The organism is Armatimonadota bacterium (genome assembly GCA_016789105.1).
In the GTDB taxonomy this organism is placed as follows: domain Bacteria; phylum Armatimonadota; class Fimbriimonadia; order Fimbriimonadales; family Fimbriimonadaceae; genus UphvI-Ar2.
The window spans coordinates 1-115343 of record JAEURN010000011.1 but is presented as its reverse complement, the minus strand read 5'-3'; the positions used below and the strand labels follow the sequence as shown (position 1 = coordinate 115343).

The window sequence follows — 115343 nt, the reverse complement described above, 5'->3', positions numbered from 1 at the left end:
CGCCTTGGGGGCGGCCTCCGTCGGCGGGGCCATGATCCAGGAACGGTTTTCCGGATTTGGGCTTCTCCCAATTGGTGTGGCGTTCACGGCCTTTGCCGTTATGGTCTTCACTGTTTCTAGTGGGAAGATGGCCGCCTCCAAACTGGCAGGTTTTGCGGCCTGTTTGGTATTCGCCCCGTTTTTTTAACCCGGCGGTAGACTCCCAGCCATGATCCCGGCCCTGTTGGCATTCAGCCTTTTGGCGCAAACCCCGACTGTCCCAACTGGTGAGCCGGAAGTCATCGGCCAAATCACTATCCGCGACGAGACGGTCACTGAAAGCTCGGGTCTCGCCGCAAGCCGGCGTTACAAAAACGTCTTTTACACCCACAACGATAGCGGGGATACCGCCCGGTTTTTCCGGTTCGACAACACCGGAATCGTCACGGCCGTTTTCCGGCTCGAAGGCGTCCAGGCCGTGGATTGGGAAGACATGGAGCTCCAACGGGTCGACGGTACCGACTACATCTATCTGGCTGATACCGGCGACAATGCGCGGCAACGGAACCAAGTGTTTGTCCACCGGATTCCCGAACCGGGGATCGACGAGGGGAACTCCCTGCTCAAGCCCGAAACATTCACTTTAACCTACCCGGATCGAAAGAACGATTGCGAATGTCTGCTCGTCGATCCCGCGACGGGCGCGATTTGGCTGGTGACCAAAGCCCGGGATCAAAAGACCAGCGTCTACGTCTGCCGGGAACCGAAGGCGGGCCGGGTGCAAACCTTGGAGCTGGTCAAAGACGACATGAAAGTCAACACGGGAATGCTGGGCGGCACCCTCGTGACGGCGGGAGATGTGAGCCAAGACGGAAAATCCGTCGTGCTCAAAACCTATGCCGGCGGTTACATCTTTTCCGCCAAGGGCCGATTCGATTCTTGGGTCAACTCCGTCCCCATCCCCGTCCAGTTTCCCCTGGAAAAACAGGGCGAAGGCGTGTGTTTCACTCCCGACGGGTCGGTGCTGATGACCTGCAGCGAGGGGTCGCCGTGCCCCGTTTCTGCAATCCGGACTCCAAAACACTAGGTCCGGCAACTTGGCCCAAACCGGGTTGAAAACGAACCCTTTTGGCCCAGGTGCCTGGGGGAAAGTCCCCCCGCAACCCGACAACCAGGAGGGTATAAACCCAAAGCCGTCGCCACGGAGCGGCACGCAAGAGGCAAAACCAAATGCGGAAACTGATCATAACAAGCGTCCTCGGCCTGGCCGTCCTGATGGCCTCCCCGATGAGCGCAATCGCCGGCCAAGATACCGGCCGGACATCAAAGACCGACGTCAAAACCGAAGTCATCCCCTTTCAAACCAAGTACATCTTCAACCGGGATATGGCCCCGGGCCGGGTCAAACTCGCTGCTAAGGGTGTTGAAGGCAAGAAGACAACAACCGTCACCACCTTTTTCGAAAACGGGAAAGTCGTCGACAAAAATGTCGAAACCACGACCGAGGAACCGAAGGATGAAGTGTTCCATATGGGCCGGAGCGGTTTTACCGAATCCGATCGGGGGTCGTTCACCCGCTCCAAAGTCATCACTATGGAGTCCACGGCCTACCTGCCGACCGATGGCAGCGGCACCGGCCGCACGGCCAGCGGCATCAAAGCCAAGTACGGGATCGTCGCCGTTGACCCCAAAGTCATCCCCATCGGAACCCTCGTCTTTGTCGAAGGCTATGGCCTTGCCCTCGCCGCAGACACCGGCGGAGCCATCAAAGGGAATAAAATCGACGTGTGCCTCGAAAGCCGGAGCAAGTGCAGCCAATGGGGCCGACGCAAGGTGAAGGTTCACATCTTCACCGACCGGCACACGGTCGGGATGGCGAAACGGTACCGCTCCTAAGCCACCTCAACCGATTCGACCTCAAACCAGACAAAAAGCTTGGCCAACATTGGCTGACCTCAGACAAGGCCGTCCGCCAAATCATCGATGCGGCAGACGGCCTTGCTGGCGTTTTAGAGGTCGGCCCCGGACCGGGAATCTTGACCCGCGCCCTGGCCCCGGGCCGCAAGGTTGTGGCCATTGACCTCGACCCCCGTATGGTCGAAGCCGCCGCTGCGTTCGCGCCCGGGGCGGATGTCCGGCTCCTTGATGCGTTGCAAGCCGATTGGATGGGAATCTTGGAGGGGCTGCCGCATCCCAGGGGGATTGTTTCCAACATGCCCTACAACATCACCGGGCCCCTGCTTGCCAAAGCCGCAGAATGCCAACCAAGGATCGACCGGGCGGTGCTCATGATGCAACGCGAGGTGGGCGAAAAGCTCATAGCCCCCGCGGGAGACCGGCGGCGGGGCGCCGTGAGCGTGGTCTTCCAGAGGCTCTTCACGGTCTCCCGGGTTTGCCTGGTTCCCCCTGGCGCATTCCTCCCGCCGCCAAAGGTTGAAAGCATCGTGCTCCGGTTCGTTCCTCGCTTGCCCTCCCATGAGGGTGTGTTCGCTTTGGTTCGCCAAGGGTTCTCCCATCCCCGCAAAACCTTAGCCAACAATCTGGCGGCTTGGGGAAAAGACGTCGTCGCTGATGCCGCCGAGGGGCTCAGCCCCACGGTGCGTCCCCACGAACTGGCCGAGGAGGATTGGTTTGGACTCTACGAACGGCTCAATCGCTGACCTCGTTAAAACTGAGGCCCGAAGCCTTGGTTTCGACGTGGTTGGGATTTGCGACCCCTCGCCGCCAAGATCATTCACGGTTCTGGAAGATTGGGTCAAGGATGGCTTGCATGGCGAAATGGGATACATGGCCGAAAGCTTGATGCTCAGGGCGAGCCTGGAATCGGTCCTCCCCGGCGTGCGGAGCGTTATCGCCGTCGGACTCAATTATTGCCAGGAGCCCCCAGCCGGAGACGTGCGGGTCGCCCGCTATGCGTTGGGACGCGATTACCACAAAGTCATGCGGCGCAAGCTCAAAGCCTTGGCCCGTAACCTGGAGCCGCACGTCCCAGGCGCCCAGTGGCGGCCCTGCGTAGATTCCGCCCCGGTCATGGAGCGAGAATATGCCAACCGGGCTGGCTTGGGATGGTTTGGCAAAAACACCTGCCTCATCGATTCGAAGCGGGGGAGTTGGTTCCTGATCGGCATTCTGCTAACCACGGCCGCCTTGCCGACAGATCACCCGGCAATTGGGGGGTGCGGCACCTGCACCGCCTGCATCGATGCCTGCCCGACCGGTGCAATTGTCAACCGTGCTGGAGTTTGGCAGGTCGATGCGCGCCGGTGCATCAGCTACCTCACCATTGAAAAACGAGGGGAATTCACACCGGAGCAGGCGGAAATGGTCGGGGATTGGACGTTCGGTTGCGACATCTGCCAGGAGGTCTGCCCGTTCAACCAACCGCGCGATAGCCAGCCCTTGCGTGCCGAAAAAACCCGGGAACCGGACTTCCTCGACCGGAGAGATTTCGGGACACTGCAAAACATCTTGCACATGCAGCGACCCGGATGGGAATCCCTTACCGAAGGCAGTGCCGTCCGGCGCGCCGGGTTCGATGGCCTCAAACGCAATGCCGCCGCCAACCGGCGCAATCGTGGGCAAGAATGAATCGGTGCTGGCGGCCCCTCCGTCCCCATAGCTGAACCGTGACCATCCGCGAAGAAATTGAAGAGTGGGAACGGCGCAGCCTCTCGCCACGGGCCCAGCTTTCCGCCGAAAGTGCCGGACGGGCCCGATCCGAAGATCAGGATCCGGTTCGAACCTGCTTTCAGCGCGACCGAGACCGCATCCTCCACTCCAAGCCGTTCCGCCGGCTCAAACACAAGACCCAAGTCTTCATCGAGCCGGCAGGCGACCACTACCGCACCCGGCTCACCCACTCGCTCGAAGTCGCCCAAGTGGCTCGCACCGTCGCCCGTGCCCTCCGGTTGAACGAAGACCTTACCGAAGCCATCGCACTCGGACATGATGTGGGGCACACGCCGTTCGGCCATGCCGGCGAACAAGCCATCGACGAATGCCTTAAGGAGGTGTTTGCCGGCGGGGAAGGCACCCCCAAAGGGTTCACGCATTATGAACACAGCCTGCGCATCGTCGATGTCCTTGCCGATTTGAACCTCACCGCCGAGGTCCGGGCCGGGATCGGCGGGCACAGCAAGGGCCGCAAAGACCTTTCCGCATCCGATGGCGAGCAGACGTCTACGCTGGAAGCTGCGGTCGTGCGGATCAGCGACCGGATCGCCTATCTCAACCATGACCTAGACGATGCGCTCCGCAGCGGCTTGATCATAGAGATCCCCGACCGGTTCCTTGCCATCGGCGGCACCCATGGGCAACGGATCGGGGCGATGGTCCAAGACGTCGTGAACCAAAGCCGCGAACAGGATGCCATCACCCTCTCTCCAGGCATGTTGGACGCCATGAACGACCTCAAAGAATGGCTCTTTGTGAACGTCTACCTTCGCGAACCGCTGCCTATGGCCCAAGTGGTCAAGGCCAAACGGATCGTCCGGGAGCTCTTGGTGCACTTCTCCAAGCCAGGGAACCTGCCGCCGGGCTTTGAAGGGCTCCAAGGGGCCGTCGACTATGTTGCCGGCATGACAGACCGGTTCGCCATCAAAACGTACCAAGATATCTTTATCCCCACCGAATTCTCTGACATCGTCGCCCGGGTGCGCTGACCAAGAAGGGGGTCGATGGCTGCCCCCAAGGCGGGATGCTATAATCCCCCAATCCCCGTAGCCCCCGCATGGCCTCCCCGGTGAATCCTCCCGACGCAACCATCCCCGGATGGGACAGGGTGCTGGCGGCATTCGCCCAGCACTGGCCCGGCCAGGGCTGCGACAAACTTGAGGCCGCTTTGGCCCTGGCCCGGCTGGCTCACGAAGGGCAATTCCGCAAATCCGGCGAGATGTACATCATCCACCCGGTGGCCGTCGCCGCAACGGTTGCCGAGCTGGGGATGGATGCCGATTGCATCTGCGCCGCGCTCCTCCACGATGTGTTGGAAGACACGCCCGTCACCGCCGAAGATGTCGAAAGGGAGTTTGGCAAGGACGTCCGGCATATGACGGAAGGAGTCACCAAGCTCCAATCCCCGCGGCTCGCCGAATCGACCGAACGCCAAAGGAGCCGGGCTGAATCCACCCGCGCCGCCGAAAGCCTGCGCAAACTCCTCCTCGCCATGGCCGACGACTTCCGAGTCATGGTCATCAAACTGGCCGATCGGCTGCACAACATGCAAACCCTGGAATCCATGCAGCCGGAAAAGCAGGTTCGGATCGCCAACGAAACGTTGGAGGTCTATGCCCCCATTGCGGCAAGGTTGGGAATCTGGCAAGTCAAGTGGCAATTAGAAGACCTGGCCTTTAAAACCTTGCACCCAGACGAATTCCGCCAAATCAGCGAACGGGTGGCCAAATCAAGGTCGGAAAGGGAAGAAGATCTCAAAGTCGCCATTGACCAGCTTTCCGCCCTCCTGAAAGATAAGGGGCTCAACGACGCAAAAGTCGTTGGGCGTCCCAAACACTTGTTCAGCATTTTTAACAAACACGTCAAGCAGGGTGTCCCCTGGGATGAGATCCTGGACTTGATCGCAATCCGCGTCATTTGCGAGCAACAGCACGAATGCTATTTGGCGCTTGGGCTTGTCACCGAACTGTGGCAACCGATCCCCGGGCTCTTCACCGACTACATCCAAAATCCTAAGCCGAACGGATACAAAAGCCTGCACACCAAGGTTGTCGGACCAGGAGGCGAGCCGTTGGAAGTCCAGATTCGGACTCGGAAAATGCACGAAATCGCCGAGTTCGGCATCGCCGCGCACTGGACCTACAAGGAGGGCGCGGGCAAACCCGATGATGCCGCGGGCTTTGCCATGCTGAGAAAGCAGCTCTTTGACTTCGACACCGACAACGCATCCTCAAGCGACTTTTTGCGGTCGGTCAGCACCGACCTTTTCGCCGAACAGGTTTTTGCCTTCACGCCTACTGGCGACGTTGTTGATTTGCCGGCCGGATCCACGCCGATCGACTTTGCTTTTCGGGTTCACACCAGGCTGGGCGAACAGCTGGTCATGGCCAAGGTCAACGGCGCGGTCGTCCCGCTTGGAACTCAAATCAAAAATGGGGACGTGGTGGAAATCATCACCCGCAGCAACGCCCAGCCCAGCCTGGATTGGCTAGAGCACACCAAAAGCTCGCACACCCGGAGCAAAATCCGGGCTTACTTCCGCAAGCGCAACCGCGACGCCATCATCCAACGGGGGCGCGACGCCATCGAAAGGGAACTCAAAGCCCGCGGGATAGACGCCAAAAGGGCACTCTCCGACGACAACCTCAAAGAGATCGTCGCCAAAGTCAAAGACTGTCAAACCCCGATGGACGTTTTTGCGCGGGTTGGCGAGGGGTTGACGAGCGTCCAGTCCGTTGCCGACAAAATCGTGGCGAAGATCCGCGAGGCCGACCCCGCCCCGCAAGGCCCCGCCGCCCCGCAACAGGTCGAACCGACAGTTGTCACCGGCATCGACCAAGTTATGACCAAACGGGCCCGGTGCTGCGAGCCCGTTCCCGGAGAAGAAGTGGTCGGATTCGTGACCCGCGGCCGCGGCATCATGATCCACCGGCGGCTTTGCCCAAACGTCTTGGCCATGTCGGAAAAAGACCCCGAACGGATCACACCTATCAAATGGAAGCCCGACGGAAAATCCTATCCCGTCCACATTTCAATCACCTGCGTCAATCGCCAGGGATTGTTGATGGATATCGTCAGCATCTTTGGCGAAAGCAAGACCAACGTCACCGGGGCCCGCATCAAAACCTTGCCCAACAACACGGCCGAAATCCTGATCGGGATCGAAGTCGTCGACAACAAACACCTGCGCGAACTCATGACCATGATCGGTAATTTCGGGGATGTCATCTCTATCCTCCGCGTCCAAGCCCCAGGGGCGGTGAAATCCCGGTGAGGGCCGTTGTCCAACGCGTTTCCCGTGCCGAGGTTTCTGTCGGCGGGGAAGTGGTCGGCCGGTGCGGGCCAGGTTTGCTCGTTCTTTTGGCCGCCCATCGGCACAGCGTGGAACCCCAATCCCTTGACCTAGCAGACCGGGTAGCAGGCCTCCGGATCTTCTCCGATTCCACGGGCAAAATGAACCTGGCCCTTAAGGATCTGCCCGATTCCGGGGAACCACAGGTATTGGTCGTCAGCCAATTCACGCTCTACGCCGATGCTTACTCCTCGCGGCGGCCCAGCTTTACCGAATCCGCTGGATACGATCAAGGCAAAGCCCTTTACGAATCGTTCGTCCGGGCAATCAAACCCCTTGTGCGCGGAGTCCAAACCGGCGAATTCGGCGCCCACATGGAGGTATCGCTGGTCAACGACGGCCCGGTCACATTGGTCATCGACGCGCGATAGGACCAGCCACCGGGAGGGTATCATGGCGTTCCTCGGTTGCGCCGATGGTGGAATTGGTAGACACGCTACCTTGAGGTGGTAGTGCCCACAAAGCGTGAAGGTTCGAGTCCTTTTCGGCGCACCAATCCTTTTACTTTCTTTAAGGCAACCGCATTCGCGCCCGGCAATGCTGGCAAGGGAGGCCCAAAAACCTGGTATTTGTACCCCGTCCCCTCAATGGGCAAGCAGTATCTTGAGACGATGAATTGCTTGATGAGGAGGGGTGGCGTCGTTGTGCTCACCGTTTTTGCCGCCCTGGCCGGAGCTGACACCCTGCGCGTCGCCACCTGGAATGTCAGCCTGTTCGACGGAACGGATGCCACCCAAAACGCTGGGATCCAAACCGCCGCCTACGGGGTCTTTTCCGGGAGGACTTTCCGCCCCGACGTCATTTTTGCCCAAGAAATCCAGAGCGCGACGGCGGCCAACACGTTCAAAAACTTGCTCAACACGGCCAGCGGCAGCACCGGCGACTGGGCTGTCAGCTTTGGCAGCCTGACCGGGACGAGCGTGACCAGCGACACGGCGATGTTCTACCGGACATCCAAAGTGAATTCAGTTTCCGCCAACCTCGTTTTGGCCGCCGGCGGAACCTCAGCCAACCCCCGCGATGTCTGGCGCTTTGACTTTTCGCTGACCGGGAATGCCGCAGCGACGGAAAAATTCGGCGTCTACAACAGCCATTACAAGTCGGGGGCAACCACAGACGATCAAAACCGCCGACTGATCGAAGCAGACGCCATCAGATCCAATGCCAACGGGCTGGCCGCCAATTACCAAATCATGGCGGTCGGCGACTTCAATATGCAGTCGTCTACCCAAGCTGCGTACCAATCCCTGGTTGCCTCGGCCGCTCAAAATCGCGGTCGCTTCTTTGATCCCATCAACACGCCGGGATCATGGAACGGGAGTAGCACTCTCAGATTCGTCCACACCCAAGACCCGACCGGGGCGGGCGGCATGGATGACCGCCACGACCAAATTCTGATGGGTTCCGGATTCGGCGATGGAGTAGGGACCGAATATGCTGGGGTTTGGCAGCAAGCCTATTCCACAACAACCTGGAACGACGCCAATCACAGCTACCGCGCTTGGGGCAACGACGGGACGAGTCTCAACTCCAGCCTCACCGTCAGCGGGAACGCCATGGTCGGTGCCACCATCGCCCAGGCCCTGAAGGATGCCGCAACACCGTCCGGCGGGCACCTGCCGGTCTTTGCGGACATCAACTATCAAGCCGTCCCCGAACCCGCCAGTATGGCTACTCTCGCAGGAATCGCTCTGTTGGTTGCGAGAAAGCGCAAAAACTCCTAATAAAATGCGAAAAATGCCCCTTCACAGCCGGGTGAGGGGGCACAATCGTTTGTCCCGGTATCCTCTTTAAAGACGAAATGCGCATCTGCGACGGATTCGGGGCCGGTAACCCAGGCTTCTCGTTTGAGTTTTTCCCACCAAAAACCGGGAATGGCGAGAAAAATCTGTTCGAGTCCATCGGCCAACTTGCCCGGCTCAGCCCCCACTTCGTCAGTGTTACCTGTGGTGCTGGCGGGTCCACCCGCCGCAAAACCGTCGATTGGGCCGAAAAAATCCGCAACGAGCATGCGCTGGAACCTATGGTCCACCTCACATGCCTGGGCGTTCCCGAAAAGGAAATCCGCGACACTTTGGAGGATGTGAAAACTCGGGGTTTGCTCAACATCTTGGCCCTGAGGGGCGATGCCCCGGTCGACGGCTCACCTGCCGAACCTGGTTTCTGTAATTTTGCCGCCGAGTTGGTTGGGCTCATCCGCAAAGAGGTACCCAACGCGTGCGTCGCGGCCGCCTGTTACCCCGAAAAGCACACAGAAGCGGTTTCCAAGCAGGCCGACTTGGACGCCTTGAGGGCCAAAGCCGACGAAGGGGTCGATTTTTTCATCACCCAACTGTTCTTCGACAACGACAAGTACTTCGAATTTGTGGGCAGGGCCCGGAGTGTCGGGGTCACCCAACCCATCATCCCCGGGATCATGCCCATCCAGGGCGTGGCGCAGGTGCGCCGGTTCACCGAGATGTGTGGGGCAACGATCCCCTCCCACCTACTCAAACTGCTGGATCAATATGAAGGGGCGCCGGCCGCCGTCTACCACATCGGAATTGCCCACGCCATCGCCCAATGCACAGAACTCCTGGCCGCCGGTGTCCCGGGCATTCACTTTTATACGTTGAACAAAAGCCCGGCAACCCGAGTTGTTGTCGAAGCGTTGCGGGGTTAACCGGGCAGGGCGGCCTGGATCGCCAACTCATAGGTCAGCCAGGCGTTTTCGACCAGTGAACGGCGGCTGACTTCTTCCTCATGGGTGTGGATTTTGTCCATGCCGGTCGCAACCACAATGCAGGGGATCCCCATGGCATTGATCTTGTTGGCGTCGCTCCCGCCGAGAGTCGTCCTCAACGCCGGTTCAAATCCACAAGCCCGGCTGGCGGCAAAGGCGGTTTGGATCACCGGCGCATCTTCTGGCACCGTGTAGGCGTGGTAGTGCCGCTCGTGGATGATTTCCACTTGGGCACCCCAACGGGCGGCCGCGGATCGGCATTTCTCGATCATGTGCGCAATCTGGGCATCCAATTCGGCTTCGCTTGTGGATCGGGCCTCGCCGCTCAGGTGAACCCGGGCGGGGACAACGTTGACTCCCGTCCCGCCGGTGATAAGGCCGAAGTTGGCTGTCGTTTCCGGGCCGATCCGCCCCAGTTTCATCCCATAGATTGCCTCCGCCGCCACCTGGATGGCCGAAATCCCATCCTCCGGGTGTTTGCCGGCATGGGCGGGCTTCCCGATGAACGTCACCTCCAATGCGTCATGCGTCGCCGTGCGGTTGACAAAAGTGCCGACCGGGGGGCCGGTGTCCAAAACATAGCCGTAGTCGATCCCCAGGTCCTTGAGATCGAGGGCCCCCGCGCCGAGCAATCCGACTTCTTCGCAAACGTTGAACAGCAAATAGATATCTCCGTGGGGGGGCCGGTTCGCCTGCAAAAGCCGGACCGCTTCCAATATCGCGGCCATCCCCGCCTTGTCGTCCGCGCCGAGGATTGTCGTTCCGTCGGACTTGATCAGGTCGCCCTCTTCGACGATCTTCAGGCCGGCCGTCGGCTCGACCGTATCAAAATGGGCGCTAAAGAACAAAGTTGGGGCCCCGGGTTTGGTCCCCGGCAGTTTGGCGATAACATTGCCCGCGTTGCCGCCAACGACCGCCGCCGCACCGTCTTCCCAATGCTCGATCCCCATCGAACCCAGGATCCCCGTGACGTAATCAACGCAGTCGCGCTCGTGTCGGGAAGGGGCGTCGATGGAAACCAACGCTTTGAAAAGAGCAACCAAACGCGCTTCATCAACCATTCCGATGCTACTGGCCACTGTTTTCCACCTTGATTTTAAAGGGCGTGGCAAAAGCCGGGTCCCCATACAGGGCCAGGGATTCCGCATACGCCGCGCAGCTTGGTTGGGGATGAAAGGCAGTGCTGGATTTCCCCCAAATCACGACGAATTCGTTTTGCACCCATCCCGGCGGTGGATAGAGGATCAACGTGCCGCCATCCCGGTTGACAATGGCTACCGATTGGCCAATCCGCTCCACCCGGATCTTCTTCCCAGGTTTGGGCGAGGGGTCACAAAGGTAGTAGTGGGTTTTCACCCGGTCGTCGGTCTGCGTCCAAAACAGTTTTTCGGGTGCGGTGGCCCGCTTTTGCTGGAGCAACTCGTCGGGTTTATCGCGGTCGGGGACGAAGTGGCCCACTCCTTCCAAGATTGCAATTCCCCCAGGGAATCCGCCATCTTCGGCTTGCCATTCCTTGCGTTTGGCCGAGAACGCTTTCATCCGGTCGAACCGGCCATAGGCCGTGTCCAAGGCACCGTTGACCGTGGTGAAGTAGAGGTTTCGGAGGTTTTCGCCTTCCGTTTCTCCGTCCGTCGGGGCGCCAGAGCTTGCATTGGCGGCGGCAAACCGGTGGGGGATTTTGGGTGCAATGACAAACACCCCGTACCCACCGTGGGAGGCCCCCGTTACCACAACCCGGCTGGCATCGACATTCCCAAACAGCTCAAACGCCAAGATGAGCCGCTCGATAACTTGAGCGATGCTGTCATCGTAAAAGCCGTTCCATTCATCGTTGGGGGCCCGCAACGCACAATAAACATAGGGGGCCCGTGCCGGCGCATCGTTGTAGTACTTGCTGAACATGCCCTCCCATTGGCTGTCGTTCATCTCCTTGGGTCCGCTCCCGCCACCGTGGAGCGCAATGACCAGGGGCATCGGCTGGCCAGGCACTTCTGTCCCGACGACCCTCCACTTGAATGGGGCGGTTCGGTCGTCCGTGCGGATCTGGCGTTCGGAGAATTCTTTTCCAAGGGCGGCATGCATTGCCGACTTGCGGTAGGCGTCCCAAGCCGTTTTTTTGAACTCCGGCTTCCAATCGATAGAGGACAAGGCCTCAAATCCCTGCCGCCGGGTCTCCGCATTGGGGCTGAATGCCATGGCGAAAGCCGCCGGGGGTTCGATTTTTTTCGCCTGAACCATCAGGATCGTCGCAAGGGCAAGGAGCATCTCCCCCAAGTCTACAAGAGAAATTTTCGGTTTGGGCCCGCTCCACCCATGGACCTTGGGCCGTCACTAGTGCTATAGTGACTGAGAGTGGCCGGGCAACCGGCCAGGTCACCTCGAATCACGAGAGGATCACGGATGAAGAGCATGGTCAAAATGAGCCTCGCCGCGGCTGCAATTGCGGTACTCGTCGCCCCCGCCGCCGCGCAATACGAAAAGCCGATGGGCATGTCCCTCCGCGCTGGGATCTTTATGGCCCAAGGCGACGGCAAGAAGTTTGAAGGGAAGAACTGGTTTACCATCGGGCTGGAAAAACAGCTCAAGGAAATCCCGTCCGACAAAGCCGACTACATGGCCCACTGGAGCGTGAGCTTGGATTACTACGGTAAAGGTGGTTTCAGCAACGTGCCGGTGCTGTACAACTATGTCGGGCGAACCAGCGATTTCTACTACTCGGTCGGTGCCGGCGTTGGTTTTGGCCGGACACAATCCGCCGGGAGTGACAGCACCCTCGACTTCAACTATGCGTTTGCCGTTGGCCGCGACCTGAACTTTGGCGGGAACCCGTTCTTCGTCGAAGCGCGCTACTTCGGCTCTGGTCGCACGGCTCTCTCCGGTTTCGCCTTCGTCGGCGGCATCCGGTTCTAGCCACCCTTAAGGGTGGGACATAACCCCTGGGCCTGCACGGCCTGGGGGTTTTTATCAGGTTTTTGGGCCCTACCCCGATCCGGTGAACTCCTTGGCCCGTCCAGCGTTTACCCAAAGTAGAGCAGCCATGAGCCAGTGGTTAGGTGCGAGCAAAGTGGCGTCCAGGCACGACTTCGACACGGCGGCGGAACAAGCCTTAGTTGCCAAATGCCGGCAACAGGATTACGACGCCTTCGGAAAAGTTGTGGACGCATACCAGAACCGGGTATTGGGGTACGTCCGCCGATTCGTCCGGAACGAAGAGGAGGCCCTTGATGTCACACAAGAGGTGTTCATTAAGGCATTCCAAGCTATGGCCGGGTTCGATGGACGCGCCAGTCTGCGAAGTTGGCTGTTCAGGATCGCCCACAACCTGTGCATCGACAGGGCAAGGAAAAGGGAACGGTCACCGGTCGAGCTCAGCATCGAGCCAGCCACTGAAGGGGACGAACAGTTTGAGTTTGCCGACCAACGGTGGGATCCGAGCCGGCAGATGTTGGCCGAAGAAATGGCCGTCGTCATTGAACAAGCCCTGGACACCATGAGCGATAAGCTCAAGACCGTCCTGCTTTTGCATGACCAAGAAGATTTGGGGTACGAAGAGATCGCTCGGTCGGTCAACGTGCCCGTCGGCACCGTGAAAAGCCGGTTGTTTTTGGCCCGGGCACACATGCAACGCGTTGTGCGGGCTTATTTGGATGGTCGCCCAGGCGGGGAATCACCCGCAGCGGGAGCTACGAAATGCTGAACGAAAAACTGTTGAAAAAACTCATCGGCGAAGAACCGCTCGATGCCGCCGAGCACCTTGCTCTGGAGCAAGCACTCGAAGCCGGGGATAACTCTTTTGTCGCCGAATACTTGAAGTCTTCCGAGGGGCCAGACCCTAGCATGGCTTGGAGGAGTAGCCTCAACGAGCAGCTCCGACAAATCGCGCCCAAACCCAAACGGCACGTGTGGAAGTGGGTCGGGCTCGGCGGACTTGTCTCGGCCCTGGCGGTGGCCTGTGCGGCCGTCGTGTTCCTGAATTCTCCCAAACCGGTCAGCGTGGATGACGGAACCATGGCGGTCAACACCCCGGACAACCAGCCGGATTCGGTCGAAGGGGGATCAGAATTGGGACGGGCCCTTGCGACGGCCCACCAATCGGATGCCGCCCAAATCACAGTCGGCGTCCGGAGCCCGCGCCCGTTCGCCCGGTCGATCGCGGTGGGCAGACTTGACACCCGGGATTGGTGAACCACCATTGATGACAAGAATCGCGCTCACGGTTTGGGCTTTGTTCGGGGTCATGGCCTCCGGACAGGCGCAATCCGTTAGCCAGGTTGCGGAAAGGGTTGAGAATAGCCTTGGCACTGTCCGCTATGCTGCCGTCCGAGTTGTCCGGATCCGGTCCGTTAACGGTGTCCGAGAATTCGAAGAACGCGTCCTCCGCGCCGGAGGGAAGCAGTACATCTCCTATCCCCCCGATTCCGAATACAAAGATGTGAAAATCTATGAGCGGGACGGCAAACGCTACACCTACAACCGGACAACGAACGAGATGAGGGTGGCCCCCTCCCGGGCCGGCGCGTCCGAAACCGTTGCCACTCTCCGGAGCCCAGAAGCAGCAAATTGCACGCCCAGGGTCGGCGAGACAGTGGCCGGACGGAAGACCATCTACATTGAAATTCCCGCCGGAAAGCGCGGAACCCACCGCCTTTGGATCGATGCCGAAAAATATGTGCTGCTCAAACGGAGCTTTGGATCGACGCAAGGCGACGACATAGTCGGATTCGAAATCCTCAAAATCAATTTTGAGGACAGGTTCTCGCTTTCAAAACTCGACCCTCCAAGGGATGCCAAAATCATCACCGTTGCCGACGATGTCCGGCGCCTTGCCCGGGAAATGGGGCTGAAACCCATGATGTTGGCCCGGCCCGGAAAACTGGAGTTGGTTTCCGCCGGGCAAATGGAATTCCGCGGAAAGTCCATCCTCCGGCAGTTCTATTCCGACGGCGAAAGGCGGGTCAGCCTTTTTTTGATGCAGGAAACTAGCGACCAGGTCTCCCTGCCCAAATCCGACCGGGTCCATTCCTACCGCTGGAACGCCGCGGGAATGACTCTGGTTTTGATCGGTGACTTCACTGAAAGTGAGCTGAAACAGCTCAGCCAGTTTGTCAAGACCTAGGCGATGGGAACCAGAGACACCACACCCGGTGTTCCACCGTCATAATAGTGGCACGGCGAAATGGCAAAGAGCGCCCCTAAGAAGCCGGTGCCCCGCTCCAAGAAAGGGGGGTGGTGGCGCCGCATCCGCATCGTCGGTATGGTTTTCGGCATTATTTTCATGATTTTGTTCATGGCCGGATCGGTTGTGGCCTACAACAAACTGCAAAAAGCCGAAAAGCTCATCCCCAAACTCGGCGCCGTCATCGAAGAGCTCAACAACACCCCTTCCGTCATCAAATCGGCCGACGGGGTCACCCTGTATTCGCTCCAAGCCGAATATCGGCGGTCTGTGACCCGGAGCGAGATCCCGCAAGTCGTCGTCAACGCCATCCTTGCCGCAGAAGACAAACGGTTTTACCAACACGAGGGGGTTGACCTCCAATCCTTGGCCAGGATCGTCGTCGTCGCCGCGCGCGAAGGCGGCGACACCCACGAGAGTGGGGGGGGCTCAACTCTTTCTATGCAGTTGGCAAAGCGCGTGTTCACCGGGGACAAGCGGACATTTGACCGGAAGCTCGACAACATGGCTCTGGCCATCGCCATGGAGCGCGACAAAACCAAGGATGAGATCCTTACCCTTTACTTGAACCAGGTGTATTTCGGCGAGAGGGCGTACGGGATCAGTGCGGCCGCCGATGTCTACTTTGGCAAAACTCTCGACGAACTCACCTTGTCTGAAGCCGCCACTTTGGCGCGTTGCGTCCGGCGCCCCAGCGACGAAAACCCGGTGAGGAACCTGGCCGCCGCAACCAAGAACCGCAATTTGGTCCTTTACACCATGTTGGAAGAAGGATGGATTAGCCGCAACGAATACCTTGAAGCCAAAGCGGAACCCATCAAGGTGGCAGCCAGGAAGCCCATCACCGTTAGCGGGCAAAAACTCCACCCCTATTTTGTGGATTACGTCCTGAACGAACTGGCCAAAAAAGGCATCGATATCAGCCGGGGCGGATACACCGTCGAAACAACCCTGAACACCAAATACCAAAACCTGGCGGAAAAAGGCGAAGACAAGTGGTTGGACAGGCTCAAAGGCTACCGGGTAAACCAAATGGCGATCTTGGTCACCGACAACAATGGCCGGATCTTGTGCATGGTTGGCGGCCCGGACTACGAAAAATCCGAATTCAATATGCAATGGATGGGCCCGGGTCGGCAATTGGGGTCGGCCATGAAGCCGTTCGTCTACCTCACCGGGCTCGACCGCGGGATTTATGGGGAAGGGTCGACGATTTCCAGCGCCCCGATTTTGAAGACCGGCACCCGAACCTACGTAAAGGGCGGTGCCAACAAGGGGTACCAATCCATCACTTCGGCGCTTGCGTGGAGCAATAACACCGTTGCCGCCAGGGCGATCGGCGAAGTTGGCCCCCAAAATGTCCTCAACATGTGCCGGAAGAGCTACGGCTTCCGGCGGAGCAACCTGCAAGCCGTCCAAAGCCTTGCCCTTGGCTCGGGAGAGGTCTATATGACCGAAGTGGCCGAGGCTTACAGCGTCATCCAAAGTCATGGCGACCGTTACCCGACCTACGCCATCGAACGCGTCGTCGAACCCGATGGGAGCATCCTCCCGCTTGCACCCCGCCGGGCCGCATCGGTTGTTTCAAGTTCGGCAGCCGAATTCATCGACCTCGCCCTCCGGCAGGTCGTCATGGGCGGAACAGGACACGAAGCCCAAGGCGTCCGCAATGCCCGAGGCAAAACCGGCACCACCAGCGACCACAAGGACGCCTGGTTCTGCGGCTATACCGACAAACTCATTGGGATCGTCTGGTGCGCCAACGAGCAAATGGTCGACGGCAGACCCAAAGCCGTTCCCATGCGGGGACTGTTTGGTGGGGAAGGACCAGCAAGGGTCTGGAATGATGTGATGGGCGACATCCAAGATGCCCTCGGTGAAAAATCCCGGCCCTTCAACAGGCTTCAACATGTCGAACCGTCCTCCTCCGACGATGCGCCGGATCCGGATAAGGTTCCAGAAGATGACAACATCACCGTCCCAGACCAGCCGACAGAGGAGGTGACGCCTGTTGTCAAAGATCCTAACGAACAGCTACCGGTCTCCCCACCTGACAACGGGGGCGATGGGGCCGGCAATGGCGAACCCCCGCCAAATGGCGGGACCAAACCTCCGCCCGGAAACCGGGACAACCGCGAAGTTGTTTATGTGACTGTCTGCGCTGATTCGATGCAGCGGGCCACTGCCTATTGCAACGAAACGGTGAGGAGGCCATTCTTCAAAGGTTCTGAACCCCGAGGAATGTGCCCCTTGCACGGGCCTGCCACCGAACATAATGACTTTGCCGCCTACAACGGTTTCCGCGACCTTTTGACCGATGTCCGTCATCCATTCCCCGACCGAGCGCCGCATGACCACGAGATTCTTGGTCGTGCCCTTGGTCTTATTGCTCTTCTTTAGCGTCTCAATCGCCCAACTCTGGTACTTGCAGATCGTCTCTGGCGACGACCTTAAGGAACAAGCCAAGATGACCGGGCTCATCGTTGACCAAACCATGGCGCCCCGCGGCCGGATCTACGACCGCGAAATGAACATCCTGGCCAACGTCCGACCCAGCATTGTCGTAACGGCAAAACCGGCCATTGCCATGCAGAAACCCGAAGTGCTGGACCGGCTGGCCACCATCTTGGGCACCACCCGCGCCAAGTTGGAGTACCAAATGCGACAGCAGTGGCACAAATCCAACTTCCCGGTACCGGTTTTTGTCGGGGCGACGATCCAACAGGCAGCCCTGATCGCTGAATCCGGCGAGGAATTCCCGGGGATCGGCGTCCAAAGCCTCCCCATGCGGGAAACAGTGGGAACGGCCGCCCTGGAACACATTTTGGGCAACGTGTGGGTGCCAACCGAAGCGATTGAACAAGAGCTTAAGGATTCGGGACAGGAGTTCATCCCGCCCTATGTTGGCCGCGACGGGGTGGAGCGCGAATATGAGCAGTTGTTAATGGGGGTGCCAGGTTCGACGACTTACACTTTGGATCGGAAACGCCGCCCCCTCCGGGCAGTCATGTCCTCGTCACCTGTGCCCGGGGAATCCTTAGTCCTCTCCCTCGACCTCGCCACACAGCAAGTGGCAAAGGAACAGCTGGCCGGGCACAAAGGGGCCGTTGTGGCGCTTGATCCAAAGACCGGTGAAGTCATCGCCATGGTGTCGTCGCCCGGCTACGACCTATCGATTTATGATGGGGGCCTCACCCAGGCGGAATCTGATTCCGTCAACCAAAACCCCGACCGCCCTCTGTTGAAAAGGGCGATCGCCGGACTTTATCCGGCCGGCTCAACCTTCAAAATCGTCACCACATTGGCCGCCTATATGGCAGGAAAGTTCAACCCGCGCGAGCAAGTCTTTTGCCCTGGGTACCTGACCGTAGGCAACCGGCGGGTCAAGTGTGAGAACCATCCGGCCGCCAGTTACGATTTCCGGTGGGCGTTCACTCGCAGTTGCAACAGCTATTTCGGGCGCCTCGGGCAAAAGGTCGGCGTGGACGGGTTCACAGCCGTCGCCAAACAAATTGGCATTGGCGTGCCCACCGGGATCGATCTACCCGGGGAAAAAGCCGGGTTGATGCCTGATGCCGATTTTGTGCAGAAAACACATGGCCGGCCGTTTTCGTTTGGGGATGCCAACAACGTCGGCATCGGGCAAGGCGATTTGCTTGTCACTCCCTTGCAAATGGCCTGCATCGCCGCGTTGGTTGCCAATGAAGGGACAAACTACCGGCCACACGTCGTGCGGGCCCATTTCCCCCGGGGGGACAAATCACAGATGGAGGTTTACCCGCCGGAGGTTTTGCATACCTTTAAGGCCGATTCTTGGTTCTGGGCGACTCTGAAAGACGCCATGCGCAACGTGGTTGTCGCCGGGACCGGCAAAGCGGCGCAAATCCCCGGTATCCCCGTGGATGGGAAAACGGGGAGTGCCGAGAATTCCACAAACCGACACACCCACGCCTGGTTCGTCGGCTTTGCCCCGGCCGATGACCCCAAAATCGCCTTTGCCGTCATCGTCGAAAACGCCGGCCATGGCGGAACGATTGCCGCGCCCATTGCAAAAAAGGTCATCGAAACCTATCTCCGACCCCGCGATCAGAAGGAAAAGTCCAAAGCGCCGGAGATTTCCGTCAAATTAATCCCAGACGACGAAGGCCCATAAAGACCTTTTAGGGTTGCCAACGCCTCCTTCGCCCGTTTTTGGGTTTCCTCGACGTCTTGGCGGCTGACGCCGCCATATTCGGGGTTTTGGTCGTTGGTCAACCGCTTGACCAGGGGCGCGGTCACGCTCATGAACCTCGCGTACCCGGTCAGGGCCTCTTCCAACAGCCTGATCTTTTCTTTGCGGTCTTCACTGTCGCCTGCCAATATCAAGCGCGCATCATAGGTCTCGGTGGGGACGATCTCGGGGATTGCGCGGACTTTGAATGAAGTCTGCAATTCAACCTTGATCAAATCGCGACAAGCTTCGTCAACCGCAGATGTATCCCCTTTTTTTTGCAGAAACTGTATTTTCAACCAATGGGCATTCAAATTGTTCGGGTCAATCCTGAACACTTTGTTGTTCATGGCGATCGCTTCATCGACCTTGCCTTCTTCTGCCAAAACACGGGCCGCCGAGCGGAGCAGCCGCGGCTGGGGCATCGCCTCTGCCGCCTGGGTCACAAGTTCGGCGCGCTCTTTGGGGCTGCTGGATCCATAAAATCCGGCCAAGTAAATGGCTTCCGGATCTCCAAAGCTATTGGCCTTGATCACACCCGCCGCCTCGACGGCTTTGGCCGGGTTGAGATCACGGAACACCGCGGTGGCCAAAACAGACTTATTGGCTTCCGAGGCGGCGAAAACCGCCAAACCAACCAATGGGAGGGCGCAGGTGAGGGTGGCAATGGCAAACCTCAACTGCCGAGGCACCGACTCTGGGGATGTCCCATCGGTGGAAAGTTGCAAGGTTAAGCCGACCAAAATGAACAATAAGAGCCCAGATCCCATGAACGAGAGATTGCTTTCGACAAATCCGTGGCCCGCCAACCCGATGGCCGCCCCCAACAAGCCGGCCCGGAATGCAACCGTTTCCCCCGGCTGCTTTCGTATCCCCCGAAAGGCGTAAGACACCCAAAAGACCGCTGTCGCGAGATAGAGTATCAGGGCTAACCAACCGCCTTCCACCGCGAGTTGCAGATAAGATTGGTGGGCGAAAACTGTCGATTCGATGATCCCAGGTTCGGCAGAATAGAACCGGAAGGTTCCCGGCCCGGTGCCGGTTGGGTGTTTGGCCGCAATCGCGACTGCCGACTTCCAGAGGTTCTGCCGAAAACCGACACTTTGCTCGGCACTGGCCCCTGAACCGATCCGCACCAGCGCCCCGCCGGCAGGGGTTTTCGGGGCGGATGCGGTTGCCCCCAAACCGATGGCCAAGCCCAGGGCAAGTGCGGCGATTCCGACCCCCAACGGCCGTTTGTCTTTGCCCGAAGCAAGCAACACCCCGCAATAGATCGCAAAACCCAACCCAAAGGCCAAATAGCCGCCCTTGGATTGGGTTAGCACAAGAGCAGCCAGGCACGCCGAGGCGCCGATAACCGGAAGGAGCTTGGCGATCCCCGGCGTCCGGCCACCAAGCCCAATATTGACAAGCGCGCCGCACACAAAAAGGCTGGCCACGGCGTTGGGATTGTTCCAGCCGGCAAAAATCCGATGCGTGGGCTCGATGGCCATGACCTCCAGGTACTCCCGCACCCCCAGGAGCGCAACCCAAGCCGCCGAAACCCCGACTGCCGCGGCGACGATCACGGCTCCGCGGCCGCGTCCGACCGTGCCTATGGTCAAGAAAAGGGCCCCGCCATAAACAAACCAAGTGAGCCACTCTCCAAACGAAACGTAGTGGAAGGAGCCGAACAGGATGGCGAAACCCAGCAGAAAGACAAAAGCCGTCAAGGTGCCGATGATTCTGATATTGGGCAACTGGATCACCCGGTCCCGCATTGCCATCAGGAACAAACCGCACAGAATCGGCGCCCCAACGATCAGCCGGGCCAAATAGGGAAGGGCCCCTCCGCCAAACAGCTCGCCGAACATCCCCAAGTCGATTGGCCTGGCTTCTAGCGCCACGTGGCCGCCGACAAGAGGGGCCAAGGCGGCGGCAAACACCAAGAGCCAAAAATCCATTCCCGGTTTTGATTTCGAGTCTTTGGTCATCGCCGAATCTTCCTCCTCAAAACATCGACCTTATTCTTCACCAAAAATATCGAGGCGCGCGCAGAAAGCGCGCAAGCGGCAAATGCCAACAAAAAGGGCCTGGCAACGGCGGGTGCCTCGCGGACATTGTGCTTTTTGTAGTAACGGAACATCGAACGGTGGAACCGGGCGATCATGCGGTTTGGGGCTTTATCCGTGCTCCTGCCAATCGCATGCGTGATCACGGCCTGCGGGCAATACATCACCTTGAACCCCGCATTCCAGGCCCGCTTGCACCAATCCACGTCTTCGCAAAACATGAAAAGAGAATCGTCCAAGGGGCCGATCGCTTGCAAGCAATCGCCTCGGATGAAAAGGGCAGCTCCGCTGACCCAATCCACTTCGCGGGGTTCTGAATGACCCCAATCTTGCATCAGGTAATCCTTTGTGTACCGGTTGTTGGGGAATAACTTGCCTAGAAGGGTGTTCCGGAATGCCGCCGCTACTGGGTTTGGGAATCGGCGGCACGAATATTGGAGGGTGCCGTCGGGGTTCAGCAGTTTTGGGCCGACGACCCCAGCTTCTGGGTGCGTGGCCATGAATTCCAAAATTGTCCCCACCGCCCCCGGGTGGACAACCGTGTCGGAGTTTAAGAGGGCTTTGTGTTCGCCACTGGCATGCTTTAGCGCCAAATTGTGCCCGCCGGTGAACCCCAAGTTCCGCGATTGAGCGAGAAGGGTGAATTCAGGGAATTCTGTCGCAATCATCTCGGGCGAACCATCTTCGGAATTGTTGTCCACCACGATCACCTCGAATTCTGCCTCCGTCCCTGATTCCCGCAGACTTTGGAGGCATGCGCGGGTGTCGTCAATCGTGTTCCAACTGCAAATCGTGATGCTAAGGGGCAAATCCCCGGCTGAACCCGCGGGATCGGACGATTGCCCCGGCCACGCTTGCCGCGGCGATGGCGGGAAGGGCGAGTCGTCGGATTCCGGTGGCATGCTTGTCAAAGTAACGGATCAGGCTCAGGTGGGATTCCCAGATCATACTTTTTCGAGCCTGCTTGGTGCTTGCCCCGTGATGGTGGAAGATGGAAAGATTGCTTTCATACCAACAGTGGAATCCGGCCAACTGCATGCGGTAAAGCAGGTCCACTTCGTTAAAGTAAATCGGGAAATCTTCATCAAATGGCGACTCTGGGTCGCAAAACTTGCCCAAAACGGACCGCCGGAACAAAAGGTAAGTCCCCATGGGTTGAGGGGCTAATTGGCTCCGCGCATAATCGAACCCCGGCAACGAATAGGAACCCAACGGTCCGGATGGAAACCGCCGATCCAATCCGGTCAGCATGCCCAAAACCCCCAAAATCGTTGGGAATCCGCGGACAGACCGTTGAACTTCACCATCTGGTCCAATGAATTTGACGCTCATTGCCCCGCAATCCCGGTGGCTGGCCAAGCAAGCGGTGGCCGCGGCCAGATTGTCATCTGGCAACTCTGTATCGGGGTTGAGGAGCAGGATGTACTCGGATTTTGCCGATTTGAGGCCAAGATTATTGCCCTTGGCATAACCCAGGTTGACCTCCTGGGCAAGCAACTCGACCCCCGGGAATTCGGTTCGGACCATTTCGGCCGAACCGTCGGTCGAGGCGTTGTCGACGACGATCACCCGGCTTGGGAGCATTGATTGAACCTGCAACGAGGCCAAACACGCTCTCAGCTTCTCCCTGGTGTTCCAGTTGACCACCACGATATCGACCATTTCTCGCGAAAATTTACCAGTCGGCGAACTTCAGCGGTGCCGACTCGTCTGCAAGGGTGCCGGGGTGGCACAGAACCTGTGTTGGGAGCCGCGCCCGGGTCCCTGGGGGGCAAAAGTGGTATAAAGGCCTGGGATCTACCCATAAAGATTGCCGGCGCTTTTTACCCTGCCGCACAAAGGAGAGAACTGGGAAACACATGAAGAAGCTGATCACGGTCGCCATCGCTACCTTTACGTTGGCCATGGCAGCCTTTGCGGCAACCCACACGGTTGGCAAAGGGGAAAACGATTACACGATCGCAAAGAAATACGGGATCACCGTGGAGCAACTCCACAAACTGAACCCCGAAGTCAACTGGAACCGGCTACAAGTCGGCCAAAAAGTCACGGTCTCCAAGGCTGCAGCCGCTAAGCCGGCGCCCAAATCCACGCCAAAACCCAAGGCCCAGGTGGTTGGGATGAAAGTCAGCGGCAAAACGGCCAAGGTCGCCAAATCGGACGTGATCTTGCGTAATGGGCCGGGAACAGATTTCAACCGCATCGCCCGGCTGAACAAGGGGCAAACCGCCGAGGTTCTCGAGTTCAAAGACAACTGGTACAAAATCCGGTTTGAATCGGGGACGACCGGCTGGATCCGACGCGACATGGTTTCCGTCACGGATTCTGCCCCGGTTGCCACGGCAAAGCCGGCCGCCTTGCCCAACACACCCGATTCAAACGCGCGTCCCACCATCACCAACGTGGAACCCGCAAAACCCGCCGAAGAACCTGCCAAGCCCGCCGCCACGCCGCTCAAAGTAGAAATCACCGGCGACGACGTCAATGTTCGCAAGGATTGCTCGACAAGCGCTCCCAAAATCGTGACCGTGGATAAGGGTCGGGTAGCCGACGTCCTCCTGCAAAAGAACGGTTGGTACAAAGTCAAGTTCGCCCATGGGACGATTGGTTGGGTTCACGGGGATTTTGTCCGCCCCACCAGCCCCACCGCCACCGACCCGGTTCCCAAACCCAAGGCTGCCCCGGCCGCTTCTGGTAGTGCTGCTGCCCTCATCTCCACGGCCAAGGATCAAATGGGCGTGCCTTACAGCTGGGGAGGGACCAGCCGCGGAGGTTTTGACTGCTCCGGATTTGTGCAGTATGTCTTTGCCAAACATGGGGTCAACTTGCCCCGCACCTCGATTTCGCAATCCCAAACCGGCCAAAAGGTCGCCCGCGAAGACCTGCAACCCGGAGACCTCATTTTCTTCATCACCCGGGGAAGCCGTGTGAGCCATGTGGGGATCTACATTGGCAACGGCCAGTTCATCCACGCGAGCAGCGGCGGCGGGCAAGTGCGGATCGACAATCTGAGCAAGGATTACTACAACAAGCGCTACGCCGGTGCCCGCCGGGTCGGCAAGTTTGATAGCGGCGTGCTGGACACGGCTAGAAAGGAACTTGGCCAAAAGGCGATCCCCGAATACGAAGGGCCCAACCCCGACCTCCCATAACTGGGGTCCCATCGGCGGTTGCAAGGGTCTGCCGCCGATGGGCTAGAATGGAGGGCCCTGACACGTGCTCCGGTCGTCTAGCGGTTAGGACGTCGCCCTTTCACGGCGAAGGTCGCGGGTTCGAATCCCGTCCGGAGTACCACACCTGTTTAGGTTCGAACTGGTTTTTCACTTAGGTTCAAAATCAGAAATAACCGGACGGGATTCGAACCATGGAGTTCCGAACGAGTACTCTTGACCTCTTCCATCACACTCTTAAACTACTATTGCGACTTCCTGGGACTTGACAAGCTGGATTGCCCGGTCGAGCAGTCCCACTTCGTAAAGCTTAGAAGCTATCTTCAGTGTTCAGCCGCCGACAGTATTTTTATGCTGGAAGCCCCTAGATTGAAGGGCTAATCCCTTTATAATCACCTCTTACTCACCCCCTCTACATTGCCGTGTTTCTAAGAGGGGGCAGATTCAAGGCACTTGCTGATGATAGCGCATGTTTCGGATACAATCGAATCATGCTTCATTTGCCTTTGTAGGAATTCCTCTATGACTATTCGCACAGAATTCGACGCGGTATCGCTAAAGACCTTGTTTGAGTCGAGCGGCCAGGACTTTACTGTAATCGTAAAGAGGTGGGCACGGGCATACGTTCCGCTTGTCGGCGGTACTGAGAGCATCAATGGGCAAACGAATTTGGGGGATGGCGGAATCGATGGCTACCTCACGTTCCCTGACACATGGCAATGTCCTTTTGGGTTCAAGCTTGCCGAGAGTTGCGTAGTGCAGCTTAAGGCAGGTGAATTTGTTAAGTCGGTCGCAGAAGAGGAGCTTACAAAAAAGGCAGCGGAGGGCACATATCGCATCAGGGATGACATCGAAGGTGGCAAGCAAGTGCTTTGGTTCGTTGGCAAGGCATTGGCCGACGGAGACCTTACCAATGCAGAAACTGACCTAAATGCCATCATTGACAAGATAAATCCTGATGCACCAAACGGGCTAATCATTGACCTTAATCGGTTGGCCGAGCTTCTTTCTGTCACACCAGTCATTGCTATAGAGCACTTTCACCCGAATTTCGGATGCGTGACCAGTGAAGTGGAATTATCCAGCAACCGACATAGCGACTTACCTAATTTTGCCCCTCCGCCAGGTCAGGAAGAATTTAAGAAAGAGCTCGTTCAAATCGCGCAAAGCACTGAAGTCGGCAGAAAAATAACGTATCGATACGGAGCGCCAGGCACAGGAAAAACCAGACGTGTTTTGGAAGCAGTTGTCAATACTGCTCAGCTAGGTGGCACCACCCTATACTTTCAAAATCCTAAAGATGCAAAAGCCTTCTTGAAATTCGCTGAGCAACATCGAATGAGTGCTTTTATCATCGTGGATGATTACCTAGACGACTCCAATGATGAATCCAGAATTGGACTGGAAGATATCCCAGACAACGTCCGTTGCCTCTTAATTGGTCACGGGCAGAACATCCGAACTAAACGCCACGAAGCGCTCTCATTTGATCCGCTCGGAGAAGAGGGGCTTTTCGCATTGCTAAAGGGCCGACATCCTACGCTAACTGAAGGCGCTATCACACAACATATCAGAGATGCTGGGAGGAACATTAGGCTGGCAAACATTTTCTGCACTCATCTTCGTAATGATTACAGCAATATCGATATTTTCAAATTATTGTTAGATATTCAGAAAGACAAGCAAAATATCCGCGACTTAAAAGTATTTATATGCCTTTCACTCGTGAAGTTCCTAAAAGCAGAAGATCGGACAACGTTCTGCGAACTTTCTGAAATCGACGAAGATCACTTCAAGGAAGAGTGCCGAATATCCTCGACATCAAACATGCTGATCCAGCATAACGAGCATGTCAGTTACATAAGTTGCAATAAATTGGCATACTTGACACTAATCGACACTTGGGCCAAGAGTCGAAGAATCATTGAGCATATCCTTGGCAATCCCGGCCAATTCCGCGGTCAAATTCTCGAACGGTTGAAAGAGCTTCCCGAGTGCGATGAGAAATCGGAAATGCTCGCTTTTTTTAAACCAGCCATGGGAGACCTCACCCTGTCTTCTATGGCCAATGGCATGGGTCATGAATTTGTTCAGCTAATGCTGGCAACGCCCGAGGAATATTTGCCAATCCTTGTCAAATGCGTCCTCGATGCTGGAGAAGGCATCAAAGAGTGGCTTTATGAAGGCGAACGATTCGGACGACGTGAGCTGATCGATCCCTTGAAAGACTTGGCGCAATTCGCGCAGTACTTCGAGCAATGCGAAGCTGTACTGTTTCAATTAGTCAAGTATGAGATTGAAACGCCCTACGTGAACGACTCTACAGCTGCCTGGTGCGACTGGTTCAGGCCGTACTTCGATTATACGATCTACCCTTACCAAGAACGGTTAAGCCTGCTCGAAAAGCGAATTCAGGATAATCCGCGTACCACGATCCCCAAGCTTGCGAAGATCATTTCAAACCTTTTCCCGCACACCGGACTAGGAATTCCTTCCAGGGTTGTAGGGGGAAAGGAAGCTCCGCAACGGCTCCACGACCAAAAGCTCTATTTAGCGCCCTGCCGCCTGGCCGTCGAAAAGTATCCAAATATCATTACAACGGCCCTACAGGATGCAACTGATGAAGAAAGAGAACTTCTCAGCAACGCTGTCGCAGATGGAGTTCTACGTTGGATTTCGTTTTCGGGCGATACTTCCGGGGTGCTTACCATCATGCAGAGCCCGAAATTTTCAAACGTAGCTCGCCAAAAAGTTGAATTCACATTGAAGAAGATTGCTGCGCTGAAAGATTTACGTGGGAAAGCCCGCGAAGAGCAAGGACGAGACCTAGAGGAGTCGTCTACCTACTACGAAAAAATCGACGTTATCCTAAATGCTATCAGCAGACCGGATGATCTGAAGGAATTGGCCTTCATGCTTCAGGATGACTTCATATTTCATACGAACGAAAAGCTATCTCATGAGGCAGTTGAACTCGGCAAAAGGATAAGCGAGAGCGAAGAGGTCTTCCGGAGGGCGATTGACGTTTTTGCGGACAAAACCAGCCCAGGTGGGCGCGAACTCGCGAAGCTGTATTGCCCGCTGTTTTCGAAGAAACAAAGGCTAGAGGTGCTTCGGGTTTTGGCTCACAGCGAAGGTAGCCAGTTTCTATATGCTTTTGTTTATGAGTGCGCTACGAACGACCATGAGTTCAAAGATGCGGCACTCAAGACGGCAGATTCTATCAAAGATGAGAATTGGGTCGTCGCCCTGAACCTCTTTGACAGACTTGATTTAGCAGCAAGTTTCAAACTCCAGGCGAGCTTGGTTGGCTCGGGGACTTTGCCGGTTTCGGTTTTGGGAAGAACCTACTTGCGGGATTCGAACGACGTGTCCGAGGAGTTATGGGAGCTGATCGATATCGCTCATTCAAAAATGCTCGAGGGCGATCTCGATGCCGCTAACGCATGCATTCACATTTCGGGCGAGTTCATAAGGGTTGGCATGATTGACGACAAGGTCGTTGGACTCGCCTTGACGGCGTTGGAGTCAGCGAGTGCGGCTAGGGACACCATGGCCGACTACGTTTGGCAGGAAGTTGCGGAGAAATTAGTCGAATCGGCTCCCGAAAAAGTCATTGAGATTGCTTCCCGTGGTGAGCTCGAAGAATACTCGAAGTCTGTTCAACTTTTGGCAACTTTGGCTTCCAATCACGGCGACCGGGTTCTCGCAAGTTTAGAAAACCGCCTCGCTAATGCTTACAAGGCACCCTATGTGCTCCACGGATCTTTGGAATCAATCGTGGACAGGATCGATCCAGCAGTATTTCAAAAATGGATGGCCCGTCAACCTGACTCCGTTCTCGTTAATTTAGCGGGACACTTGCCAAACCCCGAGTTAACTGACGGTATGCCGGTAATCCATCCAAACACCTTCGCATACTGGAGCCAGGTTCGAAAGAATTCGCCAATTTTCAAGGAAGCTCTGGACGAATTCACCGCGCATACGTGCAGTTTTGGCTGGACAGGCTACGGGGTGGAGCTATTCGCTCGGCATATTGACCTTGCGAACGCTTTGATTACGCACGAGCTCGATGGTATTAGGGTGTGGGCAGTGATATTCAAGGCCTCTGCTGAAGAACATCTGCGCAGAGCCGAGAAGAGCAAAACGATGGATCAGGCTAGGGAGGATACTCGCGGATAGGCTAAAAGCGTTGTAAGTGTTTTGACAATGAATCCACGCAGTAAGAAGAGTGATCTCGAGCGCAGTTAGATAATTGTGTACCAACGTATCATGTATTTTTTAGAATTGGAATAGCGTGAATATGAAAAGTCGCTCAAAATTTCCGCCTGTAAAGAGCTATTCTAATCGCGTCCAGTTCGGTTTACCATACCTATTTAGGTTCAAAACGGGAATTTGCTTAGGTTCAGATTTGGAAACAATCACACGGGATTCGAACCACGCCCAATCAAGTCTGCGAGAACCTCATTCGATTGGAGATATTTCTCTCTTCTATTTCTCGTGGATTTCGTTAGTACGAGGGGCCATCAGTTCATCACGACATTACTTTTGATTTGGTTTTGGCAATCTTGCTCTGAGGTTTTTTAAATCGACACTGCAACGATTAATTACACCGTCAATGTACTTCTGCAACATTGCATACTCGTTTAAACTGTTATCGCTATTTTGAAAATGTTTACGATGGTCCTTGACTTCAAATAAGTAGTCGATTGAGTCGTCGAGCAGGTCAATCATGCCCAAGAGTCGAGTGCGGTAAAGCGAGGAAGTGTCTTTCCCTTCGGGAGTTTCCCTCATTCGATCAAACCGCACACACAGAGCTTTGAGACATCCGCTATAAGCACTGACAATCGTAGCCAGTCGGTAGGAATCTACCCGTATCATACGTGTTGCGTTCTTGATGACCGCCTCAAACTCGGTCTCACCATCCTGAGGAACCGATTCAAAACCGAAGAAAGGAATCGCCGCAGTAGTGCCGTCATCGACAGTCGCCCACAGGACAAGATTCATTGCGCGCAATCGTTTCTCGAAGTAAATAGACGACCACCAGACATTTCGGCGTCGTTCAATCAAATCCGGCCGAGCGCGATCCAGAAAACGGAGGGCGTCGAACGCATATGAAAGAACATCCTGCCGCTGAGGACTTGAGAATGTGCTGGTAGTGCTGGAAGATTCCCAAATATTGGAGAATTGGTCACCAAAAACCTTTTCGCCTTGAGTGATTCTTGCGTGAGCCCGCAAAATGTCAAGCAAAGCTAGTTCAGCGGGAATGCGTTGCGCCTCAACTAGTCGAAGGCGAGATTCCGCAAGGTTTAGGGACTCAAATACGCCACTCAAGATGCTGGGATGAAGAATTATTAAGGCTTGAGCTCGTAAGCCGAGCAATCTAACTTGACACCAATTGGCTTCAAGGAGTGCATTAGCTAGGCTTGATCTCGTTTCGTGACGCAGCCGGTCAGCAAGTTTATTAGCTCGATGGATAAGTTTAATGGCTTCGTTGGCAAGTTCATGCGAGCTTGAGGCGCACTGAACGGCTTCTTTTTGACGAGCTGAAGCCATTAAGATCAGCTGCTCGGCCGCATGAAGCATAGTTCTGAGAAGTTCAAGCTTCGCCTCGGGTGTATTGACGTCGACTTTCCCTTCCAACAAGTCGCTCTTTCCATCATGGTAAAGAATATTCCAAGGAAATGATATTTCAGATAGGTTTTCGCTGAGTTGTGCTTGGGTAGGTAACGGAATGTAGCGTCGCGAGGCAGTTGAAAGCATCACTCCCCAACGTCTCCAGCGAAGAAATTCGATCATTTGGGGCATAGTTCGTTTGTTATTTATTAACCTTTCAAACTCCAGAAAGGGCCGACGGCCAAATGCCGACTTTTTGACAGCGTTCGATAAATTCGCGACAGAACTGCTAACTACAATACAATACGTTACCCATAGAAGGCTGAGTTTAGAGTCCTTAGGAAAAGAATCCCGATCTTTTTTGGATAATAACTTTATCAACTCGTCATGATCTAAGCTTAACTGGTATTCCAGTTTCTCCTTGGAGAGGGATAACAGCTTACCGATCAGCCTGTGTCTAGCATAAGCTTTTCCGTCTTCACCTACCTCCCTCGCAATCCGCCTTTGGGCGTCGGCACAAGACAGCCAGAATGACCGCAAGGAATCTATGAATTGTGATTTTGCATGATCCGAACGACGAACAATTTCCTCAGCTCGCTCGGCAAGCGAATCTAACTGCCGACAACTTCCTCGGGAATATCCGTGTGTTTGCAATATCCACATATTTGCTTTGAGTACTGTTTCAGCATTCTTGAATTCTTTAATGACTTCGTCTTGATACGTGTTAGCGTGAATCGCTGCGGCTTCGAGATGGTGGCGGCACGATTCGAAAACAGCATCCGGAGACTGACAAATATCAACTAAATACTCATACCAAGAGGCAACGACTAATTGGATACGAGCACAGTCAATTTTTAGGGAAGTGTTTTTAGAAATATACGTGGAAAGTAATCCCCATAATTCGTCCCGAACGACAGTGTGAATCCAATAGAGACCACCGGTGAGTCGCTTAACCAAACCGATTTTCTCGAGTTCGATAAGATAAGCCATAATTTCGGCCGGATCAATTTCTCCGAACAGATCATTGAAGTGAAATAGTGCTCTGTACCTGGGACGCTTTATGCTCGTGATAATATAGAGAAATCGAATTTCTTTCGCGGATGCTTGTTCGGGGTAAATTTCTTGGACTCCGTCAGGTTCTCTTTGGAGCCCTGCCCAGTTAAGCGACTGATTAATGATGGTTTCCGAACAGAAAGTCGAATAAGGCAGCGAAACGCTTGGAAAAAAAGATGGCTCATCAATCGCGTAATGCGATCGTTCAAACCCGATAAATTTTGTTGGTGAATTGTCAATTCTTAGCTGTGATGCAAATGAGCTTGAGTCAAAAGCATAACTGTCAGTCGTGCCGTCACTAGCAATGACAAGTTGTAATGGCTTTGACAATCCGCATTCCTGTGACGAGTTTAGCAAGAATGTTATCGCATTTAAAAACGCATCTGAAAATGTCTTAAAATTAGCAGTTTCATCCAGATCCCATTGTAGCTGACCAGCATTTGATCCCGGAGTTTCCCGGCAGTTGAGAAAGATCACCCACTTTTTGTTCGTGAAAGTGAGAAATCTCGCAAATTCTTCCGATAAACCCTTGAGCTTTGCCTCCGAATTGCCAGTCTCTTTATAAGAGAAGTAGTCGTCTCGTAATGAAATGTTTTGCTGACGAATACTCCATCCCGGAGTCCAGTCTTCTACTCCAAGGGCGCGGGAGAACGACTCAAGGAGAACCTCCATGAGGTTACCGGCAGATGATACGTCATTCATGTCGATCCTAATTGGAAGAATGTGAGGCTTGGCCTGACATTCACGGAAGGCTTGGGAAAGGGCTGAGGAAAGCGGCTTCTCCTTTTCTGCGGTTAGTATGAGCAGGGTTTTGTCGCTTTCTTCGAATTTTTCGGTTATTGAACAAACTTCCTTCTGATCTATCTCGCATAGGCGATAACCAGAATTTTCGTCCGTTTCCGGAATGAATGGGGCAGTAGTGGTGCGCGATGCGGAAGGAAACGGGCATCCTGCAATCGGAAGTGAACCTCGTAATCGTTGGTGCAAGTCAAGAAGAAGATACTGAGGGTTTCGTGTATGGATTACGTGCAGCCGGTCTTTAAGCTTCCCGCGTTTTTTCTCTGTTAGAGAGTTGGCAAATGAATCCGGAAAAATGTGGTTCCATGGATTGTCCCACTCGCTGGCAGGGGGATTGTAAGCCATCCAAAATATTTTAAGGTTATCGTAGCAAAGGAGCGCGGCCCGAAGAAAAGCAACGATGCGAGGATCATTCGCGGAGTAGCCAATGACGAGGATTGAACGACTGCATTTTTGGCTAACTTGATTTGGAGACAGCTGATACTGATCCTGAAAATATGTGACAAACGTTTCTATATCGTCAGCGCAAGGAGTGACATCGAGATTTTCGTCCCATAGGAGCGAGTCTCGTTCACCATGCAACTTGATTATTGCGCGAACCCCGCTGATCGCTTGGCAGTCTGGCAATTGTGATCCTGCTACGACAGAAAATGGTACGAGATCATTCCTGGCTGCTCGGTATCCTTCTTCCAGAAGAGTGTCGTAGTTCGTTGTTAAAACTAAGTCAGTTCGAAGAGCTCCGGCAAGGCTTCCCAAGACTTTGTGTCCCAGGCCAGGTTTCTTTCCTTTTAGAACATGTCTCCAAAACGAGTCAGCAATGTCTGGATTTCCTGGCGCGGAAAGGATGCTTGTGGCTTGACGATCCGGACTTACTGATAACTTCGTAATGAGCTGGAGTGCGGTTCGGAAGTCAACCATTGCCCCAAGGCATTGTCTGAAAAGTTTATGGTCGTTTGAAATCGCCCGTCTGTCATAGAAATACCCCTCATTATCATTGCCTTTAACCCAATATCGCTCTTGGTCTAACCATTTATGTTCCTCAACAATCTCAGTAAGTTTCACATCTCGTGAATCTATCTGTGACCTTTTTGCATCATATTTGTCAATAGCAAGGATGCGCGAAAAAACATGTACTCGTTCCTCTACTTGGCTTGCCCACTCTCCAGATTTTACTGCTCTCTTGGGGTCGATGAACGAAGGCCATTCGTCCGTTGAGGGTGACCAACGGTAATCTTCTTCATCTGATTCCTTCTGGAGTCCAAGGGACAATGCGATACATTTTTGCAGATACTCAAGTAGCTCTGAAATGAGAGGAAGTCCGGCGTGGACGGAGAAGCCCGAGCCGATGAGCGGCACGATGCCGCGGCCCTCTCGAAGCTCTGTGGCAATCAAGTTGGTAAATTTGTCTACATCCGCTGCCTTTTCTTCCCTTAGATAATCTTGGAGCATTACTCCCGGATATTACTGCTATGGAGGCTGACGAACGCAAGTCGGCCGACGACTTCTTAACGTGCTGACAGCTGTGAGTCTGCGGTATTTTGTCCGTCGAGCACGTATTTGATGCTTCCGATTTGAATGTCTTTTAGAGTTCAAGAAGTGGGATAGACGTTCAGAATCGTTCGAATCGCGTGTACTTCGGTGTACCAACCACTCCTCTGGTGGATCTTTTACTCATCAGGCTCGAAATCTGAGCCACCCAGACGGGTTCCGATCGTTTTGCCGCACCAATGTTAGGTCTAAAGGAGGAACGGGGGAACCCCACAATCAAATTCCCCGTTAGGCAACGCCATGAAGAAGCGAAGCCTGCTCGTTCTCCCCGTTTTGGCGGCGGCCAACGCCGCCGTGGCCCAAGATGTCATCGAAGACAACCGCACCTGGCTGAACCTGAACGCCACCGGCAAAATCAGCAAAGATTGGTCGTGGTACGGCGAACTCCAGCCTCGCTTTCGCGATAACAGCTCGGAAATCGACCAGCTCCTCTTCCGGGTCGCGGCCATCCAAAAGATCAGCCCTCGGCTCTCTTTGGGTTATGGCTATGGCAGCATCACCAACTACCGCCCCGCTGGCGACATCCACGAAAATCGTTTGTGGCAAATGGTTACCTATAACCCCCCTGCCCGGGGCCCCGTGACCCCGAACTTGCGCCTGCGGGCGGAGCAGCGTATGGTCGATGGCGGGTCCGATGTGGGATGGCGTTTGAGGTTGCAGGCCCGCGCCTCCCGGCCGATTGAGGGCACCAAGTGGTCAGTCTTCGCAGGGAACGAGTACTTCTATAATCTCAATTCAACGGACTGGGGTGCATTGCAGGGATTTGACCAGAACCGGTTGTTCCTCGGCCTGGGCTATCAGGTTTCAAAGCAGGCGAAGTTCGAGTTCGGCTACATGAACCAATATGTGCGCGGTGCCAATGCTGACCGCAAAAACCACGTCCTGTTCTTCACAACGGTCCTGAGCTTTTAGGACCCTGCAACTCAGGAATGGACACCGGCGTAGAAGGCGCTGTCGAGGGGGAGTAGCGCCTGCCCTGCAGATCCGTGGTCGTCAATACGCCAGGTCACCCTGGCCGGTACGGATTTAATGCGCAAGACCTTCGCACCCAGCCGGTGCGTGGTCGATCGAGCATTCATCGGTTGGATTTCTAAGGAAAACCCGACATGAAAAACTCGAAAATGCTCTTTCTCGGCGTCTGTGCCTTCTGCCTTGTGGGAGGTGCCGTGGCCTCGTTGGCGACGCAGCAGGTCAATTCGACTGACGCGATGCAACGCTTGACCGAAGGCAACCGCCGATTCGTCGCCGGAACCCCCCAACACCCGCACACCGATCCTGCGCGCCGGACGGCCGTCGCCAAATCCCAGGCCCCGTTCGCTGTCGTCCTCACCTGCGCCGACTCCCGGGTTTCACCCGAGCTTGTGTTCGACCAGGGCCTCGGCGACCTGTTCGTGGCCCGCGTTGCCGGGAACACTTTTGGTAAGGACATCCTTGGCTCGATCGAATATTCGGTGGCCGTGCTCGGGTCGCGGTTGATCGTCGTCATGGGCCACGAGCGGTGCGGAGCGGTCGACGCGGCCATCAAGGGAGGAGAATTGCCGGGCTCCATCGGTGAAGCGATCAATCCCATCCTGCCCGCAGTCGCCGCGACTGCTGGAGAGAAGGAAAACCGACTCGACAAAACCATCGCGGTCAACGCTGAGATGCAAGCCAAGCGGCTCCTTGCCGAAAGCAAAATCCTTAGCGACTTGGCAGAAAAGGGCGAGCTGAAGGTGGTTTCGGCAACCCTTGACCTTGATACCGGGGTCGTCACGATGGGCAAGCCGTAACTCTCCGAACCGAGTTTCTTCCAAATGGGAGGGCACTGGCCTAAGCCAGCGCCCTCCCATGTTTGCCGTCGCCGGCAAAGATGTAGACTTGCCGCTTGCAATGGATGCGGGGATAGAACAGATTCTGCGCCAAGAGCGGCCGCGCACATTGGCGACCCTCATCCGGCTCCTGGGAGACTTTCATTTAGCGGAAGAATCTTTGCAATCTGCAATTTTGGCCGCCCTCGAAAAGTGGCCACAAGAAGGCGTTCCCCAAAACCCCCGGGCTTGGCTCATCTCCGCCGCCCGATTCAAAGCAATCGATTCGCTCCGCAAAGATCGTCGGTTCATCCCAAACGACCACTTGCTCAATGTTATCGACGCGTCTGATCGCTTCCATGAGGTCATCGAGGATTTGTCGGTTGAAGATGACCAGCTCCGGCTGATCTTTGCCTGTTGCCATCCGGCGCTCCCCCTTGAAGGCCGCGTCGCATTGACTTTGCGCGAAGTCTGTGGCCTCACAACTTCGGAGATCGCCCATGGCTACCTCGTGCCGGACAGCACCATAGCCCAAAGAATTGTCCGAGCCAAGGCAAAGATCCGCGACGACCGGATTCCTTATGAGATTCCAGGTTCCGGAGAGTTGGGTTTCCGGTTGGCAAGCGTGCTGAAGGTCATGTACCTTTTGTTCAACGAGGGCTACTTTGCATCCACCGGTGAAGTCTTGTTCCGCCAAGTCCTTTGCCGCGAAGCCATCCGCCTGACAAGGCTCATCGCCGGGCTGTTTCCCGTGCCAGAAGTCTTGGGGTTGCTGGGCCTGATGCTTCTCCAAGAAGCCCGTTCCGCTACACGCTCAAGCCAGGGCGGTGTCGTGCTATTCGATGACCAGGATCCCGCCAACTGGGATAGCGTGATGATCCAAGAGGGGATGGGATTGGTCCAGCAAGCCAGTGCCGTCGATGCGCCAGGGCCCTACACGTTGCAAGCGGCGATCTTCGCCCACCATGTCCATTGGGCAATCCAGGGCAACAAGGACTGGCGCAAAATTGTCGAGTTGTACGACCAGTTGCTCCTCCAGCAACCGTCCGAGATCATTGAGCTGAACCGGGCGGTCGCGGTCTCACACGTTAAAGGGGCGGCGGCCGGGCTGGCCATCGTCGATGGCATCCTCGGCGAAGGAAACCTTGAAAACTACAGCTTTGCCCACTCGACCCGTGCCGAATTCTGCCGGAAATTGGGGCTCGTCCAAGAGGCAAGGAGTTCCTATCTCCGGGCATTGGAATTGACCGGCCAAACAATTCGGCGGCGATTCTTGCAAGATCGGTTAGATGGCTTGGCTATCCAATGAATAGAATTTTTCGGGCACCATGTCGAATTCCGCCTTTGCAGTTCGGCTAATCCATGACGATGCCAAGCAAGCATCCGGAAATCAGAGAAGACAACAATGAAATTCTACGTCGCAATCCATCGGCCAACTGGCTACGACCACTCCGTCGAAATCACCAGGGAAGTCATCGATGACATCGACCAAGTGAACGACGAAATGGTTCGCGCAGGCATCCGCGTTTTTGTTGGAGGTTTGCGCTCCCCAAGTGAAGCAAAAGCGATCCACCGGTCTTCAGACGGTTCACTGGCAATAACTGACGGCCCATTCCTGGAAACCAAAGAGTACATCGACGGATTCTGGGTTCTGGAAGTGCCAACCATGGAAGAAGCCGTGGAGTGGGGCAAAAAGGCCGCCGCCGCCTGCCGAGGCTCGGTTGAAGTGCGCCCGTTCCACTGATTCGAAAGGGAACTGTCGTTTGGCGGAGACAATGGGAGCACCCAGTCACCGGGCGAGGTGGTTCAAATCAGTGAGCCAGCTTTGCCCGGACGGGCATAAAAATCATTGCCGCCAGCGACCCCCCACACCGGTCTAGTGGCTGGCGGAGAATTCTGTTGAAGGCATTCCCCATGCGCGGGGAGACTCCCAGCCGTGGGGCGTCCTGGTGCCAGGCGCGGGCCCAGAAATCGGCCAAATACAGCGGGTTGCCTTCAAACCGCTTGACCAGGTAGCCCCCGCCCCCGATCTTGGCCCGATGCGTGCCGTTGGGGTTCACCTTAGGGGATATCCCGAGGAAACCCACCGCCCCCCTGAGACGCCAGGTATGACCCGGGGACTTGGGGTCATGCGTGTAGATGAATGGGGAAGAGCAATCTGCATCCGCCATTTGGGAACATAAGAGTTCCTCCAATTGCAAGGCCGTCTTGCCATAACCCCCGATCCCAGGATGGTGCATTCCAAGGACTTCGAGATCGGGCAAGCACCGGAGCCGGGCCTCTGGCCGCGCGCCAGGGCGGGCAAGAGGGAGAAAAGGCGTGCACCCTTCCGGCATGTAATGGAGACCGTTCGGGGCCGCCTGCCAAAAGGTGGGGACGAGCGATTTCCGGAACTGCGCCGGCGGCATGGCGTACCGACTTGTGAACGCATGGCAAAAGGCTGCCTGACTGGAAAACCCCGCCTGCGAGGAGAGGGAAGACAGGCTCTCTCCGGTCGTTAACAGGCCGTGGGCCGCGCGTTCCAACAAAATGCGTCGGCGCAAGGCTTCGGGAGATTCTCCGGCCAACAACAAAAACGAACGGTGGAAGTGGTAACGCGAAAATCCGGCCATGCGAGACCAGTCCGCCCCGTTGTCAGGTCGATCTGGATCCTCGGCAATATTGGCGACCACATGCCCAATGGCTTGGCAGAGCTCTTCGTAGGTATTTGCCCGCACCAACACCGATTATGCCCCCATGTCTGGCGGGCTGCTTTGACCTCGACCCGGCCCAGAGGCTGGCCAGACCTTCAATTGCAATTTTCTGACGTGTTTTTGCCGGGGTTTTCAGGTTCCCGTCGTGCGAATTTGATCCAGATTGCTCCTTTGTCGGAGCGGCGAAACCGCTCCCATCCCATTGACGGTATCAGCGGTTGATGAACATGGTCCTTTTCCTCGCCGCAGCGCTTCCCCAACCCGCTCCTCTACCCGACTCCCACTCGCTCTTGCCAACCCTTAAAGTCGGGGATGCCTTTGCCTACGAAATGAAATCGCAGATCCGGCAAGGCGCGGTGACCGGCGAGTTTAGGTCCGAATACGAAATGACGGTGACGAGCCTGGAACCCACAGGCACGGTCACGTTTAAAACCGTGCGGACGAAAAGTGTCTTTGCCATGGGGGGCAAGGAGTCGGAAGTGCCAGATTCCACGGTTGTCGCCAAGATGCGGGTGAACGGCGCATTCCTTTCTGTCGATCCGCCGGCAGCCAACCCGGAGCAGGCCAGGGTCTCCCGGTTGATGCAGTTCCAAGTCCCCGATTTCAAAATTGCCAAAGGGCAGGGATGGTCTTGGAAAGACCCGGCCAGCAGCCTCAACGGGAACGTCGGGGCAGAAGGCAAAGGGGAGTGCTTGGGATTTTACGAACATTCCGGAATCGAGTGCGCCAATCTGCGGATTTCGCTTGTGGAATCTGAAGGATCCCAGCCGGCTTCGGCCGTTTTCACCGTCTGGCTGTCGCTGAAGGACGGCATGATCGTGGAGAGCGCGATCGCGATTCAGAATGCGCCAATCGGCCAAGGGTCAGTCGGCGACATGGCTGTGCATGTCGTCCGCAAAAAACCAGCGTCTTGACACCCGGCTCGGTATCCTTCCGGAACACCTGCCAACCGGGAAATGGATATGCCTGTCGAACAACTCATTGAAGCGTACATGGCGGACCAGCCGGAACCGAAGCAAACGGACATACGCACTGTACATGAGGCCATCCAGAACCTCTCGCCAGGTTGCCGGCTGTGGTTCAAGGACGGCAAAAACGAACATGGCAAAGTGGTCGCCAACCCCAACATCGGCTATGGGGAATACACCATCAGATACAAGGATGGCACCACAAAGGAATTCTTCAGGATTGGCCTTAGCGCAAACACATCCGGCCTATCGGTCTATGTCATGGGACTCCCAGATAAGGGGTATCTCAAAGCCAACTTTGCCCAATCGATCGGCAAGGCAAGCATCACCGGTTACTGCATCAAGTTCAAGAGACTCAAAGACATTGACCTCGACGCCTTGTGCCGTGCCGTCAGCTACGGCTTTGACCAGTCAAGCTGACCCAGCCAACTCCAGGAAGCCAGGCTAGCTCAGCTAACGTAAATTTCCTGGTCGTCCCAACAGGTTTGCAGATAGTCGATCTGGCCCATGTGCAACGTAGCATGCCATCCCGGAAGACCCATCAAGAACCGCATCGACATCGACCAACCTTGTCCCGAATCAAGGGATAGTTCCACATCTTCTGCGGTGAACGTGTCCAAGACCGCCAATACTTCTTCGGTTCCCGAACGGAAAATCGCCTCGACCTCAGCGCGGCTGGTAACGGCCACCTCTTCCGCGTTCCGTTGGGAAATCCAGGCTTCCAGATCGTCCACCGCCGGCACGCTTTTCTCCCGCATCATCTTGGCGAAGCGTCCCGCATAGAGCGCGGTATGGGCGGCTATTCGCAAAGCCGATTTCGAGGTCGGCGTTGGAGTCCACTCCAGTTTGTCGTCCGGGACATGGGAAAAATTCCTCAAGAACATCTCCATCCCCTCCACGGCGCTTCGTTTGCTGATCTCGACAATTTCCAATTTCCTGCCACCTGAACGGCCGGATTCTACACGCCGGGCCCGATCGCCATCCTGACTTGTGCAAACGACTATGTTTATGGCGGAATCGGGGAAAATGGGAGCATGAAGCCCAAGAACATGGTCTGCCTCTGGTACGACAACGATGCCCAAGGGGCCGCAGAATTTTATGCAGCCACGTTCCCAAACAGTGCCGTCCAGGGAATCCACACCGCACCCGCGGATTTCCCGGGCGGCAAACAAGGAGACGTCTTGACGGTCGAGTTCACCGTCCTTGGCATTCCCTGCTTTGGGCTGAACGGTGGCCCAATTTTCCCGCATTCGGAGGCTTTTTCATTCCAAGTCGCTACCGACGACCAAGAGGAAACCGACCGGTATTGGAATGCCATTGTCGGCAACGGAGGGGAAGAGAGCATGTGCGGGTGGTGCAAGGACAAATGGGGCATCAATTGGCAGATCACGCCCCGCGCTTTGACAGATGCCATGGCCCAAGGTGGCGAAACGGCGGCAAAAGCTTTTGAAGCCATGATGACCATGAGAAAAATCGACATCGCGGCAATCGAGGCCGCGTGCCGAGGCTAGAGCTTCCGGCCCAAAGTTGCCGTGAGGTTTGCGCCAGGAGTTCGAATCTTGCGCCACATTTTTGGTCAATTGCTTCAACAAAGGTGAGTCACGCATTTTTAAAATATGGGCATTGTATTTGCAACAAAAATTCGATAATATGTGCTCATGTTGAAATTCGCCGTCATGGCTGCCATTCTCCTCACCACCTCTTCAACCATGGCGGCAGAAGTGCCGACAGGAATTGCTTCTCGATACGCTGAGTTGTCCAAGGTCTTTCAGAAATGGGATTCAAAAGCATTTGCCTCCTTCTTCGCAAAGGATTTCATCTTAATCGATACCGAGTCGAAGAAGGTCAATAGGAAGGAGTTTCTCCAAATGGTAGATGGTCTTATGGAAGGGGTCACAAAAATTGAGGATCACGAAGAATTCAATGGCGTTACCAAGCTAAAGGGCGGGGTTGTTGCCGTTAAATGTGATTTGAAACTGATGATTGCCAAACCAGATGGAAACCTCAGTGTTCACGAAATCTGCACCGACTATTGGAAAAAAGTTAGCGGAAAATGGGTGATGGTCAAGACAATCGATTGGGTTTTCACTGTCGAGCCGGCTCAATAACCGTCGTTCCCCTCTAGGGACGGTTAATCATCCGAGTTTTCGGTAAGGGGCTAGTGCATCGATCACAATGAGAGAAACTCAATGCCTAAATTCATGACTACAAATCACTGACCGCAAGATTTAGTCGATTGCTTTTGGGCAGCTTAGGCTTTTGTCGTACATCCCAGACCGGTCGAAACAGCAGATCCTCTTTTTGCCCTTGGAGAGCATATCCATCATCTTCTCAAGCCGGATTCCCCGAGTCTCGGCCTTTTTGCCGCTGGTCATCCAAAAAATCCAGTCGCGCCGGGCCAATGCGGTAGTCGCGAGCCATGTCTTGAGAGATTCCGGATTGCCTTCAAGTGCCAGACGGAGGTCGTCGGGAATCTCCGGCTCCGGTTCGGTTGCCATCGGGGTGATCGCGACCTCTGCCAAACCGCCAGGAGTCGCCCGCATAGACTGGACGAGGGCTTCATCTAATTGCATCCAATGGCCGCCTTCGCCATCGGGACGTAGCGTCGTCTGGAAGCCGACCCCATTCATTTCCCCTTTGACCGAAACCATGCTCCGGCTCGGGAGTTTGTCGCTGGCCTCTTGGGGCAACCGGAGGAACAACCAATTCCCACCGTCGGCGGGACGGTGCACGGTCGCTCGGAAGCAGATCTCCTTCAGAACCTTGGCCATTCTCCATCCCATCTTACGCCACCAGGGTGGAATGCCGCCGCTGACACTACTATTTGACTGTTAAGGAATCGCGAGTTCAGTAGACTTAAGTCTGTATTTGAAGTATATTCGTCCCGTGGCAGAAATTGATGTGCTCCTCAAAGCATGGGATGCCGCCCACTGGGAACTCGGCGAGGCATTCAAAGGACTACAGGACAGCGACGTGTGGCGCAGGGTCGATCCGCGGTTGCTGAGCATCGGCGAACTCACTGCCCACATGGCCTATGGCGAGGCGACGAACTTCGGCATTCCAGTGGAAAGCCCGCTCATCGACCGGCAAAACCGTTACTATCCGGTGGCCGTGGTGGAACCGTTTTCCTGCGATTTTGGGGCCGAAGCCCTTTACAACGAGTTCGAGCGGATCCACCAAGAAGTTAAAGCCGGGTTTCTGGGCAAAGTCGGCGACTTGGGCGACCAGAACCCCAGCCGCCCGGATTGGACATGGGGGGCGACTCTGGAATACATGGTCTTCCACGTGGCGTACCACACCGGCCAAATCTATAGCGTCCGGCACTTGATGGGGCACGAGACCGAAGACAATTGAACCTGCAGTGCTCCTTTTCTGGCGAAGTTTGGTACTGGCGTGGCCCGGCGCCATTCCACTTTGTCACCGTCCCACCGGCTGAATCGGCTGCCATCAAGGCCGTTGAAAAGCACGCCACCTACGGGTGGGGGATGATCCCAGTGCGGGCGACAATTGGCAACACTGAGTTTGAAACGGCGCTCTGGCCAAAAGACGGGCAATACATTTTGCCGCTCAAAGAAAAAATCCGGAAGGCTGAACAGATCGAAGTCGGCTCCGCGATCCTGGTGGCTATGGAAGTGGTAATGACCCATGGAAGCCGTTGACCAGGCAACTTTGGCTTGGCTGATGGACGGCGACCCGGCCATCAGATGGCAAACGTTGCGCGATTTGAGCAACGCCGATCCCAGCGCGTCTGAGGCCGCGAGAAAATCAGTTGTAACCGAAGGCTGGGGCCGACAAATCATCGACGGATTGCTGCCCGACGGCACATGGCCACATGGGCGTTGGACGGGGTCACCTTGGGTGCCGCTCCTGGCCATGGATTTTGGGATGCCAGCCGATGAGCCCCTGTTTGCGGCGGCCTGCCGGCAATTCCTGGATCCTCAACTCAGCCGGAAAGACCTTCAATCTGTTGCCGGTTTTTTGAAGAACATGGACATTTGCCATATCGGGTTTTGGCTGAGAATTGGGGCCTATATCTGCCCGGCCGATCCTCGGCTTTCTTTGCTGGCGGACTGTTTGGAAGAGTTCCAAATGGCTGACGGCGGGTGGAATTGCCGGATCCGCCCAAAACCGGAAACCCGCCACAGCTCCCTGCATACCACGTTCAACGTCTTGGAGGGGCTACGGGAGGCGGCGAGCTCAGGAATCGTCGGCGCCGGCCGGTACCGGGCCATGGAGGATCGGGCGGCCGAATTCGTTCTCTCCCATCAATACTACAAATCCGACAAGACGGGGAAAGTGATTAACGAACAGTTCACCAGGACGACTTTCCCAAGCCATTGGCACTACACGGTGTTGCGGGGGCTGGATTTTTTCCGATCGACCACCTGGTCGAACGATCCACGGTCTGGCGATGCGAAGGAGTTGTTGAAGTCACAACGGGCTCCCGATGGCCGGTGGAGGCTAGGGACACCCATTGCCGGCAAACTCCCGTTCCCGATCGAGAAAACCGGCAAAGAGAGCCGATGGGTCACGCTGAAAGCTCTGCGGATCTTAGCCAGTTAGAACCGCAACTGGATCCCAAAGTAGCCGTTGAACCGGGTCATCGGCAAACGTTGCGTGAACAGGCTGCGGCCAACTGCGACGATCAGCGTTGAATCTTCCGAAAGCCCATGCCGCCATCCGAGTTGGGCGATGCAATCAAGGTTCCTTTCCCCAGTTGACCCCTCAACGTGGACTTCGGCAATCGCCTCGTCGTTTGGGCCGACCCCCCTCGACGTCGCCAAACCGGCAAACCAATCGGGAGAGGATCCGGAACGGGCAAAGACTCCGGCATCGGCATTGAACCCCAGCCTGCCAGAATGCCACTGGACTTCCACCGGCAGCAGAAATCCGGTTGCAGGGTCTGCGAGCCCGTCATCGACGGATCGTTGCGAGACGGGGGCTTCAACTTGTGGGAAGATAGAAATGGCCGGCATTCCAGGTGTCTCATCTTGGAACCGCCACTTGATCCCGATGTTGCCAGGGCCAAGGTTACGGGCCGAAGACCCGCCATCGTTGACGAGCAACCAAGGGGCCTCCACCTTCAATTGTAGGTTTGGGGTCGCACCGAATGCGAGGTCGATGAGGGGGAGCCCGACTTCCAGCGATCCAAAATGCCGGGTCACCGTGTAGGCAAAATTCAGTTCGAACCGCCCAACCGGCGGAGTCCCCGGGTCATCGGTGATCATCGGCGGTCCCCCTTGGGCAAAGCAAGATCCTGTGGCGGCTGTGGCCAACAGGGCGAAAAAGGATCTGAGGGACATCGCTTTATTGTGCCGGTTCCGGCCCGGCGAATCCTACTGGCCGTCCAGCGGTTTTACTCCCACTCTTCGGTCCGCCAGAGACCCCAAAGATTCTCCTCTTCCCACTCATCGGAAACGTCGAATCCGTTGACCCTCAAGGCCAGCAAAACTGCCCCGACATGCCATCCTTCATGCCAAATCATGTGGTGCAAAAATAGGATCGGGTGGTCGTAGGGGCTCTTTTCTGGCTGGCCGGACTGCAAAGTGCGCCGCATGGTCTCCGCGACGGCTTGGGAACTGATGTCCAGTTGTTCGGCAATCCGGGCCACATCCCGGCAGGGTTCATCGCTTTCATTGAATAGCCGTTCTCCGGGGTATTCCTCAGATTGGTTGATTTGGCTCCACCACCACCGGCGGACGCTGTGGATGTGGCACAAGTGCGCCGCAATATCCATTTCCCCTTCCGCCGCTTTTGCGGCCAAACGGTCGGCATCCATCGCGCGCGCCACGTTCACGACGATCTGGTTCTGCCGGGACCAAGATTCGATCAAAGTTTCGGTCAATGAGTCCATGTAGAAGAAAGTCTACATAAATAATGATCAAAAGTCAAGCGGGCGTCCACTCTGCATGGACGCCCGCTTGACAGTGGTGGTTTTTACTTGGACTTTTTGCGACGGCGCGCAGCCAACAGGCCAAGGCCGAGAATGGCAAACGTCGCCGGTTCGGGAACCGCGCCGGGCGTGAAATCGATCCCTTTGATGATCTTGCCCGTATCGGCTGTGAACAAGGTCGTGGCCGAACCCAGGTTCAAGGTCGAGTTCCAACCGGCCGAGTCGCTTATGCTGAGAACGCTGTTAGCCGTCAAGGCGCCTTGGCCCGTCGTCACAAACAGGGTCGCGCCAGGGGCAGCTGCGGTTGCCCGCGCCGCCAAGCCGAATCCGCCGAACGTGGTGGCCGCCGTCCCGTTGGCAACCCACGACCCGCTCACCAGCGAGAACTTGCTAATGGTGCCCGCCGTGTTCGAAGTTGCTTGCAACGTATAGAGGACATCAAATGCCGAACCGTTAGAGCCTGAGCTCACCAAGTAAAAGTCCTGGAAAGAAGAGGCGCCGTTTGCCAGTCCGGCCAGACCGGCATACGTGCTGCCTGTCGCCGCACTAAAAGTTCCAACCGGTGCCGCGGTCGTCGATGCCGTCATACCGTAAACCGTCCCGCCAAAGGCGTGGACTTTGCGGAAGTTCCCCGTTGGGCTGGCCGCGCTCGTCCCGTTCGTGTAAAGGCCGCCTTGGTCGGCGATGAACCACGTGGAGTTATCCAGGCTCGTCGAAGATCGGGTCTGGTTGCCGCTAGTGCCGGTGTAAGTGGTTTGGATGGCAAAGTTGCCGCCAAAGTCCAGCGAGCCGACCGCCCGCGGGTTCAACGTGTTCACGTTGGAGGTCGTGTTGCCATCCAGGTTGACCGCATTGAAAGTCAACAGCGAACCGTCGTTGGTCAAAGAAAGATAGCCGGTGCTAGTGGCCGAACCGGAAAGCCGCATGGCCGCCGTCCCCGTCCCCGGGATGGCATAGGTGTTGAGCGCACTACCTGGGGTAGTTGAGCTCAGTTCCAAAATGCCGAACGTGGTGTTGCTGAGGCTAGCATCGGCTTGGAGCACGGCAAGGTTGCCGGCGCTGAAGGCGTGGGCAGAAGCCGAGATCGCGGCAAAGGCGACGACAGCGAGGCGCGACGAATTTTTGGCGTAGGAAGTGCGATTATTGGGCATGTCTCCTCTCAACTGACACCTCAGCAAAACTGCTGAATGGCGCTAACTGGAAATGTATCACGCCACGGCGAACGAGTTATATGCGGAAAATTGTTGCCAGCAAAATTACGGGTACATGTTAACCGTGCCATAACATGGAACCTGATGAATGGGATCAAAAGACCCTGGATCCCGCTCGCACCGGGCTACCGGCTTGGTTCGAAAAGAAACCGGGAGCCCATGCGGGCTCCCGGTCTCGATTCAAAGTCTTGCGACCGTTACTTGGACTTTTTGCGGCGGATGAGCGCCACTGCACCCAGGGCCAGAACCGACATCGAAGCCGGTTCCGGAACCATGTCGTAACCGATGACATCCATGTTGCGTTGGCCAACGGTGGTGAAGTTGTTCTGGATTCCCGTGTTGGTGAACGCGTTGAAGCAATCGGCCGTGGAGGCGTAATCCATCGAGTCGCCACCGCTGACTGTGTTGAAGTTGACCAGGTTGGTTGCACCGCTGTTGATTGAGAAGTAGGTTTGCGGGGTCAACGCACTGCCGAGGGCGCGGGTCCCGTTGCCCGAGTAGCGGTAGAGGTCGTTGATGCCGAGCGAACTGGCGAACCCGAGGATCCCGATGCGGCCCATGCATTCGGAGATTTCGTGCATGGCAACGCCGATAAAGTCGAACGAACCGGCAACCGCGCGGTTGTTCGGGTCAAACGCATAGGTGTGACCAGCACCAAAGGTGATCGTCCCGTCGCTGCTGGCATTGTTGCCAGCGATCTGGCCGAGTGCCTTGGCTTGCGCGCGGGCCATGATGAAGTTTGAAGTCGTCGGGGATGCCGTGCCGAGCGAGGCCACCGCGGTTGCGTCGTCAGCGGTCGTGGCGTCGTTGGTCAACATCGTTTGAATTTGGGCAAACGTGAAGTTGCCGACCAAAGGCGTGCTGCTCGATCCCAGAGTCCCCGTGCCCGCTGCGAGTTGGAACGTCAGGTTGATCGTAATGTTGTCGGTGTACCGGCTAGTGAACTCCGCTTCGGCCAAACCGATCGCGGTCTGGAATTGGGCGGCCCGGGGGTCTGTCCCAAAAGAAAAAGTGTTGTTGAAGCTCAAGGCGTGAGCGGTCCCGGACAGGGCAACCAAGGTTGCGCTGGCGGCGAGGATGGTAGTTGTTCTCATGTGCGACTGTCTCCTATCAAACGATTGCGGCCAAGCCATCCATGTGCATGGCCAACCCCAACAGTTTAGGGGATGGGCCGATAAATTGCAACATTGACGCACGGCAATTTTGCTAGGTTATTCAGTCGCAACGTTATTTCGATTGCCTCCTGGCTGGCGAACTGGCAATTTTCTCGCCTCAGCCCGCGGCCAAGGCGCAAAGGCGGTCTTCCATCGCCATCCGGTCGGGATCCACGGTGCCTGGGTTTTCCAAGTAGTGCCCGACGATTTCCATGACCCCCCGCGAAAACGGCGTGGTGCAAGCAAACCCAGGCACCATCGCCTTGATTTTGGAATTGTCGAACACCATCGAATTCGCCTTGTCGCCCAACAGGCCGCCGCGCCGCCCCGGGTCGATCTCCGCAATCTTTGTTGAAGGCAAGTACCGCTTTTCAGCCACGATTGCTCGGCCAGTCAAGCGCGACGCAGCGTGGGCGTGCAAGTCGTAGATTTGGTTCCAGGTCAGCCATTCATCGCTCGTGATGTGCACGCTATCGCCGATCGCACCGCTGTATCCTAGCAAGCCGTTGAACCCCTTGGCGAAATCGGCATGGTGGGTGAGCGTCCAAAGGCTCGTGCCGTCGCCATGGACACAAACGGGCAACCCATTGAGGATGCGATGCAAAACCGTGTAGCCGTTGTCGAAAGGCAAAAGCGTTTTGTCGTAGGTGTGCGAGGGGCGGACAACCGTGAACGGGAATTTTTCTTCGCGGTAAGCGCGGGTCAACCGCTCTTCGCAGGCGGCCTTCTGCCGGGAATACTCCCAAAACGGGTTGTCGAGTGGCGTTGATTCCAACACGGGCAATCGGCTCGGTGGGGTTTGGTAGGCACTGGCCGAACTGATGAAAACATATTGCGCGGTTTTGCCCCGAAACAGGTTGATATCACGCTCGATCTGGTCCGGCGTGTAGACGATCCAATCCACCACCGCATCCCAGGTGTGGCCATCTAAAACGGATGCGGAATTATTGATGTCTCCCCGGAGAATCTTTACACCATCCGGGGCTGGTCGGCTGCTGTTCCCCCGGGAAAGCAGATGGAGGTCAATCCCCTGGCGGGCCGCCAATTCCGTGCAGGCCGATGAAATGATCCCGGTCCCGCCGATGAAGAGCACTTTCATATGAATACGCGCGACGTTACCCCGGCCCCGGTGTGGGTTTCCGGTTGGGAGCTGGGATGGGGCTTCAGTAGTAGCTCAGGCTCACAATCGATATGTCGCCCGAACTCGTTGTGCAGTAATCACCGACCACCGCCCCGCCATAGGTTTGCCATTGGGAAAAGATGAGGCTGGTCAGCGGGGGCCCGGCATCCAGGCGCAAAAATTGGCCGTTTCCATCACGCAATTCCAATCCGCTCACATATAACGATGCCCGCGACCCGGCGATCACAAGTTCAACCGAAAGGCCACTTGATGTCGAGGGGTAGTTAAATACCGATTGGTCTTTGATGAGCGACACCCATGGCGTGCCGTTCCCGGTGAACGGGTTGTTGATGATGCGGAGGTACCGGGTGCCTTGGTATTCGGCAAAGCCGACCCCGAAAAATCGGCCATTCCGGTCTTGCAGGCCCATCATCATTCCAGGAACAGGAGATTCCAAAAGACCGTGGTACCCGCCAAAGGAAGCGAGTTCCGCCCGAATCGAGGATCCAAGGGAAAAATCGATGGACGTGTCGTGTCGGTCAAAAACCATGTATCCGGATTTGCCGGGGTTGGCATTGCTGTTATACGCCGTTGAATTGGCCGTGTCCAACTGCATCCACACAAATTCGCCCCAAGAAAGGAAGCCATTCAGAACCGTTGGCTGCGCCGATTGGCTCGAATTGAGGTTTGTCCGGAAGTTCCACCCCCAAAACGTGCCGGCCATGCTCGGGTGATCGGGCCGGACCCGGTTGACTGTCGACGTGAACACCATGCCTCCCGCCGCGGAAACCGGAGCCGCCATAGCCAGGGCAAGCCCCCAAAAAAGCCATCGCATGGCACCAGGTTGGGCGTCGGGGCGGCATTCCGTCAATCCCAACCGGTGGTCAGGATTCCCATTTGGTGGTCAATAGTAGCTCAGGCTGGCAAATTGGATCATCCCCGCGCTAGAAAGCGAATAGTCCCCGATGATCGCTCCACCATAAGTTTGCCAATCCGTGAAGATCAGATTGTTCAACGGAGGGCCCGAATCTAAGCGGACCGGCATTTGATTCTCATCCAGTAATTCCTTGCCGCTCACCAACAACGAGGCACCTTAGCCGGCAACTACCAACTCCATGGTCAGCCCTTGGCGGATCCCGCTCAAATAGTAAAAGTTCGTCGAAGTCGTCAGCTTCACCCAGTTGGTGCCCGCCCCGGTGAACGGGTTGTTGATGATGCGGACATAGTGGTCGATGAAATCCCAACCCAGCCCGATTGCAAAGAACCGGCCCCGCTTATCCTGCAATCCAATCATCATTCCCGGAACCGGCGATGTCGCCGTTGACGCATGGCACCCCATCCGCAAAATCTGCGCCCGGATGGTTGAGCCCAGTGTGAAGTCAATCGATGTGTCGTGACGGTCAAAAACCATGTAACCGCCCCGGCCGGGAAGCGACGGATTATTGAATGCCGAAGAGTCGTCCCATGTGCTCAACGTGAGATAAGTCGAGGTATCGGCAACTTCGTTGACACGGGTGACGTACGGCAACGTGACTTGGCTCGAATTGAGATTCGAATGGAAGGTCCATCCCCAAAAGGTTCCTGCCAGGCTGGGGTGATCCGGCCGGACATTGTTGATCGTATCGGTGAACACCATGCCCCCTGCGGCCGAAACCGGAGCCGCCAAAGCCAAGGCAAACCCCCAAAAAAGCCAACGCATAGCACCAGGTTGGACATCCAGGTGGCTTGCCGTCAATCCCAACCGGTGGTCAGGATTCCCCATTCGGTGGTCTTTTGGAGACCAGCCTTGCCCACCCGTTGATCCCGAGGCGGATCAGGGAGTCCGCAAGGCCGTGCTGCGGGTTCGCCCCGTGTGTGGACCTGCATGGGAATCCAAAATCGAACTAACATCCTCTGTGTGGAAAATCTCAGCAAAGTTGCAAAAGTGACGGCTGTGTTCTGGGTCACCAAAATCTTGGCGACGACACTCGGCGAAACTGGCGGGGACTTCTTTGCGCAGACGTCAAAACTCGGTTACGCCACGGCGACGGCGATTTTTCTCACATTTTTTGCAATCACGCTGGGAATCCAGCTCTCAGCCAAAAAGTTCAATCCTTGGATCTATTGGGGGGTCATCCTTTCCACAAGTACCGCCGGGACCACCATCTCAGATCTAATTGACCGCGATTTGCATTTGGGATACGCCACAGGTTCCGCGATCCTGGTCGGGATTTTGGTGGCCATCCTCATCATTTGGCGGCTGAGCACCGGCACCCTCTCGGTCGAATCGGTCACCGGCGGCAAACAGGAGGTCTTTTACTGGATCGCGATCTTGGCATCCAATACGCTCGGAACGGCGCTCGGCGATTTCCTGGCCGACAGTTCGGGACTCGGGTTTGCCGGTAGTGCCGGCTTGATCACTGGTGTCTTGGTGCTAATCTTGATCCTCCACCTGGTCACAAAGCTAGACAAAGTGTGGCTTTTTTGGGCGGCGTTCGTCTTGACGCGGCCTTTCGGGGCGACATTTGGAGACCTGCTCACCAAGAAGGAAGACCACGGCGGCCTCGACCTGGGAACCGGTGGATCTTCGCTGGTACTGCTGACGTTGCTCGTCATCGTTGTCATTTGGACCAACCGGCGCACCCAAACGGTGCAACCGGCCTAATTCGCCCAATGTTGGCCGGGGATTTGGCAACATTGGCTCTTTCCGGCGGATTCCTGTGCCGCCTGAGCCATCATCAAAGCGATGCGGCAGATGCGGAGATGTTTTGTTTGGCTCCTCCTTTCGGTTGCCTCACTGGCCAACGCCCATGACCCGCAACTGAGCCGTGTGGAAGTGGCCGTGACCGCGAACCGGGCGAATGTGACCGCCGTGACGGCCGCATCGACACTGCGGCAGTTTACGCATTCCGCGAACCGCGAAGCCCTTGCGCAAGGGTTTGCTGACCGAATCGAGCTCTGGTCCGGCGACACCAGAGTCGAATTGGAAGGGCTCAACCTGCAAATCGACGAAGCCGATGATTCGGCGATTTTGACCGCAACCACCCATTCGCCGGTGGATCGCCTTTCGTTGCGACAAAGGGTCTTCCCACAACAACCGGAAAGCCGTACGATCCTCTCGATCTGGGTCAAGGGCCGGGAGCCGGTCGATGTCGTCCTCGACCCCGCCCATCCGGCCTATATCCCAAACGGGTCGGTTCCCGGCTTTGCTGAACGGGCCTTGGCATTCCTCTCGCAAGGCATCGGCCATATCCTTAGCGGGCCCGACCACATCCTTTTCGTCCTGGGCTTGGTGTTGATCGGCGGCTCGGTCAAGTCGCTCCTCAAAATTGTCACGGCATTCACTCTGGCCCACAGCATCACGCTCACTTTGGTGGCCTTGGGGGTCTTCCATTCCAACCCGCGCGTCGTGGAACCACTCATCGCCCTTTCGATTGTGGCGGTGGCGGTTGAAAACATCCGGCACTCCCGGATCGACGAAGACAAGCGGGCGGCTTCGGCGGGATGGCGGCCTTGGATCGCCTTTGCCTTCGGATTGATCCATGGATTCGGATTTGCCGAAACACTATCCAGCCTCGGCCTTAAGGGTGGCGCCTTGGCTACCGCGCTTGTCTCGTTCAACATCGGGGTTGAGTTCGGGCAGGCGCTCATCATCATGGCCGCAGTCCCAATTGTCTTGGCCGCGCTCCAGAAGAAACCCCTGGCTACGAACCGGTTTTTGGTGGCCGCATCCGCCGGCATTGGGCTGGTCGGCCTGTTTTGGTTCGCCACCCGCATCCTGAGTTGAACCAGCAGCCCGCCCGACCGTCCCATCCGGCATGGTTGCTGCCTTCGCATCCGCCCTGCTCTTAGAAACTGTCCAGCCGATCAAAGTGGAAGTCGATGGCGTCGAGCGCCAAGGGATCTACCTGAAACCGGCAAAGGGCTCTGGCCCAGCCCCCCTGGTCTTCGGGTTCCACGGACACGGCGGAACCATGAACTCAGCCAGGCGCAGTTTTGGAATCGAGGAAGTGTGGCCAGAGGCCGTGGTTGTTTATCTGCAGGGATTGCCGACCCCGGGGCAGCTCACCGACCCGGAAGGGAAGAAGAATGGATGGCAACAGGGCCCAGGTGCGATGGAAGACCGGGATGTCAAGTTTTTTGACGCTGCGCTGAAATACGTCCAGTCACACGAGCAGATCGATCCCCATCAGATTTACGCTATGGGCCATTCCAACGGCGGTGGGTTTACCTATACGATTTGTGCAGCCCGGCCCCAGGTTTTTGCGGCAATCGGCGTGAGCGCGGGCGGATTCCAAGGCGGGGCCAAATTGCAACCTTGTCCTGTCATCCACATCGGGGGGGTCAACGACCCCCTTGTCAAATACCGGGGGCAGCAGGCGACCGTTGCCCGGTTGAAGCAGATCAACGGCTGCACCAAAGACCCTGCATCGTGGAACGGGGTTGCCGGCGCCGAGCTTTTCAAATCCGAAAAGGGGGATGTCGTGTTTGTGACCCATCAGGGCGACCATAGTTACTTTGCCGATGAGACAAAGTGGATTGTTACATTCTTTAAAGAGCATAAAAAACAGTAAGGATTTGGGAAAACTTAGCGAACTTTGACCCCTAGTGAACCGTTAGGACTGCTATGACACCGGTGGCCTTAGCCCTTGCGGGACTTGTGATGGGTTCACAAGTCGGGCCCGATATCAAAAGCAGTCTATTGGTCTCCCACCGCACTGCCATGCCTGGTGATCGGGTGGCGGCCCTCATCGTGCTCAAGATCCCTGAACCCTGGCACGTTTACTGGAAGAATCCAGGGGATTCCGGAGTGCCGACCCAGATTGATTGGGAACTTCCCAAGGGATGGCAAGCCTCGCCCCCGGATTTCCCCGTCCCTAAACGTTTGGAATCCGAAGGAATCGTCTCCTATGCCTTTGAGCGGCAGCTTGTTTTGCGCACCTGGTTGACGGTGCCAGAAGAATCCCGTCCCGGAGAGGTGGCCGCCATCCGGGCTAAGGTCAAATGGCTCGCGTGCGTCGAAACCTGCGTCCTCGGTAGTGCGGAACTCGCCACCCAGGTCAAAGTTGGGGCGATGTCTGAGGCGGATCCTGCCGGGATGGCCTCCCTCAAGGATTTTGCCGCGACTGCCCCTAAAAGGATGCCTGACTTCCTGGTTAAGGCATGGCCCAGGGTGGACGGATTCGATCTTGTGATCAACGATCCTGGAGTCTCTTCTGCCTTCTTCTTTGCCGACGACTATCGAGACGTCGAATGCGGCGCACCCCAGGAACGGACGTCCAACGGCAACACATCCACGCTGCGCCTCAAGATGCCCGTTTCCAGCCTAATGCTGGCCGAACGTCTGCGGGGCATCCTCACCTATGAGACCAAGGTCGGGGAATCCAAAGCATTTGTGGTCGATTTGCCGATCCAACCCATTCAGGGCAACTAGGACAACAACAGGACAAAAACATGATCAGACACACTCTTGCAACCGCGATCATCGCCACTGCCGTCGTTTTCGGCCACGCTCTTTCCCAGCCGTCCACGCTCGGGGAGGCCCCCGCCTTCTCCCTTGCCGATTCAAAAGGGGCAACCATTTCACTTAGCCAATTCAAGGGCAAATATGTTGTCCTTGAATGGTGGAACTACCAGTGCCCGATCGTCCGGCGGCATTACGATTCCGGAAACATGCAATCGCTGCAGCGTCAGCTGACGGAAAAAGGCGTCGTATGGCTTTCCATCAACTCGTCGGCCGCCGGCAAGCAGGGCAACGTGGATGGCCCACGGGCCGATGAGGTCATGAAGTCCGAAAAGGGCGCGGTCTCCCACATCCTCCTAGACCACGATGGCAAAGTCGGCCGGGCCTACGGGGCCAAAACCACACCGCAGATGGTTCTGATCTCCCCGCAAGGCGAAGTCCTCTACAATGGCGCGATCGACAACATGCCTAACGCTAGCCGGGAAGAAACTTCAAAGGCCGAGAACTACGTGCTCCGAGCCTATGGCGAAGCCGTTAGTGGCAAGGAAGTCTCTATCAAGACAACCCGGCCCTATGGCTGCAGCGTCAAATATTGAATTGCGGCGGTTTGCCAGGTGCCAAGCACTTGGCAAACCTATTCCATTTGAACTGCCAGCTGCATGGCCCGGCGGTTCCACGACCGGCGGTAAAGGTTTGTGGTGTAGGCAGCCGTCACTGCCGCCCCGGCCACCACAAAGCCACTGATCTCCCATTTGAAATCCGTCAAGGATTCCACGCCGGCCGCCCCCGCCGCCGCGGCAACTAACAGGAACGCCAAGGCCACAGCAAAGAAAACCCAGTTGAACAAGAAGATCCGGCCAAACGGCCGCCAATCGAGCCGTTCTGATTCTGCCGGCTTCCGCCGTTTCAGGATTTGCTCCCAGTTTTCAGCAGAATCGAGTTGGGCCAGGCACTTGCGTTCCATCGCATTCGGAGACCAGGAGTCCGGTTGGAATCGAGCCATATCCATTCTTCTCTAAGTCACGTGGAGGTGGTTTAGTTCGCGTCAGCTTTCAAATTGATCCGGAAGCTCGGGTCGGGCACCGTATAGCCCAACTTCACGGATTTGAGGAAGTCTTTGGTGTACTGGTCCGGAGTGATCCGCACGATCAATTTGACGGGTTTTCGGCCGCCGCCCTCGTCATCGTAATAGACCAGGTCGGTGATGATCGAACCTGCCTGACCCACCGGCCGGTTGAAATCGGTGATGTTGTAGGGCTGTTTCAAAATGTTTTGGTCGGCCATCACCAACTCGACGCTTTGGAAGCCGGTCCCATCCAGCGCGATGTTTTGGGCATTGGTGCCATTCCTCAATTCGGTGGAGACCACCCAGCCGGGCCGGTCGCCATCCAGCGGCTTGACCCCGGTCACCCGGAATCGCCAGATCCCGTTGAACAGCCATTCGTTCATCCCCCCTTCAAGAGCCACCATTTGGTTCGCCCCGCCGTTTTGAGGGAAATTAATCGTCATGGTGTTGTTGGCCGTGCTCACCGTCGCCCCCGCGGCTTTGAGTGCGCTGACCGGGATGTAGGTGGCCCCGTTGATCACTTTTGGGGCTTCTTTGACTTCCTTGCCGTTGATCACGAGCCGGGTGGCGGTTTGGGCGGCGAAGCAACAGGCGGCGGCACACAGGCCGAGCACGATGACGGTGCGGCTTTTCACAATCCCAGTATAGTGCCGCTGTTGCCATTCGTGGAATTTTTGGCAACCCGTGGAAGTTGGCAGCGGTATAAAAGGCAGTGCCGACGGGGTTTGAGCACTCCTTTGGGCCCGAGTGGGGGCCAGTCCTGGATGAGAGGGTTTCTGAAGAAGAAGCCCGGATCCTGTTGCAGCGGCTTGCCGTTCAAGAGATTTCAGGGGCCCCGACCCTCTCGGCAATTTGCGAAGCATCCGGCGCAACACCGGAAGTGGCCGGACGCATCCTGGCCGATATCCGGGGGACGACTTGGCAGGAATTGTTTGGCCGACGCGTTTCGGCCATCGAACGCCGCCTGCAAGACCATGATGAGCGATTCGCCCAACTCGGGGCGACACTCGGGGCTGAACCAAAATCGCAACGGGATCGTGACGCCGACGCGATGCTGGACGCATTGTCGGCCCAATACAATCAGGAGCGGGAGTCCAAAAGGAAAATCGCCTGGGTCGCCACGGTGGGACTGATGTTGGCCTTAGTCACGGTGAGTTTTTGCATCCGGTACTTTGCCGTGGGCACGCCGCCCCAAACCCCGGTGGTAGCCGCCGCGCCGGTGGCCGAACCAGACCTAGCCAGGATGCCCGCGGAAGATGCTGCCGCTCCGCAACCAACCGAAAAGTAACGCAAAAAAGCCCAGCCTTTGGCTGGGCTTTTGAGAGGTTGTCAGACCGTCAGGCCGAACGGCGGCGGCGGCGTGCGAGCACGGCCGCGCCGGCAACCAAAGCCACCATAGAAACCGGTTCCGGAACCGCCTGCGCATATTGGCTGCTTCGCACCGTGGCAATTTGCGAGGTCGTCAGCAAGTCGAGGTTCTGGCCATCGGGGGCAACATCACCCAACGTCTGCGGGATGTCGCGGAGACCGCCGCTGCAGATCAGGTGGTTGCTGACGCTGGTGTGCGCCAAACCCAGACAGTGGCCGAGCTCGTGGGAGAAAGTGTCCACGCGGCCCAAAGCCGAATAGCCGGCGATGTTCGTCGTGTCCATCACCATGTTGCGCGCGCCGATGGATTGGGCGAACCCGTAAACGCTGGATCCGGTTACAGTGTCGACAAACCAGGCGTTAATGGTCAGCGGATCGGTGCTGGCCCCGTTGCCCGCCAAGCTGAACAGCGAGTTGTTGTTGATGTCCCAGTTGTTCAACGTGGTGTTGTTGACAACAACCGGCGCCAGGAAGTTGAACTGGATGTCGGCCTGGGCGTAAATCTTGTTCGCATACTGGACGTAGCGCAGATCCGGCGAGAGGTTGGAGCCGTCGGTGTTGGCCACCAGGATCGGCTTGATCGTCACAAAAAGGGTCGGGGCCGCTTGGGCAACAGAAACCGCCACCGTGGCGATGAGCAGGAGGAGGGCCTTGGTCTTCATTATTTCCTTTCCGTCATGGGCAGAAACCGCAAAACCGGATCCTGACCCGATCCACTATAACTGAATTCCACCCTGATAAGGGTGGAATTCATCAAAATCCTGGTAAAGCGCCCAATTTGGGCGCCGGTCAAAGAGAATTCAGATAGCCATCGAGATTGTCAAACGTCCCCGTCCAACCGTTGTGGCAGCTTTCCAGGCCCTGGGCAAAAGTTGCCACCTCTTCAGCAGAGGCATCCATCGGCTCCCAAGTGAGCAAAATCCGGGTCTTGTCGCCCAAATCCTCAAACAAGATGGTGGTGAGCAACTTCAGCGGCCAAGTCGGGGCCATCGGGTGGTGGATCAAGTTGCCATCCGCATCGGCAAACGAGTTGACATAAACTAGCTTGTCCATCGGGTCGACTTCCACAAATGTGTATTTGCCGTGCCACACCGTGCCTTCTGGGCTATCCATGCGGACGTGGTTGTAGCCGCCGGGTTGCAGGTCGCTGTGCAAAAACACCGTGTGGCAACCGGCCGGGCTGAACCACTTGGCCATGTGATCTGGCTCGGTGAAGCATGCCCATACGGTTTTGCGGGGAGAGGCAAAGGTGCGCTCGATTCGGAATACGGGTTGCAAGTCAGTCATTGTTTTTTCCAAGCAGTCGTTCCAGGTTATCCATGGATTGGTTCCAACCGGTTTGGCTCCCTTCGGCAAAGTCGGGGTTTGCCAGGTAGAGCTCCACCGTCACTTTCGTGCCGGCTTCTGTCGGTTCAAAGGTGATTTCTGTCGTCAAGTTTTCAAGATGGTAGCCGAGGTAACGGACCTCAAAATCATAGGCCACAAAGGAGTTCGGGACGACTTGGGTGAAAACACCCTCACTCGTCGAGTCATTCCCGTCGGCATCGCGGAATCGGGTGTGGGTGCGGCCCCCGATTTGGAGGTCGAACACCACATCGGGGCACGTGAACCCATCTGGTGCCAACCAATGTTTGAGGATGGATTGATCGGTAAAGGCTTGGTAAACCGTCTTGACCGGGAAGGCGAACTCCCGGATGATTTGAACTTTGTCACGGGTCACTGGCCGTGTCCCCTCAAATAATCTTCCAGCGCGTCGTAACTGGCCGAGGCTCCGCGTTCCATGCCGGAATTGAGGTGGCCATCACGGTTTTCTTTGTTCAAGTGCCGCACCACGACCCGGAAGACAGTTTTGCCGTCCTCTTCCGTAAAGGTCGCGCTTTCGACGGCGGCGTTCTCCCGGATCACCGGCACATCGTAGATGAACGTCCGCACGAACTTCTCGTGAGGAATCGCCTCCAAGCACTGGCCAAAACAATGGAACTGCCCCATTTCGCCCATATCCATGCGGAAATGCCACGGCGCCCCGACCTCGGGCTTGCCAGTGGATTCCAATACGGTGCCAAGGCCGCAACCCAGCCAATGCTTGTGGTTTTCGTGGTCGGCAAAGGCTTGGTAGACCAAGGCGGCGGGGAAGTCGAACCGGCGCTCCAAATGGATCTCGGTATCGTTCGGTAGGGTGATTTCTAACTTGTTGGTCCTTGTCATTCAATGTCCTCGTCTCTGTTTTCCTGCCCTTGCAATTCCTTGAGGTAGGCGTCTAGGCGGTCGAAAGATTCCTCCCAAAACCGCCGGTACGTCTCGATGTATTGGTTGGCCGCTTGCAAGGGCTCCGGGTTGAGCCGGCACGGCCGGTATTGCGCCTGCCGCGACCGCTCGATCAGCCCCGCGCCCTCCAGCACCTTGAGGTGCTTGGTGATGGCCGGGAGCGTGATGTCGAAGGGGGCCGCCAACTCGTTCACCGTGCACTCGCCTGTGGTGAGGCGCGCCAGGATCGCCCGCCGAGTCGGGTCGGCAAGGGCGGAGAAGGTGGCGGAGAGGTGGTCGTGTGTCATTTAACTGATTAGTTAATTAACTGAAAGGTATAATAACAGGTAAAGAGGACGCCCGTCAAGAGCTTCGGAAAAAAAACTCCATTCAGGAATTGCGGGCAGACCCGTCAGGCCTTCATCACCGGACTCGCCCAGCCATCGAACTCGCCGCCGTATTTTTCGGCAACTTCCTTCAGGTCCAGGCTAAGCTGGCAAACCACTTCCGGCTCGATCGATGTCGTCCGCACAAAGACGCACCAATACTCACCCTTGCTGCCAGATTTTTCCGGTGGGGTCGGGCAAACAAAACCCATCGTTGCGGCTTCAGCCAAAAAGGGGCCGACATTATCCCACTTGCGCATGATGCAGGCGAAATCGACTTCGCGCGGAATCGAAAAGACGTCGCCGTTCTTGCGCAGTTGGTTATGGAGTTGCGCACATTGGCCTATGTAACTTTCCAATTTGGTGGGGACAAAAAATTTCTTGTAATAGCCCCACTCCGGATCGGGCGTGCTCGTCAACTCGACTTCGATTTTGCGCAGGAGACTCGTGCTGACCGAGACGGAGGCGGGCCCCGGTTCTGGCGAGTAAAACGAGGAGAAGACGACGCCCGGGATTTTGACTCGGCCGGCGTAGACCATCCCGAGCATTTCCAGCTTTTGGATGACTTTGTCTTCTAACTCGTTGACCCGATCCCCTTCTTCGGGATCCGACCAACCCCTTTCATTCTGCTTGAATGGGAAGACCGCCTGGACAATATAACCATGGGATTTCAATGGAAAATCTGCCGACTCGGCGGCAATGATCAGCATGACACTATCGCCATCAACCCTCTGATAAAAGACATGCCTGGTTCGCATAGCCCAGTATGGCGACGCCGGTGTCCGTTTTCAAATTCTCTGAAAATGAAATGAAATTTGAGATGGATTTGTTGACAAGCCCGCGATAGGCCGCCTGGCTTGGCCCGACTGCTCTCAAGCCTGAAGAGTCAATTCGTCTATAAGCGTTACAGCTTGAATCGCGCTCGAAAGCAAACTCAATGAAATGTTTCCATCAGGCTACAATTTTTTTGGTGCCTGCCAGGTGACATCGCGCCTCAGCTTCAGTATGATGGCGGAATGCTCATCACCGCGATGCTCGCCCTTTCTGCGGGCTTGACCGCCGGGCAAGAAGGTGTCATCGTTTACACCAATGCCCGAATCTATGTCTCACCCGGGCAGGTTGTCGAAAAGGGCAGCCTCCTTGTCCAAGGAGGGCGGATCGCCGAGGTCGGCAAATCCGTCAAGGCCCCCGCGGGTGCCAAAACCGAAGACCTTTCAGGGATGACCGTTTACCCGGCATTCATCCACCCGGGCACGGCAACAAATGTCGCCGGGGTTTCGCCCGCCCCTTCCACCGGTGGGTTCGGCCAGCAACTCTCCGTGTCGGAACTCCAAGCCCAGCAGGCCAAACGCGATAAAGACCCATTTAACCGGGAGGCCAATTTCTTGCTGGCCAAGTCGGTCGCCACTGCCGAAAAATTTGAATCGGACAGCCTTCAATCTTTGGCCGAGTATGGCTACGGCTTGGCCCGGATCCAGGCCACTGGGGGGCTGATCGGCGCGCGCGGTGCCATCGCTAAAACGGGAACCAAATCCGTGGCCGGCGCGACGGACGATTCGCTGGTTTCATTCAGCCTTGCCGGGCGTGGTTTTGGCGGAGGTGGATACCCAACCAGCACGATGGGCGTGATCTATGTCATCCGGCAGACTTTGATCGATGCCCAAGAATACGGCGGAGGAGACGATATCGGCCTGACAAGGCTCAAGCCGGTTTTGGAAGGCAAGCAATATGCCCTGTTCGACGACTTGACCGAAACCAGCTACTTCCAAGCCCAGCGCATCGCAAATGAATTCAACCTGAGCCCCGTCTATGGGTTCCGGTCGGATTCCGGCGCCGTCAAAGACCTCCTGAAATCTTCCGGCGCGCCAGTCTTGTTGCAGGGCCGGATCCCAGTCCCCCCTCGGATCGGGGACAACCTTGATTCGGTCAGCCTTGCCGGAGTCCGGCAGTACTTCAACGAAGTGCAGGCAGGGGCCGAGTTGGAAAAGGCGGGAATCTCCTTCGCCTATTCGCCCGCAACGGCTTCCAATCCGTTCGAAGGGTTGCGCACCTATGTCCGGGGAGGGCTCAGTCGCAAAGCGGCCCTCGCCTCAGTCACCACCGAGCCGGCAAGGATCCTGGGCATCTCGGATAGCTACGGGACTCTGGAAAAAGGCAAGGTCGCCAGCTTCACCGTTGTGCAAGGCGACATCCTGGACTCGTCGAGCCAAGTCATGCAGACGGTCATTGAAGGGAAGGCTGCCGAATTCAAAAAGCCAGAGCCCAAAGATCCGAAATCCTTGAAGCCGGATGAGCCGTTCAAGTTGCCGGCTCCCAACCACGCCTTTTTCCCTGCTCCCGCCGAAACAACGGCGGCCTACCGGCTCTACAAAAATGCCACAGTCTGGACCGAGGGTCCGAGGGGGACGATCCCCAATTGCGACGTGTTGGTCAAAGACGGAAAGCTCGTCCAAGTCGGGCCAAACCTCAGCGCCCCGAACGGTTGCCAGGTGGTCGATGCGACAGGCAAACACATTTCACCCGGTATTTGGGATTGCCACAGCCACACCGCCATCCTCGGTTCGGTCAATGAGTCCACAAACATGATCACGGCCGAATGCCGGATCCGCGACTGCATGAACCAAACCGATACCGCGATCTACCAGCAGCTTTCCGGCGGGACGGTCGGGGCAAACCAGCTCCATGGTTCAGCCAATGCCATCGGCGGCCAAAACAACGTCGTCAAATGGCGGTGGGGTTTGCGGCCGGACGACTACCACGTCCAGGGCTCGCCTGAGGGGGTCAAGTTCGCCCTCGGACAAAATCCGATCAACGAAGATGACGGTTCCCCGCGCAGTGCGGTGGTTGGAACCACTCTCCTGACGTTCCGCCCTCGGACGAGGATGGGGGTTGAAGAAGCCATCCGCAGGGCCTTGCAACTTGGCAAAGAATACAACCAGGCGTGGGAGGATTTCAATTCGGGGAAAACCACGGTCAAACCCCACCGCGACCTCCAGTTAGAGGCCCTGGGTGAAATCGCCAGCGGCCAACGGTGGATCCACAGCCACGGGTACCGCCAAGATGAACTCCTCATGCTCATCCGGATCGGCAAGCAGTTTGGGACGCATCTGGCAACCCTGCAACACGTGCTAGAAGGGTACAAAATCGCCGACGAAATGGCCGCCGCCAACGTGGGAGGCTCGACCTTTTCAGATTGGTGGGGATTCAAGCTTGAATCTTATGACGCCATCCCCTACAACGCCGCCCTCATGGCCCAGCGGGGAGTTGTTGTTTCGGTCAACAGCGACAGCAACAACCATGCCCGACGCCTGAACATCGAAGCCGCCAAGTCGATGCGGTACGGCGGGGTCGATGCCGAAACGGCCCTCAGCTTTGTCACCATCAACCCAGCCAAACAGCTGGGGATCGACAAGTGGACGGGAAGTTTAGAAGCCGGCAAAGATGCGGATTTCGTCGTCTGGAGCCACGAACCGACGAGCATCTACGCCGTCGCCCTGGAAACCTATGTCGACGGGGTCAAGAGGTTCGACCGGGCGAATGATGCCAAACAGCGGGCCGAACGGGAACAGGAACTGCTGGCGGCCAAAAAGATCTTGGAATCCAACACGCCCTCTAACCCGTTCACAACGGGCGGAGGAGCCCAAGCCAACACTGCCAACGAAGACATGAGTCCGACCACGGCGACGTTTGGATTGGCCGACATCTCTGGCGAACCGGGAACCGTGCGGTACCCGCGTGGGGCGACCCTAATCCAAAACGCCACCATCCACCCCATGACCGGCGAGTCGTTCACCGGGGACATCCTGATTGGGGCCGATGGGAAGATCGCGTCGACCGGCAAGGGGCTCAGCCCCAAAGGCGCCGAGGTCGTCGATGGGACCGGAAAACACGTCTACCCCGGCCTGATCGACCCGTCAACCGGGCTCGGCATGGCCGAAATCGGGCAGGTTCCAGCCAGTGACGACAGCAGCGAACGGGGCGACTTCCATCCCGACTATCGGGCAGAACGCACCATCAATGCCGAATGGGACACGCTCGGCGTTGCCCGCCAACAAGGCATCCTCACCGTCGTCGTCAAACCGAGTGGGGGAGGGATACCGGGGCAGGCCGCGCTCATCAACACCGAAGGCTATACCTGGGAGGACCTCACCATCCAGGGTGGTGTCGCGTTGATGTATTCCGTCGGGCGGGGAGGTGGCCGGTTTGGCGATATGCACGAAGCTCTCTCCAACCTTTGCCGGTGCGACGATGGGCTGGATGGCCATGACCACGACTTTGAGCTCGCAACCCAACTTGACCTGGAATTCCGCGCCGGACAGGGTGCTCCGGGGCAAGGAAGGGGGCAAGGCCAAGGCCAGAATCAAACCCCGCCCCCGGGGATGGATGCCCTGACCCAAAGGATCAACGACGCCCGCGACTATGCCAAAAAGCGGGCCGAAGCAACGCCAGAGAAACCGGTGGCCCGGGATCAACGGCAAGAGGCCATGCTCGAAGTCGCCGAAGGGCGGCTCCCCGTCATGATCTCGGCTAACACGGCCGACGACATCAAATCGGCGGTGAAATGGGCGGAGGACAACCATGTCCGCATCCTTCTCTATGGGTGCACCGGCGCCGGCGAGATTGCCGATTGGCTTGCCGCCAAAAAAGTGCCGGTCATCCTCGCTTCGGTGTTTGGAATCCCCAGGGCCGACCAGCCCCTCGACTACTACTACGGCATGCCCGCACGGCTTGCCAAAGCCGGGGTCAAGTTTGCTCTTACCATGAATGAGAATCAGGACACCCGGCAACTCCGGGACATCGCCGGGTGGTCGGCCGCTTATGGCCTGAACCGGGAAGACGCTGCCCGTTCCATCACGCTTTGGCCTGCCCAAATCCTGGGCATCGACAGCCGCGTCGGGGCCCTCAAACCCGGGATGGAAGGGACGGTCATCCTGGCCGACGGGGAGATCACCGAAATCAGCACCAAGGTCGAACGGGCCTGGATCCAGGGCCGGGAAGTCTCTCTGACCAACCGCCAAACCCGGCTGTACGAAAAGTATGGCAACCGCCCTGGACAAACCCGAAACGAGCGGCCCTAACCAGCGGCTGGGGCTCCAAGCAGGGATGCTTGGAGCCTATTTTTTTGCTGCAAAGTAGGCTGCCCCGACAAGCAAAAGGAATGAAATCAGATGGTTCATTGTCGGCTTCTCCTTGAACATGAAAACGGCGAAAAGGGCAAACGTGCTGATGCTGAGCAGTTCCTGCGTTACTTTGAGTTGGGTCACCGACATGACCTCAGCACCCATCCGGTTGGCCGGGACTTGGAAACAGTATTCGACAAGCGCAATGCCCCAACTCGCCAAAATGAAAATGGCCATCGGTTTATCTTTGAACTTGAGGTGGCCGTACCAGGCTAAGTTCATGAACACATTGGCCACCGCAAGCAGCGCCACCGTGGCGAAGAATTTTTTGGGCATGGCCGATTGTAGTGCCGCAATGCCCCATTTTTTCAATCAATGACATGCCGCCGTTCACTCCGGTAGAGTCTCGGCACGATGTTCGCCGCCACCGCCTTTGCCTTCGCCGTTGGTCAATCCCAGCCCGACTTGGACAAGTTTGTCTATCCATTGGCTCCCGCCCTGGCTTGCCCACCGGTTGTCACGGACTGTTCGGACATCCCGGCATGCGAACCATGGGCGGCCAAAGCGGCCGAATTGGTCAAAGCCTGGTATGGGCCCCTCACGCAGCTACTGGCCACCGATGGCATTGACCCGGTGACAAAGGAGCATTCGGGCAAATCCTTCCAACCTCCGGCCAAGATCATGCTCGTCTTCAAAAAAACGCTGAATGTGCCGGCCTACTGTTCCGGCGGGACGATCACGATCAATGGTGAATGGGTGACCGCCCACCCCGACGACCTGGGGATGGTGGTGCACGAGCTGACCCACGCCGTCCAGCAATACCCCCGAAATGAAATCGATGCCGGTTGGCTGACGGAAGGCATAGCCGATTACACTCGGTGGTGGCGCTACGAACCCGAACTCCATGCCACAGCCGGCCGAACCAAACCGGATTTTTCTAAAGCCAAGTACACCGATGCCTACCGGACAACTGCGGTTTGGCTCGCTTGGATCGAAAAGAAATACGACCGGCGCACGGTTCCCGCACTCGATTTTAAGATGCGGCAAGGTAAGGATCCGATGCCGGTGTTTAAGCAGCTCACCGGCAAAACCGCCGACGAACTTTGGGACGACTTCTCAAAAGAGTTCAAGTGAGGTTGGCCCCGCCCAACCACCTGCGCCGGTGGTTGGGCGGGTTATTCCGGACTCAAACGACCCGGAATGTCCGCCGCTCGACAAATGTGTGGCCGAACATATCAATGGTGCGGACATCCACGGTGTTGAGGCCCTTTTTCAAGTTGCTAGGCAACGGCGTTTGCCACATGTGCGGCGTTTCTTCCGGTCCGGCGATCGGCCTCCCCAAAGGCTTGGGGTCTTGGCCTTCCAACTCTTTCAATCGTTGGATGTAAGGATCCTTGCCCGGAGCATTCGGAACCGGGATCCACTGGCCGCCATTAAAGCTGGCCTCCACCTTGGATCTGTCCTGGGAACCGGCGAAGACGTTGACCAGGAGCTTGGCATCGGCACTTGAACCCAGGCTGATTTCTTCGGGCAGATAGATGGCCATTTGCTCGTGGGTGGGCCGGGAGGCGGGGCGGAAAACTACTTTGTACTTGGTCTTGTCAAATTCGACGATGCTGTACCCGTTGGGGGCACCATCGGACATGGTTGCATGGGGGATGCCCCGCTCATCGGGCGTGCCGCCCCACCAGCAGCCGCAGACCGTGGCGTGGTTCAAATGGTGGTGGGGGGTCTCGCCTCGCCAACCATCGTTCTCGCCCAAAAAGTCATGACGTTGGTAATGGGTGTGCGCGCTGAACGAAAGGGTGTATGGCCGGTCTTCGATGATCCGGAATAGCTCTTCGCGGTTGTCGGTGCTCCAGATCGGGATGTGCATCGCTAGGACAAGGAGCTTTTCCTTGGGCACGTTCTTCAGCACGGCCTTCAGCCAGGCTAATTGCGCATAGGGGATCTCGCCGTGGTAACCGTTTTCGGATCCATCCCAGAACACGTTGTCCAAAACCACAAAGAAAACCGGTCCATATTCAAAGGCGTAATAGTTGTGGCCATACACACGGCGGAACGTCTCCGTGCTCATGTCGTTGTCCGGAGAATCGTAGTTCAAATCGTGGTTGCCAACCGTGCTGTACCAAGGCTTTCCGATGGTGGCCAGCGATTGATTCAAGGCCTCGTAAAACTGCAGGTTGTCGAACATGATGTCTCCCAAACTGAGGCCGAACAAGGCTTCCATCGCCGATTCATCCCGGACGACCTGCTCAATCACGTCGTGGGACATGAAGTCGATCTCTTGCCGGTTGCGGGGCTGCGGATCCCCAAACAAAATCATCTTGAACCGGTCTGGCTCTTTTTGCGGTGTGAGTTCGAAGTCGAGGCTCTCCGGTAGTTTCCCCGTGGGCTTAACCCCTTCGTACCGCGTGGCAGGCGACCCGTTCGGCTTGTGGTGGTAAAAGTGCTGGGGCAGGTTGTTGCTATCCAGGGGCAGGGCGAATCCTCGGGGTTTGATGACGAAAATAGTGGTGTCGTCCCCAACTGGGATTTCATATCGGCCCTCAGAGTCGGTTTTGACGGTGCTGAGCCCGTTGCTCACCATGACCCCGGCGATCCCTTTGCCGTTCGCTTTGTTGGTCACGCGCCCCTTCGCAACGGTTTGCGCCTCGGCCGGGGGGGCCGCCAAGATCGCATTTGCCAACGGGAGGGATCCGGCAAGAGCGGCCGTCCCTTTCAAAAAGTCGCGCCTGAGCATGCCCGGCGTTTTACCATGACGGTTTGTTAACAAGGCATTAGGAGGTCAGGGAACACCCTGCTTGCCCAATTGGAACAATGGATTTCTGCATTGCTTGACTAGATCGATTTGGCAGGAACACCTCATTCACCTGGTCAGGCCGACTCCAAATCCATTTTGTGCGGTAACTCCTCCACGCGGATCTAGGGGATCTTGCCGCCCGTCTGGACCCGCCACAACGCCGCATAAAGCCCGCCCGAAGCAACCAAGGCATCGTGGGTGCCGGATTCGATGATCCGGCCATCCTCCAAAACCCAAATGCGGTCGGCATCCCGGATTGTGGAGAGCCGGTGCGCGATCATCACCGCTGTCCGGCCTTTGGTGACCACAGAAAGGGAGCGTTGGATCGCCGCCTCCGTCTCGTTGTCCACAGCCGAAGTCGCCTCATCGAGGACAAGGATCGCTGGGTTCCGCAAGATCGCCCGCGCGAGCGAAATGCGCTGGCGTTGGCCGCCAGATAGCTTTTGGCCCCGCTCCCCAACCACGGTTTCGTACCCTTCTGGCAAACCCTGGATGAAGTCATGGGCTTCGGCGGCACGGGCCGCAGCGGCCACTTCTTCCTGGGTCGCCCCCGGTTTGCCGTAGGCGATGTTTTCGCGGACTGTGCCGTGGAACAAAAACACGTCTTGGCTTACAAACCCGATTGCCCCGCGCAAATCCGCATAGGAGAGGTCGCGCAGATCGACCCCATCCAAGGTCACCCGTCCTTCCACCGGGTCGTGGAACCGCAACAAAAGGCGGATGATCGTCGATTTCCCGGAGCCGGTCGCCCCGACGATAGCATGAGTTTCGCCCGCCGGGATGCGCATGTCCACACCCTTCAAAACGTCGTTGCCTTCCACATAGGCAAAACTGACGCTTTCGATCGTGATGTCGCCTTTGACCGGCTTGCGCAAGTTCGAACTTCCTTCGACCATTTTCGGCCTTGTCGCCAGCAAGCCTTCGATGCGCCCCGTGCTGGCCAAAAATCGTTGGAATTGGTCCAGGGTTTCGCCAAGCCCGGTGAGGGGCCACAAAAGCCGCTGCGTCATGAACACCAGGACGCTGTAAACACCCACTGACAACTGTCCGTTGAGGGCCAACCATCCCCCCACAACAAGCGTGCAGGTGAACCCGGTCAAGATCCCCATGCGGATCAGCGGGACAAACGCCGCGCTGAATCGGATCGCTTCTTGGTTCGCCAAGCGGTAGTCGTCGCTAACCTTGGCAAGCCGCTCGGCTTCGCGAGGCTCGGCCGTAAAAGCCTTGATTGTGGCAATCCCGCCAAGGTTCGCATTTAGCGTGGCGCTGAGCTCGGAAACCGCCTCCCGCACCTTGGTGTACCGGGGTTTGAGGCGCTTTTGGTAATAAACGCTGCCCCAGACGATGATCGGGATCGGGATCATCGCCAATGCCGTGACAACTAACGAACTGGCGGCAAAAACCGCCCCCACCAAAATGATGTTCCAGAACAGCCGGATGAAACTGGAGGCCCCGTTATCAAGGAACCGCTCCAGTTGGTTGATGTCGTCGTTCAGCACTGCCAACAGCCCGCCCGAGGTGGTGTCTTCAAACCACGAAAGCTCCAGCGACTGCACGTGGGCGTACAACTTGATCCGGATCTCGTGCTCGATCGTCTGGCTCAGATTCCGCCAAGCCGTGGCACTGAGGTATCCAAACGTGCTTTCCAAAATCCAGACCAGCAGGTTGACAGTTGCCAAAATCAGCAACTGCTGCCAACGGTCGGTCACCCCGAACAGGGTTGCGAACAGCGACTGCTTGCCTTGGACGATCACGTCGATCGCAACGCCGATCAGGATCTCCGGCGCAACATCCATCACCTTGCCCAGCGTTTCGTAAACCGTGGCAAGGATGATCCGCGGACGGTGGGGCCGCGCAAACTGCCACAACCAGGGGAGACCGGCTTGGGACATGGGAGCCCCTATCTTTGCACTTTGGAACAGCTTGCCATTAGGGCGTTTCAATTTGCGCGGCGATACAATCGACCTCAATCAAGCTCCGGGAGTGCAAATGGCCGCATGTGATGATGGATCGGGCTGGCCGGTGCGCGCCGAAGAATTCGCGGCACACCTGGTTGACGGGATCCCAATAACTCCGGTCGGTGATGTAAACGGTGAGTTTCAGCACGTGGGAACGGTCCGAAAACGCAGCCTGCAAAACTGCCTCCAATCTCTCCAGGCACAAGCCGGCTTGGGCGGCAACATCGGCCGAGCAAGGAACGCCATCAATGAGCGGCAATTGCCCGGAAACATAAACTATCCCGCCGTGGACCACCGCGGGTGAATAGTGCCCCCGCGGTTCAGGGAACCCCGGCGGGTGGATCGGGTGGATCATCCGCGCAGTATGGCGTGAATCGGGCTGTGAATATTCCGAAAATCCAGGAACCGGGGAAGCAGTCAACTGAGTACAGGAAAGATTAAGCAAAAAATCTTGCTGGCATTGCCGTTGCCCACTATACTAATCTCCGTCTATGCAGAGGGAATTCGATGTCGCCATTATTGGAGGCGGGCCCGCCGGTTCAACCGCCGGTGCGCTTGTCAAAAAGTACGACAAGGCCGCCAAAGTCGCGATCTTTGAACGCGAGGTCTTTCCGCGTGACCACGTCGGGGAAAGCCAACTGCCCGCCATCGGCCCGATCCTGGAGGAGATGGGGGTTTGGGATAAGGTCGAAGCCGTCAACTTCCCGATTAAGATCGGGGCGACCTTCCGCTGGGGCAAAACGCGCGACCTGTGGGACTTCCAATTCATCGAAAAAGAACGGTTCGTCGAACAGCAACGCCCTTCCAAATACGAAGGCCAACGGCTCCTGACGGCCTTCCAAGTTGACCGGGCCATTTACGACAAAATCCTCCTCGACCACGCCGAAGAACTGGGGTGCGAAGTGTTCCAAGGTTGCGGCGTGGCCAAAGTCAATTTCGAAGGGGACTCGGTGGAAAGCCTCGAGCTTTCCGATGGCACCACCGCCAGAGCCGGGTGCATCATCGATTGCAGCGGCCACGTGGGCATCCTCCGCCGGACGCTCGGCATCGAAATCGAACAACCCACCAGCCTGCAAAACGTCGCCTTTTGGGATTACTGGCAAAACGCGGAATGGGCGACCGAAATCGGTGTCGGCGGCACCTTCGTCCAGGTGATGTCGCTCGGTTACGGATGGATCTGGTTCATCCCCCTGGGGCCCACCCGCACCAGCGTCGGGCTCATCATCCCCGCCAGCTATTACAAAAAAACCGGCCAACGCCCCGAAGACCTTTATGCCAAAGCCCTGAAGGAAGACGAGCGGATCGCCTATCTGATGCGAAATGCCAAAAGCGAGGGCAAATTCGCCACGACCAAAGATTGGTCATTTGTTTCCAAACGGCACGCCGGAGCCAACTGGTTCTTGGCCGGGGAGGCTGGCGGATTTGCCGACCCCATCCTCGCCGCCGGGCTCACTATCACCCACGTCTCGGCCAAAGAGGCGGCCTGTACGGCGATTGAACTGAGAAGGGGCCGATTCGATCCCGATTGGCTAAAACAGCAGTACGAAGCCCGACAGCACAAGCGTTTGAGGAACCACATCCGGTTCGCCGATTTTTGGTACACCTCCAACGGCCAATTCCAAGACCTCCAAGATTTCACATCGGTCTTGGCCAAAGAGTCCGGCCTGGACCTTGACCCCAAAGAGGCGTGGCGTTGGATTGCCCAAGGCGGGTTCATCGACGAAGACCTCCGTTTTGGGGCAGGGGTCTACACCCTGGAGACCGTCAAGAACTTTCGCCATTACCTCCGAGACTTAGAGGTGGACTCGGTTCTTGAACAGTATAATGTCGTCCACCTCAACCTAGACGGGGCCGAGAAGGTCAAGCGCGCCGTTTACGGGTACGGCGAAGTCCAGGAGGTTGAAGCCTACGAAAGGGATGGCAAGATCCTCCCGCTGACACACGTGATCCCGCCGATCTTTGCGATGCTCCAGGCCGACAGCACCTTGCAAGGCGTCATCAACAAAATGTTCGAAATGGTCCACCACTCCCCGTTTGATCAGGGCCAAAAAAACCTGCTTCTACAGACTTCGTTCACCGCGCTCGAATCGATGCTGCGGGACGGCTGGATCAAGGGTTCTTTCGATACCAGGTATCCGCGGATCAAAACAAACGATGTTGGCGGCGGGCTCGCCTGGAGCGACGAAACCACCTTGGGCTCGGCAAAGTAAATCGAGTAGTCCGGCAAGGCCGATTGAATTACCGGTTGCGCAAGATTGCCACTCCGGGGCGTGCCCCGGTCGGCTGACCCGATTTCAACACCATCCTCCCGCCGACAAAGACAAACGCCATCCCTTGGCTGAGCCGCTTGGGGTCGGCCGGAGTGGCCCTATCTTGGATCGTCGCCGGATCGAAGACGGCGATGTCGGCAATGGCGTTAGGCTTCAACTCCCCCCGGTCACGGAGCCCAAATGTCCGGGCCGTGAGGGATGTCATCTTCCGGATTGCCTCTTGGATCGTCAGGAGCCGTTTGCCCCGCACAAACTGGGCGAAGATCCGGGGAAAGGTGCCCGCGCCGCGCGGGTGGGATCCCCCGATGCTGCCGTCGGAGCAGAACATGATCCGGGGCGCCTTCACAAAAACTTCCAAATCTGATTCCTGCATCGCCGTCACAACAACCGATTGCGACCCTCTGCCGTCCCTGGTCCGTTCCAAGACTTCTTGGATGACCGAGATGGCATCTTTGCCGGTTGATTTGGAAATCTCGGCAATCGTCTTGCCCTCCCAGCTCCGGTCGGGAGAGAATTTGGACAGCCGGATGTTGCCCGGGCCGCCGACATCGGCCAAGGCTTTGACCCATATCCGCCGGTCGGCCCAATCACGGCTCGGCGAGAGCGCGGCAATGGTCGATTGCCAATAGGTGTAAGGATATACGTCCGCAGAAACGAGGTGATCTTGGGTGAAAGCGGCCGCTTCGTTTGCCCGGCCCCAAACGGACGCCGTCCCCAGCTTGATGTGGGAAATCTGCGACCGGATGCCCGCTGCCAAACCAATCGACCGCAACTCGGCAATGGCTTCGAATGTCCGGTCGCCTTCGTCGCGCATGTGGGAGATGTAAAGCCCCCCAAATGGCGCGACCTCCTTGGCCATGGCCACAAGTTCCTTGGTGTCGCTGTAGTAGCCAGGGTCATATTCCAAGCCAGAACTGAGCCCCAATGCCCCGTCTTTCATGTCTTGCTGCACCAGCTTTGTCATTTCGGCAATTTCGGCATTGGTGGCGGCCCGCTTATAATCATCGCCCATCACCTTGGCCCGGATCCCGCCATGGCCAGAAAATGCGGCAAAGTTGATCGCCGGCCGCAGGGCCTGCAGTTCAGCCAGAGATTCTTTGACCGGCTTATCCCAAATTCCGTCTTGGCCGACCACCGCGGTGGTGATCCCTTGCGTGACTTGGCTGACGGCCAAGGGGTCGTCCCCAATCCCGCGGTCGGCATGTGAATGGGCATCGATGAACCCCGGTGCCACAACCAGGCCGCGGGCCGGCACAACGAGGTCGTCCGGTGACGGCTCCAAATGGCGGGCAATGGCCACGATTCGTTGACCCTCTATCCGCAGATCCCCGACAAACCCCGGTGCCCCCGTCCCATCGATAATCGTCCCGCCCTGGATGAGGATCGACAGGGGGGCAAGGGCCGCAATGAGGGCAACCATGGTTCAATTATGGCTTGGGTGCGAAGTGCCGCATCACGGATTCGAAGACGGGCAGAACCTTTCCCCATCTGGCACTGTTCCCTTCGTCGGCCCGGTCCACCCAAAGCCATGCCGCAACACGGAAGGGGTCAAGATCCAAAGCGGCGCACAACCGCAAAATCCGACCCACCGTGAAGTTATACAAATCGGGATGGTCGGGGAGAGTTTCGATAGGATTCCTCAGGAAAGCGACACATTCATAGTTCGGGTCGCCAAAGAGCCCTTTCGGGTCGATGGGCCGATATGCGCCGATCCGGGGGTCGAACAAGATGTTCTCATGGTGGAGATCGCCATGAAGGAAAACTGGGTCGGGCGAGGTTTCTAACAGCCGCCGGCCAATGTCGGGCAGGTTGCTGTAAAAGGCGCCCAACCCAAGGCATCCCGTTGGGTCGAGCAGGGGCATCTTCTTGGCAAGGCCGATAAAAGGGGCCTCATCTGCCGGCGAAATCGTTTGTTTGGCCAAGTTTTGCCCACCAGGGATGAACTCCATGATTTGTGCCCCCGTCGCCTGATCATGGGCGTATATCTTGGGGCCACCTGCCATTTGCAACGTCACCGAAGCCAAGGCCCCGCTTGTGGCCTCTTCGCCCTGGAACGGCACTTTGAGGATTCTGCCGGCCCCCAACAAGATCCGCGAGCAATAACCGGGTTTCAATTCCCTATCAAACAAGAAATCATGTTCGGCAGCCCAATCCTGAACGCTTTCGGGCAAGCCGGGAGGCAACTTGCTCACTGTCCGCCCACCCTGACACGGCGGGCCCCAAACACCTCGACATCGACCCCGGGAGAGAACACCGCATGATCCCAATCTGGGCCAGTTACCAATCCGGTGGTCGCCAGGATCAAACCTTCGCGGGATTCCTCGACGGCGAGCGGCTGGATGCGGTACGGATCGTGGCATACCTGCCCGCTGATTAACCGACCACGGCGGAGGGCAAACAGGGTGTAGCGTTCGACAAGCCAAAACTCCAAGCTGTTCAACGGAGCAGGGCTCGGAGTGCCAGAAAGGCGGCACCGGATCCAATAGTCCGCTCCGGGGGCTCCCTGCCGCCCGCCTGAATAAATGAGCTGGCCTTCCGCCCCGCCAAGGGTGAGATAGGCATCCAAATAGTTCAGCCCGAACCAGCGGCGCGCGACTCGGACGCTCAGCCGGTCATCGCAATCCAATGAAAAGAACCAGACGCCTGGTCGCCCACCCTCATCACGGACGTACGTCCGGATGTTGGTTTCCAAAAATGCGCGGTGTGCCGGAAGTGGCGGGAAGCCTTCTAGCCGGACATCCCGCATGGAAAAGGCAACCAACCCGATATAGGCGGATCCATCAAATGTGTCGACCGACAATCCGTTTGGAAGCAGCGCTTGGATGTCTTGTGGATCGACTTTGCGGTGCAGGAACGCAAGGTCGCACCAGCTTTGCCTCATCAATGCGCGGCCTGTCGGACGGAGCCTTTGCCCCGCCAACAGCGAAAACGGGTCGGGATCCACTCTTTGCGGATTATCCCCTTTCAGCCCCCATTCGCGTTGGCCGGCGGGGGCACGGCAAGCCCCAGCGGCACGCGGCCGACGGCGATCACCCCAATCGGTTTGCCGCTGGCGATCTCTGAGTGGCAGTTTTGGCACTTGGGATTGTCAGAGTAGATCTTTTGCAATTCGACGACGACCTTCGGGTTTTCCGGCAAGCGGACGATGAGGGTGTCGTCCTTGGATGCCCAGAGCTTTGAGGCCGATGCCGGGGCCAAGTTCGGAAACTTCTCCACCCCAAGGCGATCCGGTTCCCGCCCGCTGGGGTTGATCTGGTCGATCGGAATGTAGCGGACTCTTTTGGCCACGCCATTCTCGCCAAACTGCCCGTACGAAACCAAAAGCACCATATGGTTCTCGGCCAACTGTTTGTATGCGGCATAGCCCTCGCCGCCGACCGTTTCGTCGATCAAAGCCCGGGTTCCGTGGAAAGTGGGGACGCGGCTGATGCCGAACACGCCGTCGGTGGGCAATTGGGCGATCCGCGATTGGGCGGCCATGATCAACTTGTGCGAGGCCGCATCTAGAGGATCCTTCGATACGGGCTTTGCTTGTTCCGGGGTGGTCGGGATCTCTGGGTGGATGACCGCAGACGGGCCAACCGTGCAACCGGCAAATGCTAACACCGCAAAGGAAGAAACGAGGAATGTCTGTGATGCCTTCATAGGGACTCCTGTGGTTTGAGTGTTGTTTCAATAGTCAAACGTTCAACCGTTGGCCGGGTTTTGGCGCAAACCGCCTGATTCCAAATGTATCATCCCCAATCGTGATCCCGGCCTTCCTCGCCTTTGCCACGATCGGGCAAGACCAACCCGAGCGGAAATCCAGCCTGACCGGCGACGTCCGAATCCACGAAATGATCCCGAGCTCTGTCCTTGGGGTTTCTCGGACGATCCGGGTTTGGTTGCCGCCACACTACGATGCCGGCAAACCGGGCGGATATCCCGTGGCCTATATGCTGGATGGCCAAAACGTCTTCGACGGAGCCACCAGCTTTATCCCCAACCAAGAGTGGCGCGCCGATGAAACCGCCCAAGCGATGGTTGAATCCGGTTTGATCCCGCCAATCGTGATCGTCGCCCTGGACAATGGCGGCCTAAAACGTGGCGATGAATATTTGCCCACCAGGGCCAAACTCAACGGTTCCGAAGTGGGTGGGGAAGCCAACAAATATGCGGACTACCTCGTTTCGGAAGTCAAACCGTTTATCGCCAAACAATACAATGTCTCTCGCGACCCAGGGCACACGGCCTTGGTCGGCTCAAGCTTTGGGGGCGTCGCGGCATTCCATATCGGCGCGACACGCCCGGCCGAATTCGGATTGGTTGGAGCGATGTCGCCGAGCTTTTGGTGGGACGACAAGGTTTTGGTCAAAAACGTCGGAGGATGGGAATCTGTCCCTCACCTGCGGATTTGGATGGACGCGGGGGATGAGGAAGGCCCGCTCATGGTTTTTCCAACCCGTGAGATGAGGGACGCCCTCGTTACCAAGGGGCTCAAATCGGGCCGCGACTTTGTTTATTACGAAGAACCCCGGGCCGCACACAATGAGGTGGCCTGGGCAAGACGGTTTGGCTTTTGCCTTCAATTCCTGTTCGGGACTAGGGCTGGGCGCGTTTGAGCTCGTCGATCAGGTTTTGCTGGATTTTTGTCAGGGTGAGGTCGGATCGCGTGCGTTCGATGACGGCCCTCAGGGCATCGCAAGTCCGCCTCAGGCCGCCCGTCAAGCCGTCTGGGAAATCGAACGTGGTCAGGTCGTCGTAGATCGCGTCCATCTGGCCCAAAAGGCGTTCGGCCTCATCCAAGTTTCCGGAACGCATTTGATCCAACACGAATCGGCGCATTTCGCTGGCGCACTCGCCCATGCCGTTGAGGTAACTGGTGGCATTGACGTTCAGATCTTCGTAGCTGGGCAGGGGTTCGCCGAGGGCAAGGGCAAGACAACCCGCCGCCTCGACGAGCTCCTTTTCGGCATCTTGAAGGTATCCCGCATATTCGATTTCCGGGTGCTGGGTCACCTGCTTGCGCGCTTCGGCCGCTTGGGCCCTAGCCTCGGCCAGCAAATTGGCCGCTTGGGCAAAGCTGTGCCGGTGGACGTTTTTGATGCATTTGCTGCAGGTTTGGATGAGCGAGCGAGAAGCTTTTAGCGCTTCTTCCCGGGCCGCATGCTTGGCCTCCATTTCGGACTTGAGCCTTGCCACCGATTGTTCCCAGGACATCACGCGCAGTCTACTTGCCCATCGCCGGCGGTGGCCAACCCCATTTCCAACGATTGCGTGATCTGCCTTGTTTTGTCTGGGCAAAACCTATACACTAAGTGTTGAGATGAGGAGCACCATCAATTTCCCAGCGCGGTCTTGTGGCGCGTTTTGCAAACCGGCAATGAGCCTCTTGGCTCTGGGCTGCCTATCGGTTTCCTCGCAAGCCTTTAGTGTGGCGCTGCACATGGACACGATCGCGGAATCGGCCCACGACGTCTATGATTCTGGAACATTGGACGGGGTGAGCTCGGTCAGCAAATCGTTGAGCACCAATGTCGGCAGTTCGCTGGCAACGGGGAATAACATGGTCTCGATCGGTTCGCTCCATGCCTCCATGCTGGGGACTGGTGGAAAAGCGGACAGCCTGGCCACCGGCCTTTTCCTGGATTCCGTCACTCCGCTGGGGGCGCCGACCTCAAACTTCATCTTTGTCCGGTGGACTTGGAACGTGACAGGGACGGCAACCGCCATCGGCACGGCGGCTAGGAACTTTTCGTTCTTCTCGTTCACGTCCAACAGCGAAGGCGGTTTCTTGGGCTCCAAGTTCACCATCACGATCGCCAACGGGAACGTCGTCTCGTTTGGATATGACGGCGGCATCATGACTTTTGACGTGGCCTACCGCTGGGGCCAGAACTACGACGTGTTTGGCCGGTTGGACGCCCAGGTGGGGAACACCCAGTCGTTTTCGACCGGTTCGGCAACTTTGGATTTCGGCAATTCCGCCCATGCCTATGCCCAGGTGCTAACGCCGGGCTACACATTGGGCTCCCAGAGCGGCCACGACTATTCGGCCGTGCCCGAGCCAGGGAGTTTGGCCTTGGCCGCCTTTGGACTTGCGGCATTGGTGCGGCGACGGCGACCCCGCTAGCGCAGCCGGATCAGCATCCCCCATTCCGGGGTTTCGTCGGGCGGGGGGCAGAGCCTTTCGCCCAAAATCTCTGCCCCTAAGGCCTGATAAAGCTTGTGGGCGTTGGCAAGCACCTTGTCCGACCAGATTTCCATAGCCTGGCAGTTGTTTTCCCGCGCATAGCCGATACACGTTTCGGCCAACCGGCGGCCGATTCCCCGCCCCCTTGCTTCTTTGTCCAGATAGAGCCGGACCAACTCGCAATCTGCTCCCGCAACGCGAATTTGCCCCCCGACTTCCTGGAGTTGACCCATTTTGCCGGGGTGGGTCGGGAAGATCTCGATTCCGATGCACCCCAGGATTTGGCCATCGGATTCGGCCACCCAAAAGGCGTTTGGGGCGGCATAGTGGGATTGGATCTCGAACAGGTCGCGGTTGTAACCTTCGGGCTCGAACCCAAAGCTGAACTCGCGATAAGCGTCCCGGACGACCCGTTGGATGGCAGGGTGGTCTTGAATCGCAGCGGGCCGGATCATGGTCATCGTCCCTGATATTAGACCCTGTCGGGATTGATTGGGGTATCCTTACGGGCTCGTGGATCGTTAGCTCAGTTGGCAGAGCAGCTGACTCTTAATCAGCGGGTCGTAGGTTCGAGCCCTACACGGTCCACCAAGATTTCACATCCAAGAACGCGGGGTTTGCCCGCCAAAAAGAAGAGCATTCCCACTATTTCCGATGGCCGCCCGGAAGGGATTCTACAAACCCCGCGGCTCCCCGTCTGCGAAATGCGGTTCCCGAACCGGCCAACCCGCCACATCCTCCTGGCATCAATTGCTGGACGTGAACGCGAACGCCGTTGCGCGATCCGACCCAATCCCGAGCCGGTAATACCGCACCCCCAGCCCAGAAGAAACCGGAACCGGGCTCGGCTGGGCGGACACCGTGGAGTTGAAGCCGATCATTTGCTGGCTGTTGTTGCCCCACGCATAGACCATGCCGCCCGCCGTGAGGGCGGTTGTGAACCCCAACCCGGCCGAAATCTCTTTGATGGAAGGAATTTGAACGACTTGCTGGGGAACCGCGCTCCCCGTTGCAGAAGCGGTGCCGTTGCCCAACTGGCCAAGCAGATTCGAACCCGAAATAAACACATTCCCTTTGCCAGTCAAATAAACGCAATGCCCAGCAGCAGTGTTGTTGGGGCTTGTCCCGGCCGAGATCATTTTCACGCTCGTTGCCCCGCTGGCCGCCGGATAGTCCTGATCCGCGCCCGCGGCCCCGTTGCCACATTGGCCCTCTTGGTTGGCCCCCCAGGCCATTACCTGTCCGCTCGATAGCAAGGCATAGGCGGTGTGCCCAGCAATGTCGATGGCAATGGCCATGTTCATCACGTTGCCATTTGCCAGCTTTACCTGGGACCAACCCGAACCGGTCGGGTTGCCGGGGCCGTCGCCCTTTTCACCATGGGTGTCTCCACCCAAGGCCCAAACCGTCCCGTCGGATGACAACGCCAGAGTGGCTTCGGCCCCGGCTTTCACAGAGATCACGCCCATCGAATTGAGGGCAGGGGGCAGTGTCAGCTGGGTCAGGCTATGCACTGCAGGAGGGTTCGCCGGATTGGATCGCAAGGGGTCGAGCCCAAATCCATAAAGCTTCCCGTTTGAACGCAGGGCATAGGTCGTAGCCCCTTCGACGTCAGCATCGATCCACACACCTTGGCTTGTCTGGCCCGTTGCGTAGTTCCAGGTCGAGGAAGATTGAATATTGGGGCCGTTGCCAAGGGCTTGGTTGGCGTTCTCGCCGCCAACGGTGAACAGCATCCCGTTCGCGCCGATACCAACCGAGTGGAATTGGCCGCCCGCAATGTGTTTCAATTGCAACGGGAACGGTAGCGTCTGCAATTTGACCGGGGTTGCCGTGACCGTTGGGGTCGCCAACGCCTGAATGGTTCCGCCGGTGCCCGCTTGCCCTTCTTTGTTTCGGCCCCAGGCCTGCGGCCGGCCCGTCCCCTGGATCAGCAGGCCGGCGCCGCCACCAGAACCGGAAAGAACCCCGCTCGTCCGTGTCGGATGGGAGGTGAACTGCCAGGGGCTCGAAAAACCAGATGACCCGGTCGAAGCTGGAAGATACATTTTGTCCCCCCAAACGCGGATGGTGCCGTCGGCCAAAATCGCATACATTGTGTGGACAGAAGACCAAATATCCACCACGTTGGAAAGGCCGGGAATGGCTTTGGCCTTGGATTGGTAATACGGCTTGGGTGAGATGTTGGGGTCGGTCGAAAGAACCGCGTTTGTGCCGAGCAATCCGTTGGATGCTCCGGTGCCGTAGTGATCCAATCCCCAGGCGAACACTTGCCCGTCGGACATCAAGGCAAAGCAATTGGACTGGGTGGCCTCCACCTTTTTGACCTTGGCCAGCGTGCCGGTAGCCGAGGTCGTGATGTTGGCATCCCACCCCACTTTTGCCGTGCCCCCAATGGCACCGTTGTCATTGCGGCCGATGCAGGCGACATTGCCAGAAGACGCCAAGAGCACGATGTGGGTGAATCCCGCGGCGATGCCCTTGATGTTGACGATGTTGGCGTTGTTGGTATGGCGCAATTGCTGCGGGTATCCCGCCGGGCCGGAGACATTGAATCCCGTCGTGTTGCCCGCCAACCAGACCGTCCCATCGGTCTTGAGCATCACGAGAGTGCTGCCGGTCGAGGTGATGGCTTTGACATCCCGGAACGGCGCCCCGCTCGGATTCGCCATCAATGTCGTCACCCCGAACTTGCCACTCAGTGTCCCGTTGAACACGGCATTGCCGGTTTGGTTGGCGCAAAGGGCAACGGTGCCGTCAACCTTCAGCATATAAAACGTGCAAAGCGAATTGGTGGTCGTGTTCTTGGCCGACGAGGCAATGGCGATCACGTCGCTGACCGGGCTCGTGCCATTGGGCATCATCACGGGTTTCAGCGTGCCGCCGGTTCCCCCGAACCCGGATGGATATTGGTTGCCCAACATCCCGTCGTCAATCCCGCAACCAAAAACGTAGCCTCCCGAATCGAGGAGGTAGGTCGTGAACCCCGTCGGCCCGTTCGGGCGGCCCCCTTCGGTCGCGATCGGCTCAACCTTGTAACTGATTCCATTGAACGGGGCGGTCGCTGGCGGAAAAGCCACAAAACCATTGGAACTGCCCACCGGGGTTGGCAGCGCCCCCCACATATGCGAATTGGCCGGGAACTGGAGATACGGCGCCGTCCCGCCCATCCAGCCCGTTGTCGAAAGCGCCGCAGAAGGCATCGTCGAACCGGCAACGAGGAGGGCGAGGGCCGACTTCAACAGGGGCCGGATGTCGCGCTGACGGGAAATTCGCGCAGCGACATTGCAATCCGCGCCGGTCAGATGTTCCATTTGCGGATTATGTCGCAACACCTTGAAACATTAAAAGGTAGCCAAACAAAACTTACAAATAGGATGCCGCGGGGAACCGTGGCTTTCTGCGGGGGAGATCCCGGATCACCGCCAATTGCCAAACAACACGAACGGCGCCCAATAATAGGGGTGCGAATAGGCGGGCCGCCCCGATGGCCACTTTGGGAGTTCCGGCATCGGCTCTTCATTGCCCTCGCTCCTCTGCCCGCCGCCTTCAGAAACCCGCTCGCCGGTGGCCGGCGTGATCCGCCCTTCGATCATGTCAATCTGCGATTGCCGGATCAGTTGGGCCTTTGTTAGTTCTGGGTGCTCGTTGCGCAAGCGGTAAAAGCTGAGCATGAAGGCCGACGTGCTTTTGTCAAACACCTTCCACAAGGTCGCCAAAACAGAAGCGGCACCTTTTGATTCGGCAACCGAAGCAACCGTGTCGAAGGGGATGCCATCGGCATCCGCCGCCCGATCCCGCTCCGGAACCGCCGTCTGACACGCCGACAAAACCAAAAGGTCGATGGTCGAAAACAGGCCGTCCCGCTTGTCCTTCAGGGCCGAAACCGTCAGGGTTTTGGATTGCCCCAGCAGCAGGAACGATTCATTGATCGACCCCCGCTTGAACTGAAAATGGGTGGCGATGTGTAAAACATTCGTGCCCGGCACAAGCGAGCCCGTCAATGAGCTTTCGTCGAACTGGGCATCCACGACTGGCGGATCCCCCGGAACCAACTGGTGGAAACCCGCCAGCTCGCCCTGAACCCCCGGCAAAGCAGAGAACGTCTCGTCGCCAACTCGGGAATCCAACGAGACCCCGAACGACGCCCCGCGCCAGGTTTTGCTCCCGGGCTCCGACAAACGGCCCGTGTCGCCATCCTTGTAGCACAGCAGGGAAAGCGGATGCTCTTCGACAAGGTAACGGCCAGTCGTCGGGTTGACCAGCGCGGCGACCGGGACTAACTGGATCTGGCCTTCCATCATCCACATCAGAGTGTCGATCCCGCCGGCTTTCAACTCGGCATCCATCGGGGCGACAAGCTGATCGTAGAGCACCTTGGCATAGGGGGTTGGATCCGCCTGGGGGAGCCGCAAGCACACACGGAAGTTGAGTACGGCCAAGTTGAACTCCTGGGCCGTGAGCGGCTGGGCCGGCCTTTTCACCACACTTCCGGAAGGCGTGGCAACGATCAAGCTGACCCCGTCTGCCGTCAAGAAGGGGTAGATGATGGCGGGGCGGCCAGGTAACCCGGCCAGTTTCTGGGCCTGCTTCTTGGAGCGCTCAATGGCTGCCAAGGCTTGGTCTTCGCCTAGTTTCAACTTTCCGAACTCGGCCATCGCCCCTCTTTGGAACTCATTGAAGGCCGAACTGGCTTGGTCGAGCAGTTGTTCCAACTCGGCAAGCCGTTTGCGTTGGCCTTCGGTCTTTTCGGCAACGGCCCTCAGGTCGGAATACTCCCGGGCAATGGCCAGAACCGGGGTTCCCAGGTCTTGGAACTTCTTCATCCAAGCGGATTCCTTTGGGGTCAGGCTGATCTTTTCGGAGGCGGAAGAGCGTTCTCCCGCCGCGCTCCCGAATTGCTCCGCTTTGAGGGCGTAGAGCACTTCTTCCGCTTCTGGCACCCGGTTCTGGTCACAAAGCCATCGGGCAACCTCGCGGAACCGCTCCGACATCTCGACGATGAAAACTGTTTGGGCCTTGGGGTCAATGCCTTTGGTCCCTTCCTTCATCTGCTGCAAAGAAGCCAATGCGGCCTTGCCGAAAAGGATTGCCGCCGCCTTTTCGCCGCCCATCCACAGACTGCGGCCGACCATGAGCCGGATCAGCGAGATGTTCGCCACATCGCCCGATCCTTCGACGATGGGGAGGGCTTGGGACAAAAGCCGGCGGGCTTCCTCGGTTCGCCCAGATTCCATGAGAGCCTGGGCCAGGTTGGTCTGACGCACGGCCCGGGATTCGGCACTGACCGGGTCGTCGTCCCTTCCCAAAGAACTCCGCAAAGCCTTGATTGCCTCATTAGTTCGGCCGAGACGGAGAAGGGCGTTGCCACGGCTGTGTTCGCACTTGAGCATCTCCAGCCGCATATCCCGCCCCTGAAAAAGCGTTGCTGCACGGTCCAGCGATTTGAGCGCTTCTTCCGTCCGTCCGCAATCCAACAGGATCGAGCCCTGGTTGAAAAGGGCCTCAGGGAGAAAAGCAACGGAATCCGGTGATTTGCCAGCATCTTCTTCGGCTTCAGCCGCTGCCGCCAGCCCAAGCGGAATCTGCGCCAGGGCCTTTGATTTTTGTCCGATCAGGGCGTACATCTGGCCCAAATGCATCAAGGCCAGGGAGCGCGGCCCGGCCACGGGGATTTGGACGCCGTTGCCCCCGGGATCGGACGGCATGAGCAAAGCGATGGAGGCCGAAAACGAGGCTTCCGCCCGGGTGTAATCGCCCTCGCTGGCTCCGGCCAATCCGGAGTAATCCAAAAGGATCCCGCGCCCCCGGCGGGCGTCCAACGAGTCGTTCCCGGCAAGCTCCCTAAGGCCAAAGGCAGTCACGGCATCCAGCCCGCGGTAATCGGATTGGCCATACAGGATTTTGCAGGTCTCAAGATAGACCGGGATAGGGTCGCCGGGGATCTCCCCGCTCTTTAACAAGTCGAGGGCAAGTTTGATGTCGCCGGTGCCGGCCGCGATATAGACCAACAGGCGGCGGCCGAAGTCCGGCAGCTTCCAATTCGCAAGCTCTGCTTTGGCCGCATCCCACATACGCATATCGACCAGGGCAGCCGCCGCCAAATAGCTGCATTCCCCTTTGCCCTTTTCAATGACTTCGGGGAACGGGTGGTCGGATTGGGCCAATTCGAAATCTTTGCGCGCGTCCCGGGCCAAATCCAAAACGTGTCCCGGAGGCGATTCGCGGAACTCACCCCAAGCCAACAGGCGTTTGCACTCGGCCCGGTCTTGCTTCCAGAAATCTCCTGATTCCGAGCGCGAAAGCCCTTGCCGGGCAAACCGGCGGCAGTTGGGCCAGTCTTGCCGCATCAGGGAGTTCGTTGCCTTCACCCGGCTGGCCCCCACAAGGATCCGGTTGTCTTTGACCGACTGCGCCAGTAATTCGCAACGACCCAAAGTCGCCTGCCAACCGGGCTTGCTAGAATTGGACTCGGCCGCGGCCAGCCAAAGGAAGGACTCAGCCAGCGATCGGTTGTCCTTCAATGTTTCCCAGAGCCCGGCCGCCGCGCTGAGATCGGCGATGGCGGGCTGATCTTTCCCCGCCCGGTGCCAAACAACCCCTCGGCCCAGATAGGACCGGGCGGCCAGTTTGGGGTTGCTGCTGTTTGCAAGCAGCCGGATGGCCTCTCCAAACTCAAGGGCCGAGTCGCCAAGTTGGCCGGATTCCGCTAGAAGGCTGCCCCGCCAAAAGAAGGCAACCGATTGCGCCTCGGTGTCCTCGGATCGGGAAGCCTCGCGGATGACAGCGTCTAAATCGCGCAGGGCCGTCTGGGGGTTCTTCAACGCATCGGAGATCCTCCGCTCAAAGGGGTTGCCCGCACGGGCAAAACCAAGAACGATGGGTTCCGCCTGGTTGGGGGCAGAGGCCAAAACAACGAACAATAACGTAGCGGTACAAAGTGCCATCGGCAGCCTTCACAAGTCAAAGATATTATGCCGGTGTCGTGGGCCGGCACAGTTTGGACGAGCCGCCGTCTCGAAAGTTTTTTTTCAAAAAGCCCCCTGGGCAGAATTTCCAACGGTTCTCAGAGTGGTGTCGGGTGCACGGGAGAGGGTCACCCGGAAAGGAGAAACACAGAAACATGTACACAGAGAATCCTTATGGCGGCGGCGGCTTCGGCTGGGTCAACGACCGTGGCGGTTACACCGGCTACGGCTACGACAACAAGCTCTATCCCACTTGGGGATACCGCGAAGACTACAAGCCCTGGTAACGACATGGGCACCATCGGGGGGTTGGGAGCCACCCAGCCCCCCACCGACCACCACAGAATGCTATGCACAACTTTCGAATCGACGAACAACCCGACCTCGCACGGATCTATTTGCCAGCGGCCATGGGACGCAACGGCCAAATCCCCCTGTCCACGCCGGGCAGGTGAGCCTTCTACCCCCATGCCCCGCCCCGGTCCGGAACATCCGGCCGGGGCTTTCCGCTGTTTGAACAGGGCGGTTGAAGTTCCAAATCCGCAATCCACCCCCTGAGCCAGCAAGATCGCGGTTCATGACTTCTTGGCCGCACACGATTTCTGCGGCACAGGGACACCCATGAAAACATTAATCCATACAAAAGCAGCGGCCGCCGTTTTGGCAGTTTTGGCCGCCTCTTCGGCTCAGGCAAACTTTGCCCAAGTGGTCATCGACCGGATCCAAGACCCCTACGGGAAAATCCGCGGGATGCGCACCCTTGACGACTTGCTCTCGACCATCCAACCCGGCCAATTCCGCCGCTATAGCCGGCTCGGGCATTGGCCGCTTCCCAGGCACGAGAGCGACTACCGCACCGACGAGCTCGAAGCCGACACGGTCAGCTCCCTCGCCGCCCTGTCCCTCCCGGTCCGGGAAGCGGTTTCCCGGCAATTGGTCTCCACTTATCGGTTTGGTGCGGGGAGCGTTGAATTCAGCCGCGCCAACATGTCGCAAGGAGAGTTCCAGGGGGTCTTCAAAGTGGTCACGTCGAGCTTGGGGATCCGGGTCAGCGCCGGGGATGCCAACAACCTGACCGTCAAACTCAGCTGGGACGACGTTTCCGTCCAAGAATTCCAACCTGCCGGGATGAGGTATCTCGCCCAGGCGTTTCAACAAAGCCAACTCGATCCGTACTTACCCTTTGCCGGGCTCAGAAGGCACGAGAGCTGGATGGTGACCAAAACCGTCTCTGTGGTCGGCCTCCGGGTCGAAATCACCGCCAACCGCCCGCAATCCGGGTTCGATGTCACGGTCGCCGGGGTCGGCGGTGTGCATTCCAACAAGACTTCGGAGGGGCACTTCATTGTCACGGTCGTGCGTCCGGTCGTTGTGGCGAGCGATGCCCGTAACGCCCAAAGGGCCGACATCTATGCCTACGCGGGCCTCAAAATGCCCAAGCTCTAATCAAAGGTCACCCAAAGCCCCCGCCATCTCCGGCGGGGGCTTTTCTGTTGGTGGAGCCCCATCTCCCGGCGGACATTCGGATGTCCGCCGACTAGGGCTGGGGATCCCGGACGGATCTCACACAATAGGCTCTCGGTCGAATGGGGCCAGAGGCTCGAACCCTCGGTTTCTAGGGGAGTGTGCCGGCCTCGGCGACACCAGATTTCAGGAAATTCAATGCGCCCTGGATGTACTTGGCCTTCATCGGGAGTGAGACCGGCTATTCCACTCTGGCAGGGCTCGGGCTTGACGCAAGGGAGGCTCTTGACACCTCCTCGGCAACTTGCATCAGGTTTTCCTTCCCGGGAGGCCGCCTGAGCTTGTCCACGCAATGGGTTCCGCAACCAAAGGCCGATCCAGGGCCAGCCCATCCGACTCGATCGGTCCGGTCATCCCAGGTCGGTAAAAAACTTGGAAGTCTAATGCAAAAAAGGTGCCTTTGAGTTTCCTCAAAGGCACCTGGCGAGAGCGCGTCCGATTGGGGGGCTATTCCTTGATGTACGGGTCTTTGTCCGGGGCAAAGCAAAGCATCGCGAACTTGCCATGCTCGTCCCGGATTTGGCCCAAGACATCCATGAATGTATCGGCTTCATCCCGGCCCATCACATCTTCCAGATACCGCCCCATCGCGTATCCGATCTTTTGGTCAGTCCCAGCCGTCGCGTTCTGGGCATAGATGTAGGGCAAGTGGAAGCCCAGTTCGGCGTCGTCGTCCAACCAATCGTAGTCGTCGTCGCCCAGGGTCCACAGGGCCGCGGCGGAATAGGCCTTATCCACCAAGATCTGCACCATGTCGCGATATTTGCGAGTCATTTTGCCAAGAGCGATCCCGGCATAAAAATCCCCGCCCCCCGAGCTCATGACCAAGACGATGGTTTCATCGCCACGGAGGAGCTTCTCGTAGGTTTTCAGGTCGCTGTTGGCGACAGTGCCGGTGTATTGGATCCAGCGTTCGCCATCCGGGGTGTCCTCATTGGAAATGTCCTTAAAGGTCCCGGCAAAGGCGGCGGTGGCGGCCAATGCGGCAACGGCGAGCGTTGCGAAGCGTCGAATGCTGTGAGTAAAGTTGTCCATATCCTTGTCCTGCTCTTTGTGGCCCCTTTTCTTGCGGCCGACAACAGCAATGGAACCAAGGCCCCCACCACTCAGGGGAAGATTTAGAAAAATGTTGAACGCCCTAATTTTAAGTTCGGTTTTGCTGGCGGCACCTCGCCCAGAAGCCCCCCCCCACCACTACAGAATCCTTTTGATCGGGGCGGGGAAGTACCCACAGTTTCCCGGCCAGGATCTCAGCGCCGCAAAGGACGTGGAGAGGGTGCACGACTTTTTCCGGGAGAGGTTAGGAGTCCCCGAAGACGAGATCAAAGTCGTCAATGACAGTTCCAAGATGGATCGGGACTCAATATTGGGCGAAGTCCGGAATTGGCTGGTCGCTGGCGCCAAGCCCGGTAACGTCGTCGTGCTGTGGTGGGGTGGCCATGGCTTGGCGATCCCCACCGGAAGCGGGCCGGAGACCATCGGAGCCATCGTTCCGCCCAAACTCCGCAAGCTTGCCACGGGCGAGATCGATTCCGATTCTCTCATCCTGACCCGCGAGTTGAGGGTCGAATTCAGCCGGCTCCCAGCTGGTGTGACCGACGCCACAATCTTCCTCGATTGCTGCTATTCCGGGGCGGCCGACCGATCCGGCGGACGGACCCGCGAATTGGTCGCCAAAGTCACCAAACCAAACCCCGAGCGCCTCGCTCTGCCACCCTTGGGCGACCCGAAGGAATTCGTCTACGTCTCGGCAGGTAACCAATTCCAACCAGTTTCCGAAGTCCAAGATGAAGATGGGCAATCCATGGGGCCGCTCGCCTATTCGCTACTCAAACTCGGCCCCCGCATTTCCGCCGGAATCACCTACCGCGATTTCGAAACCCTCCTGAACGGCGTCGCCATGCAAACCCGGTCCACCCGCGAACCGGAGGTCCGGGGTGCCGTCGACCGGCCCCTTTTTGGCGGGCAAATCGCCGCGCAGAGTTGGAATTTTCCCGTCTTCTTCCCCAAGCAGGATCCGGCCCGGGCGGGGCAAGGCAAACTCTCCACCTACCGCAAAAGGTTCAAGGCTTTTTCGGCTGATGTCGAATACAACCCGGATTTGCCGTTCATCCCTGTCGGCCAATTGCAGGGGATCCGCCCCGGAATGCGGTTTTTGGTCACCGACGGCAAAGGTTACAAACAAGAGCTGGAGGCAGGGCTGTGCTTTGCCGACTTCACCCAACTCAAACCGTTGGGTAGTGAGGCCCCGCCCCCAACCCATGACGATCTTTCGGCCAGGGTCGTCGATTCCGTCGGAGCCCGGGTCGTCAAAATCGGCCCCGCCGACCTGGCCACCGCCCAGGCACTTGATTGGGACAACCAATCCAAGCTCGTGGGAAATCCCTTGATCGCCATCATCCCCCCTGGCAAACCCTCCGACTACCAATTCCGCTATGACACGAGTTCCGGCTACCTGGAGATCGTTTCAAAAAACGGGGCAACGGTCATGCTCAAACCGCTCAAAGATGTCCAGATGGCCACGGCAGACTTGATCCGGTGCGTCGCCCATGGCGACCTTGTCCGGAATCTCGACATGGCGGGGATCCCATCCTTCAACGTCGAAATCAAGTTGGTGCCGGTCACCACGAATTTCACCCCGAGTCAAAGGGATAAAGGCGAATTCCAAGGGAGCGCCATGAGGGCGACAGGCTTGCTGGCCGGGGAGGCGCTCAAGGGAAGGATTGGCCCGGATTCCGTTTTTTGTATTGCCGTGCGCGTGCGGGCGAATCCGGAAGCTGAAAAACTTGAAACCGACCACATCCCCGGCCAATTCTTTGCTAAGCACTCCCGCGTGTACATTTCAGCTCTTGCAGTTGACCAAGACCACAGCGTCAAAGCGGTCTTCCCATTCCGCGCGCCGACAGATGGCAGCGGAGAGTCGTATGCGGCGACCCCCATCCAGATCGAACGGGATCAATGGTCGGGCTGGACCTACCTGGGGTTGCGGGGGAGGCTCCTAACCGAGCAGCAGGCCCTTGCCGATCCGGCCGCACTCCGATTGGTCAACCCAAGCCCGGCCTTCGGCAAAGGGGGGACGGAATCCATCAAGGTCATCGCCAATGAAAAGGACTTCGACTTTTCCCGCCTGGTGAGTGCCGGTGTCCGGGGGGCCGATGGCTCTGCCGCCGAGGATCTGCTCAACCAGATCATGAACGGCGGCGAAGCGACCGCCGACCGGGGGCCTGCAGACCGCCTTCAAGATTGGGGTGTGGCCACCGCGACCTATTGGCTTCTAAGCCGCTAGGCGGCCCAGCCCCATTCCTTTGAGAAGCATGGCGAATTCGGGGGTCGCCCGGATTCGCCATGAGGCCGGCTGGTACGGATCCAAGCCGCAAAGGGCCGACTGCACGGCGTCGAGGAAGTCCAATGAGTGCTCGCGGGTGAATGCCCATTCTGGCCCGCATTGGATCAACTGGTCAAACGTCTCCAGCAGCTCCCGGCGACCGATTTCGATCACGACCGGTTCCATGGTTGCCGTCGCCACCTTCAAACCACCTTCGGATCCCCGGCCGCAACCGAAAGCGCAAACCTGGATGCCAGGAGGCAATCCGCCGGGCTGACCCGATTCGCAAACTCCACCGATCCGAGCCGCAATCCGCCCGAAAAGAATATGAGATGGCGGTCGCGCCGGATTGCCGAGAAATCTTCTTGCCGGCCCTGCACTTTCCGGACGGACATCCGGCCATCGCCAAACTCTTGGGTGACTTGGCCGAGCAGCCCTCCCTTCATGCCTACAAAGGAGGCGTTGGCTCGCCGGTCGTCTATCGAGGCCAACGCGATGGCCTCGGCATCCCCGCCCACGACAACCGCCGTCCGCGACCCATGGTCGAATGTAGTGACGGAACTCAATCGTCCCATTCGGTTGAAGCAGGCAACCGCCTTGAACCCCATGTCGGCCGTGAGCAGGGTCGCGTCGCAATAACCAAGGGGATCCAAGATCTTTCCGTACTCGCGCCACTCGACTCCTGTGTCGAGCGGTTGGCCAGATGGGTCGATCAAGTCTTTGGCTTGGGGAACCAGCCAGTTTCCAACCGAATGCCAGGTTGCCAGGTCTGCCGGAGAGGACTGGCTGCGGATTGCCAGCCGGTATGCCGCGTGTTCGTCTCTGATGTGCTGTGGGTCCATGTTCTTTTCCCTTTGCACTAGGAGAGCCGACCGGAAAACCGGTCAGGGGAAAATATTATTGGAGCCGGTTTGCGGTGGTTTGCGGTTTGAGCAAAGTCCTAAGCGGACTCCCTGTGGCATCCCGGTTGAACGTTTCGTATTGAGGTCGCTGCATATCGGAGATCCCCTCCTCGTCAAACTCTTTAAGGATCGCCTTCATGACCGCACCCAAACTGGCCGAGGGGTTCTGTCGGACAGTTTCGGCAAAGACCCAGGTGAAAATCCCACGGGCCGGGAGTTTTCCGTTTTCGTCCTCGACTTCCACTGAACTCTGGTTTTCGCCAGATGCCTCGAGCATAAGTCCGTAGCCCTTGCCGTTTGCCGTCAATTGCTGCTTTGGCAGGGCCTTGGGGTGCGATTCGCCCCCGATCGCTCTGCGTGTCGGGCGCCGAGCACTGTTCTTTTCGGTCATCAAGCGGTTGGAGAACCGGACTCCTTGCCCTCGGAAGAACCCTTCAAACGGCCCACGGGAAAGCCCGCCCGAAAAACACGAATCGAAGATGAACACCACGTTCACCCCGGCGTTGTTGAATGCCTCCCGTAACCCGCGGATGTCGTCATCCACGACAAACCGCCCTCCCGAAAGGACGATCCCCTCATCAAGCCCATCGGGCTCCGCTGCGTTCTTCAACTGAATCCCGTGACCCGAGAAGTAGAAAAAGAAGGTGTCCCCTGGCTTGACCTTGGAGACGACCCACTTCAAATCGGCGATCAACGTGTCGGCCGTCGCATTGGAATTGAGTCTCAGCCGGGTGTTGGAGCCCGGTACCCCGTAGTCGCGGGTGATGAGTTTGCGCATGTCGTCGGTGTCGTTTGGGGGGCCGTGCAGGGCGTTCACCACCGTTTCGCCGGCGGCATTCACAAAGTTCGGGTAGTTCCCGACCCCATAGATCAGCGCATAGGTTGTGCTTGCGGCCGCTGGGGCGGGAACCGCCTTTGCCGGAGTTGCGGCACTGCGCGACAAGATTGCGAACGAGAGGAGAGTCGTGAGTGTCATGGTGAAATTAGCTTCTATTGTCTGGTCAGGGTCAACGGGATCCGCCCGTCGGGGAGAACGTGATATCGGGTGCCGATTTGCCCAAGGCGGCCCGCGTGCGGTCAAACTCGTGGCGGACTCCGTGATTGGCGTAAACGATGAGCCGGTCGATGGGGTTTGACGCGCCGGCGAGCTCGCGTTCATATTCGGTTCGCTCGGCGTCGTCCATGATCCGGATTCTAAACTCGCTGCTTACGATCTGCCCGTTGTCGGCCTCGCCCTGGATCCGAACCGTATAGAGGCCGGGGGCAAGCCCGGCCTGGAACTTCCCGGAGTCAACTGCGGCATCGATGGACTGTGGACCGCGGACCGATACCGAAACCTTATGGACGTCATCGGGGGCTTGGAACTCTAGGGAAAACACGGATCCCTCCAATGTCGTGTCCGTCGGGGTCGAGATGGCGAATTCATCCGAACCCCTGGCAATTCCGGGGGGTGAGACTTTGACCCAGTTCTCGCCAGCGGTGATCGCCCCATTGGCCAGCGCCGCAACGGCCGACTGGCTCAGTTCGGCCATTGCATAGGTTTTGCCGCCCATTTCGATGATTGAAGACCCGCCGAGCTGGGCCACCTCTTTTGGTCGGGATGCCAAGTTGACGGCCGCCAATGCGGCCAAGGCACACGCCGCCGCCCCAAACGCGAACGTGGCGGCCTTCCAAGGGTTGCGGGCGATGGGGGCCGCCGCCTGGGCTTCCGGGATCAGCTGCAATTCGCCCTGCAAAACCCGGACCTCTTCGTCTATTTGGGGATCCAAAGCGCGGGCGGCTTCGATCAGCTGGTTCGTTTCGTGATCCGCCCGGCCATGGGCATAATCCTCCAATTGCTCGGCCGTGAATTCCATCGGGATGTCCCCTGCCGGGGGGTCGAGGGCCCGGAGAAAGGCCAACGCATCCGATTTGCCGAGGGGTTTTTTAGGTGTATCCATACAAGTTAAGGTCTCGCCCCGAGGTTTTCAATCCTCCGTAGCTTGTTCCGGGCCTCTTTGAGCCTCGAAGTCACCAGGCCAGGGGAGATGCCCAGCAAATTCCCGACAAAAGCCGCATTCATGCCTGTCACCCCGGGTCCTTGGCGGACGAGCAGGATCTGATCCAACCAGGCTCGGACCTGATCTTCCGTAACATCCAACAGTTCCGCCAGGCTGCCAATTGATTCCTGATCGGAGGCGATGGCGAATTCGGCGGGGCAGCCGGACTGCCCTTCGGGCACGCTGAGATACAAAACACGGAGTTCGTCAATGTTCAGACGTCCGAACCCGCGTTTCACCATCTCGTATTCGGCCCTCAAGATCGCGAGTGCATCGGCAGAGAGCCCGCCTTGGATCCCTTCCTGGCCGGGCGACTCGGCGTCCGCAGAAACCGTCTTCGGCAGTTCGATGCCAGGAAAGGCGGCCGCAAGCAACCCGACAAGCGTGGGGATGGCCATGCACCCGCCGGCCTCGGCCAGCACAGAACAAACCAGGTTTTCGCTGGGGACGGGGTCGCCCGGGAAGGCGCTGGCAAGAGTTTCTGGTTTGCCGATCCAACCGGCCAAGACGGGACTGAACCGCCCCGGCTTCGGCAATCCGGAGGGGAAACTTTGGGAAGCAAAAACCAAGCCAGGCGATTTGCCTTCCGGTGGCGTGGATTCGATCCGAGGGCTGGCGGCCACGATTTCCCGGAGCTTTTTATCCACCGACGAATAGTTCGGGGAGAATTTCCGGTAAGCCTTGATGCGGGCATAGGCGCACCGTGTCCGGATGAAGGCATCCATGTTTGAAATCGGCTTTGGCTTGGGGTCAGGCGCATCCTTCTCATCCCAAAACCGCATCCGGTGAACCGGCACCCAACAGCTATAGGTTGCTTCCTTCATAGCGAACTCACCTTTTTCGCTATTGTTGAACCCGCTCTGACTCAGCTTCTCGATCAACGCAAAGTGGAGCCGGTAGAAAATGTCGCCCAATTCTTCGGATCGGCGCAAATAGCGCCGGTCAAGGTCTCCGAACATGCCGGCCCGGATCCGCAACGGCGGGGCGTACCGTCCATCGACCTGATCCAGTGAAAACCACATAGGTAGCCAACCCCTGTTCGAACAATATCATATGCGGGAACCCGTCTGCAATGCGGGGCGTGCGATTCGCGCGCTCCCTGCCTGCGACAAACAACTTGAAGAATGCAAAAGCAAGTTGGGTGCGCAGGAGCTTGCCGGCCATCAAACCCTTTGGCTCTGATCAGAAACCGGTTGGGCTAACCTTGGCGGTTCCAAGGCTAGCCGGTGTCCTTAGTTTTAGAACTTGAACGGTTTGCCGCCGAGGGCCTTTGCGGTATTTGCCCCGGGCACCCCGCGGGCAGGCCGATCTCCGGTCAGTATTCGATGACACGCTGGTTGGGCTGCAACCGCTGACGGAGTTGAAGTCGATCCGGCTCCAACTCGATTCCGTCCCAGGAATTGTAATCCTCGCCAACCGAGAGCACCTTGTCCTACTGGTGCGGAACCTGCTTGAAAACGCCTTTCGGCATTGCCCCGAAGGAACCAACGTCTCTGTCTCCGTCAGCCACTCGGGGGCTGGCCCGGAGCTGGTCATCCAGAACGCCATCCATCAAGGGGACGGGCCGGCTGGCAACGGCCTTGGCCTGCGGATCTGCCGAGAAGTGGCCCGGGCAAACGGATGGGAGCTCACCACTTGTGAGGAACCGGAAGGGTATTCCGCCACAGTTAGGTTTTTGTAGAGGCCTTCCAAAATCTAGCCTCGCTTGCAAGGTAATGCGATTGGCGGCCCCGGATGGGGCCGAAACTCTTGACCTAACTTTTGGACAAAGGCGAAGAGCGTGGAATCCACCTCGCTGAACCCACGGTCGTATATGGAAGTCTTTCAAAACCTGTGGGTGATAGCAGACCACTAGAGGAGAGAAGCAGGTCATTCTCGGTGGTGATTCCTTATCCGTTGTTAGTTTCTCGGCGAACCGCTCTTAGATGAACGGGACACTAAAAGGAGATGAGCGGCACTCTGACAGCATGTCAGGCGATGCCTCATCTACCGTCTTGCGAACAAAAACGCCATCTCTCGCCCATGGCCAAATTTCACGGCCATTGAAATCCAAAGCCAAGCGAATGCCTCCAGCCATCGAGCCTGGGTGAGGGGCCCGGCGTCCTCGGGCGAAAAGCCGATCGCAGCCGCTGCCTCAATAACGAGACGCTTTGATTCGGCATCGTCGCCGGCGACCAGCATCGTTGCCGACTTCCCGCCAAATTTTGGATTCTCCATGACATTGAATCCGACAGTGTTAAAGGCCTTGACCACGTGCGAATCTGGTAAAAGTCGCGCCACCCGCTCGCCCCACGAATGCTCATCGCCCCAATCGAGGCCATCAAAGCCCGGTGCTATCGGGTTTGTGGCATCCACCACAATTTTTCCTTGCCACCCCTCGCCCCTAAAGAACTCCGCTGTGATTGCGGTTGCGGGCACGCTCAGAACAATCATGTCGGCCCATTGCGCCACCACCTCCACCGATTGCTCATCGCCTTGGACTGGAGACTTCACGCCGTACATCACTTGATAGCCCGCTTCGGCAAAGCGACCCCCCAAGGTATTGCCAACGTTGCCTCTGCCAATGACGCCGATCTTCACTTTGTCGCCTCCAGCAAAATGTCGGCAAGCGCTTTGGGTTGCGCAAGCATTGGCAAGTGACCGGTGGGCAACGAGCGTTGTTTGCAAGGGGTTGCTTCAAGCATCTGCGCTTGCATGGAAGGACTGATTACCCGATCCAGCTCGGTTCGCACATACCAACGAGGGACGCCCGCATAGGCATCACCCAACTGTATGGGCGTGCCAAGAGGAGCAACTGGCTCGGCTCGCCACTGGGCCAAAAACGGCTCGGCGACCAAAGGGTCAACATCGTGGAAGAACAGCGGGGAACGGCTTGGTTCGTCCAAATCCAACGTGCTCCAGTCGGGTGCCGGGCGCATCGCCGGGCCGACACCAGAGTCAGCATCGGATTGTGCGAGTTCATTCAGCGTCTGTCCGCTCTTCAACAGGTAAGCCGCAACATAGATGAGCGATTGGATCCTTTTGGGTGCAAGCTCTGCGACTTGGCTGATCACGGTACCAGCCATGCTGTGCCCGACAAGCACAGACGGGCTCGTCAACGCGGCGCGCACCGCATCCGTATAGCTCGCAAAGGTGAGTGCGCTCAGCGGAGTTTCATCATGTCCATGTCCAGGCAGGTTGACTGCCACCGTCTCGCAACCCTGCGCTTCGAGCAGCGAGCGGACAGGAGCCCAGCATTTCTCGTTCATCCAAGAACCGTGCACGAAGATAAATCTCATCATCATGTCATTCCCCCAACGCGCGGATGACCATGCGCGCTGTTTCGGCACCGGAAAAATTCTGCTGGCCGGTGACGAGATTGCCGTCACGCACCGCAAACGACCGCCACAAGCCAACCTGCACGTAGTTCGCGCCAAGGTTTTTCAGGACATCTTCGATTCGCCAAGGCATAACGTGCTTGTCCCGCGGAAGCAGGCCGTATTCCCACACCGCGTTGTCGGCGAAGTCTTCTTCCACGTTGGCGAATCCGGTTACCGTCTTGCCTTTGACCAAGAGTTCGCCGTTCGACAATCGCGCGTATCGCAGAATCGCTGTTCCGTGGCACAGGGCACAGGTGACCTTGCCCGATTCGTAAAACTCGGCAAATTTCATATGCAGGCCGGTCGCGGACTCGAAAGTGAACATTGGGGCTTGCCCGCCCGCCACAACGATCGCGTCAAACCGGTTCACGTCGATTTCGTCGACCGGACGCGTTTTTTCCACGAGTGCCGACAGCGTTGGAGTTGCGATGAATCCCATGGAGATGAGGTCCGTCGCCGAGTAGCCGCTTGCATCGCGCGGGTCGCTCATCGCATCTGCTTCGCATTTGCCCCCGGTCACGCTGAACACTTCCACCTCGTACCCTTGCTCGGTGAACTCATAGTAAGGGTGGGTTAATTCGCTCCACCAAAAGCCCACCGGCCAACCTGTGGTCGTGGAGACCGCAGGATTCGAGATGACAATGGCAATGCGCTTGGGGCGTAGCTTGGAAACTGCGTTTGGATCACGAAGTGACATACGCCCACATTGACATAGTAGGGTATTATTCTGTCTATAGTTACCTAGAGGTTACCATGAGAAACACTCAGGAAAATACCCAGCTCGGGGCACAAAAGGCCCTCGCCGTCGTGAGTGACCACTGGTTTGTTGTGGTTGTGCATGCACTCATGAACGGTAAGCAACGCTTCTCGGGTTTGCAGCGCGCTATCCCCAATGTTTCGAAGAAAGTACTCACTCAAACATTGCGCCGGATGGAGCGCGACGGCTTTGTGCGGCGGACAGTTTTTCCAGTCGTTCCACCTCATACTGAGTATGAGCTCACCAATCTGGGGCAGAGCGTTGTGCCGCCACTGCAAATGCTATGTCGTTGGGCACTCGAAAATTTTGAAAATGTGGAGCAACATCGGATCAGTTACGATGATCGAATCGCGGCCAAAAGCGATCATTAAGTTTGAACTAACCGGCTGATGTCGAAGATAGCGTCTCGAACAGAGATTCTTGGCGGCCCCGGAGGGAATCGAACCCCCGACGCCCTCCTTAGGACTGACATTTTTCAGGTTCAATGAACCTAAGTCGATGTCCGCGTTTGAACCTGAGCGTCCACAGTTTTCCACCGCGTTGGAGAGACCTTGGAGAGACAAGATATGAGCTCAATTTCGGCAATGTGGTCTGAATATGCGCTTGACTAATCTGCCAAACTCATTCCATGTCTGAGCAAGTCGAAGCACCGTCACGCCGGGAAGTCTTCTTGAGCAGCACGTTGCTGGGAGGCCTTACGGATGAACAGGTCGGGGAGCTTGTGGTGAACTCTCGGATGGCACATGCCGAGAAGGGCGAGACGATTTGGCTTAGCGGTAGCAGTGTCTCTTTTTTTGGCGTCGTTGGTACTGGTTTCATCAAGATGACCACAGTGGGGCCAAGCCATCAGGAGATCACGACCGAAATCATGGGTCCAGGTCACGTGTTCGGTTTGTTAGGGGCCATCGATGGCACAGGGTGCCCGCAGTCAGCCAAAGCGATCACCGGAACCTGGTATCTCAAAGTGCCGAAGGCAGGCTTTTTACCGGTCTATGAGAAGAACGTCGTTTTGAAAGAACAGGTTTTCAAGCGCACTACGCACCGGCTAAGACAGTCATTCGACCTCATCGCCCACCTTTCAGTAGGGACAGTTGAGCAACGCGTCGCGGCGGTGCTTCTCGTACTCACGCGGTCGTTTGGGCGTGAACTCCCCGAGGGGCTTTTGTTGGACGTTCCTCTCACGAGGCAAGAAATCGCTGAGCTCGCTGGTACGACCGTGGAGTCCACGATCCGTATCATTAGCCGCTGGCAGAAGCAAGAGTGGATTGAAACCCAAGCGCGCCACATTCTTGTGAAAGACCTGGAAAAACTGCTTCAGGCCGTACGGTAGGTTCAGAATTTCCAACCGAGCATGAAGTAGCCGAAGGTCTGATTTCCCGATCTGCCTCCGCCGATGGACTTCACAAATCGGCCTGGAAGAAAGACTCCAGCGCCAGTACTCATGGTGAAGCCATTGGCCAACGTCGACGAGTAGTCTAGACTGATTTCCTGCCCAATATCGCGACCTGCGTTCCCGGTTGGGTCTCTATAGAGCGTTGCGCCGAAGGCATTAATCGCTCCGCCTACTCCATACCAAGCGTCACGCTTGTCGTAAAGCTGCAACCACGTGTAACTGAGCCGGAGCGACGAATCGGCACTTGGTTTGAACTTCAGTCCCGCGGTCGCAGAGATAATGTTCTCCCATCCTGTCGTGTCCATCAATCCGAGCCGATCATGCCCGGTGGGATAAAGCTGATCAAAAGTGGAGTTGACCCGGTTGCTACTGCCGCCGCTGGCGATGTTGACATCGCCGTACGCCTCCACCTTTGGCGCGATATCCATTCCGAACCTTCCATTCGCCGCCCAAGCCTGCACACTTTTCCCGTCCTGATGACCCGCCTGGAAGCCGATTTGATAGCTTAAGGTCGATTGCGCATTCGGCTTCAACGTTCCCTCATTCGAAAGCGTATACCGAGTCTGAGCTACCCCCTTTGCATCATCAACTTTGATGATGAATGCCGTCGTGTTGGACGCCATCTTGAAGGTGACTCCCGACAAAACTAAGTTCTTCGAGGGAGTTGGCAATACGCCGGCACGCATCAGGAAGAAGGTCCAAGTCCGGTCCTCAACTTTTAGGCCTTCGAACGCGTTGGCGATATTGTTCCAATCGAGTTCGCCGATGAGCCTTCGATTGCCCAACCCGAAACGTTGCCGCCCTAGTGTGTAGGTGGTCGCTCCATTCTTGAAGCTGACGTTGGCTTCAAGGAGATCGCTTCGGATCGCAATACCGTTGCCGGCGGGGAACCAGTTGAGTGAGCTCGCGTGTTGGTACACGATTCTGCCCGTGACACCGTCTTTGCTCAATTGCAGACCGACTCGTCCTCTGAGCAACAGGTTGCTTCGATTATCACGCCGGTCAGGTTGAAAGTCCGCGTCGATACGCCGCTCATACCGGGCTCGAAACTCCAGTATTGGCTGAATTTGAATGTCGCGACTGTCGAAGTTGTCCAAAGGGATCGGCATAAGTTAATCTTTGCTGACTGCTTCTTGGATTCCTATGATATTGGTCATATGTGGAGTGATGGGAAGAGCGAGCCACCCGGCTTTATGATGGATATCATGGTGGGCGGTTGCTCTGCGTGCAACCATAGTGGTTGTGAGTGAGCGGCAGTTCTACATAGACCCAAGCCGGTGCATCGGTTGCAACGCCTGCGTTCAGGCGTGCGCCGAGTGCGACACCCACCCGGGCGTTTCGATGATCCACTTGGAGCAAGTACAGCGCGCCGATACCGTTCAGACGACGCCGATCATCTGCATGCATTGCGACGAGCCCGCCTGCGCGATGGTGTGCCCAGCGGATGCCATCAAAAAGACGCCCGATGGAGTGGTTCAAAGCTCGCTCAAGCCGCGCTGTATCGGGTGCACGAATTGCCTGTTCGCTTGCCCATTCGGAGTGCCCAAGTACGACGTTGAGGTGGACCAGATGATGAAGTGCGACATGTGCTACGACCGCACTTCCATCGGACTCAAACCCATGTGCGCTACCGTATGCCCATCCGGTGCTTTGTTCTACGGGACGCCCGAAGAACTCGCCGCCGAACGCTCAGGAACCCCGATCAACGAGTTTATATTTGGCAATAAGAAGATTACTACCAAGGTTCACCTGATGATGCCCCGAGGAACAAAACAACTCACGGTTAAACCTGATGCGGTCGTTCGTCGATCTGACCTTTTGACCGCCGTGCGACAAGTGGAGCGATAATCTAACATGAACGACAAGCTGAAAGAAGATTTTCCGATTGAGTGGGAAGACGACCACTTTGTGACCCGCCGTGAGTTCTTCAAGTTTCTCACGTTAGCCAGTGGTGGTGTAGCGGTTGGCACGGCGGCACTGGCGGCTTACGCCCAAATTCCGAGGGAGGAAATCAAGTTTGAGGCCGCAAAGATATGCTCGACTGAAGATTTGAAGCCCGGTTCCGCCCTGGCTTTCAGCTACCCACGACCAGGTGATCTGTGCATTCTCGTCAGGAAGCAGGACGGCGAATTCGTCGCCTTCAAACGGCGGTGCACTCACCTTTCTTGCCCCGTGGAGTACGAAGTCAAGAACGAGCGTGAGCTCCTTTACTGCCCATGCCACAACGGTGCTTTTTCCTTGGAAGACGGTAGCGTGGTTCAAGGTCCGCCGCCGCACCCCCTTCCCCAAGTTAAGATCGAAGTTCGTGGTAGCGAGATTTGGGCGACTGGTGCAATCAAAGGTGACCACTAGTGAACACGCCGCAATTCCATCGCCGTCGCCAAAAAGCAGTCGTCTTCGTCGGGTTTTTGCTGTTTGCGTTGATCTTGTTTCTCATCCAGCTGTGGCTGTTTGTGATGGTGCTCGAAAACATCCTAGCCGGAAAGACCGTGATGGTGATTCAAGCCTCGGCATTCAGCTTCTTGCTTCTCGGCATCAATATTTGGATGTTCGCCGGAGTAAATCGGCTGATGAAGATGCAGTAATCGTCAGTACTTTGATTGAAGGCGAGCGAGCCGTCGCTGCACGATTTCGGCCCGGCTTGGGCAGGTCTCCCACCGGCGATGCTCCATTTTGAGAGCTTCCTGAGCCAAGTTAGCCTCCTCATCGGGGGTGATGCGGGATTCAATCGCTGGAAACAACACCCGCTCTTCCCAGCGAATGTGATCTTCGAGAGCTTTCCCCAAGGCCAGGCAAGAGCTCGGTAGCTCCTCAATAAGCTGTTCGATCAGGCGGTGTTCCTCGTGCATCCGTGCGGAGTCTTCACCGGCCAGCGGGCCGAGGAGTCGCTCCTCTTCGGCAAAGTGGTCGGCAAGCTCCCCCTCCCAAGCCTCGCGAGCTAGTGCGGGAGCGGCCGGACGCTCCTCTTTAAGCGTCCGAGCGAGGTGCAGGCCGTCATTGTGATCCCGAGAGAATGGTTCCAGCGCAAAGGCCCGTTTCATTGCGGCGGCTCAGACTTCTCGATCTTCACACAGGCCCGTTTGTATTCAGGGATGCCACTGACGGGATCGTAGGAGCGGATGGTGAGGTTATTTGCCGCCTTACGCCCCGGCCAGTGGTACGGGATAAAGATGGTATCCGGGCGAATCGTGGTGACCACTTTAGCCTGAAGGACGACTTCGCCCCGCCGACTAGTTACGCGCATCCAGTCCTTGTCGGCGATGCCGTATTTTGCGGCCAACGTCGGGTGAATCTCCACGTAGGGATCGGAACAGAGATCGACCAACGCCCCGATCCGTCGGGTTTGGGTTCCGCTCAGATAGTGCGACACAACGCGCCCGGTCGTCAGAACCACGGGATACTCGTCATCCGGTTCTTCCAGCGGCGGCCGATAAGTGACGGCGTTGAAGTGCGCTTTGCCGTCGGAGGTCTTGAACTTCAGGTCCTCCCACAGGCGAGGGGTGCCTGGGTGGCCAATTTCGGGGCAGGGCCAAAAGACGCCCAGCTCGTTCTCGATGCGTTCATAGGTGATGCCGAAGTAATCGGCCGTGCCACCCTTACTGGCCACTCGCAGCTCATTGAAGATGTCCTCCGACGTCTTGAAGTGGTCGAAGAACTTGCTTCGTCCGAGTCGCAGCGCGAGTTCCAGAATGATGTCGGTGTCGGCTTTCGCATTTCCGGGGGGGTTCACCGCCTTCTTGATCCGAATCACCCGGCCTTCGGCGCTGGTGCTGGTTCCATCCTCCTCTTCATGAAGCGATCCCGCCATTACGATGTCGGCGTGGTGAGCAGTCTCGTTCAAAAAGAAGTCTATAGCCGTGTAGTGATCCAGTTTGTTGAGGGCTTCGCGCGTAAAGTTGGAATCAGGCAAGGAGACCAGCGGATTAAAGCAAATGGAGATGAGGGCTTTGATCTCTCCGGCATGGATCATTTCCATGATCTCGGGCGCGGTGTAACCCTTGCCGGGGAGTTCTTCATCGGTGCAGCCCCATACCGAGCAGATGTACTCACGGTGGGCAGGGTTCGAGATATCCCGGTTGCCGGGGAGTTGGTCGCATTTGTGGCCGTGTTCGCGCCCTCCTTGACCATTGCCTTGGCCTGTGATAGTTGCGTATCCGCAGCCTTTGCGCCCGATCCGTCCGGTGGCAAGAACGAGGTTGATGCAGCTAACCACATTGTCCACGCCTTTGGAACTGTGCTCGATCCCTCGGGCGTGCATCAGGAAGCTGGTCTTCGCTTCGCCCCACATTTTTCCGGCTCGAACAATGTCTTCGACCTTAATTCCGCTAATGCGGCTGGACTCCTCTAGTGGGAGCGCAAGGGCCGCCGCCTTGGTTTCTTCCCAGCCCGAAGTGTGTTCGGCGATGAACGCTTCGTTCGTCAGGCCTTCTTCAATGAGAACCCGCAGGATGCCCAACAGCAGCGCCGAATCCGTCCCCGGGAGCACCGGGAGGTGTAGATCGCAGGTGCGGGCGATGGGCGTCACGCGGGGATCGATCACGATCAGTTTCGCGCCGCGATCCCGGGCTCGCCAAATGTAGTCGGTCGTGATGGGGGAACACTCGGCGACGTTCGTTCCGGCAAGGAGAATCACTTCGGCGTGAACGATGTCTTCCCAACTGTTTGAGGCACGGTCAAGCCCGAACGCCTTCTTGTTTCCGGCTCCGGCGCTGACCATGCACAAACGCCCGTTGTAGTCGAGGTTGGCGGTCTGCAATCCGAGTCGTGCGAATTTTCCAATCAGATAACTCTTTTCATTGGTGAGAGAAACGCCGGAGAGAAAGGCTACGGAGTCATTGCCGTATTTAGCCTGAACGTCCTGGATAGCCTTGATGGTGGTGCTGAACGCTTCCTCCCAAGAGATCGAGATGAATCCTTGGCCCGGCACGTTTTTCATCGGGTTGAGCAGTCGATCAGGGTGGCCTCCTTGTAGGTATCGCTTGACGCCCTTAGGGCAGAGTTTGCCCTTGTTAAACGGAAATTCTTCCCAAGGTTCGAATCCGATGACTTGGTCTTTTTTGACCTTTAACTGGATCCCGCATTGCATACCGCAGAAGCAACAGTGCGTCTTCACCAGCTTGTCGGGATCATCCCTGCCCACCCAACCGCCGGGAGGCGTGTAGGCGGGGTGCGGACCGAATTCTTCGATCAGCTTCTCGATTGAGACAGGGGGCTTAGCCATATCTGAAGTTTAGTCTCGCTGGGGTGTTGCCGCTATGACAAGCGTCATAGCCCCAATCCCTTCTGGAGCAGCTTGCCCACGGCAAGTAGCAAAACCAATCCCAGCGCTCGCCGAAGGGCAAGACTTGATACTCGATGGGCTCCGAGGAAGCTGCCACCGATTGCTCCAAGAATGCCAACGGTGATCAGCGGCCAGAGGCTCAGGCTTTCTCGAAGGAGATCAAAGGGTCGAGCCGAGAGACCGGCCAACGAGTTCGCGAAAATGAACCCCGTCGAGAGGGCTGCCACTTTGTGCGGCTGCGCCCACCGATTCAGGATCATCAGCGGAGACAAAAAAATCCCTCCGCCGACCCCGACAAGCCCGCTCAAGAAACCAATGCCAGCCCCGGACCCCATGAGGATAGGGCGAACAGGTAGTTGGCTCTCGCCGTCTTTCGCGGGGACGCTGAAGATCAGCACTCCGGCGGCGTAAAGAAGCACCACGGCAAGAACGAGATCTTGGGTTCGATTCTCAAACTTGAGGCGACCCCCCAAGAAGGCAAAGGGAACCGAACCCAGCAAGAGCGGCCACGCGAGATTCCAATCAAAATGCTTCGCTCGACCAAAAACCACCAGGGTGATGCCCGCGACAACGACATTGAGAACGAGCGCTGTAGTGGCCCCAACCGCGCTTGGAATCGCGGTGAATGCAAGCAGAGCCAAGTATCCAGAGGCTCCGCCATGGCCGACCATACTGTAGCCAAGGGCCACGGCGAAGACCCCTATAAAGAGCCAAGGCTCAATCACGTTCAAAATACTCGACTCCTCCTTGGAGCGAGAAGACGTCGCGAACACCCCGTGCCCTGAGGTCGGCGACTAGGCGGTAACTACGCCTTCCGGAGGCGCAAACGAACAAAGTAGGTCGTTGCCATTCGACCTCGTAGCATTCCGCCATGAGCACTCTATGATGGGGCCGTGTGAGCTCTGGAGTTTCACCTGGGACCCGAATATCCACCAGATCGAAGTTTTCAAGATTGATCGAGGCCGCGTCAACATCCCAAATGATGCCCACGGAACTGCGTTCACCGGAGGACGTGCGACGGATCGTGGTTGCTTCTAAGGTGCGGAAATCAAACAAGAGCAACTTGTCGTCCAAGACCGGTAATCCAAGGATGCCTTTGATGACTTCGTTTGCTTGTAGAACCCCCATCAGCGAGGGCACAACGCCAAGCACTCCGGATTGGGCGCAGGTTCCAACGCAATGGTCGGGAGGAGGTTCCGGAAACAGATCGGCTAGGCACGGTCCTCCGGGCCGAATCGACATCAGTTGGCCCTCAAACTGGTGGACGCTGGCGGTGACCAGGGGGCGACCGAGGCTCTGGCAAACTCGGTCGAGCAGGAGCTTGGTGCTCAAGGAATCGGTTCCGTCCACGATCCAGTCGTAACTGGAGACGAGTTGTTCGGCATTGGCTTCGGCGAGGTGCACGGGAAACGTCTGAACCGACAGTTGGGGCCGGAGACGACGCGCGAATACCGCGGCCCGCTCGACCTTCATGCGTCCGATATCGGAGGCGGCAAACAGGGTTTGGCGATGAATATTCGAAAGTTCAACCAGATCGGGGTCCACCAGGCCGAGCGTCCCAATCCCTGATCCCACCAGGGAAGGAAGACATCCCGCCGCCAGACCCCCAACCCCGACCAGCAGCACCCTCGCTCCAGCGAGTGCGGTCTGACCCTCAGCTCCGACCTCGGGAAGCCGCATTTGTCGGGCAAACATTGCATCGTCCAAGGGGCTAGTCGTGGCCTGACCGGGGACAACCCACTCGACGACCCCGCTAGCGTATGTTTCTCGTTTCCATATGGGGACCCGCCATTTGAGCTGATCCATGATCCACTCGCAGGCTTCAAACGCCTCTCGCCGATGGGCAGAGGCCGTTTGAACCACTACTGCAGTATCTCCGATGGCGAGTTTGCCGACCCTGTGAATAACCCTCGCCTCCAGAAGTTCAAAGCGATCAATGGCCTCTCGAACAAGCGCCTCACCCTGGGAGAGGGCCATCTCGGGGAAAGCCTCGTATTCCAGCGCCACCACGTCTTGACCGTCGGCGTGATTTCGGACCTTGCCCTCAAAAACTACAAACCCGCCCGCTGAATCATGGGCCATCGGCTCAGGAGCTATTGGCGTATCGCTTAGTGAGAACTTCATCCGCCTGCCACCGGAGGAATTAAAACAAGCTCGCAACCTTCTCGCAATGGGTTAGCCGGATCGACGAACTCACTGTCGATGGCGACGCGAATCAGCGCTGGGGGGAGCCCGAGTCGGTGCTCGGCGATCAGCGACTCCACGAGCTCGCCAACCGTCTCGCAACGCGTCGCTACCTGTTCAACCGCGAGCTCACGTCGTTCTCTTAGGACGGCGAAATAGCGGATCGTGACGGTCTTCATGAATTCCGGCTCCACGGAAAAGGAAGGAAATCAATAAGATCCCCCTGGGCTAATGCACTCGCTTCAGGGCTAACCCGTACAAGCCCTTCGCATTCCAGAAGACCAAAGTTCGCGTGTGAACCCACAATATTTTGGATGGTAACTTCTCCGCTCGGCAGTCGTTTAGCAGGCAGAAACTCCTCTCGGCCGGGTTTGCGGTCAAAGTTGCAGGCAACCGGCCTCGGTTCACCGGGTGATTCGTCACCCAGCCAAGTGCTGACAAACACGAGGTAACCAACCCATGTCGATAAAGGATTGCCAGGTAACCCGAACCAAGATTTCCCATCGTCACGCACTCCGAAGGCGATGGGCTTGCCCGGCTTCACGGCGACGCCGTGGAACTTCACTTGGAAATCCATCTCTTCTATCGCCGAATGAACAAGATCGTAAGCCCCGACCGAAATCCCGCCGGTCGTAATCAAAAGATCACTACTCTTCATCGATTCCCGGATTTGGTAGCACAGTTCTGCACCAGAGTCTTTGGCATGCCTGAATTCTGCGCGGATGCCTCTCAGGGCCAAAACTGAAGAGAGGGCGGTCGCATTAGAGTTGAAGATCTGGCCGAATTGAAGCGCCTGTCCTGGGGGCACAACTTCATTTCCGGTACTCAGGACAGTGACCCTCGGCAGACTGCGCACCTCAATGACTTCTAGTCCGCAACTCGCAAACGCGGCTAGGTGGGGTGGTGTTATGGTCGCTCCCCGTTGTGCAACGAGGTAACCCGCCGGAGCCTCTTCAGCCTGACACCGGATATGTCCGCCTTTTCGAACCGTTCCCACCAGCAAGCCTTCTAGCACGGTGGCATCCTCTTGCGGAATGATGCCGTAGGTCCGACTCGGGACTGGGGCCCCCGTGAAGATGCGTGCGGCTTCGCAAGGCTGAAGTATCACCGGAGTTGAGGCCCCCGCTGTAATCTCACCTATGATCTCCCAGGGCCCCTCCGGACTGCCGACCGCGAATCCGTCCATCGCAGAGTTATCAAACAGCGGGAAATCAAGCGGGGACACGATATCCTGAGCTAGAACTCTCCCCAGTGCGCGACCCAACTCTACTCGCTCTTTGGGTGGGTTTTGTCGATGTTCGCGAATGATGGAGAGCGCTTCCTCGACCGAAATCATGGGTGGCCCTCCCCAGCGAGCATCGAATGAACATGCAAGAGGCTCGGCATAAGACAAGCCATGGCATCCTCGCAAGCTCCCGGACTGCCCGGAACGACCAGCACAACGGTCTGTCCGATGATCCCGGCTAAGGGCCGGGCCAGCATGGCGGTTGGTAGCCGTGAGTGGCTGTAAGATTGGTATGCCGCGACCACACCGGGGAGGCTTTTTTCGAGGAGCGGCTCGACTGTATCGGGGGTGATATCACGCGGGCCAACTCCCGTGCCCCCTGTGATGATGAGGATCGAGACACCACTTTCAGAGGCGGTGCGAACCTCGTTGGCCAACGAATCCGATTCATCTGGCAAGACCATGATGGAGACTGAGCCTGCACCGTGAGCATCGAGCGCCCTTTCAAGAATCGGGCCGCTTCGGTCTTCGTACTCGCCGCGATGTGCTCGATCTGACATCACTAGGACTTGCGCGCTCCAGCCGTTTCGTTTGGGCAAGTCGCTCTTCCCGCCCGTCTTTGAGAGCAGGCGAACGCCGACGATTTCCATGTCGTCGTCGATCATTTTCAGCATGTCGTAGAGGGTGAGCACCGCGGCAGCAGCCCCAGTCATGGCCTCCATTTCGACCCCGGTCTTGGCGACGGAAACAACGAAGACCTCGACCGCGATCCGGTCTTCTAGGAACTCAAAGTCAACCCGCACATGCTCAATCGGGATGTTGTGGCAGTAAGGAATCCACTCGGTTGTCTTCTTCGTCGCCTGAATTGCTGCCACTTTGGCGACGGGAACCGGGTCCCCCTTGGGCGTGTCGCCATTCTGGACCCGGCGGATCGTCTCCGCGCTCGCCGTGAGTTCAGCGCGAGCGAACGCCGTTCGCTTGGTCGTGTTCTTAAAGGAAACGTCTCTCATCCGCCGATTTGCACCATGGTTAAGTTATCTCGTTGAGCCCAGTTTCGCATCGGTGGATGGGCGCTCCACTTGCCATCGAGGCATTGTCTCACGGCGGTCTCCAGTTCTTCGTCTGAAGCTCCTTTTCGAATCAAGTCCCGCAACGAGACGCTTGGCGGTAAGAAAAGGCACGATTTGAGTTGGCCGTCTGCCGTCAGGCGGAGCCGATTGCAGCCTGAGCAAAAACTCTCGGTGACGCTTGAGACGAAGGCGACTCGCCCATCAGAGCCGTCGATTGCGTACTCTCGTGCAACATCCGAATCCCCAGGGGCCAAGGGTCGAAGAGCAAATCGGTCCAAGAGCCGGGTCCGAATCTCTGTCGAGGAGACGACCCGCTCTGCGCTCCAACTGTTGTCCAGAAATGGCATGAACTCAATGAATCGCACAGTAAGGCTGTGCTTGCAGGCAAACTCGCCGAAGTGGATGATCTCATCCTCATTGACCCCGGGAAGGACCACCACGTTGATCTTCGTCTCAAGCCCCGCCGCTTGAGCGGTCTCAATTCCCCTAAGAACCCTAGGCAACTCGTTGCGCCGCGTGATCTCAACGAAGCGATCTGGGCGGAGGGTATCAAGACTCACGTTGACACTTGTCAACCCCACCGCCTTGAGCGCAGCCGCGTCTTGGGCCAAGCGGGTTCCATTGGTTGTGAGAGCAAGCTGTTTTAGGCCCGGGATGGCGGCAATTGCTTCTATGAGGTTAAGGTAGCCCTTACGGAGGGTTGGTTCGCCGCCGGTAAGCCGAATCTTCCGCACGCCACGCTCAACGAAAAACCGAGCCAACCGCTCAATCTCCTCAAAGCTCAAAATTTCTGCGCGCGGTTGCCAGGCCACGCCTTCTTCGGGCATGCAGTAGACGCAACGAAAGTTGCATCGATCCGTGATCGACACCCGCAGGTAGCCGTGGAATCGACCAAACCGGTCTGTCAGCAGGTCCGCATGGGTCACGGCTGAATTGTGCCGTAAGCCGCCGCATAGAACCATGATATCCATCATAAACCTCGCCGAGAGTGCAGGCCATAACTGAGTCATGCCAGATCGAGCCCTTGCCAACCGCATGCTCATTCTCAACACGATCGCCTTCACTGTGTGCTTTGCCGTCTGGACGATGTACGGTGTGCTGGGGGCTTTTTTGGCCGATAAGCAGGTCTTCCCAATATCTAAAGAACAACTCGGTTGGCTCCTAGGTGTCCCCATTCTCACGGGGTCGATCATGCGGTTGCCGGTCGGGCTACTCACGGACCGTTTTGGGGGCAAGCCGGTCTACATCGGCGTGATGCTACTTGCGACCGCCGGAGTTGCATCAGTGAGCTTCGCAACTACGTTCGCCCATCTTGTGATCTCGGGACTCATTTTCGGAATGAGCGGAGCAGCTTTCGCAGTTGGGATCGCCTACACGTCCGTGTTCTTTCCCAAGGAAAAACAAGGGACCGCACTCGGAATCTTCGGCGTTGGAAACGCAGGCTCGGCGCTGACCACGCTGCTGGCTCCGCTCACACTGCAAATGCTCACTCAGGAGGGCAACCAATTGGAAGGGTGGCGAACCTTGCCCCTGATTTATGCGGCATGCCTATTTGGGATGACGATCCTGTTTGCGCTCTTAACGAAGAACAGGGTCACAGAAGGAGCGAGCCAAAAGACGATCCGCACCATGCTTGCCCCTCTCAAGTCCGTTCGAGTTTGGCGATTTGGCGCTTACTACTTTTTGGTGTTTGGGGCGTTCGTCGCACTGGCTCAGTGGCTCGTACCTTACTATCTCAGCGTCTATGGAATGAGCCTCGCCATGGCGGGTCTCATGGCGAGCATTTTTAGCCTTCCGAGCGGTTTGGTTCGTGCGCTCGGAGGGTGGATGAGCGATAGATTTGGAGCCCGGGCCACGATGTACTGGGTGCTGGCAAGTTGCGTGGTTTTGTTCGCACTCGTAATCGCGCCACGCATGGATATCATGTCCCCAGGGGAAGGAGTTCTGGCTGAACGAGCCGGAACCGTGACTCAGGTCGGTCAAGATCGGGTTCAAATCGATGACAAGTCGTATGCTCTCAAGACTGCTCGGGGCTCGACGCAGACCCTGTCGAGCAAGGGTTCGAGTCTTTCAGAGGGTACGATCATCCTCCCCCGAAGTCGGTCGTGGCAAGAGCCGATAGTGGAAGTGGGCCAAAAGGTGAAGAAGCGCGAGTTGCTCGCCCGTGGTGTGACTCACGTCTATTTTCAGGCCAATGTGTGGGTGTTTACTGCGATCGTTTTCTTGGCGGGAATCATGATGGGGATCGGTAAGGCCGCCGTGTATCGCCACATTCCCGACTATTTTCCGAATGACGTCGGCGTCGTGGGTGGAATCGTTGGAGTCATCGGCGGACTCGGCGGATTTGTGTGCCCCATTCTCTTTGGCTATCTGCTGAAACTGACCGGACTCTGGACCTCTTGCTGGCTGCTCCTCGCACTCATTAGCATTGTTTGCCTTGTTTGGATGCACGTCACGATCCTTAAGATGGCAAAGCGAGCTCCGGCTACGGAATAGACCGTCGTTCTAGCGCGCTCAACAAACCCGCTTGGAATCTGAGATTCTATGACAGGCATCATAGCGCGTCTTTTGCGGGTCATCGAAAATGAGGAAAGGCAACGAGTCCGACTCATGAATACACCAACCGACGCGCCGAACGCTCAAGAATGGCAACCCAATGACCCTTCCTTTTGGGAGTCAACCGCGAAGACGGTCGCATGGCGGACGCTGTGGATCACCACGTTCTGCCTTCTCCTCAGCTTCTCCACCTGGTTCATGGTGAGCGCTCTAGTCGTGAAGCTCTCCGGCATCGGCTTCAAGTTTGCACCGCACGAACTGTTCTGGCTGACCGCCATGCCTGGCCTCGCGGCTGGGACCTTGCGCATCGTCCACACTTTTCTCATCCCCATTTTTGGAACGCGCAAGACCGTGAGTGTATCGACGCTTCTCTTGGCGATCCCCTGCGTGGGTTGGGGGTTTGCGGTCATGAACCCCCAGACTCCGCTCTCGACCTTTTTGGTTTTGGCCTTTCTCGCCGGTTTGGGTGGGGGCAACTTCAGTTCATTTATGCCGAGCACATCGTTGTTCTTCCCAAAATCCAAGTTGGGGACGGCGCTCGGGATTCAAGCGGGGATCGGCAACTTTGGCGTGAGCATTGCCCAATTTCTTATCCCCGCCATCATTGGGATCGCCCTTCTGGGAAGTTCGCAAACTCTGACGAACCCCAAAACCGGGGCGACCAGCAACATCTATCTTCAGAACGGTGCGTTGATTTGGGTGCCGCTTGTGCTCTTGGGTGCGGTGGTCGCTTGGTTTGGTCTTCGGGACGTGCCGGTTCAGGCAAGCTTCAAGGAGCAACTCGATATCTTCAAGGAAAAGCACACGTGGGTCATGACGTCACTCTACGTCATGACCTTCGGGTCGTTTAGTGGCCTAGCAGCTGCATTTCCGCTAATGATCAAGCAACTCTACGGTGGATTCGATGGCGCACCTGATCCGTTGGCCTTTGCGTTTTTGGGGCCGCTGGTTGGTGCTGGAGTCCGCGCTGCCGCAGGGCCAGTCGCAGACAAAGTTGGAGGGGCAAAGGTGACGATAGTCAGCGGGATCGGAATGCTGGCATGCAGTATCGCGATTCTGCCCTTTGCGAATCCAAGCTCAATGGCCAGTTGGAGCGGCTTCCTATGGCTCATGCTCGGCATCTTCTTCTTTAGCGGCATTGGAAATGCGAGCACGTTCAAACAAATCCCCATGATTTTCCCGCCGCGCCAGGCTGGGGGCGTCATCGGATGGACTTCCGCGATTGCGGCCTATGGGCCGTTCGCTTTCAGCCTGACTCTCGGCGCGGTGCTCGGATCGGGCCGCAATGCGGCCCCGTTCTTCATGGGCCTTGCCATTTTCTACGTGATCAATATCGGCCTGAACTGGTGGTACTACTCCCGAAAAGGGGCTGAAATACCCTGCTAGCCCTCTAGCGGCCGCTCCCGGTATGACGCCCATCATGGTGGCCTTGGGCTAAGCCTTCGATAATAGGAAACATGATCAAAGATCGGTCCTCGTTGACTCTGCTTCCGATGCGTTCGACGATTCCCGTCGCCAAGTCGGGCACGGATCGCGCGGAAACCCAGGTGTACCGCCCCTTCTTTGTGAGCGGCATCATCACCGTGCTTACGGTGGGTTGTCTGCTCGGGGCGATTGCTTTAATGGGCATTGCTCGTCAAGGAAGCTATACGGCGTCTCTCTGGACCCCCTACGTCTTGGCCCATGCCAACTCGCAGCTCTTTGGGTGGGTCGGCTTTTTTGTCATGGGGTTTGCCATGCAACAGCACGGAACCACGCTCGCCAAGAGCGCGACGTTCCATAAGATCGCCTGGTGGGCTCTAGGCAGCATGGGAACCGGTATTGCGCTGCGATTCGTAGCCGAACCTCTCGCCCAGCAAGATGCCTCACGCTGGCTCTGGTTAGGGCTAGCCTCCGCAAGCCTACAGATTGTCGCCGTGGCGTTGTTTTTGTACAACATCGGCGCTAACCGATACCGGAAGGCGGAACCCCTCACGTGGCCGACGGCGTTTGTGTTCGCCTCCTTGGGGTGCTTGCTCCTGGTCTCCCTTGCCGAGCCAATTGCATTTGCGCTTAGTCACCAGCCGAGCCGAGAGGCGTCGATTGCTTTTGTCGCCCAATGGCTCACGCCCCTTCGGGAACTACAATTTTTGGGCTTCGTGGCGATGATGATATTTGGCGTCGCGGCGAGCAAGTTCCCCGGATGCCTTGGTTTCCGAGCCGCTGATTCAGGTTGGGGCCTTGCTGCATTCGGACTCTGGTCGAGTGGGCTGGTCGCCCGAGTGGTCGGTTGGAACGTGTATTTTCAGTCCGAACTTTTGCCGGGCACAGATTTGTGGTTTCGGCTCGGCGGCGTTCTGTTGGCTCTAGGGGCGGGGGCAATGACCCTTTCTTTGGGTGTCTTCAGCCTCGTGCGCCATGCCAATCCCTGTCAAAAGTTCATCCGCTCTGCATTTGCCTGGTTGCTAATTGCTGGCGCGCTTCTGATCTTGGAACCCCTGCATTTGCGGGCGATAGGCGCTCCGTTTTCGCACGCCTACACCGGTGCGATCCGCCATGCGGTCACGGTGGGATTCATTTCGCAAATGATCGTGGCGGTGGGCTACCACTTGGTCACGAAAATGCTGAAGCTGGATGAGCGAAAGGTTCCCGCTCTGTGGAGCGTCTTTATTCTGCTTAACGTGGGCAATGCGGCAAGGGTCGGATTGGAAATTATCACGGACTTGAATCGCTCTGCCTTCGCCCCGATGGGCTGGACCGGTTTCGTCGAATTGCTCGGTCTCGGCATTTGGGCTACGGTTATGCTTCGTTTCCTGTTTCGGAGGAACCCAACTTACTCCGCAACTTGCTGAAAATCACTCGGAGCGATTTTGGTGCAGCCAACGAGTTCAAGCGATTTGATAGCACACTCTCTACTTGTCAGGACGACTTGCAGAATCCAGCAAGGTCTTTAGTTCTAATGGTGTATTGACTCCTCTACACCAATCGGGCTGAACCCCAAGCCGGAGTAAGTCCGATTCGTTGACGATTTGCACGTCCAAAGCCTTCACCCAATCCATGATTCTGGGCGAATCAACATCGCATATTTTCTCCCAGGCAGAACGACGATAAACTCCGCACAAAGGTTGCAATCGACCGTTGATAGAGGGAATCGCTGCTTCTTTCTCGCCGAGACAGGATTTGAGAGCCCTCGCGACGGCCCCGTCAAAAAGGGGCACATCGCACGAAAGCACGAAGACAAGATGGCTGGTCGGGACGAATGCGCGAATTGCCGTGAGTGGCCCGAGCTCGATCTCATCATCAGGATGAAACCGGTATCCATCGACAGGGGCGCGACCCAAGATCGTGGGTTCCCAGCCTGCTTCCCGCAGAATTCGGGCTAACCGGACGGCAAGCGGCTCGCCTCCCATCGAAATCAAAGCCTTATTGAAGCCCATCCGGCGGCTTGCCCCTCCGGTCAACAAGACGGAAGACTGGTCAGCATGATCGATATCATAGTGCGCCCCCACCTGGCCTTCCATACTCTTGACTATGGCACGGTTGCCAAAACGGTATGTTCGGTTCTTTGAAGACTTTCCTGAGGTCGGGAAAGCCTACGAGACCTATGGGGAAGCAGTAGCAACCGCGGGCCCGCTCGACGAAAAGACCCGATGCCTCATGAAACTCGCGATGTCTTTCGGAGCCCGTCTCGAAGGGGGGGCAAAGAGCCATGCTCACAAGGCCCTCCAAGCTGGAGCGACCGTTGAGGAGTTGCGCCATGCTGCTTTGCTCGCCGCGCCGACGTTGGGATTCCCGCATATGATGGCTTGCCTAAGCTGGATTGACTCCGTACTCGAAGAGGATAAGTGATGACCAAAAGTCCCCCCAAAAATCCACTCCCCATCGCGATCACCGGTGGCTTGATTTGTTCACTCGGACTCCTAGTAGCAATCTACTTCGGTTCGGGCAAGCTCACGCGATTTGATTCGCCGCTGGCGGCTTATACAGCAGCGACCATTTTTGCCGCATTCGCGTTTGCCTACCGATATTTGATGTGGATTCAGCGACCAGCCACATGGCGGTACTTCGTTGCGTCATGGAAGCTCTTTGTGGAGCCCAAGAAGCTCGTTCGGAACATCTTCAAGCTTGTCGGCTTGCTCATCTACAACATAGTCCTCCAGAAGTTCATCGGAAAGCGAAGCACAACTCGGTGGCTCGCCCATATGGGCATGGCATGGGGTTGCTTGATCGCTTTTGCGATTACCTTTCCGTTGAGCTGGGGTTGGATTCAGTTTGGCGTCGCACCGGATGGATACAACTATCAGGTCGAATTCATGAGCATTCCTCAGTTTTCGTTCGACCCGAACAGCGTCGTTGGATGGCTCCTCTTTAACGGCCTCAACATCAGCGCTTTTCTCGTTCTCGGGGGGATAGGCCTTGCGATGCATCGGCGCGTTTTCCAGCACGGGGCCCATGCCGTCCAGTCCATTGAAAACGACTTGATTCCGCTCGTTTTGCTTTTCGCCGTTTCCATCACGGGGCTGATGATCACGGCTAGCTACAAGCTGATGGGTGGGGCCCACTTTAGCTTTATCTCGCTGCTGCACGCCTTCACGGTAATCATTCTGCTGCTTTGGATGCCGTTCGGAAAGCTGTTTCACGTGATTCAGCGTCCGGCTCAGCTTGGGGTTGCTTATTACAAGGAAGCCGGAATAGAAGGTCCCAAGGCAGTTTGCGTTCGCTCGGGAGACGAGTACCAGTCCAAGCTGCATCACGATGATCTGGTCGAGGTGATGAAGGAAGTCGGCGTGGACTTTGGCGACCATCAAGATCTTTCGCCTGCCGAGAAGCGCAAACTCATCGCCATCAACCAACTGGCAGCGATGGAAGATCGGTCGTTCGTTGGCTGAGAGATTAACGCCCTCTGTGGTGCGGAGGGTGTACTCCTCATTTTCGAACCTAAGTGCGTGAGTTCAAGGCAAGCAGGTCTCTCAAATCTGTTTGAGAGACCTAGGAGAGACCTGGGGCGAGACCCTCTAGCCATTCTCAATTAGCGAAATCGGTAAAGCTCAGTTCTAACCGCGACCACACGGCAACCTAAGCGGTTCGTCCATCAAAGCTGCGAAGTCTCAATGAGTTTAGGATGACCGAAACGCTGCTGAACGCCATCGCACCAGCTGCCAACATTGGGCTGAGAAGGCCCAGGGCCGCCAGGGGGATCATAACGACGTTGTAGACGAATGCCCAAAACAGGTTCCACTTGATTGTTGAAAGGGTAGCGCGTGCAAGGCGGATAGACTGCGCGACGCCGCGAAGATCTGATCGAAGAAGGGTTACTCCAGCGGTCTCCATTGCAACATCCGTCCCTTGGCCCATCGCTATACCAAGGTCAGCTTGGGCCAGGGCTGGCGCATCGTTGATTCCGTCTCCCACCATGCCCACGCGGCCTGCGACTTGGTATTTGCGGACGAATTCGGCTTTATCTTGAGGTAGCACCTGAGCTTCCACTCGCTCAACTCCTACTTGATTCGCAACGGCAGCAGCGGCCCTGAGGTTGTCCCCAGTCACCATGACTGGCTCCACACCAATTTGTTTCAGCAGCTGAATAGCCTCAGCACTATAATCTCCAACCACGTCGGAAACGGCGAGCACAGCGTGGTTCACGCCTGTCTGAAGAACAAAAACAGTCTTACCCATAGACTCAAGCTCTTCAAAGGTCTGGCGAACGTCTTCAGGGATCGTTGCCAACTCTGCGACCCATGAGAGTTTGCCGATTACTGCCATCTCCCCGGACAGGGT

At 57.3% G+C, this 115343-nt stretch carries 110 protein-coding genes and 3 tRNA genes (1 of these 113 running past the window's edge); 56 read left to right on the top strand and 57 right to left on the bottom strand.

Annotated elements, in window-relative coordinates:
* The 11 genes from JNM28_13410 to metF form a co-directional block, all read left to right on the top strand.
* On the top strand, positions 1-187 hold the 3' portion of the coding sequence (locus JNM28_13410; protein MBL8069438.1) for a hypothetical protein. The gene continues 161 nt to the left of window position 1, outside the view; only the last 187 of its 348 coding nucleotides appear in the window; the start codon falls outside the window, past its left edge; the stop codon is at positions 185-187.
* Positions 188-208: 21 nt separating this feature from the next.
* Positions 209-1066, top strand: a complete 858-nt coding sequence (locus JNM28_13405) for a hypothetical protein (protein ID MBL8069437.1) — start codon at positions 209-211, stop codon at positions 1064-1066.
* 143 nt (positions 1067-1209) lie between these two features.
* Positions 1210-1875: a G5 domain-containing protein gene (locus tag JNM28_13400; protein MBL8069436.1), complete on the top strand. Its 666-nt coding sequence runs from the start codon at positions 1210-1212 to the stop codon at positions 1873-1875.
* Positions 1767-2639 carry a ribosomal RNA small subunit methyltransferase A gene (rsmA, locus tag JNM28_13395; GenBank protein MBL8069435.1) on the top strand — a complete coding sequence of 291 codons (873 nt, stop codon included), beginning with the start codon at positions 1767-1769 and terminating at the stop codon, positions 2637-2639. The genes JNM28_13400 and rsmA overlap by 109 nt, the downstream gene beginning before the upstream one ends.
* The gene (gene queG, locus JNM28_13390) at positions 2611-3567 is read left to right on the top strand and encodes a tRNA epoxyqueuosine(34) reductase QueG (GenBank protein ID MBL8069434.1); all 957 of its coding nucleotides are present in this window, start codon (positions 2611-2613) and stop codon (positions 3565-3567) included. The genes rsmA and queG overlap by 29 nt, the downstream gene beginning before the upstream one ends.
* 38 nt (positions 3568-3605) lie before the next feature.
* Positions 3606-4640, top strand: coding sequence for a deoxyguanosinetriphosphate triphosphohydrolase (locus JNM28_13385; protein MBL8069433.1), 1035 nt, complete (start codon positions 3606-3608; stop codon positions 4638-4640).
* 80 nt (positions 4641-4720) lie between these two features.
* Positions 4721-6925 (top strand): bifunctional (p)ppGpp synthetase/guanosine-3',5'-bis(diphosphate) 3'-pyrophosphohydrolase, encoded by a 2205-nt coding sequence (locus tag JNM28_13380; GenBank protein ID MBL8069432.1) that lies wholly within the window; start codon positions 4721-4723, stop codon positions 6923-6925.
* The gene (locus JNM28_13375; GenBank protein MBL8069431.1) at positions 6922-7374 is read left to right on the top strand and encodes a D-tyrosyl-tRNA(Tyr) deacylase; all 453 of its coding nucleotides are present in this window, start codon (positions 6922-6924) and stop codon (positions 7372-7374) included. The genes JNM28_13380 and JNM28_13375 overlap by 4 nt, the downstream gene beginning before the upstream one ends.
* A gap of 38 nt (positions 7375-7412) precedes the next feature.
* A tRNA-Leu gene (locus JNM28_13370) sits at positions 7413-7498 on the top strand.
* A 116-nt stretch (positions 7499-7614) separates the two neighbouring features.
* The gene (locus JNM28_13365; protein ID MBL8069430.1) at positions 7615-8727 is read left to right on the top strand and encodes a hypothetical protein; all 1113 of its coding nucleotides are present in this window, start codon (positions 7615-7617) and stop codon (positions 8725-8727) included.
* Positions 8728-8804: 77 nt separating this feature from the next.
* Positions 8805-9665, top strand: a complete 861-nt coding sequence (gene metF / locus JNM28_13360) for a methylenetetrahydrofolate reductase [NAD(P)H] (GenBank protein MBL8069429.1) — start codon at positions 8805-8807, stop codon at positions 9663-9665.
* Here metF and JNM28_13355 read toward each other — a convergent pair.
* Together JNM28_13355 and JNM28_13350 are read right to left on the bottom strand one after the other, a co-directional pair.
* The gene (locus tag JNM28_13355) at positions 9662-10804 is read right to left on the bottom strand and encodes a M20/M25/M40 family metallo-hydrolase (GenBank protein MBL8069428.1); all 1143 of its coding nucleotides are present in this window, start codon (positions 10802-10804) and stop codon (positions 9662-9664) included. The two genes, metF and JNM28_13355, sit on opposite strands and share 4 nt — an antisense overlap.
* Complete coding sequence (locus JNM28_13350; protein ID MBL8069427.1) at positions 10794-11990, bottom strand: hypothetical protein; 1197 nt, start codon at positions 11988-11990, stop codon at positions 10794-10796. Before JNM28_13350 ends, JNM28_13355 begins: the two co-directional genes overlap by 11 nt.
* A gap of 135 nt (positions 11991-12125) precedes the next feature.
* Here JNM28_13350 and JNM28_13345 point away from each other — a divergent pair, with 135 nt between their 5' ends.
* The 6 genes from JNM28_13345 to mrdA all read left to right on the top strand — a co-directional run bounded on the left by JNM28_13345 (position 12126) and on the right by mrdA (position 19054).
* On the top strand, positions 12126-12635 hold the full coding sequence (locus JNM28_13345; protein ID MBL8069426.1) for a hypothetical protein: 510 nt from the start codon (positions 12126-12128) through the stop codon (positions 12633-12635).
* A 127-nt stretch (positions 12636-12762) separates the two neighbouring features.
* The gene (locus JNM28_13340) at positions 12763-13422 is read left to right on the top strand and encodes a sigma-70 family RNA polymerase sigma factor (GenBank protein MBL8069425.1); all 660 of its coding nucleotides are present in this window, start codon (positions 12763-12765) and stop codon (positions 13420-13422) included.
* A complete protein-coding gene (locus JNM28_13335) occupies positions 13416-13910 on the top strand; it encodes a hypothetical protein (GenBank protein MBL8069424.1) in 495 nt (164 codons plus the stop codon). Before JNM28_13340 ends, JNM28_13335 begins: the two co-directional genes overlap by 7 nt.
* Positions 13911-13920: 10 nt before the next feature.
* Complete coding sequence (locus tag JNM28_13330) at positions 13921-14841, top strand: hypothetical protein (GenBank protein MBL8069423.1); 921 nt, start codon at positions 13921-13923, stop codon at positions 14839-14841.
* Positions 14842-14901: 60 nt separating this feature from the next.
* A complete protein-coding gene (locus JNM28_13325; GenBank protein MBL8069422.1) occupies positions 14902-17301 on the top strand; it encodes a penicillin-binding protein in 2400 nt (799 codons plus the stop codon).
* Positions 17252-19054, top strand: coding sequence for a penicillin-binding protein 2 (gene mrdA, locus JNM28_13320; protein ID MBL8069421.1), 1803 nt, complete (start codon positions 17252-17254; stop codon positions 19052-19054). Before JNM28_13325 ends, mrdA begins: the two co-directional genes overlap by 50 nt.
* Here mrdA and JNM28_13315 read toward each other — a convergent pair.
* Genes JNM28_13315 through JNM28_13305 form a run of 3 tightly spaced genes read right to left on the bottom strand, consistent with a single transcriptional unit; the run spans position 18988 to position 22824 of the window.
* Entirely contained in the window at positions 18988-21084 is a 2097-nt protein-coding gene (locus JNM28_13315; GenBank protein ID MBL8069420.1) for an O-antigen ligase family protein, read from the bottom strand. The two genes, mrdA and JNM28_13315, sit on opposite strands and share 67 nt — an antisense overlap.
* Entirely contained in the window at positions 21081-21971 is an 891-nt protein-coding gene (locus JNM28_13310; protein MBL8069419.1) for a glycosyltransferase family 2 protein, read from the bottom strand. Before JNM28_13310 ends, JNM28_13315 begins: the two co-directional genes overlap by 4 nt.
* A complete protein-coding gene (locus JNM28_13305) occupies positions 21961-22824 on the bottom strand; it encodes a glycosyltransferase family 2 protein (GenBank protein MBL8069418.1) in 864 nt (287 codons plus the stop codon). The genes JNM28_13310 and JNM28_13305 overlap by 11 nt, the downstream gene beginning before the upstream one ends.
* Before the next feature lie 197 nt (positions 22825-23021).
* Between JNM28_13305 and JNM28_13300 the strand changes: the two genes are divergently transcribed.
* The 3 genes from JNM28_13300 (at position 23022) to JNM28_13290 (ending at position 28514) form a co-directional block, all read left to right on the top strand.
* Positions 23022-24314, top strand: a complete 1293-nt coding sequence (locus JNM28_13300) for a C40 family peptidase (GenBank protein ID MBL8069417.1) — start codon at positions 23022-23024, stop codon at positions 24312-24314.
* A gap of 66 nt (positions 24315-24380) precedes the next feature.
* A tRNA-Glu gene (locus JNM28_13295) sits at positions 24381-24456 on the top strand.
* Positions 24457-24854: 398 nt separating this feature from the next.
* A complete protein-coding gene (locus tag JNM28_13290) occupies positions 24855-28514 on the top strand; it encodes a hypothetical protein (GenBank protein ID MBL8069416.1) in 3660 nt (1219 codons plus the stop codon).
* A 360-nt stretch (positions 28515-28874) separates the two neighbouring features.
* Here the strand turns inward: JNM28_13290 and JNM28_13285 are convergent, their stop codons facing one another.
* Positions 28875-33248, bottom strand: coding sequence for an SIR2 family protein (locus JNM28_13285; protein ID MBL8069415.1), 4374 nt, complete (start codon positions 33246-33248; stop codon positions 28875-28877).
* Between the two features lie 339 nt (positions 33249-33587).
* On the opposite strand from JNM28_13285, the gene JNM28_13280 reads away from it, so the two are divergent.
* The 4 genes from JNM28_13280 to JNM28_13265 all read left to right on the top strand — a co-directional run bounded on the left by JNM28_13280 (position 33588) and on the right by JNM28_13265 (position 36878).
* On the top strand, positions 33588-34259 hold the full coding sequence (locus JNM28_13280) for a DUF2490 domain-containing protein (protein MBL8069414.1): 672 nt from the start codon (positions 33588-33590) through the stop codon (positions 34257-34259).
* A gap of 194 nt (positions 34260-34453) precedes the next feature.
* Positions 34454-35116 carry a carbonic anhydrase gene (locus tag JNM28_13275; protein ID MBL8069413.1) on the top strand — a complete coding sequence of 221 codons (663 nt, stop codon included), beginning with the start codon at positions 34454-34456 and terminating at the stop codon, positions 35114-35116.
* A gap of 58 nt (positions 35117-35174) precedes the next feature.
* On the top strand, positions 35175-36443 hold the full coding sequence (locus tag JNM28_13270; GenBank protein ID MBL8069412.1) for an RNA polymerase sigma factor: 1269 nt from the start codon (positions 35175-35177) through the stop codon (positions 36441-36443).
* Between the two features lie 96 nt (positions 36444-36539).
* Entirely contained in the window at positions 36540-36878 is a 339-nt protein-coding gene (locus tag JNM28_13265) for a hypothetical protein (GenBank protein MBL8069411.1), read from the top strand.
* 67 nt (positions 36879-36945) lie between these two features.
* On the opposite strand, the gene JNM28_13260 is transcribed toward JNM28_13265, so the two are convergent.
* Complete coding sequence (locus JNM28_13260) at positions 36946-37851, bottom strand: AraC family transcriptional regulator (GenBank protein MBL8069410.1); 906 nt, start codon at positions 37849-37851, stop codon at positions 36946-36948.
* A 197-nt stretch (positions 37852-38048) separates the two neighbouring features.
* On the opposite strand from JNM28_13260, the gene JNM28_13255 reads away from it, so the two are divergent.
* Together JNM28_13255 and JNM28_13250 are read left to right on the top strand one after the other, a co-directional pair.
* The gene (locus JNM28_13255; GenBank protein ID MBL8069409.1) at positions 38049-38741 is read left to right on the top strand and encodes a hypothetical protein; all 693 of its coding nucleotides are present in this window, start codon (positions 38049-38051) and stop codon (positions 38739-38741) included.
* A gap of 48 nt (positions 38742-38789) precedes the next feature.
* Positions 38790-39215: a DUF1801 domain-containing protein gene (locus JNM28_13250; GenBank protein ID MBL8069408.1), complete on the top strand. Its 426-nt coding sequence runs from the start codon at positions 38790-38792 to the stop codon at positions 39213-39215.
* Between the two features lie 29 nt (positions 39216-39244).
* Here the strand turns inward: JNM28_13250 and JNM28_13245 are convergent, their stop codons facing one another.
* Complete coding sequence (locus JNM28_13245) at positions 39245-39727, bottom strand: DinB family protein (GenBank protein MBL8069407.1); 483 nt, start codon at positions 39725-39727, stop codon at positions 39245-39247.
* A gap of 102 nt (positions 39728-39829) precedes the next feature.
* On the opposite strand from JNM28_13245, the gene JNM28_13240 reads away from it, so the two are divergent.
* Positions 39830-40306 carry a VOC family protein gene (locus JNM28_13240; protein MBL8069406.1) on the top strand — a complete coding sequence of 159 codons (477 nt, stop codon included), beginning with the start codon at positions 39830-39832 and terminating at the stop codon, positions 40304-40306.
* 147 nt (positions 40307-40453) lie between these two features.
* Positions 40454-40903, top strand: coding sequence for a nuclear transport factor 2 family protein (locus JNM28_13235; GenBank protein ID MBL8069405.1), 450 nt, complete (start codon positions 40454-40456; stop codon positions 40901-40903).
* A 120-nt stretch (positions 40904-41023) separates the two neighbouring features.
* On the opposite strand, the gene JNM28_13230 is transcribed toward JNM28_13235, so the two are convergent.
* A complete protein-coding gene (locus JNM28_13230) occupies positions 41024-41566 on the bottom strand; it encodes a DUF1905 domain-containing protein (GenBank protein ID MBL8069404.1) in 543 nt (180 codons plus the stop codon).
* Between the two features lie 115 nt (positions 41567-41681).
* On the opposite strand from JNM28_13230, the gene JNM28_13225 reads away from it, so the two are divergent.
* From JNM28_13225 to JNM28_13215, 3 genes are read left to right on the top strand one after another with little or no spacing between them, the layout of a single operon-like run.
* On the top strand, positions 41682-42149 hold the full coding sequence (locus JNM28_13225; protein ID MBL8069403.1) for a DUF664 domain-containing protein: 468 nt from the start codon (positions 41682-41684) through the stop codon (positions 42147-42149).
* Positions 42150-42151: 2 nt separating this feature from the next.
* Entirely contained in the window at positions 42152-42454 is a 303-nt protein-coding gene (locus tag JNM28_13220; protein ID MBL8069402.1) for a DUF1905 domain-containing protein, read from the top strand.
* A complete protein-coding gene (locus tag JNM28_13215; GenBank protein ID MBL8069401.1) occupies positions 42441-43358 on the top strand; it encodes a hypothetical protein in 918 nt (305 codons plus the stop codon). Before JNM28_13220 ends, JNM28_13215 begins: the two co-directional genes overlap by 14 nt.
* Here the strand turns inward: JNM28_13215 and JNM28_13210 are convergent.
* The 8 genes from JNM28_13210 to JNM28_13175 form a co-directional block, all read right to left on the bottom strand.
* On the bottom strand, positions 43355-44098 hold the full coding sequence (locus tag JNM28_13210; protein MBL8069400.1) for a hypothetical protein: 744 nt from the start codon (positions 44096-44098) through the stop codon (positions 43355-43357). The genes JNM28_13215 and JNM28_13210 overlap by 4 nt on opposite strands.
* A gap of 53 nt (positions 44099-44151) precedes the next feature.
* Entirely contained in the window at positions 44152-44649 is a 498-nt protein-coding gene (locus tag JNM28_13205; GenBank protein ID MBL8069399.1) for a damage-inducible protein DinB, read from the bottom strand.
* An 83-nt stretch (positions 44650-44732) separates the two neighbouring features.
* Complete coding sequence (locus JNM28_13200) at positions 44733-45839, bottom strand: PEP-CTERM sorting domain-containing protein (protein MBL8069398.1); 1107 nt, start codon at positions 45837-45839, stop codon at positions 44733-44735.
* A gap of 257 nt (positions 45840-46096) precedes the next feature.
* Positions 46097-46993, bottom strand: a complete 897-nt coding sequence (locus JNM28_13195) for a PEP-CTERM sorting domain-containing protein (protein MBL8069397.1) — start codon at positions 46991-46993, stop codon at positions 46097-46099.
* Positions 46994-47171: 178 nt separating this feature from the next.
* Complete coding sequence (locus JNM28_13190) at positions 47172-48152, bottom strand: NAD-dependent epimerase/dehydratase family protein (GenBank protein ID MBL8069396.1); 981 nt, start codon at positions 48150-48152, stop codon at positions 47172-47174.
* Positions 48153-48216: 64 nt separating this feature from the next.
* A complete protein-coding gene (locus JNM28_13185) occupies positions 48217-49008 on the bottom strand; it encodes a hypothetical protein (protein MBL8069395.1) in 792 nt (263 codons plus the stop codon).
* A 69-nt stretch (positions 49009-49077) separates the two neighbouring features.
* A complete protein-coding gene (locus tag JNM28_13180; protein MBL8069394.1) occupies positions 49078-49218 on the bottom strand; it encodes a hypothetical protein in 141 nt (46 codons plus the stop codon).
* A gap of 48 nt (positions 49219-49266) precedes the next feature.
* The gene (locus JNM28_13175; GenBank protein MBL8069393.1) at positions 49267-49872 is read right to left on the bottom strand and encodes a hypothetical protein; all 606 of its coding nucleotides are present in this window, start codon (positions 49870-49872) and stop codon (positions 49267-49269) included.
* Positions 49873-50037: 165 nt separating this feature from the next.
* Here JNM28_13175 and JNM28_13170 point away from each other — a divergent pair, with 165 nt between their 5' ends.
* The 5 genes from JNM28_13170 (at position 50038) to JNM28_13150 (ending at position 54212) form a co-directional block, all read left to right on the top strand.
* Positions 50038-50817: a hypothetical protein gene (locus JNM28_13170; protein ID MBL8069392.1), complete on the top strand. Its 780-nt coding sequence runs from the start codon at positions 50038-50040 to the stop codon at positions 50815-50817.
* 81 nt (positions 50818-50898) lie between these two features.
* Entirely contained in the window at positions 50899-51939 is a 1041-nt protein-coding gene (locus tag JNM28_13165; protein ID MBL8069391.1) for a HupE/UreJ family protein, read from the top strand.
* Positions 51940-51970: 31 nt separating this feature from the next.
* A complete protein-coding gene (locus JNM28_13160; protein MBL8069390.1) occupies positions 51971-52726 on the top strand; it encodes a prolyl oligopeptidase family serine peptidase in 756 nt (251 codons plus the stop codon).
* A 149-nt stretch (positions 52727-52875) separates the two neighbouring features.
* Positions 52876-53586: a hypothetical protein gene (locus tag JNM28_13155; GenBank protein ID MBL8069389.1), complete on the top strand. Its 711-nt coding sequence runs from the start codon at positions 52876-52878 to the stop codon at positions 53584-53586.
* 20 nt (positions 53587-53606) lie between these two features.
* Positions 53607-54212, top strand: a complete 606-nt coding sequence (locus JNM28_13150; protein ID MBL8069388.1) for a redoxin domain-containing protein — start codon at positions 53607-53609, stop codon at positions 54210-54212.
* A gap of 38 nt (positions 54213-54250) precedes the next feature.
* Here JNM28_13150 and JNM28_13145 read toward each other — a convergent pair whose 3' ends face one another.
* Both JNM28_13145 and JNM28_13140 read right to left on the bottom strand, forming a co-directional pair.
* Complete coding sequence (locus tag JNM28_13145) at positions 54251-54619, bottom strand: hypothetical protein (GenBank protein MBL8069387.1); 369 nt, start codon at positions 54617-54619, stop codon at positions 54251-54253.
* A gap of 32 nt (positions 54620-54651) precedes the next feature.
* Positions 54652-55317, bottom strand: coding sequence for a hypothetical protein (locus JNM28_13140; protein ID MBL8069386.1), 666 nt, complete (start codon positions 55315-55317; stop codon positions 54652-54654).
* 77 nt (positions 55318-55394) lie between these two features.
* On the opposite strand from JNM28_13140, the gene JNM28_13135 reads away from it, so the two are divergent.
* Positions 55395-55970 carry a hypothetical protein gene (locus tag JNM28_13135; GenBank protein ID MBL8069385.1) on the top strand — a complete coding sequence of 192 codons (576 nt, stop codon included), beginning with the start codon at positions 55395-55397 and terminating at the stop codon, positions 55968-55970.
* A gap of 49 nt (positions 55971-56019) precedes the next feature.
* Here JNM28_13135 and JNM28_13130 read toward each other — a convergent pair whose 3' ends face one another.
* The 6 genes from JNM28_13130 to JNM28_13105 form a co-directional block, all read right to left on the bottom strand.
* Positions 56020-56712 carry a PEP-CTERM sorting domain-containing protein gene (locus JNM28_13130; protein MBL8069384.1) on the bottom strand — a complete coding sequence of 231 codons (693 nt, stop codon included), beginning with the start codon at positions 56710-56712 and terminating at the stop codon, positions 56020-56022.
* Positions 56713-56839: 127 nt separating this feature from the next.
* The gene (locus JNM28_13125) at positions 56840-57337 is read right to left on the bottom strand and encodes an SRPBCC domain-containing protein (protein MBL8069383.1); all 498 of its coding nucleotides are present in this window, start codon (positions 57335-57337) and stop codon (positions 56840-56842) included.
* Entirely contained in the window at positions 57330-57770 is a 441-nt protein-coding gene (locus JNM28_13120; GenBank protein ID MBL8069382.1) for an SRPBCC domain-containing protein, read from the bottom strand. The genes JNM28_13125 and JNM28_13120 overlap by 8 nt, the downstream gene beginning before the upstream one ends.
* Complete coding sequence (locus tag JNM28_13115; GenBank protein ID MBL8069381.1) at positions 57767-58255, bottom strand: SRPBCC domain-containing protein; 489 nt, start codon at positions 58253-58255, stop codon at positions 57767-57769. Before JNM28_13115 ends, JNM28_13120 begins: the two co-directional genes overlap by 4 nt.
* Complete coding sequence (locus tag JNM28_13110; GenBank protein ID MBL8069380.1) at positions 58252-58602, bottom strand: helix-turn-helix transcriptional regulator; 351 nt, start codon at positions 58600-58602, stop codon at positions 58252-58254. Before JNM28_13110 ends, JNM28_13115 begins: the two co-directional genes overlap by 4 nt.
* Before the next feature lie 104 nt (positions 58603-58706).
* Positions 58707-59438: a DUF695 domain-containing protein gene (locus JNM28_13105; protein MBL8069379.1), complete on the bottom strand. Its 732-nt coding sequence runs from the start codon at positions 59436-59438 to the stop codon at positions 58707-58709.
* A 258-nt stretch (positions 59439-59696) separates the two neighbouring features.
* Between JNM28_13105 and JNM28_13100 the strand changes: the two genes are divergently transcribed.
* Positions 59697-63758 carry an amidohydrolase family protein gene (locus JNM28_13100; protein MBL8069378.1) on the top strand — a complete coding sequence of 1354 codons (4062 nt, stop codon included), beginning with the start codon at positions 59697-59699 and terminating at the stop codon, positions 63756-63758.
* Positions 63759-63794: 36 nt separating this feature from the next.
* Here the strand turns inward: JNM28_13100 and JNM28_13095 are convergent, their stop codons facing one another.
* Positions 63795-64136 carry a DMT family protein gene (locus JNM28_13095; protein ID MBL8069377.1) on the bottom strand — a complete coding sequence of 114 codons (342 nt, stop codon included), beginning with the start codon at positions 64134-64136 and terminating at the stop codon, positions 63795-63797.
* Between the two features lie 78 nt (positions 64137-64214).
* On the opposite strand from JNM28_13095, the gene JNM28_13090 reads away from it, so the two are divergent.
* A complete protein-coding gene (locus JNM28_13090) occupies positions 64215-64934 on the top strand; it encodes a hypothetical protein (protein MBL8069376.1) in 720 nt (239 codons plus the stop codon).
* Between the two features lie 52 nt (positions 64935-64986).
* Here JNM28_13090 and JNM28_13085 read toward each other — a convergent pair whose 3' ends face one another.
* From JNM28_13085 to JNM28_13075, 3 genes are all read right to left on the bottom strand, one after another.
* Positions 64987-66543: a calcineurin-like phosphoesterase family protein gene (locus JNM28_13085; protein ID MBL8069375.1), complete on the bottom strand. Its 1557-nt coding sequence runs from the start codon at positions 66541-66543 to the stop codon at positions 64987-64989.
* Positions 66544-66725: 182 nt separating this feature from the next.
* The gene (locus JNM28_13080) at positions 66726-68495 is read right to left on the bottom strand and encodes an ABC transporter ATP-binding protein (protein MBL8069374.1); all 1770 of its coding nucleotides are present in this window, start codon (positions 68493-68495) and stop codon (positions 66726-66728) included.
* 37 nt (positions 68496-68532) lie between these two features.
* Positions 68533-68916, bottom strand: coding sequence for a RidA family protein (locus tag JNM28_13075; GenBank protein ID MBL8069373.1), 384 nt, complete (start codon positions 68914-68916; stop codon positions 68533-68535).
* Between the two features lie 136 nt (positions 68917-69052).
* Here JNM28_13075 and JNM28_13070 point away from each other — a divergent pair, with 136 nt between their 5' ends.
* Entirely contained in the window at positions 69053-70771 is a 1719-nt protein-coding gene (locus JNM28_13070) for a tryptophan 7-halogenase (GenBank protein MBL8069372.1), read from the top strand.
* Between the two features lie 28 nt (positions 70772-70799).
* Here JNM28_13070 and JNM28_13065 read toward each other — a convergent pair whose 3' ends face one another.
* Genes JNM28_13065 through JNM28_13050 form a run of 4 tightly spaced genes read right to left on the bottom strand, consistent with a single transcriptional unit; the run spans position 70800 to position 74476 of the window.
* On the bottom strand, positions 70800-72251 hold the full coding sequence (locus JNM28_13065; protein ID MBL8069371.1) for an amidohydrolase family protein: 1452 nt from the start codon (positions 72249-72251) through the stop codon (positions 70800-70802).
* 7 nt (positions 72252-72258) lie between these two features.
* Positions 72259-73023: a hypothetical protein gene (locus JNM28_13060; protein MBL8069370.1), complete on the bottom strand. Its 765-nt coding sequence runs from the start codon at positions 73021-73023 to the stop codon at positions 72259-72261.
* Positions 73020-73775 (bottom strand): DUF2071 domain-containing protein, encoded by a 756-nt coding sequence (locus JNM28_13055; protein MBL8069369.1) that lies wholly within the window; start codon positions 73773-73775, stop codon positions 73020-73022. Before JNM28_13055 ends, JNM28_13060 begins: the two co-directional genes overlap by 4 nt.
* Positions 73776-73795: 20 nt before the next feature.
* The gene (locus tag JNM28_13050; GenBank protein ID MBL8069368.1) at positions 73796-74476 is read right to left on the bottom strand and encodes a hypothetical protein; all 681 of its coding nucleotides are present in this window, start codon (positions 74474-74476) and stop codon (positions 73796-73798) included.
* A 101-nt stretch (positions 74477-74577) separates the two neighbouring features.
* On the opposite strand from JNM28_13050, the gene JNM28_13045 reads away from it, so the two are divergent.
* Positions 74578-75432: an alpha/beta hydrolase gene (locus tag JNM28_13045; protein ID MBL8069367.1), complete on the top strand. Its 855-nt coding sequence runs from the start codon at positions 74578-74580 to the stop codon at positions 75430-75432.
* On the opposite strand, the gene JNM28_13040 is transcribed toward JNM28_13045, so the two are convergent.
* The gene (locus JNM28_13040) at positions 75413-76030 is read right to left on the bottom strand and encodes a haloacid dehalogenase (GenBank protein MBL8069366.1); all 618 of its coding nucleotides are present in this window, start codon (positions 76028-76030) and stop codon (positions 75413-75415) included. The two genes, JNM28_13045 and JNM28_13040, sit on opposite strands and share 20 nt — an antisense overlap.
* A gap of 163 nt (positions 76031-76193) precedes the next feature.
* Between JNM28_13040 and JNM28_13035 the strand changes: the two genes are divergently transcribed.
* Positions 76194-76943: a PEP-CTERM sorting domain-containing protein gene (locus JNM28_13035; GenBank protein ID MBL8069365.1), complete on the top strand. Its 750-nt coding sequence runs from the start codon at positions 76194-76196 to the stop codon at positions 76941-76943.
* Here JNM28_13035 and JNM28_13030 read toward each other — a convergent pair.
* Complete coding sequence (locus JNM28_13030) at positions 76940-77464, bottom strand: GNAT family N-acetyltransferase (protein MBL8069364.1); 525 nt, start codon at positions 77462-77464, stop codon at positions 76940-76942. The two genes, JNM28_13035 and JNM28_13030, sit on opposite strands and share 4 nt — an antisense overlap.
* A 54-nt stretch (positions 77465-77518) precedes the next feature.
* Between JNM28_13030 and JNM28_13025 the strand changes: the two genes are divergently transcribed.
* Positions 77519-77594 (top strand) — tRNA-Lys (locus JNM28_13025).
* Positions 77595-77749: 155 nt separating this feature from the next.
* Here JNM28_13025 and JNM28_13020 read toward each other — a convergent pair.
* Both JNM28_13020 and JNM28_13015 read right to left on the bottom strand, forming a co-directional pair.
* Positions 77750-80317, bottom strand: a complete 2568-nt coding sequence (locus JNM28_13020; protein MBL8069363.1) for a hypothetical protein — start codon at positions 80315-80317, stop codon at positions 77750-77752.
* Between the two features lie 105 nt (positions 80318-80422).
* Positions 80423-83950 (bottom strand): CHAT domain-containing protein, encoded by a 3528-nt coding sequence (locus JNM28_13015; GenBank protein MBL8069362.1) that lies wholly within the window; start codon positions 83948-83950, stop codon positions 80423-80425.
* 642 nt (positions 83951-84592) lie between these two features.
* Between JNM28_13015 and JNM28_13010 the strand changes: the two genes are divergently transcribed.
* On the top strand, positions 84593-85417 hold the full coding sequence (locus JNM28_13010) for a hypothetical protein (protein ID MBL8069361.1): 825 nt from the start codon (positions 84593-84595) through the stop codon (positions 85415-85417).
* A 525-nt stretch (positions 85418-85942) separates the two neighbouring features.
* On the opposite strand, the gene JNM28_13005 is transcribed toward JNM28_13010, so the two are convergent.
* On the bottom strand, positions 85943-86530 hold the full coding sequence (locus JNM28_13005) for a hypothetical protein (protein ID MBL8069360.1): 588 nt from the start codon (positions 86528-86530) through the stop codon (positions 85943-85945).
* Between the two features lie 91 nt (positions 86531-86621).
* Here JNM28_13005 and JNM28_13000 point away from each other — a divergent pair, with 91 nt between their 5' ends.
* On the top strand, positions 86622-88781 hold the full coding sequence (locus tag JNM28_13000; protein ID MBL8069359.1) for a caspase family protein: 2160 nt from the start codon (positions 86622-86624) through the stop codon (positions 88779-88781).
* Here the strand turns inward: JNM28_13000 and JNM28_12995 are convergent.
* From JNM28_12995 to JNM28_12975, 5 genes are read right to left on the bottom strand one after another with little or no spacing between them, the layout of a single operon-like run.
* Positions 88770-89021, bottom strand: a complete 252-nt coding sequence (locus JNM28_12995; GenBank protein ID MBL8069358.1) for a hypothetical protein — start codon at positions 89019-89021, stop codon at positions 88770-88772. The genes JNM28_13000 and JNM28_12995 overlap by 12 nt on opposite strands.
* 2 nt (positions 89022-89023) lie before the next feature.
* Complete coding sequence (locus JNM28_12990) at positions 89024-89662, bottom strand: hypothetical protein (GenBank protein ID MBL8069357.1); 639 nt, start codon at positions 89660-89662, stop codon at positions 89024-89026.
* Positions 89663-89717: 55 nt separating this feature from the next.
* The gene (locus JNM28_12985) at positions 89718-90698 is read right to left on the bottom strand and encodes a caspase family protein (protein ID MBL8069356.1); all 981 of its coding nucleotides are present in this window, start codon (positions 90696-90698) and stop codon (positions 89718-89720) included.
* A gap of 31 nt (positions 90699-90729) precedes the next feature.
* Positions 90730-91662, bottom strand: coding sequence for a hypothetical protein (locus JNM28_12980; GenBank protein ID MBL8069355.1), 933 nt, complete (start codon positions 91660-91662; stop codon positions 90730-90732).
* Between the two features lie 5 nt (positions 91663-91667).
* Positions 91668-92783, bottom strand: a complete 1116-nt coding sequence (locus JNM28_12975; GenBank protein ID MBL8069354.1) for a hypothetical protein — start codon at positions 92781-92783, stop codon at positions 91668-91670.
* A gap of 257 nt (positions 92784-93040) precedes the next feature.
* On the opposite strand from JNM28_12975, the gene JNM28_12970 reads away from it, so the two are divergent.
* Complete coding sequence (locus JNM28_12970) at positions 93041-93442, top strand: hypothetical protein (protein MBL8069353.1); 402 nt, start codon at positions 93041-93043, stop codon at positions 93440-93442.
* A gap of 305 nt (positions 93443-93747) precedes the next feature.
* Here JNM28_12970 and JNM28_12965 read toward each other — a convergent pair whose 3' ends face one another.
* From JNM28_12965 to JNM28_12955, 3 genes are read right to left on the bottom strand one after another with little or no spacing between them, the layout of a single operon-like run.
* Positions 93748-94341 carry an NAD(P)-binding domain-containing protein gene (locus JNM28_12965; GenBank protein ID MBL8069352.1) on the bottom strand — a complete coding sequence of 198 codons (594 nt, stop codon included), beginning with the start codon at positions 94339-94341 and terminating at the stop codon, positions 93748-93750.
* Positions 94338-95045, bottom strand: a complete 708-nt coding sequence (locus JNM28_12960; GenBank protein MBL8069351.1) for an alpha/beta hydrolase — start codon at positions 95043-95045, stop codon at positions 94338-94340. Before JNM28_12960 ends, JNM28_12965 begins: the two co-directional genes overlap by 4 nt.
* Position 95046: 1 nt before the next feature.
* Complete coding sequence (locus JNM28_12955) at positions 95047-95817, bottom strand: type 1 glutamine amidotransferase domain-containing protein (GenBank protein ID MBL8069350.1); 771 nt, start codon at positions 95815-95817, stop codon at positions 95047-95049.
* A 110-nt stretch (positions 95818-95927) separates the two neighbouring features.
* Here JNM28_12955 and JNM28_12950 point away from each other — a divergent pair, with 110 nt between their 5' ends.
* Both JNM28_12950 and JNM28_12945 read left to right on the top strand, forming a co-directional pair.
* Positions 95928-96248 (top strand): helix-turn-helix transcriptional regulator, encoded by a 321-nt coding sequence (locus JNM28_12950; GenBank protein ID MBL8069349.1) that lies wholly within the window; start codon positions 95928-95930, stop codon positions 96246-96248.
* Positions 96249-96505: 257 nt separating this feature from the next.
* Entirely contained in the window at positions 96506-97207 is a 702-nt protein-coding gene (locus JNM28_12945) for a Crp/Fnr family transcriptional regulator (protein MBL8069348.1), read from the top strand.
* A gap of 2 nt (positions 97208-97209) precedes the next feature.
* Here the strand turns inward: JNM28_12945 and JNM28_12940 are convergent, their stop codons facing one another.
* Positions 97210-98367: an alginate export family protein gene (locus JNM28_12940; protein ID MBL8069347.1), complete on the bottom strand. Its 1158-nt coding sequence runs from the start codon at positions 98365-98367 to the stop codon at positions 97210-97212.
* Positions 98368-98512: 145 nt separating this feature from the next.
* Between JNM28_12940 and JNM28_12935 the strand changes: the two genes are divergently transcribed.
* The 3 genes from JNM28_12935 to JNM28_12925 are packed head-to-tail and all read left to right on the top strand — an operon-like array spanning position 98513 to position 99855.
* Complete coding sequence (locus JNM28_12935) at positions 98513-99118, top strand: 4Fe-4S binding protein (GenBank protein ID MBL8069346.1); 606 nt, start codon at positions 98513-98515, stop codon at positions 99116-99118.
* 6 nt (positions 99119-99124) lie between these two features.
* The gene (locus JNM28_12930; GenBank protein MBL8069345.1) at positions 99125-99622 is read left to right on the top strand and encodes a Rieske 2Fe-2S domain-containing protein; all 498 of its coding nucleotides are present in this window, start codon (positions 99125-99127) and stop codon (positions 99620-99622) included.
* Positions 99622-99855: a hypothetical protein gene (locus tag JNM28_12925; GenBank protein ID MBL8069344.1), complete on the top strand. Its 234-nt coding sequence runs from the start codon at positions 99622-99624 to the stop codon at positions 99853-99855. Before JNM28_12930 ends, JNM28_12925 begins: the two co-directional genes overlap by 1 nt.
* 3 nt (positions 99856-99858) lie before the next feature.
* Here the strand turns inward: JNM28_12925 and JNM28_12920 are convergent, their stop codons facing one another.
* From JNM28_12920 to moaA, 8 genes are read right to left on the bottom strand one after another with little or no spacing between them, the layout of a single operon-like run.
* Complete coding sequence (locus tag JNM28_12920; protein MBL8069343.1) at positions 99859-100311, bottom strand: hypothetical protein; 453 nt, start codon at positions 100309-100311, stop codon at positions 99859-99861.
* Positions 100308-102491 (bottom strand): molybdopterin oxidoreductase family protein, encoded by a 2184-nt coding sequence (locus JNM28_12915; GenBank protein ID MBL8069342.1) that lies wholly within the window; start codon positions 102489-102491, stop codon positions 100308-100310. Before JNM28_12915 ends, JNM28_12920 begins: the two co-directional genes overlap by 4 nt.
* A gap of 44 nt (positions 102492-102535) precedes the next feature.
* Positions 102536-103282, bottom strand: coding sequence for a sulfite exporter TauE/SafE family protein (locus JNM28_12910; protein MBL8069341.1), 747 nt, complete (start codon positions 103280-103282; stop codon positions 102536-102538).
* Complete coding sequence (locus tag JNM28_12905) at positions 103269-104633, bottom strand: ThiF family adenylyltransferase (GenBank protein ID MBL8069340.1); 1365 nt, start codon at positions 104631-104633, stop codon at positions 103269-103271. Before JNM28_12905 ends, JNM28_12910 begins: the two co-directional genes overlap by 14 nt.
* Positions 104634-104671: 38 nt before the next feature.
* On the bottom strand, positions 104672-104914 hold the full coding sequence (locus tag JNM28_12900) for a MoaD/ThiS family protein (protein ID MBL8069339.1): 243 nt from the start codon (positions 104912-104914) through the stop codon (positions 104672-104674).
* The gene (locus tag JNM28_12895; GenBank protein ID MBL8069338.1) at positions 104911-106071 is read right to left on the bottom strand and encodes a molybdopterin molybdotransferase MoeA; all 1161 of its coding nucleotides are present in this window, start codon (positions 106069-106071) and stop codon (positions 104911-104913) included. The genes JNM28_12900 and JNM28_12895 overlap by 4 nt, the downstream gene beginning before the upstream one ends.
* Positions 106068-106970 carry a bifunctional molybdenum cofactor biosynthesis protein MoaC/MoaB gene (locus JNM28_12890; GenBank protein ID MBL8069337.1) on the bottom strand — a complete coding sequence of 301 codons (903 nt, stop codon included), beginning with the start codon at positions 106968-106970 and terminating at the stop codon, positions 106068-106070. The genes JNM28_12895 and JNM28_12890 overlap by 4 nt, the downstream gene beginning before the upstream one ends.
* Positions 106967-107992, bottom strand: coding sequence for a GTP 3',8-cyclase MoaA (gene moaA / locus JNM28_12885; GenBank protein ID MBL8069336.1), 1026 nt, complete (start codon positions 107990-107992; stop codon positions 106967-106969). Before moaA ends, JNM28_12890 begins: the two co-directional genes overlap by 4 nt.
* A gap of 46 nt (positions 107993-108038) precedes the next feature.
* Here moaA and JNM28_12880 point away from each other — a divergent pair, with 46 nt between their 5' ends.
* The 3 genes from JNM28_12880 (at position 108039) to JNM28_12870 (ending at position 112417) form a co-directional block, all read left to right on the top strand.
* Complete coding sequence (locus JNM28_12880) at positions 108039-109526, top strand: MFS transporter (GenBank protein MBL8069335.1); 1488 nt, start codon at positions 108039-108041, stop codon at positions 109524-109526.
* Positions 109527-109640: 114 nt separating this feature from the next.
* Positions 109641-110972: a NarK/NasA family nitrate transporter gene (locus JNM28_12875; GenBank protein ID MBL8069334.1), complete on the top strand. Its 1332-nt coding sequence runs from the start codon at positions 109641-109643 to the stop codon at positions 110970-110972.
* Between the two features lie 71 nt (positions 110973-111043).
* The gene (locus JNM28_12870; GenBank protein MBL8069333.1) at positions 111044-112417 is read left to right on the top strand and encodes a hypothetical protein; all 1374 of its coding nucleotides are present in this window, start codon (positions 111044-111046) and stop codon (positions 112415-112417) included.
* 60 nt (positions 112418-112477) lie between these two features.
* Here JNM28_12870 and JNM28_12865 read toward each other — a convergent pair whose 3' ends face one another.
* On the bottom strand, positions 112478-113086 hold the full coding sequence (locus JNM28_12865) for a molybdenum cofactor guanylyltransferase (GenBank protein ID MBL8069332.1): 609 nt from the start codon (positions 113084-113086) through the stop codon (positions 112478-112480).
* A gap of 10 nt (positions 113087-113096) precedes the next feature.
* Between JNM28_12865 and JNM28_12860 the strand changes: the two genes are divergently transcribed.
* On the top strand, positions 113097-113414 hold the full coding sequence (locus JNM28_12860) for a carboxymuconolactone decarboxylase family protein (GenBank protein MBL8069331.1): 318 nt from the start codon (positions 113097-113099) through the stop codon (positions 113412-113414).
* Positions 113414-114454, top strand: a complete 1041-nt coding sequence (locus JNM28_12855) for an MFS transporter (GenBank protein MBL8069330.1) — start codon at positions 113414-113416, stop codon at positions 114452-114454. Before JNM28_12860 ends, JNM28_12855 begins: the two co-directional genes overlap by 1 nt.
* A 187-nt stretch (positions 114455-114641) precedes the next feature.
* On the opposite strand, the gene JNM28_12850 is transcribed toward JNM28_12855, so the two are convergent.
* Positions 114642-115343 (bottom strand): HAD-IC family P-type ATPase (locus JNM28_12850; protein MBL8069329.1); only part of this gene is annotated, 702 nt, incomplete at its 5' end.

Excerpts from the sequence above, each read along its gene's own strand:
- JNM28_13405 (MBL8069437.1), top strand. The coding sequence starts at position 209 with ATGATCCCGGCCCTGTTGGCATTCAGCCTTTTGGCGCAAACCCCGACT.
- JNM28_13400 (MBL8069436.1), top strand. The coding sequence starts at position 1,210 with ATGCGGAAACTGATCATAACAAGCGTCCTCGGCCTGGCCGTCCTGATG.
- JNM28_13365 (MBL8069430.1), top strand. The coding sequence starts at position 7,615 with ATGAATTGCTTGATGAGGAGGGGTGGCGTCGTTGTGCTCACCGTTTTT.
- metF (MBL8069429.1), top strand. The coding sequence starts at position 8,805 with ATGCGCATCTGCGACGGATTCGGGGCCGGTAACCCAGGCTTCTCGTTT.
- JNM28_13350 (MBL8069427.1), bottom strand. The coding sequence starts at position 11,990 with ATGCTCCTTGCCCTTGCGACGATCCTGATGGTTCAGGCGAAAAAAATC.
- JNM28_13345 (MBL8069426.1), top strand. The coding sequence starts at position 12,126 with ATGAAGAGCATGGTCAAAATGAGCCTCGCCGCGGCTGCAATTGCGGTA.
- JNM28_13340 (MBL8069425.1), top strand. The coding sequence starts at position 12,763 with ATGAGCCAGTGGTTAGGTGCGAGCAAAGTGGCGTCCAGGCACGACTTC.
- JNM28_13335 (MBL8069424.1), top strand. The coding sequence starts at position 13,416 with ATGCTGAACGAAAAACTGTTGAAAAAACTCATCGGCGAAGAACCGCTC.
- JNM28_13330 (MBL8069423.1), top strand. The coding sequence starts at position 13,921 with ATGACAAGAATCGCGCTCACGGTTTGGGCTTTGTTCGGGGTCATGGCC.
- JNM28_13325 (MBL8069422.1), top strand. The coding sequence starts at position 14,902 with ATGGCAAAGAGCGCCCCTAAGAAGCCGGTGCCCCGCTCCAAGAAAGGG.
- mrdA (MBL8069421.1), top strand. The coding sequence starts at position 17,252 with ATGACCACGAGATTCTTGGTCGTGCCCTTGGTCTTATTGCTCTTCTTT.
- JNM28_13315 (MBL8069420.1), bottom strand. The coding sequence starts at position 21,084 with ATGACCAAAGACTCGAAATCAAAACCGGGAATGGATTTTTGGCTCTTG.
- JNM28_13305 (MBL8069418.1), bottom strand. The coding sequence starts at position 22,824 with ATGGTCGATATCGTGGTGGTCAACTGGAACACCAGGGAGAAGCTGAGA.
- JNM28_13300 (MBL8069417.1), top strand. The coding sequence starts at position 23,022 with ATGAAGAAGCTGATCACGGTCGCCATCGCTACCTTTACGTTGGCCATG.
- JNM28_13290 (MBL8069416.1), top strand. The coding sequence starts at position 24,855 with ATGACTATTCGCACAGAATTCGACGCGGTATCGCTAAAGACCTTGTTT.
- JNM28_13285 (MBL8069415.1), bottom strand. The coding sequence starts at position 33,248 with ATGCTCCAAGATTATCTAAGGGAAGAAAAGGCAGCGGATGTAGACAAA.
- JNM28_13280 (MBL8069414.1), top strand. The coding sequence starts at position 33,588 with ATGAAGAAGCGAAGCCTGCTCGTTCTCCCCGTTTTGGCGGCGGCCAAC.
- JNM28_13275 (MBL8069413.1), top strand. The coding sequence starts at position 34,454 with ATGAAAAACTCGAAAATGCTCTTTCTCGGCGTCTGTGCCTTCTGCCTT.
- JNM28_13270 (MBL8069412.1), top strand. The coding sequence starts at position 35,175 with ATGTTTGCCGTCGCCGGCAAAGATGTAGACTTGCCGCTTGCAATGGAT.
- JNM28_13265 (MBL8069411.1), top strand. The coding sequence starts at position 36,540 with ATGAAATTCTACGTCGCAATCCATCGGCCAACTGGCTACGACCACTCC.
- JNM28_13255 (MBL8069409.1), top strand. The coding sequence starts at position 38,049 with ATGAACATGGTCCTTTTCCTCGCCGCAGCGCTTCCCCAACCCGCTCCT.
- JNM28_13250 (MBL8069408.1), top strand. The coding sequence starts at position 38,790 with ATGCCTGTCGAACAACTCATTGAAGCGTACATGGCGGACCAGCCGGAA.
- JNM28_13240 (MBL8069406.1), top strand. The coding sequence starts at position 39,830 with ATGAAGCCCAAGAACATGGTCTGCCTCTGGTACGACAACGATGCCCAA.
- JNM28_13235 (MBL8069405.1), top strand. The coding sequence starts at position 40,454 with ATGTTGAAATTCGCCGTCATGGCTGCCATTCTCCTCACCACCTCTTCA.
- JNM28_13230 (MBL8069404.1), bottom strand. The coding sequence starts at position 41,566 with ATGGCCAAGGTTCTGAAGGAGATCTGCTTCCGAGCGACCGTGCACCGT.
- JNM28_13215 (MBL8069401.1), top strand. The coding sequence starts at position 42,441 with ATGGAAGCCGTTGACCAGGCAACTTTGGCTTGGCTGATGGACGGCGAC.
- JNM28_13210 (MBL8069400.1), bottom strand. The coding sequence starts at position 44,098 with ATGTCCCTCAGATCCTTTTTCGCCCTGTTGGCCACAGCCGCCACAGGA.
- JNM28_13205 (MBL8069399.1), bottom strand. The coding sequence starts at position 44,649 with ATGGACTCATTGACCGAAACTTTGATCGAATCTTGGTCCCGGCAGAAC.
- JNM28_13200 (MBL8069398.1), bottom strand. The coding sequence starts at position 45,839 with ATGCCCAATAATCGCACTTCCTACGCCAAAAATTCGTCGCGCCTCGCT.
- JNM28_13195 (MBL8069397.1), bottom strand. The coding sequence starts at position 46,993 with ATGAGAACAACTACCATCCTCGCCGCCAGCGCAACCTTGGTTGCCCTG.
- JNM28_13190 (MBL8069396.1), bottom strand. The coding sequence starts at position 48,152 with ATGAAAGTGCTCTTCATCGGCGGGACCGGGATCATTTCATCGGCCTGC.
- JNM28_13185 (MBL8069395.1), bottom strand. The coding sequence starts at position 49,008 with ATGCGATGGCTTTTTTGGGGGCTTGCCCTGGCTATGGCGGCTCCGGTT.
- JNM28_13180 (MBL8069394.1), bottom strand. The coding sequence starts at position 49,218 with ATGCCGGTCCGCTTAGATTCGGGCCCTCCGTTGAACAATCTGATCTTC.
- JNM28_13175 (MBL8069393.1), bottom strand. The coding sequence starts at position 49,872 with ATGCGTTGGCTTTTTTGGGGGTTTGCCTTGGCTTTGGCGGCTCCGGTT.
- JNM28_13170 (MBL8069392.1), top strand. The coding sequence starts at position 50,038 with ATGGGAATCCAAAATCGAACTAACATCCTCTGTGTGGAAAATCTCAGC.
- JNM28_13165 (MBL8069391.1), top strand. The coding sequence starts at position 50,899 with ATGCGGCAGATGCGGAGATGTTTTGTTTGGCTCCTCCTTTCGGTTGCC.
- JNM28_13160 (MBL8069390.1), top strand. The coding sequence starts at position 51,971 with ATGGTTGCTGCCTTCGCATCCGCCCTGCTCTTAGAAACTGTCCAGCCG.
- JNM28_13155 (MBL8069389.1), top strand. The coding sequence starts at position 52,876 with ATGCCTGGTGATCGGGTGGCGGCCCTCATCGTGCTCAAGATCCCTGAA.
- JNM28_13150 (MBL8069388.1), top strand. The coding sequence starts at position 53,607 with ATGATCAGACACACTCTTGCAACCGCGATCATCGCCACTGCCGTCGTT.
- JNM28_13145 (MBL8069387.1), bottom strand. The coding sequence starts at position 54,619 with ATGGCTCGATTCCAACCGGACTCCTGGTCTCCGAATGCGATGGAACGC.
- JNM28_13130 (MBL8069384.1), bottom strand. The coding sequence starts at position 56,712 with ATGAAGACCAAGGCCCTCCTCCTGCTCATCGCCACGGTGGCGGTTTCT.
- JNM28_13125 (MBL8069383.1), bottom strand. The coding sequence starts at position 57,337 with ATGACTGACTTGCAACCCGTATTCCGAATCGAGCGCACCTTTGCCTCT.
- JNM28_13115 (MBL8069381.1), bottom strand. The coding sequence starts at position 58,255 with ATGACAAGGACCAACAAGTTAGAAATCACCCTACCGAACGATACCGAG.
- JNM28_13110 (MBL8069380.1), bottom strand. The coding sequence starts at position 58,602 with ATGACACACGACCACCTCTCCGCCACCTTCTCCGCCCTTGCCGACCCG.
- JNM28_13105 (MBL8069379.1), bottom strand. The coding sequence starts at position 59,438 with ATGCGAACCAGGCATGTCTTTTATCAGAGGGTTGATGGCGATAGTGTC.
- JNM28_13100 (MBL8069378.1), top strand. The coding sequence starts at position 59,697 with ATGCTCATCACCGCGATGCTCGCCCTTTCTGCGGGCTTGACCGCCGGG.
- JNM28_13095 (MBL8069377.1), bottom strand. The coding sequence starts at position 64,136 with ATGCCCAAAAAATTCTTCGCCACGGTGGCGCTGCTTGCGGTGGCCAAT.
- JNM28_13090 (MBL8069376.1), top strand. The coding sequence starts at position 64,215 with ATGTTCGCCGCCACCGCCTTTGCCTTCGCCGTTGGTCAATCCCAGCCC.
- JNM28_13085 (MBL8069375.1), bottom strand. The coding sequence starts at position 66,543 with ATGCTCAGGCGCGACTTTTTGAAAGGGACGGCCGCTCTTGCCGGATCC.
- JNM28_13080 (MBL8069374.1), bottom strand. The coding sequence starts at position 68,495 with ATGTCCCAAGCCGGTCTCCCCTGGTTGTGGCAGTTTGCGCGGCCCCAC.
- JNM28_13075 (MBL8069373.1), bottom strand. The coding sequence starts at position 68,916 with ATGATCCACCCGATCCACCCGCCGGGGTTCCCTGAACCGCGGGGGCAC.
- JNM28_13070 (MBL8069372.1), top strand. The coding sequence starts at position 69,053 with ATGCAGAGGGAATTCGATGTCGCCATTATTGGAGGCGGGCCCGCCGGT.
- JNM28_13065 (MBL8069371.1), bottom strand. The coding sequence starts at position 72,251 with ATGGTTGCCCTCATTGCGGCCCTTGCCCCCCTGTCGATCCTCATCCAG.
- JNM28_13050 (MBL8069368.1), bottom strand. The coding sequence starts at position 74,476 with ATGAAGGCATCACAGACATTCCTCGTTTCTTCCTTTGCGGTGTTAGCA.
- JNM28_13040 (MBL8069366.1), bottom strand. The coding sequence starts at position 76,030 with ATGTCCTGGGAACAATCGGTGGCAAGGCTCAAGTCCGAAATGGAGGCC.
- JNM28_13035 (MBL8069365.1), top strand. The coding sequence starts at position 76,194 with ATGAGCCTCTTGGCTCTGGGCTGCCTATCGGTTTCCTCGCAAGCCTTT.
- JNM28_13030 (MBL8069364.1), bottom strand. The coding sequence starts at position 77,464 with ATGACCATGATCCGGCCCGCTGCGATTCAAGACCACCCTGCCATCCAA.
- JNM28_13020 (MBL8069363.1), bottom strand. The coding sequence starts at position 80,317 with ATGGAACATCTGACCGGCGCGGATTGCAATGTCGCTGCGCGAATTTCC.
- JNM28_13015 (MBL8069362.1), bottom strand. The coding sequence starts at position 83,950 with ATGGCACTTTGTACCGCTACGTTATTGTTCGTTGTTTTGGCCTCTGCC.
- JNM28_13010 (MBL8069361.1), top strand. The coding sequence starts at position 84,593 with ATGAAAACATTAATCCATACAAAAGCAGCGGCCGCCGTTTTGGCAGTT.
- JNM28_13005 (MBL8069360.1), bottom strand. The coding sequence starts at position 86,530 with ATGGACAACTTTACTCACAGCATTCGACGCTTCGCAACGCTCGCCGTT.
- JNM28_13000 (MBL8069359.1), top strand. The coding sequence starts at position 86,622 with ATGTTGAACGCCCTAATTTTAAGTTCGGTTTTGCTGGCGGCACCTCGC.
- JNM28_12990 (MBL8069357.1), bottom strand. The coding sequence starts at position 89,662 with ATGGACCCACAGCACATCAGAGACGAACACGCGGCATACCGGCTGGCA.
- JNM28_12985 (MBL8069356.1), bottom strand. The coding sequence starts at position 90,698 with ATGACACTCACGACTCTCCTCTCGTTCGCAATCTTGTCGCGCAGTGCC.
- JNM28_12980 (MBL8069355.1), bottom strand. The coding sequence starts at position 91,662 with ATGGATACACCTAAAAAACCCCTCGGCAAATCGGATGCGTTGGCCTTT.
- JNM28_12975 (MBL8069354.1), bottom strand. The coding sequence starts at position 92,783 with ATGTGGTTTTCACTGGATCAGGTCGATGGACGGTACGCCCCGCCGTTG.
- JNM28_12960 (MBL8069351.1), bottom strand. The coding sequence starts at position 95,045 with ATGATGATGAGATTTATCTTCGTGCACGGTTCTTGGATGAACGAGAAA.
- JNM28_12955 (MBL8069350.1), bottom strand. The coding sequence starts at position 95,817 with ATGTCACTTCGTGATCCAAACGCAGTTTCCAAGCTACGCCCCAAGCGC.
- JNM28_12945 (MBL8069348.1), top strand. The coding sequence starts at position 96,506 with ATGTCTGAGCAAGTCGAAGCACCGTCACGCCGGGAAGTCTTCTTGAGC.
- JNM28_12930 (MBL8069345.1), top strand. The coding sequence starts at position 99,125 with ATGAACGACAAGCTGAAAGAAGATTTTCCGATTGAGTGGGAAGACGAC.
- JNM28_12920 (MBL8069343.1), bottom strand. The coding sequence starts at position 100,311 with ATGAAACGGGCCTTTGCGCTGGAACCATTCTCTCGGGATCACAATGAC.
- JNM28_12915 (MBL8069342.1), bottom strand. The coding sequence starts at position 102,491 with ATGGCTAAGCCCCCTGTCTCAATCGAGAAGCTGATCGAAGAATTCGGT.
- JNM28_12905 (MBL8069340.1), bottom strand. The coding sequence starts at position 104,633 with ATGGCCCATGATTCAGCGGGCGGGTTTGTAGTTTTTGAGGGCAAGGTC.
- JNM28_12900 (MBL8069339.1), bottom strand. The coding sequence starts at position 104,914 with ATGAAGACCGTCACGATCCGCTATTTCGCCGTCCTAAGAGAACGACGT.
- JNM28_12895 (MBL8069338.1), bottom strand. The coding sequence starts at position 106,071 with ATGATTTCGGTCGAGGAAGCGCTCTCCATCATTCGCGAACATCGACAA.
- JNM28_12890 (MBL8069337.1), bottom strand. The coding sequence starts at position 106,970 with ATGAGAGACGTTTCCTTTAAGAACACGACCAAGCGAACGGCGTTCGCT.
- moaA (MBL8069336.1), bottom strand. The coding sequence starts at position 107,992 with ATGGTTCTATGCGGCGGCTTACGGCACAATTCAGCCGTGACCCATGCG.
- JNM28_12880 (MBL8069335.1), top strand. The coding sequence starts at position 108,039 with ATGCCAGATCGAGCCCTTGCCAACCGCATGCTCATTCTCAACACGATC.
- JNM28_12875 (MBL8069334.1), top strand. The coding sequence starts at position 109,641 with ATGAATACACCAACCGACGCGCCGAACGCTCAAGAATGGCAACCCAAT.
- JNM28_12870 (MBL8069333.1), top strand. The coding sequence starts at position 111,044 with ATGATCAAAGATCGGTCCTCGTTGACTCTGCTTCCGATGCGTTCGACG.
- JNM28_12865 (MBL8069332.1), bottom strand. The coding sequence starts at position 113,086 with ATGGAAGGCCAGGTGGGGGCGCACTATGATATCGATCATGCTGACCAG.
- JNM28_12860 (MBL8069331.1), top strand. The coding sequence starts at position 113,097 with ATGGCACGGTTGCCAAAACGGTATGTTCGGTTCTTTGAAGACTTTCCT.
- JNM28_12855 (MBL8069330.1), top strand. The coding sequence starts at position 113,414 with ATGACCAAAAGTCCCCCCAAAAATCCACTCCCCATCGCGATCACCGGT.